Raw genomic sequence first — 115343 nt, 5'->3', positions numbered from 1 at the left:
TCGTGGTAGCCGCTCAAGTGGCCGAGGACGTGGTCGTAGCCGTGATGACGATGATGATGACGATCGCGGTAGCCGTTCAAGTGGTCGAGGCCGAGGTCGCAGCCGTGATGACGATGATGATGATCGCGGTAGCCGCTCAGGTGGACGAGGACGTGGCCGCAGCCGTGATGACGATGATGATGACGATCGCGGTAGCCGTTCAGGCGGCCGAGGCCGTGGTCGTAGCCGTGATGATGACGACGATGACGATGATCGCGGTAGCCGTTCAGGTGGCCGAGGACGTGGCCGCAGCCGTGACGACGACGATGATGACGATCGCGGTAGCCGCTCAGGCGGACGAGGCCGAGGTCGCAGCCGTGATGACGACGATGATGATGACGATCGCGGTAGCCGTTCTAGCGGACGAGGACGTGGCCGCAGTCGTGATGACGATGATGATGACGATCGCGGTAGCCGTTCTAGCGGACGAGGACGTGGCCGTAGTCGTGATGACGATGATGATGACGATCGCGGTAGCCGTTCTGATGGCCGAGGACGTGGTCGTAGCCGTGACGACGATGATGATGACGATCGTGGTAGCCGCTCAGGTGGTCGAGGCCGAGGTCGCAGCCGTGATGACGATGATGATGACGATCGCGGTAGCCGTTCTAGCGGACGAGGACGTGGCCGCAGCCGTGATGACGATGATGATGACGATCGCGGTAGCCGTTCAGGTGGTCGAGGCCGTGGCCGCAGTCGTGATGACGATGATGATGACGATCGTGGTAGCCGCTCAGGTGGTCGAGGCCGAGGACGCAGTCGTGATGACGACGATTATGATGGTCGTGGTCAAAACTCTCGTAATCAAAAACGTGATGCCTCTGGACGTTTTACGTCTTAAGCAAAATGTTTTAAAAACGAAGGAGGCAAAAGCCTCCTTCGTTTTTTAATTTATTTACTTTACTGTGGGAGCAGTTGTAGTCCTTTTACAATATCAATGTATTCAGAACCGTTTAACCAAAAAGATTTTTTTAAAAATAACGTCGTCATAATACTTTCTGCTGCTTCACTCTCTGGATTTTCACAGAATAATCCGTAGCTTTCACCCAAAACCGCATCATTTTCAATCAGGCGAATATAATAGGCATGTTGCTCATTTGCATAACCTAAAACTGCATCACGTTGATTTTTCATTTCGCATGTCTCCATACCAAAAAACTGAATTTAACCAGAATGTTAAATGCTCAGAATCTCATTTGATAAAAATCATAAAACCGTCAGTCATAAAGACTATTTCGAAACAGGTTTTGATTTTCTTCAAATTACCATTTTAGTTTAAACATCCCTGTTAAAAGCAAAATGGATTAAAATCTGATCATGGGATTTATTGTTATGCAAAAAAAATATTTCGTCAACTTGAAAATGTAACTTTTTCAAGTTACATTGTCTGTGTAGGATTTGAACGGTGAAATGGAGGCAATATGCCAAAGAAAAAAGAGTTCGAGCATGGCGGTGTAAGAGAAAATGCTGGACGAAAAGCACAGTTCAATGAACCCACAAAAGTGATTCGTGTTCCCGAGTCTCAAGTTAACTTTATCAAAAATTGGTTACTAAATAATGTCAAAACCAATAACTTGACCGATTTTAACTCAAAACTTAATGTTCAACAGGTCCATCCAAACAACGATAAAATTTACCATATTCCTTTGGCAACTGAACGTGTTGCTGCTGGTTTTCCTTCGCCAGCGCAAGATGATATTGAGCAAGCACTCGATTTAAATGAATATTTAATTAGAAATGAAAATGCTACTTTCATTGTTAAAGCCAACTCCTTATCCATGTTAGACGCTGGAATTGATATTAATGATCCGCTTATTGTGGACCGTAGTATTGCTGCTAAATCTGGCGATATTGTGATTGCACTCATCGACAATGATTTCACTGTTAAGCGCTTAATGATTGATAGTCAATTTCAGCCACCTAAAGTTTGGCTAAAAGCTGAAAATCCTGATTATCAAAATATTTATATTGAAGAGGGACAAGAACTGGTTATTTGGGGAGTCGTGACTTATAACCTCAAACGAATGAGATAAATTTTCTTATATTTTATTATTCAAGTTACTGACCCGAAAAGTGAGTCAGTAACTTTTTGCTGAATGACTTTTAAATTTGTCCAATCAATAAGCACGTTGCGATAACAACCATCAAACCACCTGAAAAACGACCGACTAATTGTGCTGCTTGTGGTCTGGTTTTTAAAATAGCCTCTGAACCATAACCCACCATTAAGTAAATAATTGCGCAGCTAATCATGTGTACAACACCAAAGGCAAGAATTTGTGTCGTCACAGACCATGAAGCAGTAGTGTCAATAAATTGAGGAAGCAGCGCTAAAAAGAGTAAAAAAACTTTCGGGTTTAATCCACTCACATAAACGCCTTTAGTTGCCCAGCTCAACCATGACTGAGCCTTTTCAGAACCAGATTTATTCGGAGTAGGAGGGGTAATGAGTAAATTTATTCCCATCCATAACAAATAAGCAGAACCTCCCACAGTAAGAATCATCAGAGCAGTCGGATTATTTGCTACAAGCAGACCAACACCAGCCGCTACCAATAAAATCGTAATAAAGTGCCCAAATAGCATACCTGCGACAGCGGGTACGACGACTTTGCCATTAATTCCTGCCGAAATGGCATAGGCCCAGTCTGCCCCTGGAGTAATAATAAAAAGAATGGAAACACTCCAAAATGCAATAAAAATGTTAAAAGCCATATGCTTATCTCGGCAAACTATTTCTCAAAGGTTTCACTCTCGGTTTAGCAAAAAAAACTATTAATTCGAGCTTGTTGAAAATAATATGCTCATGTATTTAGAATGTGCTTTTAAATGTTTGCTCATATCACACTCATTTGGGGTAAATTTTTCTAAATGGATCGCACAGACAAAAAGATTCTTGCTGAATTGCAATTAAATGGCCGATTATCTATTACCGAGTTGGCAGAAAAAGTAGGTTTGAGCATTTCACCTTGTCATAGACGAGTGAAGGCTTTAGAAGAGTCGGGAGCCATTAAAGGCTATCGGGCAGAACTCGACCCAAACTTAGTCGGATTTGAATTTTCAGCGATTGTTTTTATTACGCTCAAAGAAGGTGATAAACAGGCAGTCGAGAAGTTTGAAAATGCCGTGATAGACATCCCACAAATTATTCAAGCGCAGCGCTTATTTGGTGAGCCAGACTATTTGCTGCATGTGGTAGCAAAAGACTTACCAGCTTTTCAGCGTTTGTACGATGAAAAATTATCGGCTATTCCGAGTGTGCAACGGCTCATCTCAACCATTGTGATGAAAGACGTAGTACCTGAACGTTTGTTTCCCATTGGCTAAGAATCATCAGACGTAAAAAAAGAAGCGTTAAAGCTTCTTTTTTATTTTTATGAATTAGACATCTAGTGTTTTACATAAAGAGCAGATCGTACCGTTATGTTTGTGAGAGTACATAATATCTGGGCGCTCATAACCTTGCTCACATACGCGGCAGTGGTAAACCGTTGCTACAGGTGTACCTTCAGCGTCAAAACGTGGTTCTTTAATGCCGTCATCGTGTGACTTGATGTAGTATTTTCCTTTGGTTAATAAACCCATGATTGGTGTTAATACAAAGGCAAGTATAAGCGCGATGAGTGGTGAGTAAGGAGCTAAGAAGCTACCAAATAATCCAAAGAATGCTGCAATTGATAGGCCTGCTGATACAAGGAAGGCAACCATGCCGACAGGGTTTACGTTGTAGAGCATGTCACGGCGATATTCTGGTTCTTTTGGTGAAAGTTTTAAAACATATTTGTTGATTGAAATGTCTGTTGCAACAACCACAACCCAAGCAATCGCAAAGTTTGAATAGAATCCTAAGATTTTACCCAGTACCGCAAACATGTTGCCTTCCATTAAAGCAAGCGCAATTGCCAAGTTCACGATCACAAAGACAATACGGCCCGGATAATGTTTACTCATACGAGTGTAGGCACTTGTCCATGCAAGGGAACCAGAGTAAGCATTGGTCACATTAATTTTAATTTGAGAAATAACCACCAAAATCACTGCAAGTGTTAAAGCTGCCCAACCCGGAAGCATGTCATGAAATGCTGCATTAAACTGTTGAACAGGTTCAGTGCTGTTTACGCCCGGTATTTTAGTAAGTAAATAGAACCCTAAAAATGCCCCAATAATTTGTTTAATTGCGCCTAAAATCACCCAACCTGGACCTGCTGAAATAACGGCTGCCCACCATTCTTTGCTATTTTCTTTTGTTTTAGCAGGCATGAAACGCAAGTAATCAATTTGCTCACCAATTTGCATGATTAACGATAAACAAATACCAGCACCCAACATGATCGCAGCCATGTCTACGGTTGCAAAACCTTCTTTACCTGTAAAAGTAGCAAATTGGCTGACTAAAGTTGGTTCTTGGTAAATCAGATAGGCCACAGGACCAATCATCAGGATTAACCAAAGTGGAGTGGTCCAGACTTGTAATTTACTCAAGGCTTTCATACCGTAAATCACCAACGGAATGACCATAATGGTTGAGATGAGGTAACCAGCCCAAAGCGGAATGCCTAAACCAAGTAATAACCCTTGCGCCATGATTGAACCTTCAAGGGCAAAGAAAATAAATGTGAAACTGGCGAAAATGATGCTGGTCAGGACTGAGCCGATGTAACCGAAACCTGCGCCACGGGTAATCAAGTCAAGGTCGATGTTATAACGTGCTGCGTAGTAGGCAAGAGGAATACCAGTTAAGAAGATAATAATCGCTGCAAATAAAATGGAGAAAACAGCATTAGTTGTTCCGTAAGACATACCAATACTGGCACCAATAGAAAAGTCAGCAAGATAGGCAATACCACCAAGTGCAGTAATAGCGACAACTTTGGGACTCCAGCGCCGAAAGCTGTGTGGAGCATAACGTAAAGTATAATCTTCTAAGGTTTCATTCACTGCTTTTTGTGAATCTGCACCTTGCACAGTGTCCAGATTTGGATGTTCAGATACACTCATAACATCAATCTCCCAATCATTTTCGGTCAATCAACACAAATATTGATCATTGTTTTTTGATGGATTTGAGTGTGTGATTTTTGGGAAAAATTGAAAATACGTTATTTTGCGTATATGTGCGTATAACAAAAAATCGCCATGATAAATGACTTTTGGCATAAGGATTGCTGGGTTTAATACAGCCCTATCCAAAACATGAGTGTTATGCCAGATTCTTCACGCCCCCAACAAGCGCCACAACGTGTGATCAAAACACGCCGTGAATATAATATTTGGGTGGCCGATGAAAGTATCGAAGATTATGCGCTCCGCTATGCACCGACCTCGGTACGGAAATGGTCACCTTGGACCGTTACCAATACCGCAATTTCAACCGTTAGCTTTTTGGCTATGGAAGCCATTGGGGCAACCATGCTTTGGCAGTATGGTTTTAGCAATGCAGTATGGGCAGCAATAGTCGTATGTACCATCATATTTTTAACCAGTTGGCCGATTAGTTATTACGCTGCAAAATATAATGTAGATGTCGATTTGCTTACTCGTGGTGCAGGTTTTGGCTACATTGGCTCCACCATTACATCTCTAATTTATGCCAGTTTTACCTTTATTCTGCTTGCCTTTGAAGCCGCAATTATGGCAATGGCACTTGAGCTAGCTTTAGGCATTCCACAAGTTATTGGTTACTTAATTTCTGCCTTAGTGATTTTGCCTTTAGTGGTCAAAGGAATTGGTTTTATTAATAAAGTTCAGGCAATCACACAACCAATCTGGCTCTTATTACTGTTATTACCGTGGTTTTTTGTAATCTGGAAACAGCCACAAATTTTAAGTAGTAGTCTGCATTTTGTTGGTGCGGTTTCAAACTCAACCGATTTTAATCTGTATTACTTTGGTGCGGCGTGCACTCTTATTTTTTCATTTGTGATCCAAATTGGTGAGCAAGCCGACTATTTACGTTTTTTACCCCAACAAGAAAAGAATAGAACTGCATGGCGTTTTGCCGTTTTTTTAGGTGGTCCATCTTGGATTATTTTCGGATTTCTAAAAGTATTGATGGGCATGCTGCTGATGGTGTTGGCTTTTCAGCTGTTTATTCCTGTCTCTGAACTAGACAATCCGACTTATTTGTATTGGGTTGCCTATCAACAGTTTATTCCAAACCCTCAGCTAGCTTTAATATTGACTCTAGCACTGGTTTGCTTGGCACAAATTAAAATTAATATGACTAATGCCTACGCTGGCTCATTGGCATGGTCAAACTTTTTTGCGCGCTTAACTCATAGCCATCCTGGGCGAATTGTCTGGCTTCTTTTTAACGTTTTTATTGCTATTGTTTTAATGGAAATGGGAATTAGCCATGCAGTTGAACGTATTTTGGGGCTATATAGCAATATCGCTTTGGCATGGATTGGCGCCGTTGTTGCCGATTTAATTATCTGTAAGCCTTTACGTCTAAGCCCAAAAGGAATTGAATTTCGTCGTGCTTATTTATATGACATTAACCCCGTAGGTGTGGGTGCTTTACTGATTGCCTCAGTGCTATCGATGCTTAGCTATTTGGGCTTTTTTGGACTCATGGCAAAAGGATTGGCGAGTTTCATTGCTCTAGGAAGTGCGGTGTTATGTGTTCCTATTATTGCTTACTTAACCAAAGGCAAATATTACATCGCACGCCAGCCTGAAAAAATTCAGGCAACTTCGGTTGCTAACTGTGTCGTGTGTGAAAGGGACTATGAACTTGCAGATATGGCGGGCTGTCCAGCCTATAGCGGTACGATTTGCTCTCTATGCTGTTCACTTGAAGCACGCTGTCACGATTTATGTAAACCCGATGCACGTTGGTCAGTACAACTTAAAAAAGCCATTTGGTACTATTTACCTGAACGTTGGGCTAGCCGTTTAAATAGCAGGGTCAGTTTATATTTATTACTGACTTTAGGGCTGTCGATCGTTTTGGCAGTGAGTTTAAGTCTGGTTTATATTCAAGAAAAAACCTATTTAGAAACAATCAATGCGGCAGCCGTTCCTCAGTTATTTACGCTGTTTGTCAAAATTTACACCATTTTATTTTTATTGATGAGTGTTGCTGCATGGTGGTTAGTGTTAAACGATGAAAGCCGCCGTAATGCTGAAATCGAAACGCATCAGCAAACAGCATTATTGATTGATGAAATTGCTGCCCATGAAGTCACTTCAAAAGACCTGCAAGATGCCAGAATTTCAGCAGAGCGAGCAAATGATGCAAAAAGCCGTTATGTCATTGGCATTAGTCACGAACTAAGAACACCTCTAAATAGTATTTTGGGCTATAGCCAATTACTTCAGAAACAAGAGCAGCTTTCAGAACAAGGCAAAATGGCGCTTGGGGTGATTAGCCGTAGTGGGCAGCATCTGACTTCACTGATTGACGGTTTATTAGATTTAGCACGAATTGAAACAGGCAAAATTTCTTTAAATGTGGTGGATGTTCATTTCCCAAATTTTATAGAACAGATTATTCAAATGTTTCAGCCGCAGTTTGAACAGAAGAATTTACAGTTTATTTATGAAATTGGAGATAACCTGCCGCACTATGTCCGTACCGACAAAAAGCGCTTAGAGCAAGTACTCATCAATTTACTGGGTAATGCTTTAAAGTTTACGACGAGCGGCACAATTACTTTGAAAGTCGAGTACCGTTTTCAAACGGCTTATTTTGAAATTAGAGATACGGGCTGCGGTATTGCGGAGGCAGATTTAGAACGAATCTTTAACCCGTTTGAACGGGGCAGCAATGTAGTTCAAGGCGGATTTACCGGAACAGGACTCGGACTACCGATTGTAAAATTATTGGTCGATTTACTTGGTGGCCAGCTATCTGTGAGTAGCCAGCTCAATCAGGGTTCACAGTTTAAGATTAAGTTTTATTTACCTTCAAAAGAAGTAGTTCATCCAATTTCTAATGTTTACTCCAACCAGATCACAGGCTACCAAGGCGAACGAAAACGAATTTTGGTTGTCGATAATGAAGTAGTTGACCGCGGCTTAGTCGCCAATTTTCTAAAGCCTTTAGGATTTATCATTGAAGAAGCCGAGTCGGGCATTGACTGTTTAAGACGTGTTCCTATGTTTCAACCTAACCTGATTTTGATGGATTTAAATATGCCTTTGATGGGCGGGTGGGAAACAGCACGATTATTGCGTCAGAATAATATTACTAATGTGCCGATCTTAATTATTTCAGCGAATGCAGGCGAGCGTGAAGTCAATCCACAAGATGCAGTCTTAAGTGAAGACTTTATGCTAAAACCAATCGATCTCAATTTGTTGCTGAGTAAAATTGGAGACAAATTAGGTTTGCTATGGATTGATTCTAAATCAGATGCACACCTTGAAAATAATGAAGTTCAAGCACTGGATGTAAAGGTGTTTAGGCAAAAGCAAGCTACTGTTCATACATCAATTAAACAAACTGAAAATAATGATCTACTCGATTTACCGCAAAGCTTGCAGCAATTAAATGATTTAATTGGGCAGGGTTATATCCGTGGAATTCAACAGACTTTAACGCAATGCCGTCAAAATTTTCCGGAGCATGATGAGTTATGGGAACAGCTTGAACAGGCTATTCAAAAGTTTGATTTAAAACACGCCCAACGATTAATTCAGGATAAGTAATGAGTACGCAACATGTTTCTTTTCAGCAAGCTTCGCCAAAAGAGCAGGCTGTTATTCTGATTGTGGATGATGTGCCGGAAAATTTAGGCTTGTTACATGAAAGTCTAGATCAGGCGGGTTATCGCGTGCTTGTCACAACCGATGGGTTGAGTGCAATTGAAATAGCACACCGGTGCTTACCAGATATGATTTTGCTTGATGGCAATATGCCACATATGGACGGTTTTGAAAGTTGCATACAGCTTAAAGCAAGTCCAATTACGCAGTTTATTCCCGTCATTTTTATGACAGGCTTGTCTGAAACAGAGCATATTGTGCGTGGTTTTCAGGTCGGTGGGGTGGACTATGTAACCAAACCTTTGAATATTGAAGAAGTATTAGCGAGGGTAAAAACACATTTGGCCCATGCCAAACTGTTGCAGCAACAAAAACAGGTGATTGATGCAACGGAAACAGCCATTCTTGCGCTAGATGTTCACGGTAAAATTGTTTGGAAAACTCAAAAAGCCAGTGATTTACTGAGTCAATATTTACCTGAATTAGAAGGTTTTGAAGCAGGCTTAAAAGCTTGGTTTTCAGATTTGGAACAGGAAAAAGATCCTAAAAAATTAACCAGCTGTTCTTATTCGACACCATCTCAGCAATTACAACTGTTATTACTCACGCCGTGGGAAACTGAACCAAGTGTGGCAAAAAATTATCTGATACAAATCAAGACCTCTACGCCAGCTTTGGAAATGGCTGATATTTTGAAATATTGCCCACAGTTGACTCAACGTGAGGCTGAAGTCATGCACTGGTTATTGTTGGGGAAAACCAATAAAGATATTGCAGAAATTTTGGAGCTGAGTCCACGGACGGTAAACAAACATTTAGAGCATGTTTTTGAAAAACTGTGCGTTGAAAACCGAACTGCTGCGGTGGCACACATTAATAGTCTGGTGCAAGAGTTTCATTAAGTTAATTGAAGATTGTATTTAAAAAGCATACAGACTCACGGCTAAAAACAGGCTATTTTTTTTACACTTAGATTTGTTCTTATAGTGAAAGATATACTAAGTCATTTTTTAATAAATATGAGTCGTAAGAAGAGGAATTCATTGTGAATATTCAACAAAAAGATGATACAAAACACGGCAGCTTTAGCTTACTTGATGGTGAAACCGTTGCAGGCGAAATGACTTATACATGGGCAGGCGATGGCATGCTAATTATTGATGCCACAGATGTGAATGAAAATTATCGTGGACAAGGAGTAGGTCGCCAATTACTTGACGCTTTGGTGGCTTTTGTTCGTGAAAAAGAAGTAAAAGTGATTCCGCTTTGCCCATATGCTAAATCGGTTTTTGATAAAGACCAAAGTATTGGCGATGTACTTAGAAAGTAAGCAATAGATTGAAGATTATTAAATAAAGAATCGGGCCTTGGTGTCCGATTTTTTTATTGGTTTTATTATTCATCTTTGTTTTAGTGAATATGTTTTGAGCGGTTGTATTCAACTAATTTGAAGGCTTTCGATTGCCAGATCGAATTTATCAAACTTATAGAAAAGCTTATCTAATAAAAATAGTTTTAGACCAATTGGGAAAAAAATAAACTCGTTACACAAATATTTAATGGCTGATGAAAGCTAAATATTTATAACGTTTTAATATTATTTTTTGGAATTTTCCTTGAACTGGCAGTATATCCATAATGTGTTGCCGCAATTTTTCTCTGCAACTTTGACCACGCTGAAAATTTCAATTATCAGCATTATTCTGGCAATTATTGTAGGGCTAATTTGCAGCATTTTAATCACATATCGCGTGCGGGTGCTAAATAGAATTGCCCAGTTCTATATTGAGTTATCTCGAAATACCCCTTTATTAATTCAACTGTTCTTTTTGTATTACGGTTTGCCAAAGCTTGGCATCAAAATCGATGGTTTTGCTTGTGGTGTGATCGGACTGACCTTTTTAGGTGGAAGCTATATGGCTGAAGCTTTCCGAGCAGGTTTGCAGTCTGTTGCAAAAGGGCAGATTGACTCAGCAAAAAGTATTGGTCTACAACCGATTCAAATTTTTAGATATGTCATTTTCCCTCAAGCACTTGCTATTTCAATTCCGGCGATAGGGGCAAATTGCCTATTTCTCATTAAAGAAAGTTCTGTTGTAAGTGCAATTGCTGTCGTTGAACTGCTTTTTGTGACCAAAGACTTAATTGGGATGGACTATAAAACGACGGAAGCTTTGTTCTTATTAATCATGGCTTATCTGATTATTTTATTGCCCGTGTCTATTTTAACCAGTTATCTGGAACATAGAAGTCGGAAGGTGAGCCATGGAACTTGATTATTTATTTCAAGCGAGTCATCTCGAACGTTTAATGTGGGGACTCTGGGCAACAGCAAAAATTGCGTTTATTTCTGTATTTTTCTCTGCGATTTTAGGCACGATTTTAGGCGTCATTATGACCTCTAAAAATATAGCGGTTAAAGCGCTGTGCCGCCTGTATTTAGAAGCGATTCGAATCATTCCAATTTTAGTTTTGCTTTTTGTTTTTTATTTCGGCTTTGCCACATGGTTTAACTGGCAGTTTTCTGCGATGTGGGTTTGCGTTGTTGTATTTGTTTTGTGGGGTACTGCTGAAATGGGCGATTTGGTCCGTGCGGCAATTACTTCAATTGATCAGCATCAACGCGATTCGGCCTATGCGTTGGGACTCACTCATGCTCAAGCCTTGGTCTATGTCATTTTTCCGCAAAGTCTAAAACGAGTAACACCAGGCGCAATTAATTTATTTACCCGAATGGTGAAAACCAGCTCTTTGGCAGTCCTGATTGGTGTGGTCGAGGTCATTAAAGTTGGCCAACAAATTATTGAAAATTCGCTGTTGACCGTGCCGAGCGCCTCGCTTTGGATTTATGGCTTTATTTTTATTTTGTATTTTCTGATTTGCTATCCCTTATCTCGTTTAGCAGCACATTTAGAAAAGATCTGGGAGTAATTATGTCTTTGTTATCGATACAACAATTACAGAAATCATTTGCACAAAGTCATATTTTACAGGGCATTGATCTGGATGTAGAACAAGGAGAGGTGGTTGTTATTTTAGGGCCATCGGGCTGTGGTAAAAGTACCTTACTGCGCTGCATTAATGGCTTAGAACCGATTCAAAGTGGTGAAATCCGTTTAACTGGCTCAGGTGTGCTCGGTAAAGATGTGGACTGGACTAATGCTCGTCAAAAAATTGGCATGGTTTTTCAGAACTATGAGCTATTTGGGCATATGAACGTCATTGACAACATTTTGCTTGGACCACTTAAAGTACAAAAACGTCACCGTGATGAAGCTGAACAAGTAGCAGATGAGTTGTTAAAGCGAGTGGGACTGTTTGAGCGAAAACTTGATTATCCACGACAGCTTTCAGGTGGACAAAAACAACGTATCGCTATTGTGCGTTCATTGGTCATGCAACCTAAAGTCATTTTACTTGATGAAATTACCGCTGCGCTGGACCCAGAAATGGTCAGAGAAGTGCTTGATGTCGTACTCAAATTGGCGAATGAAGGAATGACCATGTTGATTGTGACACATGAGATGTCCTTTGCCCGTAAGGTTGCCGACCGCATTATTTTTATGGATAAGGGCAAGATTATTGAACAGGCATCGCCAGAAGAATTTTTTGAACAGCCAAAAACAGAAAGAGCGAAAGCCTTCTTAAATATTTTGTCGTACTAGATTTTTATTATTTGAATCATGAGGAAGTGAATGTTTAAACGTAATTCAATAAAAATATTAAGCAGTCTTGCTGTTGCTGGGGTGTTGTTAACTGCATGTAGTAAAACGCCATCAACTGAGCAAGCAAGTAATACTCAAGAAGACCAGTCTTTAGAGCAAGTCAAAAAAAATGGGGTGTTGCGAGTTGCTGTTTTTGCTGATGATCCGCCGTTTGGTTATGTAGATAGTGCTGGCAATAATCAGGGCTTTGATGTTGCTTTAGCAAAACGAGTCACTAAAGATCTGCTCGGTGATGAAAAGAAGGTTGAGTTTATTGTGACTGAAGCTTCAAATCGGGTGGAGTTCTTAAAATCAAATCGTGCTGATGTCGTGTTCGCGACATTTACGGTAACCCCTGAACGTAAAGAGGTTGTGGATTTTGCTGAGCCTTATTTAAAAGGAGCTTTTGGGATAGTCTCACCTAAAGCCAAACCGATTACAGATATTGCTCAATTAGAAGGTAAGACCTTAATTGTAAATAAAGGCACAAGTTCAGATACCTACTTTACCAAGCATTATCCGAAAGTGAATTTACTCAAGTTTGAAAGAAACTCGGATGCCTTCAAAGCCTTAACCGACGGTCGTGGTGACGCGATTTCACAAGATAGTACCTATGCTTTAGCATGGGCCGCGAAGAACCCAAGTTATGTGGCAGGTATTCAATCTATTGGTGATCAAGAGTTTATTGCACCAGCAGTTAAAAAGGGTAATACCCAATTATTGAATTGGCTCAATACTGAAATCAAGCAGCTCAGAACAAGTGGTGAAATTAATAAAATTTATGATGAAACCTTGAAGCCAATTTACGGTGACTCGGTCAATCCAAATGTGTTTTTAGATGTAGGCCAATAATTTTCAATATCGCTAGAGAAGTGTCTAGTAGTAGGCGCTGCGATTTTAAATAAGACTTTTACAAGAACGATAGGGTGAAATAATGACAACATTAACATTTCAAAACGTGAAGCATATTTTGGCTGCATCTTTACTGAGTTTAGGTTTAGTTGCATGTGACAAAGGAACTCAGTCTACTGAAAAAACGGCAGATACCACACAAACTACGTCAAGTATTGAACAGATCAAAAAGAATGGCGTGGTAAGAATTGGCGTATTTAGTGATAAACCGCCGTTTGGATATTTAGATGCTCAAGGTAAAAATCAGGGCTTTGATGTAGAAATTGCTAAGCATGTCGCTAAAGATCTGCTGGGTGATGAAAACAAAGTTGAGTTTGTTTTAACTGAAGCGGCTAACCGTGTCGAATACTTAAAAGCCAATAAAGTGGATATTATTTTTGCCAACTTTACTGTTACACCAGAACGTAAAGAAGTTGTCGATTTTGCTAAGCCTTACCTAAAAGTGGCACTAGGTGTGGTTTCTCCTAAAAGTCATCCAATTACCGATGTTGCTCAACTTAAAGATAAAACTTTATTGGTGAATAAGGGTACAACGGCTGATTCATTCTTCACCAAGACTCATCCTGAAATTAAACTACAAAAGTATGAGCAAAACACTGAAACTTTTGATGCTTTAAAAGATGGTCGTGGTGCTGCGCTTGCACATGATAACTTGCTGGTTTTAGCTTGGGCTAAAGAAAATCCAAATTACACCGTTGGCATTACCAATTTAGGTGAGCAGGACTTAATTGCACCAGCAGTGAAAAAAGGTGATAAAGAGTTGCTGGACTGGTTGAATCAAGATTTAGAGAAACTGGCGAAAGAAGGCGTGATTCATCAGGCTTATGAAAAAACGTTAAAACCAGTCTATGGCGATACGATTAATCCAAAAGATTTATTGGTTGAGTAATCATGCTAATAACCTCTAAAGATTAGAACTCTAGATAGTATTTACTCGAGCTAAGATTCATCTACAGCCTGCCCATAATTTATAAAGATAATGTTTTTGCAATATTTTTTTATAGATGTAAACAGTGGTCAGGTTCTGTAGATGAGAAAGTTTTTTGGTTACTTTTTTCAAAAAAAGTAACCGAATTAGCTGAGTACTTTAGAGGTTAAAAGGTAGGATTCCATCGTGCTAACACCTTGACTTTATATTACTTTAATTTAAATAAAGACGGCTCTGCTGCTAATTTATCAGCCAAATATTGAATCAATACACTTAATTTAGGCGGGACATGCCGTGTCGGTGGGTAGAGTAACCACAGCCCGCCACTGTAATAGGTTTTAAAATACCAATCTGGTAAAACCTGAACTAAGCTACCTTGTTGTAGAGCATGGCGTGCAACGAAGTACGGCAAGCTTGCAATACCTAAATGCTGTAATGCAGCACTCAAACGCACACCCGTATGGTTTGCCGCATAACGTCCACGCACAGCTACACTGATCGATTTATTTCCTTGCTGAAATTTCCATTTTGAGTCACTGGCTTGTTCGCCCAAGTAAATACATTCATGCTGCTTTAAATCATGAGGATGGGTTGGTATGCCATGTTTTTCCAAATATTCAGGCGTAGCACAAACCAAGTGATCGATATCAATCAGCTTTCGACCCATAAGGCCACCCGGTGGTTGCTCTGTAATTCGAAGCGCTAAATCTACTCCATCATCAATCAGGTCTACATAACGATCTTCTAAAAGCATTTGAATATCAATTTTCGGGTAGCGTTCTAAAAACTCTGGTAAATGTGGATGAATCATAAAATGTCCAACGGCTTTTGGAACACTCAGACGAATGATTCCTTGCGGTTCAACATGAAATTGGCCCGAACTTTCCATCACTGCCTGTGCCGTATTGACCATATCTAAACAACGTTGATAGACCTGTTGACCACTTTCACTCAAACGAAGCTTTCGTGTGGTTCGATAAAGTAAGCGGGTTCCTAAAGCACGTTCTAAGCGAGCAATCGCACGGCTTATCGCAGAGGGTGTAGTACCGAGTTGTCGAGCCGTTTCAGAAAAACTCCCTGACTCGACTACTTTAACGAAAGTCGCCATTTCATTTAACAGAACTAAACTTTGATTTGTGCTCATGAGGCAAAAGTTATTTAGATTTAGAGTGGATTATCGCGTTTAAGAAATCGCAATACAATCTTTTTCATCTTAACGTGTATGTAGAAAAGTATGACGCAAGCATTGTATTTAACAGGTGCTCTTGCCGCTGAGGTTGATGTTCTAGCGTGTAATCCTTGTGAAGATGGGCGTTTTGCCGTGCGTTTATCGGCAACCCCATTTCATCCTCAAGGTGGCGGTCAACCGAGTGATACGGGCAAAATCGCAGAAGTTGATGTAGTGCATGTAGCGATTGAACAAGGGGAAATCATTCATTACTGCACACAACCTGTTGAGTTGGGAGTGGCTTTTGCACAAGTGGATGAAGCAGTACGTCGTTATCATAGCCGCTTACATTCAGCAGGACATTTGCTTGGACATGTAATGCATCTATTTGGCTGGCAAGCTGTAAAAGCACAACACTGGCCACATGATGCGCGAGTTCAGTTCATTGCTTTGGACACAGCTCAACAGTTAGATGCTCAAATGCTTGAACAGCACTGTTTACAATATATTCAGGCTAATTTACCAGCCAATCTTCAGCAACATGCAGATGGTTTTCGTGAAATCGGTTTTGGTGAGTTTTCTGCATTTCCCTGTGGCGGGACTCATGTTGCAGCATTAGGAGATATTGGTTTTATAGAAATTCAGTCCTATCAGATTAAGAAAGGAAAGCTGAGTGTCAGCTATAGCGTTGCCAAGGAGGCTGAATAAATGTGGCAGTTGTATGGGCATGAGTTTTTAACGCTGGCACTCATTCACTTTATGGCAGTCATTTTACCGGGACCAGATTTTGTGGTTACGGTAAGACAAAGTGTACGTTATGGCTACTTAATAGGGTGTATGACCGCGATTGGTATTGGTGTTGGCATTTCGGTTCATGTCTTTTATACCCTTGTTGGTATTGGCTTTTTGATTCAGCAAAGTGAATGGCTCATGTCACTGATCAGAACAGCGGGGGCAGCTTACTTAGTGTATTTAGGATGGCAGTGTTTACGTAGTCAGGCGAATACCAATATTGAGATTAATGGCCAAGCAGACAGTGATATGCCGAGTTTATTTAAAGCTTTTACGATGGGTTTTCTTACAAATGCGTTAAACCCGAAAGCCACCATCTTTTTTCTGGCAATTTTTACGACAATTGTAAGTACGACCACGCCGATGAAAGTTCAGGTCTTTTATGGGGTTTGGATGTGTATGGTCAATGCCATCTGGTTCATGTTGGTGAGTGTACTGTTTGCACAGCCTATTGTACGTAAACGGTTTTTGGAGTTTGGAGTGTATTTTGAGAGGGTGATGGGAGTTTTATTAATTGGGATTGCATTGAAGTTGATTTGGGGATTGTTTGTTTAATTGCCCTGAGTATTTAATAGAGTTAAAGAAGTACGATTTTAGATTGCTTATAGTGTTCAAGGCGGAGTCTTATCGTTTATACACCAATAGAAAGTAGCTAATTCTGTTACTTTTTTTGGAAAAAGTAACCAAAAAACTTTCTCATCTACAGAACCTGTTAACTGTTTTCATCTATCAGGAAATGTTGCAAAAACATTATTTTTAAAAATTATGGGCAGGCTGTAGATGACTCTTAGCTCGAGCCGAAGGCTAATCTAGAAATCGAATTTCAAATAATAAGACTCCGCTGTGATAGCTACTTTGACTTGTTCCTATACATGAAGTTGAGCTCAAGTAGTTTCAATAAATAATCCATAAAAAAGACCGCCCGTAAGCAGTCTTTTCTCAAAAAATATATTTAACTCGTACGTCTATTACGCGTCAGTTGATATAACACCGAAACCAATAAATCAATTTCTTCAGTCGTATTATAAAAAGCCAAAGAAGGGCGGACAGTTTGTTCTACACCAAAACGACGTAAAATTGGCTGTGCACAATGGTGACCTGAACGTACAGCAATACCATGTTGATTTAAAGCTTTACCGACCTGTTCAGTCGAATAGCCTTGTAAGGTAAAGGACATCACACTGGCTTTGTGATGCGCAGTTCCAATCAAACGTAAACCAGACACACTGCTCAGTGCATTTTGACCATATTCGAGTAAATCATGTTCATAGCGAGCAATGTTATGAATACCTAGACTTTCTACATATTCAAGTGCAGCACCTAAACCGACTGCATCGGCAATGTTTCCAGTTCCAGCTTCAAACTTGTTTGGTGCAGGTTGGTAAACCACTTGTTCGAAGGTAACATCCTGAATCATGTTACCGCCACCTTCCCAAACAGGCATGCTTTCTAGCAACTCTGGTTTTGCATATACCGCGCCAATACCCGTCGGCCCAAACACTTTATGTCCTGAAAACACAAAAAAGTCTGCATCAAGAGCTTGTACATCGGTAGGGATGTGCGAAACAGATTGAGCACCATCAACTAAAACACGTACGCCTTTGGCATGCGCAATTTTAATAACTTCAGCAACAGGTGTGACTGTTCCTAAAGCATTCGAAACTTGAGTAATCGACAGCAGTTTAGTGCGTTCATTAATCAGTTTTGGTAATTCTTCTAAAATAATCTGGCCTGTGTCATCCACAGGAATGACTCTTAATTTTGCTCCAGTTTTTTTAGTGAGTTGATACCAAGGCACAATATTGGCATGGTGTTCTAAGTGAGAAACAATAATTTCATCACCTTCACCAATATTTTGCTCACCCCATGTTTTTGCAATCAGGTTAATGCCTTCGGTTGTTCCTCGAACAAAGATAATTTCTTTGGAAGAGGGAGCGCCAATGAATCGGGCAACTACATTTCTTGCATGCTCATAAGCATCGGTTGCACGAGCCGCTAACTCATGTGCAGCACGGTGAATATTTGAGTTTTCATGCTGATAAAAATAAGCAATCCGATCAATCACGCGCTGCGGTTTTTGTGTGGTCGCAGCATTATCCAACCAGACTAGAGGTCGACCATTGACGCGTTCCTGTAAAATTGGGAAATCGCGACGAATGGCATGTACATCGAGTGGTTGAGCACTGCTTGCTACAAAAGTGGGTTGTGATGGTTGATAGTGACTATAACTTTGTCCACTTTGAGGCAAGTCTAAAAAATAAAATGCAGAGCTTGCCGAACTTTGGGTAGGTGTGTTCGTTGCAAAACGATCTTCCGTCAGCAATGATTTCAGCTGGTCACCATGTGGTAACTGAAAAGACTGCGCAACTGAATAATTATCTTCAACACCTTTAACAGATGGCTCTGCTGCATTTGGAGCAGAAAAATCATTTAAAAAATAATAAGGTGATTCACCAGCACCCGTTGGTAAGCTGGGTTCAATGCGTGGCACATTGGGTTCACTATGAGCAGCTTGTGGCAAATGTGGTTCAAATGGTGGGCGTGGCAAATTAGCTCCACCAACCACAGGCGCAGACGCTACAATTCGGCGTTCAGGGTAGTCTGGCAAATTTGGAATATGCTCAGGATATTCCGGATTGAGACTTTTCTGAAAGGCGATATTGGGCGCACGACCACTGAGTGCAGAAAATGGTTCACCCGGTTGCGGTGGGTGAGGTGGCGCTCCGACAGGTAAGTCCAAGTTAAGGCCCGATGGAGAAGTTGCACTGCTTGAGCTTGGTAATGCTGAAAAAAACTCATTAGCAAGTCGAGCAATGGTGGACTCATCAGGGAAGTTGGCTGGTGGGTTAACACCAGTCACTTCAGGCCCCGTTGGACTACCTTGCAGATTACTTGTAGTTAACTGGGTAGTCATGATATTTGTCCACCTCCACATCATCTAATACTGCCAACGCATCATCAGTGAGTACTGCAAGTGAGCAATATAACGAGATTAGATACGACGCAATCGCGTTACGGTTGATTCCCATAAAGCGTACTGAAAGCCCCGGTGACTGTTCACCTGCAAGACCCGGTTGGAATAAACCAACAATCCCTTGACGCTTTTCACCAACACGAAGCAGTAAGATTTTAGTTTTGCCATCTTCTACAGGAATTTTATTTGATGGAATGAGTGGAATTCCACGCCATGTAATGAATTGAGAACCAAATAAGCTAACCGTTGGCGGTGGTACACCACGACGTGTACATTCACGGCCAAATGCTGCAATCGCATCAGGGTGTGCTAGGAAAAATCCCGGTTCTTTCCAGACTTTACGTAACAAATCATCAAGATCATCTGGAGTAGGTGGGCCATTTAAAGTCGAAATACGTTGGTCATCTGTCACACTTGCCAGTAAACCGTATTCAGGGTTATTGATGAGCTCGCTTTCTTGACGTTCTTTAATGGTTTCAATGGTTAAACGGAGCTGTTCTTTAATTTGGTCGTGTGGGCTGCTGTAAAGGTCAGCAACACGTGTATGTACATCTAAAACAGTAGATACACCATTTAAAAAGTATTCGTGTGGCTCTGGGTCATAATCAACAAAAGTTTGAGGTAAAGTTGCTTCATCACGTTGTGTGCAAGCGACTTGAATATCATCGGTATTATTTACACGGTTTAAGCGGTAGATACCTGCTTCAACAGGAAGCCATTGAAGTAAGTGAGTCAGCCATCTGGGAGTAATTGTAGAAAGTTGGGGAGCAGTTTTGGTTGCATTGGCCAGTTGACGGGCCGCATGGTCCCCAAGAGCAAGTTGGGCTTTGTCTGTATTTTTCGCCATGAATCATTTTTCCTTATTACATTGGCTTTTTGAAAATAAAAATTCTAGGATGTATATAAACTAGAATTAGTTCTGGTTTTAAAATTAAAATAGCGTTGTAAATTTTTTAAATAGAGAGCTTATTAATGAATTATCTATTTTCTAAATAAAAATATATTTAAACTAGAAATAAGCATTTAATTAATGTGCAAGCTCTTTGTTTATTTATCTCCTTATCTATTTATTTCACATCTATAGTTTTTAACCGGAAATATGATTTTTTTGATAAGACTCATTAGGAGACTGTAAAATCTGACTACCTGCGGCAACACTATGCGTAAGCCAGACATTTCCCCCAATAATGGACCCTCGACCAATCGTAATACGACCTAAAATAGTGGCACCTGCATAGATCACCACGTCATCTTCAACAATTGGATGGCGTGTATAGTCTTTTTTCAAACCACCATCATCATTCGTTTCAAAGCGTTTTGCCCCAAGGGTCACTGCTTGATAAATACGAACACGCTCTCCAATAACGCTAGTTTCACCAATCACCACACCCGTACCATGATCGATAAAAAATCCTTTACCGATTTGTGCACCCGGATGAATATCAATGCCTGTTGCAGAGTGCGCCAACTCGGAAATAATGCGAGACAACAAAGGCACTTGAGCATAGAGCTGATGCGCAATTCGATGATGAATAATCGCAAATATGCCCGGATAGCAAAGTAATACTTCATCCACACTATGCGCCGCCGGATCGCCTTCGTAGGCCGCACGCACATCGCCATCTAAAAGACGTCGTATAGACGGCAGTGTGTTGGCAAAATCCTGCACAATATTTTGAGCGAGTTGCTCTGGCTGTTGGACTGTGTTCGAATGACTCAAATGACGTTTTGCTTCATAATTTAAAGCCAGTTGTACTTGAGCATGTAAGGCTGTGAGTACCCGATTTAAAGTATAGGCAATATAAGAATCTTCAGTTTCTTGACGTAAGTCGGCAGGGCCTAAACGCATTGGAAATATAATTCCGCACAGGTCATCTAAAATAGCTTTTAAAGCTTCTTTAGATGGAAGTTCACGGCCCCCAAATTCTTTGGTTCTGTGCTGTTGCTGACGCCAGTCATGCCTTGCTTGTTGTAAACCTTGTACAACAGCATTAATGTTCCATTGAGTCACAAGCTTTCCTTGATTCACTGAAAATTGATTAAAGTATTAGTCTTGTTGCCAAGGAAGTTGATGAATGCGCCAGCCGTTTTTTTGATTACGCTGTTGTTGATCATCTAAGTCGCCTTCAAAGCCTTCAAGAACGTTATAAATGTGTTCAAAACCAGCATTAAATGCGGCCTCGGCAGCTTGTGCTGAGCGGTTGCCACTACGGCATAACAAAAGAATGGTTTTGTCTTTGCCAACTTTTGATTCGAGTTCTTTTAAAAAGCGTGGATTACGGTTAAACGATGTGCCTGTTGCCCAAGCGACATGAACACTTTCAGGGACATAACCCACAAATTTACGTTCTTCATTGGTACGCACATCAACTAAAACAGCTTCGCCTTGTTGTACGAGCTGCCATGCATCAGTAGGTGATAAACTGCCACTAAAATTAAGTTCATGGTCCTGTGCGTATCGCTGTGCTTTAGAAAGAATATCTTCTTTTGACAAGGATGGATTTGAACCAGTTGAGATAAAGCTTTGAGGAGCTTCTGTATTTAATTTAGCATTCATTGAATATATCCTTATCTTCGATTCAGATTGTTATTGTTCAATTTACGCGGTTTTAAATATAAGCAAAAATAAGGAATATCTATTTATATATATTATTTTTATAAATAAGAATGGGGGATATTTTTATAAAAAAGTATTAATTAAGCTTATATAGTTCTTTAATTAAAATTGATGGAATAATCATTTTAATAGTTAATAAAAACCGTGTGAATTAAAATAATCCACACGGTTTTAAAAATTAAGCAAATCCACCATTTACACGAATGACTTGTGAATTTACCCAACGTCCATCTGGGCCAGCTAACATGGCAACTACACTGGCAATTTCTTCAGGTGTTCCGATTCTTTCCAATGGAGCGAGTTTTGCAATAGCTGCCACTTGCTCATCAGTTTTTCCATTATAAAAAAGGTCAGTTCCTGTCGGGCCCGGTGCAACAGCATTTACAGTAATATTTCGGCCGCGTAACTCATTTGCTAATACATGTACTAAGCCTTCTACACCCGCTTTCGAGGCAATATAGGGACCATATGAAGGAAAAGATTTAGCAATTACACTGGTTGAAAGGACAATAATCCGGCCACCATCCGGAACGGTTTCGGCTGCATGCGCCAAAATTAAAAACGCACCACGTAAATTGGTATGAATTACTTTATCGAAATCTGGCAGACCTTCAGGTGTAATGTTTGCCATAGGCAGAATGCCTGCGCTATGAACTACGATATCTAATTGTCCGTTCATGGCTTTTGCTTCTTGAAATAAACGGCCTACCTCATGTTCATTTGCAACATCTGCTTGAATAGCAGAGGCTTGACCACCTTGCTCAATAATATGATCTACAGTTGCTTGGGCATGAATTTTATTGCCAGCATAGTTAACAATCACATAAAAGCCATCTTGAGCTAAACGTTCTGCAATAGCACGGCCAATACCACGTGATGCACCAGTAACAAGAGCTGTCTTTTTTGAAATATTCATTTTTAGATTGCCTGTTTGATTAAGTATGGCTTATTTTAATAATGTAGAAATATGGGATAAATCTTTATAATTGGATAAGATAATTCCATATTTATTAATAATAGATAGTGTTAAAAGCGAGCACCATGGATAAATTTGATACCTTGCAACTTTTTACCCGCATCGTAGAGTTGGGTAGTTTTAGTCAGGCAGCCGATCAGCTCAATATCCCACGCGCTACAGCAAGTAATGCCATTAAAGAGTTAGAGAATAATTTACAGTGCCGTTTGCTAGAGCGGACGACTCGGCATGTAAGACCATCACTAGATGGACAAGCATTTTATGAACGTTGTACACAAATATTATCGGAACTCGATGATGCAGAATCATCTTTACGGAATGTAATTGCTCAGCCCCGTGGTTTGCTACGTGTCGATTTATCAGGCGCACATGCGACTAAAATTGTTTTACCCAATATCGACCAATTTCATCAGCTGTACCCTGACATTGAACTTGTAATTAGTACGGGTGATCGTTTGGTTGATCTGATTCGGGAAGGGATAGACTGTGTGGTGAGAGCAGGACGTTTGGATGATTCCACTTTAATTGCTAGACATTTGGTCGATATGCCACAAGTCATTTGTGCAAGTCCTGACTATCTAAATAAACATGGAACGCCAGAGCAACCAGAGGATTTGTTATCACATTATTGTGTCAATTTCTTCTCGACATCAGGCGGGCGGAATTATCCATTTGAATTGATGGTGAATGGCAAAAAACAAGATTATTTTTTGAAAAGCTGGATCGCGGTAAATGATGCTGAAAACTATGTATTATCTGCTTTACGTGGGGCAGGTTTAATTCAGGTCCCGCGCTATCATGTAGCGAATGAGTTAAAAGACGGGCAACTGGTTGAGGTTTTATCTGAATGGCAAATCCCGAAGATGTCAGTTTCTGCTTTATATCCGCAGCATCGGCAGCTCTCGCCACGCGTACGAGTTTTTGTCGCTTGGCTGAGTGAGTTATATACAGGCTATTTTTCAAAATAACGATAGCCTATAAAGTATAGGTAGAATACTTATCTAGAACATATAAAATTTTGGTGAATATGTGATTGAACTACCCAATGCAAATGATTGGATTGTCAGAAATTCTGACCCTAATAGTCTAGAGCGAATTGAAGCATTTTTTACCGATCATGCTTACGAGTCACATCGCCATGATACTTTTGCAATTGGGCGGACTTTAACTGGTGTTCAAAGTTTTCATTATCGGGGAGAGATGAAACATAGCCAGCCGGGAATGACGATGGTTTTACATCCTGATGAAAAACATGATGGAGAGTCAGGTAGTCGAGACGGTTTTAGATATCGGATGGTGTACGTAGAACCTGCAACCCTACAGGAAATTATGAAGGGTAAACCTTTACCATTTTTTGAAAATGGCTTAAGTCAGGACCCCCGTTTATTTAAGGCAACTGATGTTTTATTACAAGGGATGGATCAACATATCGACTCTTTAGAAAAACAAGATGCTTTATATGATTTGGCAACCACACTTTACGAAATTTCTGGTAATAATCAGCGAACCTCACATACTTATGACTATGTCGCAGCGGAGCGTGCTAGAGAATTTATACATGCCTCTTTATATGAAAATATCTCTTTAGATGATATTGAAAAAAATGTGGGACGAGACCGCTGGAGTCTTTCACGCGATTTTCGACTGTTGTTTGGTACAAGTCCACATCGATATATGACCATGCGTAGATTAGAGGTTGTAAAGTCATGCCTGATGTATGGAGAGTCATTGACTCAAGCTTCATTGATTGCCGGATTTTTTGATCAAAGCCACATGTCACGTCATTTTCTAAAAGCATTTGGATTGACTCCAGCCAGATGGCGGATGATCAATAAGTTATCTTCTTAAACAAGTTATTTAAAAGTCAGCCTGTTTAGACTGACATAGACTTTGTCTTAAATTAGATTCATGCCTTTCAAAAAATCATAAAGCATAAATATGCCAGAAATGATCAGCATCATTGCCATGGTTTTATTTAAGCGATTAAACCAAATTTTATTTTTAATTTTTTTGCCTAACACTGCACCAGCCCACGAATAAAGACAGGGTGCGCCTGCTGCACCAATCGAAATGAGCAACGATACTAAGAAGATTTGAATGCCAGTAATGTGCGCTGTTGGGTACATAATTGTTGTAACAGGCAAAATAACCAAAATTCCTTTGGGGTTTAAAGCTTGTATCCCAAAACCATTCCAGAACGAAAGCGCCTGAACTTCGGCGGTCTCATAATTGATCTCGATATCTGCCTTTAACATCTGAAATGCAAGATAAAACGTATAACACGCGCCAAGCAAAGCAATATAGTGCAGGGCTTTTTGTGGAATGGTTGCGGCGCCGATATATCCAAAAATCATGAATAGCATCAGCATCGCGCAGCCGACACCCATAAAAAAATAAATTGTTCTTTTGAATTGTCCGGTTAGCCCAGCGTTTAGTCCCATAAAATTTACTGGACCGGGGCTATACATCACACTCAAGGTATAAAAAAAGATTTCCATAATGTATCTACTGAAACAAAAACAACCCAGCATAGTGACTCGTAATTTTATGGTCTTGTACGTTTGTGATGGCTCCTGCACAAACGTACAAGACGAGAAAAATCTGGATTAGGCATGATGACTAACTTGAGATAAATGATTCAGGATAGAGATTTATGTTTGACACAAAAATTGCGCTGATTATCCGTAATGATCTTGCGACGTGGCAGAGATTAAATGTGGTGGCTTTTTTAGCAACGGGGATTGCCTCTGCTGTACCTGAAATGTTGGGGAAACCTTATATCGATGCGAATGGCTATGAGTATGGCAACATGTTAGGGCAGCCGATGTTAGTTTTTGAGGGAGATTTATCAGGGCTACAAAAAGCGCATCTCAAAGCAATTGAGCAAGATTTAACGATTATTCCCTATGTACATGCCATGTTTTCTACAGGAAATGATGAGGATAATCGGGCGGTTTTTTGGGCTGACGATGCGAATCAATTAAATTTGGTCGGAGTGGCGTTAAGAGGACCTAAAAAAGCAGTTGATAAAGCAATAAAGGGACTTTCTTTGCATCAATAAGATTTTTATTGGAAGAAGCATAAAACCCACTTTTTGAGCAAAAGTGGGTTTTGTTTAAAAAATAACGATTAAATTTTATCTTGCGTTTTAGTCTCGAAATCACTGGCGTCATGACGTTCATGTAACTGTGTTTCTAAATCACCAAAAGTACGGTTAACCATACGACCACGTTGAACCGCAGGGCGCGCTAAAATTGCATCTGCCCAACGCTGAACATTTTTATATTGGTCGACACCTAAAAACTCCGCGCCGTTATACACCCAGTTTTTAACAAAACCACCATACCAAGGGAATGCAGCAATATCAGCAATCGAATATTCAGAACCTGCTAAATATTCATTCTTTGCTAGATGCTTATCTAACACATCAAGCAATCGTTTTGTTTCCAAGGCAAAGCGGTTAACCGCATATTCAATTTTAACGGGTGCATAAGCATAAAAATGCCCAAAACCGCCACCTAAGTAAGGCGCGCTGCCCATTTGCCAAAATAACCAATTGAGACATTCAGTACGTGCAGCAATATCGGTTGGAATGAAAGCTTTAAATTTTTCAGCTAAATAAAGCAAGATTGAGCCAGACTCGAAAACTCTTAATGGTGGGTTTTGGCTATGATCAACCAGTGCTGGAATTTTAGAGTTTGGATTAACTTCTACAAAGCCACTGCTAAATTGCTGGCCTTCACCAATTTTAATCAGCCATGCATCGTATTCAGCATCTTGGTGTCCCAATGCTAAAAGCTCTTCTAGCAAAATAGTGACTTTTTGACCATTAGGTGTTGCTAAAGAATAGAGCTGGAGCGGATGTTTCCCTACAGGAAGTGTATGCTCGTAACGCGCACCTGAGGTAGGTTGGTTTAAATCGGTTTTCTCTCCAGTCCATTGCCAAACTTGTGGAGGAATATAGTTTGAATCACTCATTTTTTATCTCATGTTTGGTGGAAATATAAGGATTTATTTATGTCGCAAGGCAAGCCATTTTTGTACGGTCGGTCGTTGCCATTGCTGTAATGCATATTTCTTTAAGCGTTCTGGTACAGCATCACCATTTTGAATAAGGCGTTGCAACATCAGGGCAAGTTCAGCATCCACAATGCTCCATGAACCAAAAAGATATTCGGCATTAGATCCAAGAAGTTTTTCTGCAACAAAGAAAAGTTTCTCAGCAGCTTTTTTGCCTTCTTCTGAAAGTGGAGTGGACTTCGGCTGAATAAAAATAACATCGGTTGGACGCTCAGTTCTTAGTGCCACTAGGTCTGATCGGAGCCATGCCTGAATTTGTCGTGCTCTTGCACGTGCTTGAATATCTTTTGGATAAATAGATGTGTTTGGATAAAGCTCTTCAATATATTCCAAAATGGCTGAAGATTCTGATAAGGCAAAATCATTATGCTCAAGTACAGGCACTTTGGCTGTTAATGACTTTTCTACGTACGTTTTTTCAAACTGGCCATGCTGCCCTAAGTTAATGGTTGCTATTTCAAATGGAATTTGTTTTTCATGTAGCCCTACAAAAACCGTGAAGGCATAGGGACTTAGAAATTGTGAATCTGTGTACAGCTTAAAATGTTCATTATTCATTGTTATTGTCCATGTCATAAAACAATCGGATCTAGTCTAAGTGAGCTGATCCAAGATTGGGTAGCTTTTTTGTGGAAAAGCTTTATCGGTTTTTGAATTAAGCCATTTCAGTGTTCAATGTTAGGGCTTAATGTGCTGAAAATGCTGACGAACAATGTTCAGCCACGCCTGTACTGCTGGTGAGACAGGAAGATTCTTTTTCCAAGCCATCACTAAGTGCCACTGAATATTTGGTTTTTCGAGTGGCACTGCTGCAAATAAAGTCGGGTCAAGCATGTCAGTATAATACTTCGGGAGAAGCGCAATTCCCATACGTTGTAACACCATATCTGCCAAGAGGTGCCATTGGCTGGTACGGCAAGCAATGGTCGGGTAGAAACCATGCTGCTTACAGGCATCGAGAATAATACTATTTAGAGAGAAGTTTTCTGGAAACATTAAAAACGACTGATGTTGTAGTTCTTCTAGATTTATTTTTTTACGGGTTGCCCAAGTGGCATCACGACGTAAAAGAACCATTAAAGGGTAGTTACATAGCTCAATACTATTAAAAATTTGCTCATCAAAAGGCTGCAATAAAACGCCAACGTCTAGCTCATTGTTAAGCAAAGCTTGTTCAATACCACGTGAACCCACTTCCATAAAAGCCAATTCAATATCTGGCAATTGCTGATGATAATCAAATAGGGCAGTCGTTAGAAGCTGCGAGCCTAAAGGCGGAACGCCAAGTTTTAAAGTTCCTGTTTTTAATTGTTGGTAGTTTTCAATTTCAAGAAAGATGTTCTGTTCTGCCTGAAGAAGCTCGATAGCATGTTGATAAATGCGCTCTCCAATTTCAGTTAATTCAATTTGTCTTTTACGGCCGTGATCGGGTTTAACCAAAAGCTGTACCTGAAGCTGCTCTTCAAGCTGCTGTAATATTTTACTAATTGTAGGTTGAGTCAGATACAACTCTTCAGCAGTACGGGTAAAACTTTTAGTTTTGACCAATGTAACGAAGCACTGTAATGATTTTAGTGAAAGCATAATAAAGAATAAATTATTCCATTTTGGAATAATATTAACATGAATAATTCATATTTAGCAGTTTTAACCAAGATAGCATAATGGTGTAGTTAACCATCTAATTTCGTAAAATGAGTACTAAATCTGCTTCTGGAACACCCACACAATCTTCATTTTTAGTTTTAGTTAAACAAATTTTGATTTTGGCCGGATTTTGGTGGGTCGGATATCTCTTACATCAAAAACTCGGTGTGCCTGTATCAGCAGGCATTTTGGGTATGTTTTTATTGCTTTTATGCTTGTTCTTTAAAATTATCAAAATGGATCAGGTGGCAATAGGAGCAACCGTTGTTTTAGGTGAGCTGTTACTGTTTTTTGTGCCCGTTGTAGTTGCCGTAGTTCAGTATAAAACTTTGTTTATGACCGAAGGCTGGCAAATTGTTCTGAGCATTGCGGTAGGGACTATTTCGGTCATGCTCAGTACCTGCTTGACGATTCACTATTACAATCGTTTAAAAGCTTACTTACAGGCTCGAAAACGTCTTCAACATAAGCATATCTAAGAGCAAAACGACATGAATATTTGGTCAATTCTTTGTCTGATCTGGACTTTGGTCGCCTATGTTGTGGCAAAGAGAATCTATCAGAAAAATCCGAAACTTTGGTTATCGCCCGCGATTAGCGTGCCTGTACTCACCATCATTTTGATGACGATTTTTGGAATTTCATATCAAACTTATGCTGAAGATACGCAGTGGATTGTTAATTTATTAGGACCTGCAACGGTTGCATTTGCTGTACCGATTTATCGCTATCGGGAAACGATTCGTAAAAACCTAGGGGTCCTTTCGATCGCGATTATTGTGGGAATGAGTGTGGGTGTGATGTCTGCCTATGAAATGGCACAGTGGTTCCATTTTAGCCCTGAAGTGACCAATAGTTTGATGGCACGCTCTATTTCGACACCATTTGCCATGATTTTAGCGGAAGATATTCACGGTTCGGCAGCGTTGGTTTCACTATTTACCGTTATTACTGGTTTGGTTGGTATGATTTGTGGCGATGCGATTTTAGCGATTACTAAAATCCGTTCCAATGTGGCAAATGGGGCAGCCTTTGGGAACGCAGCCCATGGTTTTGGTACAGTTAGAGCACAGCAGCGCAATAGCGAAGAAGGTGTGATTGCTAGTTTAACCATGGTCATTGCAGGTATTTTAATGGTGCTGATTGGGCCATTTGCTATTCATCTATGGTTGCTGTTGTAGGCTTTGTCTAAGTTGGTTTGTCATATTGTTGAATAATTCTTGATAATTTTTTTATGGCTTGTCTCATCAGTTCGGGTTCAAAGTCACCCAAGCCAACAATTAAACCCGGACGTTGTTGCTCTTTTGAAAATGTCGGTGAAATTGCTTTAATCGCAATGCCTGCATCGACTGCCGAGCTTGCAACGTCAATGTCATTAATATGATGAGCAAGCCATAAAACCATATGCATGCCTTGATCGCCTGGCTGTAACCAAGCCAGTTCTTGAGGTATATATTTTTCAATCAAGCCAATAATGTATTCTCGAACTTCTGCATAGACATTCCGAGTCCGTCGAATATGCCGCTCTAAATAGCCTTCTTGAATAAAAGCAGCCAAAACATGCTGGTCGGCAGCAGGTGGATGTCGATCAATTAACACTCTGAGTCCACAAAAAGGAGCCACCAGTTCTTTAGGCAACACAGCATAGCCAAGTCTAAGTGATGGAAATAAGACTTTGCTGAAAGTGCCGAGATAAATGACTTGGTCGGGTGCCATGCCTTGTAAGGATGGGAAGGGCTGCCCGTTGTAACGGAGTTCACTGTCATAGTCATCTTCAATGATCCATGCATTTTGCTGTTTTGCCCAAGCTAATAATGCTGTGCGTCTTGCTAGGCTCATTGGCATGCCAAGTGGATATTGGTGAGACGGTGTCACAAAAACAGCACGTGCATGTTTAGAAAGCTTAATTCCGGTTTCAACTTGAATACCTTCTTCATCGACAGGAACTCGCACCATCCGAATGTTTTGTACAGCATGCTCAAAAATGGCTGTTGTACCCCGATAAGCTGGATCTTCAATCCAAACTTCATCTTTTGCTTCAAATAAAATCTGGCTACAAATATAAAGTGATTGCTGAATACCGGGAGTAATCACAATTTGGTCAGGTTCACAGTGGACAGAACGTGATCGGCGTACGTAGTCGGCTATAGCAATTCTTAGTGATAACACACCTTGAGGTTCGCCATATCCAGAAGGGGCACCTGCACCTCGTGATCTAAATTTATTACCGAATTTGCGCCAAATATCGCTCGGTTGGGTACGTCCAACGGGAACAGATACAGCAAATGGAACATGAGGAAGTGGTTTAAATTCTTTGAGTACCTCAGCATAAGAAAGTGCTGATTTGGTCAAAGGGATTGAGCTAGATGTGGTTTCTTTTTGAGAATGTTGTGGCGTAGTTTTTTTAGTTAAAGCATGAGACACATAGGTGCCAGTTCGTGCTTGAGAATCAAAAACACCTTCAGCTAAAAGCTGATCATAAGCTTCAATAATGGTTCCGCGAGCGACCCCAAGTGTTTGAGCCAGTTCACGTGAAGAAGGCAACGGATCGCCGGGCTGTAAATCACCACTTTGTACAGCTTCGCGCAAAGCTTGGGTCAGTTGAGCACTTATCTTTCCTTGGCTTTTATCAATTTTTGCAATAGAAGGAAGTTCAACAACTTTTGCCATTCTTGCCATAATTCTGGTCTACTTAAAAAATACAAAGTGGTTCTTTTTAATAAACCACAGAAACCAGAAAATTGACAACACAAAATATAAATAACCCTGATATTTACAGTGAGGTTTCTAGCCATGTATATCCCCGATGATTATGCAGAAAACCGTTTGGATGTGTTGCATTCTCTTATTACCGAATATCCATTTGGTGTGCTTTTTACTCATGGAAGTAATGGCTTAGATGCAAACCATCTTCCATTTGAATTACAGGCAAATGAAGGGGATTTTGGTGTAATACGTGCGCATGTGTCTAGAGTTAATCCTGTCTGGCAGGACATTAAAAATGGAGATGAGGTGTTGGTCGTGTTTCAAGCAGGCGATGCTTATATTTCACCAAACTGGTATCCATCCAAACATGAAGAGCACAGACAAGTACCGACATGGAACTATAGGGTTGTGCATGCTTATGGCAAAGTGACCATTCGAGATGATGAACGTTACGTCCGTGGTGTTGTGGCTCGTTTAACCCGTACCCACGAAGCATCTCAACCTGAACCATGGAAAATGTCCGATGCGCCAAAGGATTATCTTGAACCGATGTTAAAAGCCATTGTAGGTATTGAGATTGAAATTACCAAGCTACGAGGCAAATCAAAACTTGGGCAAAACAAAGAACGTCGAGACATTTTAGGCGCGGCAGATGGCCTATCGAAATCTGGTCATCAAACCATAGCGGACGCTATGTATAGTGTGGCTGAGTTAAATAAATAATTTTGAAAATATAAAACTTTAATATCAACTGAGGAGACAAAAATGTCTTGGACTACACCTGTTGAGCTGGTTGGCGAACACGTTATTTTAAAGCCGCTAGATTTAACTCAAGCTGAATCACTCGCAGAAGCAGTTTACGATGGGGAACTCTATAATCTTTGGTATACCCGTGTGCCAAGACCTGAACAAATGGCTGCTGAAATTGAAAGACGTCTTGGTTTGCAAAGTTCTGGTTCTATGTTGCCTTTTTATATTGAAGACCGAAAAACAGGTCGGGCGTTGGGTATGACAACTTTAATGCATATTGAAGCAGCTCATCGCCGTGTAGAAATTGGTTCGACGTGGTACCGAAAGTCTGCCCAGCGTTCGCCTGTAAATACTGAGTGTAAAAAGCTATTGTTGGCTCATGCATTTGAGTCATTAGATTGTATTGCGGTTGAGTTGCGTACATCTTCTTTAAATGTTCAAAGCCAAGCCGCGATTGTACGTTTAGGTGCAAAGCTCGATGGGGTACTCAGAAGCCATCAAATTGTGAAAGATGATATTTTACGGGACACTCACGTTTACAGTATTTTAAAACATGAGTGGCCTGCGGTTCGTCAAAATCTGGAATGGATGTTGAATAAACCGCGATAAAAAAGATTTAAACAAGCTGCTTTTCTCTTTTTTGGCTTAACCAGAAAAGAGAAATTGCGGCAATTGCTAACCATGGTATTAAAGCGATATTCATTGTTTCCCACCCAAATAAATCGAGTAAAGCACCTGCGCTAAAAGAACAGATCAAGCCGACAATAAAAACAGTCATGTCGTTAATGGCTTGAGCCTTGGCTTTTTCAGCCGCTGTATAGGTACCTGTAAGTAAAGAAGTGCTGCCAATAAATAAAAAGTTCCATCCCACACCTAATAAAATGAGTGAGATTGCAAACGATGCGAACTGGATACCCGAGAGAGAGAAAGCAATGTAACTAGCAAATAATATAAGACCAGCAGACATGATTTTAAGCACACCAAATCGAGCGATTAAATGTCCAGTAAAGAATGAAGGTAAGAACATACCAAGCACGTGTAGCTGAATGACGGTTGTAATCGTTCCGAGTTCATGGTGTGAATGTCGCATAGCAATGGGTGTGGCCGTCATGCCTAAAATCATAATGCCATAACCAGTTACTGCACCAAACAGAGCAACTAGATAGGTGGGTTGAAAGACAATCTGTTGCCATGGGCGACCCGCACTAAAGTCAGACTTTTGCTCAACTGTATCGGCAATATGTAGGCTAGATAAAATGCCCATTGCCACAAGTGAGATGATGCTAATAATTAAGAATGAACCGATATATTCTAAATGTTGGAATAATGGGCCACCAAAACGGGCCAAAGTTGGGCCGATCAATGCGGCAACAATTCCACCTGCCATAACCCAAGAAATGGCACGTGATCGGAATGCATCATCTGCTACTTCACTGGCAGCAAAACGATAAAATTGGGCAAAGGATTGGTAGGCTCCGACACATAATGTGCCAAATGCTAAGAGAATAAGTGAACTATAAAAGATACCCATTGCGGCAATAATGCCGCCAAGTACACCTAAAAAAGCACCAAACAGAAAACCGTTACGCCTTCCCACATGTGCCATAAGCATTGATGCAGGGAACATCATTAAAGCTGTGCCCAAAAACATAGAGGCGATTGGCAAGGTTGCAAGTGTTGGAGTGTTGGCAATATTCGCTCCAGCCAAACCGCCAATGGTCATAACCATGACTGATATGGTTTGGAAAAGCGACTGGGAGCTCGCCAAAATTAATACTTGGCGGTGCATGGTGTTGTGAAGCATAAAGGGCCTTTAATTATATTCGCGAATTGCTGAGGTCAGATGTCCGCTTTTTACATAGAGAGAAGCGCCTGATAGGCCAGCTTGAAAATGTGTATGTGTTTTAGGTGGTAAACGTATCCATGTTTCAGCTTCATAAACTATTTCTTTATCGAGCAATTGTCCTTGAGTAATCAAAATCTCAATTCCATCATCGGCATCTCCGACAAAAAGCTGCTTGGGCTCCAGTTTTTCTAAATAAGTGTGTTCATAACTTGTATCGATTAACGTACAAATTAAACGGGAACCGATTTTTTGCCATCGTGCTGGATCATTGGTATTGATTCGTAAGACTTGAGTTTCTGATGTAGGCATTTGCATGAGTTTGACAAAAATCAATGCACCTTCTTCACTTGAGGGTTGATGTACGGAGTGATGTGGACTACGCAAATACCATCCAGCGGGATAGTGCTGATCTAGATTTTCAGTAAATACACCTGAAAGTACGAGGATTTCTTCACAATAAGGATGCTGATGTTCAGGAAAAATGGTGTGCGGTGCATATTTCACCAAACTGGTCGCGCGTGCGGACTCATCGCCAATTCGATCAAGCATGACACGATCAACTTCTCCACGGGGAGATTTCACCCAGCGATAGTCCTCAGGTTTAACAATCGCAGCCTGTGAAAAATCGGCATTAATATACATTACAAAATATCCTTGAATTTTAGATCTTATTGAAAGCAATTTTTTCAGAAAGTTAAAATTCAAATTTAAAAAGGGTACTAGTAGATACTTGTTTAGTTAATTTGAATAATTAAATTTCTTTAAAATATCATCCACTTTCTTTTTTAAAATAGGATTATCTTTTAATTTCATTTTATTAAACGATGACATAATGTCATCTCTACTAGGAAAAGTATTTTCAGTTGTAATTTGTGGACTTATAATTTTAACAATAGTAGCTATTTGAGAAAATTCTTTACTTCTGCCGCCATTGTTCATGAATTTAACAAAGTTTCCTTGCATTTCTCTTGAAACTTTTTTGTAATCAATCCAACGAATATCACTTTCTAAAAAACTATTTCTTATATCTTCATCAATTAAGACGTAAGCTATACTGAATTCAATATCTGTGAAATTAATGGATTTGACCATATTGGGTGGTGTTAATTTATCTTTTTCGGAAGAAACTAGATAAATTGATTTAAGTAAAGAGTGAGATGGCTCAAATTTTTGTAAAATTTCACTTTCAGAAATAAAAGGTTTTTGGTTTCCGGTCAGATATTTTGTATTAGTGAGTAATTCAAAATATTTTGTATTATTCATTGTTATACAAGCATCATAAATACCATCTATAAATTTGTATTTATTAAAATTTTTAGTATTAAGTGTAGTTAGTCTTATATGCTCTTCAGTTATAGAATAGATCCCAATCCCAAGTGGAAATGTATATTGGAAAGATAATTTATATGGTATTTCCCTTACTAATTGCTTAGAGTATTGTTGAGCTTCATCAATAGATTTTCTTTGATTTTTAAGACTTTCCCAATTTTGATTAGAGAGATATGCATATTCCTTAAATTGATTACATTCACCCTTTATAACTTGCTCCATTTCTTTTATTTTCATATTTCTTAATTGTGATGCAAATGTTGTTGCTAAAGATGCCTCTGTTAAGTTTGGATTAGGATAAATATCAATAGCAGCATGGCTAGCGATACTCATGCTAAGTGTTAAAACAAGTAATAAATAACCTTTCAAAATATTTCCCCCTTTTAAATTTTGATAATTATAGTTTTATCAAGATTAGTTAGTATCTGGAAAAGCTTGATGCTTTTAAAAAGATCTAGCTAGAGTTACGCTTGCTAAAATGTACAAAGAACTATTCAATTTTAGCATTAAAACCTACGCAGCAACTTCATTAGCCGTGGTATGCAAATCAACAGTTCATCTGCGGTTTTACAGGCTGCAATGGAAGGAAATGGTGTCGCATCAGCACGTAGTGTCATGGCGCAAAAAGATATACAGACCGGACGTTTAGTGCGTTTATTTCCTCAAATTCATTTCTCATCACCTCTTTCTTATTATTTAGTGTACCGACCAGAGTATGCAAATTTACCTAAAGTCAAAATCTGTCTTGATTGATTTTTTGTATAAATTCTTCGGACATAAAAATAAATCATTAACCTGAGGTTAATGACCGCTGATGTAGGTTGATTGATCAAAATTCCATAAAGCGTTTTTATAGATACAGAACAAAACTGCGATCTATATAGGTAAGCACATGGAAGGATCAGTTCAGAATAAAGAACGGTTATGGACAAAGCGGCGTCATGCCAAACAATTAAAACTAGAGATGGCAAACCAATATACCGACGGTGTGGTGATTCCAACTCAAGACATTATTAAAGTTTTAGAAACTTTAATTACACCAGGTGACAGAGTTGTACTCGAAGGGAATAACCAAAAGCAGGCAGATTTTTTATCGCGCTCTTTGGCGCAAACCAATCCAGATGTTTTGCATGATTTACATATGATCATGCCAAGTGTTGGGCGTTCGGAACATCTTGATCTGTTTGAAAAAGGCATTGCGCGTAAGCTCGATTTTTCTTTTGCTGGCCCACAAAGTTTACGCATTAGCCAGTTAATTGAAGATGGACTGCTAGAGATTGGTGCAATTCATACCTATATCGAGCTATATTCACGTTTGGTAGTCGACCTCATTCCAAATGTGGTGCTCTCAGCGGGTTTTATGGCAGACCGCCAAGGCAATATCTATACAGGGCCAAGTACCGAAGATTCTCCAGCCCTTATTGAACCTGCGGCTTTTAGTGACGGTATTGTGATTGTTCAGGTCAATGAACTGGTCGATGACGTCTCAGAGTTACCACGTGTCGATATTCCTGCTTCTTGGGTGGATTATGTGGTGGTCGCAGATCAGCCATTTTATATCGAACCATTATTTACCCGTGACCCAAAACATATTAAGCCTGTGCATATACTCATGGCGATGATGGCAATTCGCGGAATTTATGAAAAGCATAATGTGCAATCGTTAAACCATGGGATTGGTTTTAACACTGCGGCAATTGAACTGATTTTACCGACCTATGGCGAGTCTCTAGGTTTAAAAGGAAAAATTTGCCGAAACTGGACACTAAATCCGCATCCAACCTTAATTCCAGCGATTGAAACAGGTTGGGTTGAAAGCGTGCATTGTTTTGGTACCGAACTTGGTATGGAAAAATATGTTGCTGCTCGGCCTGATGTTTTCTTTACAGGTCGTGATGGTGCTTTACGTTCCAACCGTATGATGTGTCAGCTTGCCGGTCAGTACGCCGTTGATCTATTTATCGGTGCAACTTTGCAAGTTGATGGCATGGGCCATTCTTCGACTGTTACCAAAGGTCGTTTAGCTGGTTTCGGTGGTGCACCAAACATGGGGCATGATCCGCGTGGCCGTCGTCACGATACGCCAGCATGGCTAGATATGCGTTTGCAAGGCGCCAATGAAACTGAAACCTATTTGGCACGTGGTAAAAAACTCGTTGTGCAAATGGTGGAAACTTTCCAAGAGGGCGGTAAGCCGACTTTTGTAGAGCGTCTTGATGCGATTGATGTTGCTAAAACGGCTGGTTTACCTTTAGCCCCGATCATGATTTATGGTGATGATGTGACCCATTTACTCACCGAAGAAGGCATTGCTTATCTATATAAAGCAAGCAGCCAAGAAGAACGTCAAGCCATGATTGCTGCGGTGGCAGGCGTGACCAGTATTGGTTTAACTCAAGACCCTAAAACAACAGCACGTTTAAGAAGCGAAGGCTTGGTGGTATTCCCTGAAGATTTAGGTATTCGCCGCACCGATGCAACACGTGAGCTTTTAGCCGCGAAAAATATTGCCGACTTGGTGACATGGTCAGATGGTTTATATCAACCCCCTGCAAAATTCAGGAGTTGGTAATGATGGCTCAAATTCAATATCAAACACTTAGCACTAGTCAGCTTTTGGCAAGTTTAGCGGTTGAAGCGTTAATTGATGAAGTTAATCTGACACCGAAACCAGCCTTGGTTGATCGCCGTGGCAGTGGTGCACATGATGACCTGACTTTGGAGTTAATGGAGCGCTCTGCGAAAAGTTTAGGACCTATGTTTGAGGCAATGGCCCAAGCTGCAAAGCATCACAGAAAAGTCTGTTTGGCCTTGCGTGAAGACATTGGTGAAATTGGCCGCCAAGGTGAAAAGACCATGATGTTGGCAACAGATGGTGTTAACACACACCGCGGTGCAATTTGGGCCTTAGGTTTAATGGTTACGGCAGCAGCATTGGCACGCACCAATCAACAATATTTATCGGCTGTTGAACTATGCCAGTTAGCAGGTCAGATTACTCAGCTTGAAGATCGTTTTATTCCAAAGCAGGCCTTGAGTCATGGTCAGCAAGTACAAAAGAAATTAGGCATCTTAGGTGCCAAAGAACAGGCTCAACAAGGTTTTCCAACTATTGTGAATTTTGGTTTAAAGCAGCTTTACCAAAGTCGTAGTAAACCAATGAAAGAAGAGTTCGCTCGTTTAGATGCCTTACTTGCGATGATGACTGACCTGACCGATACCTGCGTGCTTTATCGATCTGGAACAAATGGCTTAAAGCGTATGCAACAAGGTGCTCAGCAAGTACTGGATTTGGGCGGCAGCTCAAGCTTGGAAGGTCGACGTGCTTTACATCTTTTAGAGATTGATCTGCTTCGGATGAAGGCTTCTGCTGGTGGTGCCGCAGATTTGTTGGCAGCAACCTTGTTTATAGATCATGCTGAGCAGTCATCTGTGAAAAATAAAAAGGGATTTTGATTATGGAAACACTTCATTTTGAATTTGTGGCCACAGAGCCACCTGTAAAAAAAGCACTAGTAGGATGTGTTGGCTCGGGTGATTTAGAAATTTTGATGGAACCTGGTGAAACAGGAAAAGCTTCTATTCACGTGGTGACTTCGGTAGATGGCAGTGCAGCACGTTGGCACAATCTTTTTGAACGGATTTTTACTGCGCAAATACCGCCAGCGGTCAATATTGATATTCATGACTTTGGTGCAACTCCCGGTGTCGTTCGCTTACGTCTAGAACAAGCATTGGAGGAGATTGCTCATGACTGATATTCAGAGTTTGTTAAATAAACAAGATTTTATTGAACTCAGCGCAAGAGAGCGTGCCAAAGCGCTATTAGATGAAGGGACTTTTCGAGAGTTGCTCGACCCATTTGCACGTGTTATGTCGCCTTGGTTGGCTCAGCAAAATATTGTGCCGCAAGCAGATGATGGTGTAGTGATTGCAAAAGGATCTATTCAAGAACGCCCAGTGGTTCTAATTTCTATTGAAGGTTTATTTCAAGGCGGAAGTTTAGGTGAGGTGGGCGGTGCCAAAATTGCGGGTGCCTTAGAACTTGCAGTTGAAGACAATCTAAAAGGTATTCCAACAGCGGCAATTTTACTGTTGGAAACGGGCGGCGTTCGCTTACAAGAAGCAAATCTGGGGTTGGCTGCAATTGCCGAGATTCAGGCTGCAATTGTTAACTTACGTCAGTATCAACCCGTGATTGCAGTGGTCGCAGGCAGTGTAGGGTGCTTTGGCGGTATGTCAATTGCAGGTGGTCTATGTAGCTATATTGTAATGACACAAGAAGGACGTTTAGGCTTAAATGGCCCGCAAGTGATTGAACAAGAAGCTGGTGTTCAAGAATATAACGCCAAAGATCGTCCATTTATATGGAGTATTACTGGTGGTAATCAGCGTTTCGCTAGTGGTTTGGCAGATGCTTTTGTTGACGATGATCGTCAGAAAATTCGTCAGCAAGTCATCGATTATTTAACTCAAGGCGTGCCTCAGCAGCATCGTAGTTCAAACTACTCATTTTATTTGGCGAAGCTACAACAAGTCGATACTGCTGAGCAGATTACCCCAGCACAGGTTCAAGCTTTGTATCAAGGAGAGCAAGCATGAATATCGCCGTCGATACGTTAAAAGCATCTACTCGTGGTGCACATTGGTTTAAAGCACTAACGCAGGGCTTTAAGACAGTTGAAGGTTTTCCAGCTTCGGTTTGGGTGGCTGATGGTCAGATTGATCAGCAAGCGGTACGTGTGATTGCAGTTGTCCAAGACAGCAATAATCTGTTCCCGCGGGCAAAACAAGGTGAAGTTGGACTGCTAGAAGGCTGGAGCTTGGCAAAAGCGGTTGATGACGTGATTCAAGCCGATCTTCATTCAGAAACTAAACGCGGCATTTTATGTTTGGTTGATGTGCCAAGTCAGGCCTATGGACGTCGTGAAGAATTATTGGGTATTCACCAAGCTTTAGCGGGTGCAGTAGACAGCTATGCCAGAGCCAGATTGGCAGGTCATCCTATTGTCAGTTTATTGGTTGGTAAGTCGATGTCGGGTGCTTTCTTAGCGCATGGTTACCAAGCCAATCGTATTATTGCCTTAAAAGATTCAGGTGTTATGGTGCATGCAATGGGTAAAGAATCTGCTGCACGTGTGACCCAACGGTCGGTTGATGAATTAGAACAATTGGCCTCAAGCATTCCTCCAATGGCTTATGACATCGAAAGTTATGCAACGCTTGGTTTGTTATCAGAACTTTTATCGGTTGAAAACCCTGAACAACCGACAAACCATGATCTGTTGTTAGCGAAGCAGGTGGTTGCTCAAGCGTTTAAAGAAATTAATGTTGATCAATCGAGAGGATTGGAACAAAGACTTCACGGCCAAAACCGTCAAATGTCTAAAAAGGTCCGTGAATTATTGCGTGAGCAATGGTCATGAAACTTAAGCTCGAAGCCCATGATTTGTTGTGGGGCATGACGGTCGATTACTTGGCTGATGATGCTCCACCTTGGGTGAAAGAGATTTTGCTTCGAGGCGATCCTGTTGTGGTTCGACGGGCAATTACTCCCGTAAATCAGGTGGCTGTGGGTGTAAGAGGGCAATTTCGTCATCAACGCTATGCAGCTCAAATGCCACGATCTGCAATTAGCAAACAGCTTAAGCCAGAAGCGCTGACTCACGTAGATAAGCAACAGTTTGAGCACTTGGCAGAACGTTTACAGAGTATTTCCAGCATTATGAAAAACTTTTCAGGATATTGGGGATATACAGGAAGTTTCGGGTTTGAGCTGGCAACGGGCATTAAAACAGTAACCCAACAAAGTGACATAGATTTATTGATTCGAGCCGAACAACCTTTTGCCAAAAAGCAGGCGATTGAGCTACTCGAAAATTTTCAGCAAGCAGGGCTCAATGTGGATATACAGCTGCAACTACCACAAGGTGGTTTGGCGTTAAAAGAATGGGCTGGGAACAGTGGAAAAGTTCTATTAAAACGTCCTGACGGTGCTGTTTTAGTAGAAAACCCATGGAATTAGGGAATAAATATCATGGCTTCGATTTGGGTATATCCGGGACAAGGTGTGCATCGATGCAATATGTTGCACGACCTACCACAAAGCACTCTGGTCAAAGAATATCTTGAGCGTGCATCGAATGCACTCAAAGAAGATGTCTTGATGTTGGATAGTCCGGCTGCATTGCAATCGACACGTTCAGTACAGCTTTGTTTACTTATTTCAGGTGTGGTGAGTTCAGCACTATTAACCGCTGAAAACTTAACACCTGATTATGTTGCGGGCTTATCAATTGGTGCATGGTCGGCTGCGGTTGTAGCAGGAGTTTTAGCCTATGAAGATGCTATCCGTTTAGTTGCCTATCGAGGTGAACTCATGCAAAAAGCATATCCAACTGGATATGGTATGACGGCCCTGATTGGCACAGACCGTACAGCCGTAGAAGCATGGGTGAAACAGATTTATGAAATCACGCCAGAGGTGTTTGTCGCAAATATTAATACATATAACCAGATCGTTATTTCAGGAAGCTTTGAAGCCATGAACCAAGTTGCTGTTTTGGCAAGGCAACAAGGCGTAGTGGCAAAAAAATTAGATGTATCGGTGCCGTCGCACTGTGAATTATTAAGTCAGCAAGCAAAGCAACTTGCAGCGTCTATGGAGGGACTTACTTTAGAGCAGCCTAAAATTCGTTATTTAAGCGGTACATCGGCACGTACTTTAGGCAAGGCAGAGCAAATTGGTGATGACTTGGCTTTTAATATGAGTCGGACTGTAGATTGGGAAAGTACCATCCAAGCTGCATGGGAGCGAGGTGTCAGGTTACAGGTTGAGGCTTTGCCAGGAACGGTGCTCACTACACTTGCACGTCGAACATTTAAGGAAGGAACCGTGTTGTCACTTCAAGGGACACGCATAGACAGCATTCAGATGGCAATGCAAAAAGAACAGGCCAATTGTTTTTCTGTTTGAATCTGATTTTACAAAAGTATAAATGATCCAAGGATATGAGGGATTGTCATGATTATATATGGAGTTGGTTTACTCGCACTTTGCACCTTGGTCGGTGTGATTGTTGGCGATCTACTGGGTATTTTATTGGGCGTAAAGTCTAATGTTGGTGGCGTGGGTATCGCCATGATTTTACTCATTTGCATACGGTTATGGATGGAAAAACGTGGCGTAATGACAGTTGAAACTGAAAAAGGCGTTTCATTCTGGGGCACCATGTATATTCCTGTTGTTGTTGCCATGGCAGCACAACAAAATGTGGTTACAGCATTATCTAGTGGGCATATGGCACTCTTTGCGGCGGTAGTTTCGGTTGTTGTTTGTACATTTACCATTGCAGGTTTAAGTCGTTATAACAAAGCAAGCCCTTTACCCAAGGAAGAAGACACCACATTAAACAGCATTGGAGGCAAAGTTCATGGTTGATTTATTATTAAAGGACTTAACCCATTTAGGTTTAATTACAGCTTTTGCCTTAATTGCTTTAATTATGTGGTTGTCGACCAAGCTATCTAAATATTTAACCAAGGGACGAGTACATGCTTCAGCCATTGCAATTGTGATTGGTTTAATCTTGGCATGGTTTGGCGGAAAAATGACAGGTGGTGAAAAAGGCATAACTGATCTTGCGCTCTTTACGGGTGTCGGACTCATGGGCGGTGCAATGCTTCGTGACTTTACCATTGTCGCAACGGCATTTGAGGTGCAAGCCACTGAAGCGAAAAAAGCTGGATTTATTGGCGCATTCTCTTTATTTCTCGGAACCATTTTGCCGTTTATTGTTGGTTGTATGTTTGCATGGATTTTTGGCTATCGTGATGCAGTCAGTATTACCACAATTGGCGCAGGTGCAGTGACCTACATTGTGGGGCCAGTGACAGGTGCTGCTATTGGTGCGAGTTCTGAGGTCATGGCACTCTCAATTGCAACAGGTCTGGTGAAAGCAATTTGTGTAATGGTTTCAACACCGCTGACTGCAAAATTTATGGGACTCGACAATCCACGTTCTGCCATGATTTTTGGTGGTTTGGCCGGAACTGTAAGTGGTGTATCAGCAGGTTTGGCAGCTACAGATCGCCGTTTAGTGCCTTACGGTGCTCTCACGGCAACGTTCCATACAGGTCTTGGCTGCTTAATGGGACCAACCGTTTTATTCTTTGCGGTTAAAGCTTTGGTAGGCTGATAAGTATTTAATGTTCAAGCAGAAGGGCTGTTATTAATCAAACAACGGCCCTTATTTTTATCTTTTAAAATTAGAAGCAAACATACGACACTCGGCAATCAGTGCGAGTAAATTAGGATCGCGTTCTTTACTTTTTAAAAAGACTAAACCGATTTCTTGTTGCATATGATATTGCTGTTTTAGCGGAATAAGTTTAACTGAACTTTCATAAACAGCCGAAATACGGCCGGGCAATAGGGCAAAACCTACGCCTGAGCTAACCATACTAATTAAGGTGAAAATATCATTCACTTGCAAAGCAACTTTAGGTGAAAAGCCAGCTTTTTTAAAAATGATGTCGCTGTCATTATGAGTGGCAAAGCCCTTTGTTAAAGTTAAAAAAGTCTCTTCTTTTAATAGACTTAAATCAATATCTTTAAACTCTGTATATTTAGAATCTTTATTAACTGCTAGAAAAATATCGTCTGAAAACATCGGCAAAATTTCAAAGTCGTCGTCTTGAGTCGTTTCATTTAACGCCACAATAATTGCATCAAGCTCGGTTGCTTTGAGCTTTTTTACCAAGTCCTGATTTGAGCTGAGTAAAAGTTGAATATCAAGCTCACTACGTCTGAGTTTAAGACCGCTAATCACATTTGGAATCGTATTTACCGTCAAAGAATAAAGAGAACCTAAATGTAAGACCTTGGCTGCAAAACCAGCTGCTTCTCTGGTTTTATTTACGGTAATAAAAATGTCTTGTACGATTTTTTGCGCTCGTTCTTCAAACACATAGGCACTTTTTAAAGGAATTAAATTACGGCCTTCATTTTTAAATAAAGGACAACGTAAAGCGCTTTCTAAAGAGTGAAGTGCTTTGTGAACACTGACATTACTCAGCTCCATTTCTGTCGCTGTTTTAGACAAATTACCACAGCGCATAAAAGCTAAAAAAATCTGTATTTTTTTAAGGGTGAGTTCTTCATCAATTTCCATATAAATACCTTGAACCTGTTTCCCTTAAAACTATAGATTTGAACGATCAAGTTACCACAAAATAAAGACCATAAAATTGTGCTTAGGTCGAAGGGTTGATTGATGAACCTGCTTTATCTTATTGCTGAATGGTTTTAATGATTTGATCTAATGCATCTTGAATTTTAGAGTTCCATTCAAAAGAGCAGTTGATTCGTAAATAATGCTGCTGCGAGGGTAAAACACTAAATAATTGGCTTGGAGCTACGCCAATATTCTGTTGGATCAACTCTTCATAAACTCGCATACTGTCTAGTGTGCTAGGGAGTTTAACCCAAAGAAAATAACCACTTGGGTAGTAGTACAATTCGCATGAAGCAGGCAGGTTCTGTTTTAAATAATGATAAAACTGTTTTTTATAACGCTCGAGTGAAAGTCGTAGAGTACGCAAGTGCTTTTCATAATGATGATGAGATAAAAACTCAACCAATGCATTTTGAATAAGGGCATTCACTGAAATGGTACTCATGAGCTGCAAGTGCTGAATATGGTCTGAAAATTTGCCCGCATAGACCCAACCGACCCGAAAACCTGCACCTAATGTTTTAGAAAAAGACGAGCAGTGAAGCACTAAATTTTGCTGGTCAAAATACTTCATTGAAAGTGGTTTTTGGCCACCATAAAAAAGCTCTTCATAGACATCATCTTCAATCAAATAAATTTGATGTTCGTGAAGCAACTTGGCAATTTTATATTTAATGTCATCACTGACGGTAAAGCCAATTGGGTTGTGGCTATTTAACATGAGCCAACATACTTTAATCGGATAGTTGTGAATGACCTGTTCAAAAGCATCGAGGTCAAAACCATGTTGAGGGTGTTCAGGAATCGTAATGACTTTTAGGCCTAAACGTTCTGCTGCCTGCCAAGCGCCATAAAATACGTTTTGTTGTAATAAAATATAATCGCCCGGCTGAGCAACTGCTTGCAAAGAAAGATTAAGCGCATCTAATCCGCCAGATGTAATGACAATGTCATCTGGATCGGTCTGTATGCCTTGCATACAGTAGCGCTGAGCAATAAGTTTTCTTAACGCTAAATTACCCGGAGGTAGGCTTGTGGTCTGGTCATAACTGTTTTTTTGACGCGCAAGCTGCCCCATAATCTGAATTAACTTTGGCGCATATAAAAGCTGACTATCGGGAAAGGCCGAGCCAAAAGGTACGACAGATTCATGTTGAATCGATTTAAGATATTTAAAAACTAAAGAATTAATTTCAATTTTAGAATTGAGCGAAACAACCGAATATTGCTCTAAAGGTTTAAGAGTAATTTGCTCAGCAACGAAATAACCTGATTTTTCTTTTGAATAGATAAGGCCTTGCGATTCAAGTTCTTGGTAGGCATTCATGACGGTCATTAAACTAAAACCAGAACGTTGTACCTGGTCTCTTAATGAAGGTAATTTTTCATGCGCATTTAAAGTGCCACTTTCAATAAGTTGGCGAATACTATGGGCAAGTTGTTCAGATTTATACATGTATGGACTGCCCAAAATGACAAAATAAAAGATGCACTTAATCAATAATAAATGCCGTTTGCAGAATCTACAAACGGCATTTGTTGAGAACGATAGATTTACTTTAAATAAGGGGCGGCATAAATCAATATGACTTTAAACAAACCCGCAATAATACCTAAAGCTAAAAAGCCAGCGAGCCATAGCAGAATAAACCATTGGGTTTGATTGAGTTTGACTGATAACTTTTTCATAAAACCCCCATACATTTAGTGATAGCCTTCATCACCTACACGAACTTTGTCTCTAAATACCCAGTAAGACACAATGGTGTAAGCAATAATGATCGGAATCAGAATAAGCGCGCCAACCAAAGCAAACATCTGGCTTGAGTGAGGGGCTGCTGCCTGCCAAATAGTCACTGATGGCGGAATAATATATGGCCACAAACTAATCACAAAACCTGTAAATGCAAGGAAAACGAGGGCCAATGTATATACAAATGGCTTGAGGTCATGTTGCTGCTTTTTACACGCTGATAAAATCAGGCCGACAAACAATAAGACCAAAATAGGCACAGGGCTAAAATAGAATAGATTTGGTAAAGAGAACCAGCGATCTGCAATTTCAGGATGGGTCAACGGCGTATATAAACTTACGCCACCAAAAATAATGAGCAATGCAATAATTAGCTTTGGCATAAGCTCATACATACGTTGCTGCAAGCCTTTTTCAGTTTTTAAGATGAGCCATCCACATCCTAAAGTGGCATACATGGCAACTACGCCAATACCTGTAAAGATCGTAAATGGAGATAACCAGTCAAGTGATCCACCCGCATAAATACCATTTTCGGTTTTAATCCCTTGAATATAAGCCCCTAAAATAATCCCTTGGAGAAAGCTGGTTAAAATTGAACCCCAGATAAAGGCTAAATCCCAAAGATGCTTAGTGCGATGGGCTTTAAAACGGAATTCAAAAGCAACGCCACGGAAAATCAGGGCAATCACCATGAAAATGATCGGTAAATAGAGTGCTGATAAAACTGTTGAATAGACCAGTGGGAAGGCAGCATATAGACCAGCACCACCGAGAACCATCCACGTTTCATTACCATCCCAGACAGGAGCCACGGTATTCATCATCACGTCACGTTCTTGGCTGTTCTTAATGAATGGGAACATAATCCCGATTCCTAAGTCGAAGCCGTCCATGACGACATAAATCATGACACCTAAACCGATAATACCGACCCATATTAAAGAAAGATCAATCATGACGGTTCTCCCCAGAGTTTTGTTTGCTGTCAATATTTTCATCGACTGCACTAAGTGGACGCATTGGTGTTTTAAAGTGTCCTACGCCACCAGTTTCAACATTTGGTGTATCAATGAATGATGGGCCTTTATTAATCAGTTTTAAGGTGTAGTAAATACCGCTACCAAAAACGATGGTATAGACCACCACAAAAATAAACAGGCTCAGTCCGACTTGTTCTGCAGAAACCGTATGTGAAAGTCCATCTTTAGTTCTCATAATGCCGTACACCACCCACGGTTGACGGCCAACCTCAGTGGTTACCCAACCTGCAAGCATTGCAACATAACCAGAAGGTCCCATCACTAAAGCAAATTTATGGAACCAAGAAGTTTCATAGAGTTTTCCGCGTTTACGTAGCCAAAGTGCAATGAAAGACAGGGTGACCATGAGTACACCAAGGCCCACCATCACACGGAAGCTCCAGAAAACAATCGTTGAATTTGGACGATCTTCCGGTGCGAAATCTTTTAAGCCTGTCACTTGGCCATCTAAGCTATGCGTTAAAATTAAGCTACCCAAATATGGAACGCCCACTTCAAAGTGGTTACGTTCTTCTTTCATATCGGGAATTGCAAATAGCAATAACGGCATAGGCTCATTGTGATTGGTTTCCCAGTGACCTTCCATTGCTGCAAGTTTGGCAGGTTGATGTTCACGAGTATTCAAACCGTGGTTATCGCCAATCACTACTTGTAAACATGAAGTCACAAGCACCATCCAGAGACCCATCGAGAATGATTTTTTTACCAATTCATCACGACGGCCTTTCACTAAGTGCCATGCAGAGGTTCCCACTACCAATAATGATGAAACTAAGAAGGCTGCTGCACCCATGTGGGCAAAGCGGTAAGGGAAGGATGGGTTAAAGACAATTGCAAACCAGTCTTTTGGCACAATAATACCATTTTCGATGGCAAAGCCTTGAGGTGTCTGCATCCAGCTATTTGAAGATAAAATCCAGAACATGGAAATACATGTTCCGATGGCCACCATAAGTGTCGCAAAGAAATGGGCTCGAGGACCAACACGTCCCCAGCCAAACAACATAATGCCCAAGAAGCCAGCTTCTAAGAAGAAGGCACTCAAGACTTCATAGGTCAGTAAAGGACCCGTAATACTTCCGGCGACGCGTGAAAATTCACTCCAGTTAGTACCGAACTGGTAACTCATGACCACGCCCGAGACCACACCCATACCAAAGGCAACTGCAAAGATCTTAATCCAGTATTTAAATAGATCTTTATAAATCGGGTTTTGGGTTCTTAACCATTTCCATTCTAACACTGCTAAAAAGCAGGCAAGACCGATGGAAGTGGCCGGAAAAATAATATGGAAGGATACTGTAAAAGCAAATTGTATTCGCGCTAATTCTAGAGCGGTTAGACCGAGGCTCATAAACTTTCCCCCTGTGAACTAGCTGATGATGATTAAATGAGTTAAATACTTATTTTCAGGCAATAAAGTATTCTGACGATTGAACTTACTTCTGTGATAAATGTTCTTAGCAAGTAAAATGCCAACAGGGCGAAGTAATATAATTGCTTGATATTTCAAGAGAATAGACCGATTAATTGTTCTCAATCTGTTAACAAAGTTTATGCTTGATGTTGCATTTGTAAAAATGCATGTTGCATTGAAACATTGATGAAATATCTGACGATGCACCATAGATCGTTTCATGAAACTACCTACCTTAAGAAGCTTTCTTAATCATGCACTCGCTAATTTTGTATATGTAGATACAGAAATTTTTTATAAAACTATAACAGTCTGGAGCAATTGTGAGGTGTGCTATAGTTTTTTTTCAATTATCTGTAGCTATATATCCATTCACCTAAAGTCCAAAATAAATGAACAAGATTTACGAATGGCCAAAATCATTGTTCTAAACAACATCAATGCGACTTTGGTTTTTATATAAGCGCAGGATAAATTACTTCTTTTTTATTCCCTTGTTGTTTTGTGTGAGGTCTGGTTGTTGCGTAGGTTATTAAAGACCTGATTTAAGTGTAGCTCTTCTAAAATAGCTTGGATGTTAAAAAATGTTTACTACTTCTCAACTCAATGTCCTGCATAAAATTATTAAAAATCAGCCTATTCCAGCGTCTATAATGGCTCAATTAGAGCAGACCTATGTTAACTTCGAAGCAACTTTATTAAGAGCGAAGGTTCTCAAAGACTTTTCTAAATCTCAAACTGTATATTTAATTCAATCTCATATTCACCTAAAGCAAAGCAGTGTTGCTTACCTATTTTCACCTTTTATATTTGCCAATTTAAATAAAGCAGCCATTTACACAACACCTGCGACAGCACCTGTGCTTTCTATTCTTAATAAATATTATCAAGCTGAAAAAAAGGTACTTTTCAAGATCGATGAAGTTTTAGAAAGCTTAAAAGTATATATAGATTTAGAACTTGGAGAGCTTAATGAAGTTGAGTTTATTTATTTAAGTTTAATTAAAGCACTGTGTCGAAGTGATATCTCTACCGTTTTCTTAATCACCGATTTAGATATTGATTTAGAACATTTGAAAGAGCTTGAGCAGTTCTTAAAAGTCAAAATTTATTGGATTAACCCCCAAAAAAGTGATGATTTAAAAGATATAAATGAATTGGAAATGCGTAAATTATTATTTAAAAATAAAGATGACACTTATGTAAAATTATGCACGAAATTTGCTCAAATGAATGCAGAGCTTGTCGGGTTATGTGACACCTTCACGACGCCTCAAATGACGCATTTAATTGATGATATGTTCTATTCAGAGCATATTTTCGAAAAATTATCTGTCTATTCAGAATATATGCAAACCTTATTGCAAAGTCAGCATAGTCTTAACAAGAAAGCGCTAGCTTAGTGCTGTAAGCTTTTGCTTTGCGTTATATAAAGAATGAATACAGTTATAAAAAAATAATCGTTTTCATGTGAAATAAATATTTTATGGTAAAAGCAAAGCAATATTGGTTTTACATAAATGACAAATTTAAATTTTGAGCATCATCTCGGTTCACTAACGCATGCTGCACTTAGTCAGGCTTCAATTATTTCTCGCGTGTGGGGTGAAGGGCCTTCAGAACGTTATGATGAATTGGCAAAAAATTTCAGACCAACTTTTGCCCGTATTAAAGAAGGGGCTTTAATCCGTGAGCAACAGCACATTTTGCCTTATGAACAACTTCAGTGGCTCAAAGATATTGGTTTTACGCGTTTACGACTTCCCAAAGCTCATGGGGGCTTTGATGCAACTATTCCTGAATTATTTGCATTGCTCATTGAACTTGCAGAAGCTGACTCAAACTTACCGCAAGCTTTGCGTGTGCATTTTGGTTTCACTGAAGATGTCTTGGTAAGTAAAGATAAAGCATTTCAACAGCGTTGGCTTAGCCGAATTGCCAATGGTGAAACGGTGGGTAGTGCATGGTCTGAAGGCGGGAAAGAGTCAATTGATCAGTTCGAAACTCATTTGTATCGAGATAGTGACGGAAAAATTCGCGTTAAAGGTCAAAAATATTACACCACAGGCAGTCTATATGCAGACTGGGTTGACGTTGGTGTAACAGATTTAAAAGGTGAATCTGGCTCGGTCGTTGTCCGCCGTGAAGATGAAGGCGTTGAAATTGTAGATGACTGGAATGGCTTTGGTCAGCAACTCACCGCAAGTGGTACGGCATATTTCCATGACGTATTGGTCGATGAAACTGAAATCTTACCTGATGATGACCGCTTTAAATATTCAGCTGCTTATTATCAATTGGTCCAACTGGCAATCATTACTGGTTTAGGGCGTGCTGCAACCTATGATGTTTCTCAAGCTGTCGCAAAACGTACCCGAAACTACACGCATGCAAATGCCCAATTTGTAAAACAGGATCCGCAAATTTTACAAGTGGTGGGGCAAATCCGTGGAGCTGCTTACAGTGCAGGGGCTATTGTTGAAAAAGTGGCACAAAGCATACAACGTGCTTATTTGGCAGCATTTCAAAATAATGAGCAGCTTGAAGAAGAGCAAAATGCACTTGCCGAGCTTGAAAGTGCGCAGTCTCAAACAGTCATTACCGATTTAATTTTAAATGCTTCTACAATTTTATTTGACGCTTTAGGTGCTTCTGCAACCGACAAAGATTTAGGCCTAGATCGATACTGGCGTAATGTACGAACTTTATCTTCACACAACCCGAGAGTATTTAAGAATCGAATTGTAGGGGATTTTAGTGTGAACGGTACATTACCACCTTATCAATGGCGAATTGGTGAAGTTGCTAAACAATAATTTTTGATCTTAGATATTAAGCTGTTATTTTGGCAGCTTAATATTATTTTTAATTTTTTAAATAAATTATAAAAAACTATTAGAATAAAATCATATTTTGTTTGGGGTTTATATTATAAAGAAGATGTGAAAATTGCTTTAGTATGAAAATAATTAAAATGCTGGTTGATATTTTATGACTAAGAAAATTAGTTTTAATGCTTTTGAAATGAATTGTATTGCTCACCAATCTCCTGGATTATGGCGACATCCACAAGATCGATCTGTTGAATATAAAGATTTAGAATATTGGACAGATTTAGCACAAATTTTGGAACGTGGTTTTTTTGACGGTATTTTTATTGCAGATGTGCTTGGTATTTATGACGTTTATCATCAAAGTGCTGAACATGCTTTAACAGGTGCGGTACAAGTTCCAGTCAATGATCCGCTACAGATTGTGCCTGCTATGGCGGCAGTCACAAAGCACTTAGGCTTTGGTGTAACGACTTCTATTTCCTTTGAGCATCCTTATCCTTTTGCTAGACGTATTAGCACGCTAGACCATTTAACCAAAGGGCGAGTTGGATGGAATATTGTGACTTCTTATTTGGAAAGTGGTTCAAAAAACTTGGGCCTAAAAACTCAGGTCAATCATGACAATCGTTATGATATTGCTGATGAATATTTAGAAGTCCTTTATAAACTTTGGGAAGGTTCTTGGGAAGAAGGTTCGGTCCTGCGTGACCGTGAAAGTGGTGTCTTTGCTGACCATAAAAAAGTGCATCCAATTCAACACGAGGGTAAATACTTTACTGTACCGGGCATCCATATTTGTGAGCCATCACCGCAGCGAACACCAGTACTTTACCAAGCGGGAGCATCCTCACGCGGACAGAAGTTTGCCAGTCAAAATGCCGAATGTGTATTTATTGCAGCACCGTCTAAAATTGCCACTAAAAAAGTTGTGCAAGGCATTCGCCAAAAATTGGCTCAAGAAGGCCGCGACCCGTACTCTGTCAAAATTTATGCACTTTTGTCGATTGTAACTGATGAAACCGATGCAAAAGCTCAGGCTAAGTTTAAAGAATATCAAAGTTATGGAAGCTATGATGGGGCGTTAACATTGCTGTCTGGCTGGTCTGGTGTCGATTTTTCACAATATCAACCAACGGACAACGTTGAATACATTCAAACCAACGCGATTCAATCTTTATTAGATTCTTATGTAAATGCAGATCCAGAGCGTGTTTGGACCATTGAAGAAATTGCAAATTGGAACAGCTTAGGTGGTAATGGACCTGTGTTAGTGGGTTCGGCAGAAACCGTTTCAGATGCTCTACAGCAATGGGTTGAAGATACCGATATTGATGGCTTTAACCTTGCCTATATTTTGGCTCATCAAACCTTTGCGGATGTGGTTGAGTTTATTGTGCCAGAGTTGCAAAAAAGAGGGGTATATCAAACCTCATATGCACAAGGAACATTAAGAGAGAAATTATTTGGCGCTGGTCCATATTTGCCTGAAAATCACCGTGGTGCAAAATATCGTAATCTAAAAGAATTAAAACTTGCTGAGGCGAGTTAGTATTTTGGAAAGCCTTTAAATAAATAGCTGGTTAAATACCAGCTTTTATTTTGTCTTTTTTATATCGGTTTTACTGCTGAGTTAATAATGAAAAGATAAATCTATAATTTAGATTAAAACATCAGATTAATTTGTTTTTATATGATGTGAATAATCATTATTTTGTTTCTGTTATTAAAATTCAGGAATTATTAAGTGAGCACACAAGAACTCGATCATAACCATCGTTATGAAATTAAATCTCCCGATGATGTTTCACAATTAATTTCCAAATTTGCAGGGAAGGGTAAATCTAATAAAGTTATTTGGTTGGCACTGATTGGGGTGTTTATTGATGCCTATGATTTAACAACGCTTTCCTTTGGTATTGAGCAAGTTATCTCAGAGTTTTCTTTAAGCCCTGTGATGACTGGTGTGGTGGCTTCAGCAATTGTCTGCGGAACCATTGTTGGTAACCTGATTGGTGGTTGGCTGACAGATAAAATCGGCCGTTATCGGGTCTTCATGGCGGACATGGTGCTCTTTGTCATTGCGGCAATTGTCGCAGGCTTTGCACCGAATGTATGGGTTTTAATTTTAGCCAGATTTATTATGGGGATTAGTGTGGGTATTGATCTGCCTGTGGCAATGTCTTACTTATCTGAGTTTTCCAAATTTAACGGTAGTAGCAACAAGGCGGCTCGTTTAGCTGCATGGTGCCCAATGTGGTATGCCGCTTCTTCGGTGTGTTTTGGTCTAGTTCTGGCGCTTTACTTTCTTTTACCGCCTGAGCATAGCAACTGGTTATGGCGAGCATCTTTAATTTTTGGAGCAGTGCCAGCGTTACTCATTATTTTTATTCGCGGTAAATATTTAACTGAATCACCAATCTGGCTTGCAAACCAAGGCGATTTAAAAGGTGCAGCTAAAGTTCTACAAGAATCCTATGCAATTAATGCCGTTGCAACAGTCGAAAAAGTAGAGAGAACTGCTGAAAAGAAAAAGCGTGAGGGTTTTGCAGTTTTATTTAATAAAACCTATTTGCCAAGAACTATTGTGGCAATTGTGATTCACATTTCGGTAGCATTTCAGTACACGACCATTGCCTTCTTTTTACCTTCTATTTTAACGCGTTTCTTTCATACCGATGTCTTGACGACCATTACTACAACACTCGGACTCAATTTGCTATTTGCATTTACGGGTGGGCTGTTAGGGGTATTTGTTGCCAGCAGATTTAAATCTCGTCATGTGTTGCTTACAGGCTTTTTACTCCAGTTTATAGCCCTCATTGCCTTAGCATTCATTGGTGAACCCGGGAATAGCTTTTTACTCTACACCGCAATTGGCATGCTCGGTTTGTGGCTTTTTGCTGAAGGCTTTGGGCCTGGGGCACAAATGATGGTTTATCCAACCATGGCTTATCCTGCTTCGATTCGTGGCGTTGGTGTCGGCTTTAACCGTGCAGTAACGGGTGTTGCTCAAGCAATCGCTTTGTTTGTTTTACCGATCTGGATGGCGGGATATAAAACCGATGTTTACCTGATTATTTCTATCTTTGCGTTTATTCCTTTAATTGTGATTGGACTACTGATTAAGTTTGAGCCTACCGCCCAAGATGTCGATGTTATCGATGAAGATAAAACAGAACTTCCTCTCAATAATTCACCAGTAATCGACTAGAGTAAAAATAGATATCTAGATAAATAAAGGCCAACATCTGTTGGCCTTTATTTTAAGAGTTAGAAGTAATAAGCAAAAATTACAAACGCTTTTTTATTCCATTTATCATTGCTTCCGCCAGCCGCAAGGCCTTCACTATCTCCTAGATATGGATCGTGTTTACCCACCAGCAACTCGGCTTGTACGGTCAATTTTTGATAGTTAAAGGCAATGCCGGGAATAAAACGAGTTGAATCTTTAAACCCATCTTGCTCTTTTCGATAAGAACTATAGTTTAGGTAAGGACGAACAGAGGTAATTGGGCCAAACTGCTGAGGAAATAAATAGCTCAGTTCTGCTGAGTAAATCTGACCTTTGGTTGCAGAGTTAAATGAATAATCGAAACCGCCCAAAGTCAGGTGATCTTTATATTGGGTGTCGGCATTATCAATGTCTTGGTAACCAGCCAAAAGCTGTAAATTCCATTGGTTATAATTGGTATTGCTAAAAACTGAATAGACTTGGCGATCGCCATCTTGCGCTGAACGTTTATTTTCAATGGTGGAGTACCATGCAGAGGCGCCCAGTTGGGTAGAAAAATTTTCTTGGCCTAAGACATTTTTAAACGTATGAGCACCGCGAACAACAATGGAGTTCTTTTCTTTAGTATTGGTGCCTTGTGGTACTGAGTCATCCGCATTGACAGGGTTGATACTAAATCGACTCGAGTCTTTGCTTTTACCTCTATAGGTGCCACCATCGGTAGGATAAAAGGCGAGTTGTGCTTCATTGATTCCATCATTGAAATCATATTTCACCCCAAGGTTATGTACATCTTCCCAACCTGCACTATTGGCAATGCCTAAATAATAAGTATTTCCCCAAAAGCGACCCAAGCCAAAAGGAACGGGGTTTAAGCCAGCAATAATTTTACTGTTGTCATTAATTTTATAACCCATCCATGCATCTGTAAGCCAATTGGCATCGCCTAAACGCCCATAATATTCATAAACCCGATAATCTAAACGACCAATCCATTTCGGAGAGTTGTAGTCCAGCCATAATACGGCGTCATTAAAGGAAAATTTACTGGTAGTGGGATCAGAGTCAAAATCATAAATATATTTAGCCCGAACAGTACCACTTACTTTAAGTTCACCTTCTTCAGCATTGCCAAAGATAAGCGCTGCATGACTTGAAAGGCTAAATGTAATTAAAGACGTTGTAATTAATGTTTTTTTCAAAATTTGAGAATGTTTAAACAAAAGAATTTTTCTCCTCTTAAAAATAAAAATTAAATTTGCGTCATGTATAAACCAGAAAAAGATTTGCCCAAATCTCAATATTTGCAGAGGTTTTAAGATAAAAAGATAATAAAATCTGAACTTTATATAAAAGAAAGAAAATTAATTAGATGCAAAACTCTGGATGCAATAAGCAAAAAATAAAAATGACGAAATGAGTAGGATAAAATAATTAGAGTAGGTGTGTCAGGTTTTTCTTATCATGTGTTTTTTGAATATCCTTTTTAATTATTGATATATAAGTATTTTAATTTTATGGCTAATCTGTAAGTTTGGTTGATATTTGCTTTTTACCAAAAGATAAAAACTTATATGAAAAAGTTATTTATCAAAAATAGATAAGCAACTCATATTTTTTTATTTTTCATTATAAAGCCAGCTGCATACCATGAGCTTATATTATTGAAAGATCATGAAATTATGAGCACAAAGACCAAACCGTTGATTATCACGGCAATTGTGGTTGTAGCAATTGTTGCATTTATCGTATGGCAAAATAAAAAAGACAATAATACAAGTGCTTCAGTTAGCGACAGCAAACCTGTCATCATTGCCTACCAAACAGGGGTGGACCCAAGCAAAGTTGCGCAGGCCAATGGAGAATATGAAAAACATAGCCAACGTAACATTCAATGGAAAAAATTTGATGCAGGTTCAGATGTTGTCAATGCACTTGCTTCAGGCGATGTCGTACTTGGCAATATTGGCTCAAGTCCACTTGCTGCTGCGGCAAGCCGTGATTTACCGATCGAAGTCTTCTTAATTACATCAAAACTTGGTGGATCTGAAGCATTAGTGGTAAGTAATAAATCAGGCATTAAAACTCCTCAAGATTTAATTGGCAAAACCATTGCTGTACCGTTTGTTTCAACCACGCATTACAGTCTTTTGTCTGCGCTTAAACATTGGAATATTCCAGAAGACAAAGTAAAAATTATTAACTTGCGTCCACCTGAAATTTCAGCTGCTTGGGAGCGTGGTGATATCGATGCTGCCTATGTATGGGAACCAGCTTTAAGTAAAGCTAAAGCATCTGGCACGGTTTTAACCGACTCAAAACAAGTCGGCGAATGGGGCGCTCCAACCTACGACTTATGGGTTGTGCGTAAAGACTTTGCAGAGAAAAATCCTGATTTCCTAAAATCTTTTGTTAAAACCACACTGGAGCAGCTTGAAAAATATAATCAAGATCCAGCCGCTTACGTTAAAGATGCCGATAACGTGCAAAAAATTGCGCAGCTCACTGGTTCTGATCCAAAAGATATCCCACTTTTATTAAGTGGAAACATCTACCTTGACCATGCTCAGCAAAAACAAACTTTAGATGGTGAATTTGCGCAAAATATTTTTGATACAGCGAAGTTCTTAAAAGGTCAGGGCAAAGTCGATCAACTGAAAGCCGATTATAAAGGCAATGTGAATTCTTCATTTTTGCAGCCTTAAGGAGTTGTCATGAGTGTACTAGAAGCCAAACATATTCATCTGACTTTTCCTAAACAGCAAAAGCCAGTTTTACAAGACATTAACCTAACGATTGAAGAAGGTTCTTTAACCGTCATTTTGGGCGAGTCAGGTTGTGGCAAAACAACTTTGCTTAATATCTTGGCAGGGTTTCAAAAGCCGAGTTCAGGTGATGTGCTTGTAAATCATGAAGTGGTAAATGGACCAGATGTAACCCGCGCTGTCGTGTTTCAGGATCATGCATTACTTCCTTGGTTGAATGTTGCAGATAATGTTGGCTTCGCTTTGCAGTTAAAAGGTTTAAAGCGCGCGGATATCGAAGCACAAGTGAACGCAATTTTGAAAATTGTAGGTTTAAGCCACGTTGAAAAAGCCAATATTTGGGAACTTTCTGGTGGTATGAAACAACGTGTTGGTATTGCCAGAGCTTTGATTAGTCACGCGCCGTTTATTTTATTAGATGAACCTTTTGCTGCATTAGATGCTTTTACGCGTGAAAACATGCAGCAGTTAGTGCTCGATTTATGGATTCAACAAAATAAAAGCTTCTTTTTAATTACTCATGACATTGAAGAAGCATTATTGCTCAGCAATCAGTTAGTACTGATGACAGCACATCCGGGCAAAATTGTAGAAACTCTACATCTCGATTTTGCTAATCGATATCGTCAGGGCGAGTCTATTCGCTCAATTAAATCTGACCCTCAATTTATTCAGCTAAGAGAACAGCTGTTTGAAAGTTTAAGGGCACAAAAACAAAGCGGTAAGGAGGCGTTAACCACATGAGTACTAAAGATAACGTCTATGAATATGACAAAGCAGGGTTAAAACTTAAGCCAGATGTGCAAACAGAAAATGCTTCATTTCTATCGTCATTTTTTGAGAAGCATCGCACTTTGGCGGTCAGCATAATTAGTGTGGGAAGTGTGGTTGCATTCTGGTTTCTCATTACTGCTTTGCATGTCGTACCTGAACTGTTTTTACCTAGCCCACAGGCAGTATGGCAAAAATTTATAACGGTCAGCCAAGAAGGCTTTATGAAGGCAACTTTGTGGCAACACTTAGCAGCCAGTATCTCTCGTGTGTTTTTAGCCTTGATTGCTGCCGTGGTGATTGGTGTACCACTGGGCTTATGGATGGGCCTGAACAAATGGGTTCGCGCTGTTCTAGATCCTTTGGTTGAATTATTACGTCCAATTCCGCCGTTAGCTTATTTACCCTTACTCGTCATTTGGTTCGGTATTGGCGAAACCACAAAAGTACTTTTGATTTTCTTCTCGATTTTGGCGCCGGTCATCATTAGTAGTGCACATGGTGTGTTAAGCCATCAGCTTAATCGTGAACGTGCGGCATTGTCGCTAGGAGCAAGTCAGGCACAAGTATTTTGGCATGTCATTTTACCGACGGCGTTACCTCATATTATTACCGGTATTCGTATTGGTCTCGGGGTAGGCTGGTCAACATTAGTTGCAGCAGAGTTGGTTGCAGCGGACCGTGGTATTGGTTTTATGGTGCAATCGGCAGCACAGTTCTTAATTACCGATACGGTGATTCTGGGCATTATTGTAATTGCGATTGTCGCAGTTAGTTTTGAGCTGTTTTTACGTTGGTTACAAAAACAGTTTTCTCCTTGGTATGGTCAGCAGTTGTAGTAAAGAAGATGAATACAGTAGTAGCAAACTTAAATATTGAAGTGATCAAGCCTACCATTGGCGCAATTATTCACGATATTGATTTGAATGCGTTAAATGAACAGACAACGCAACAAATCCAGCAGGCTTTGCTTGATCATCAGGTTATTTTTTTTCGAAAGCAACAATTAGCACCGCAAGCACAAGCAGACTTGGCACGTAGTTTTGGCAGTTTACATGTGCACCCGATTTATCCGTCAATTGAAGATGTACCTGAATTGATGGTGCTCGATAGTTGGAAACAAGATTTGCGTGACAATGAACTTTGGCACACAGATGTGACTTTTAGTAAAAATCCACCTTTAGGTTGTGTGTTGCAAGCCATTAAAATTCCACCTGTAGGCGGTGACACGTTGTGGTCGAGTAATACAGCGGCTTTTAAAGGGCTTCCGCTTGAGTTACAGCAAAAACTACGTGGCTTAACGGCAACCCATGATATTCGTAAGTCTTTTCCGCTTGAACGTTTTGCTCATAACGAAGAAGAACGTGAAAAGCTTTTACAAACATTTAAGCGTAACCCACCAGTGGTTCACCCAGTGGTGCGTACCCATCCGGTTACAGGTGAGCCTTTGTTGTTTGTAAGTGAGGGCTTTACCACTCGCATTAATGAGTTATCTGAACAAGAAAGTGAGCAATTACTTGATTTCTTGTTTGAACATGCGACCCAAGAGCAATTTCATTTGCGTTGGAAGTGGCAAGATGGTGATATCGCGATTTGGGATAACCGTTGTACGCAACATAAAGCATTATTTGATTATGGCGATGCTCATCGCATCATGCACCGTGCAACCATTAACGGTGATGTGCCATTTTATAAAAATGAACAACAGCCAGAGTTAGCTGAAGTTTAAGTCGAGCATAGTTTATTTAAAAAAGAAGATTAAAACGACTCAAACCAACTAAAAGTACTGGGCCAATTCTTATCGAAAAGGCCCAGATCACTTATTTTACGGGCACAATTTGATGCGTTAAAAAATCAATAAACAGTTTTACCTTCTTCGACAAAATTTTACGGTTTGGCCATGTCACATATAAGTGAAGTGGCTGACTGGTGTAGTCCTCCAAACATTTCTGTAATTTACCTTCTTTGTAGTAAGGCTCTGCAATAAACTCTGGAAGAAAGACGATACCGTGATCTTTCAAGCACATATCTAATAATAATTCACCATTATTACAGGTCATGACTGGGAAGCAATTGAAAGAGACTTCTTTCTGATCTTTTTGAAAAATCAATTTTTTATGTCGACTATCTTGATAGTAAATCAGAAATCTATGTTCTTTAAGTTCTTCTAATGAGTCTGGTAATCCATGCTGATTAAAATACTCAGGTGTCGCATATAGATAGCGCTGATAGGTATTTAATATTTTACTATTTGCTAAGTTTGGAGGAGAGCCATCTACGCGAATGGTTAAATCAAATTTATTATTATTCATGTCTAGTAGTTGATCAGTCATGAATAAATCAATTTTGATGCTGGGATATTTTTCAATAAAGTCTGAAATTATATTTTGAAGAAAAATATTGCTAAAAGACATGGGTGTATTGAGCTTGAGTTCACCTTCTGGGTACTGCTGATTATAGCTAATTTCGTAGGCAGCCCATTCAAACTCACTTAAAATGACTTTACTATGCTGATAAAACTTTTCTCCACAAGAGGTGAGGTTCATCTGTCTTGTGGTTCTGGTTAACAGAGTGGTTTTCAGGTCATTTTCGAGGTAGCAAACACGTTTGGCCACTAAGTCACGAGAAATATCGAGTGCTCTGGCTGCGCTACTAAAATTCCCATGTTCTACGACACTTACAAAAGTGGAAATACAGTCTAATCGATCCATGGATAAGCAAAAGTTAAAAAAATATATATCAATGATTAAACTATAAAAATTAAAAAGCAATCATTGATTTTATTGTATTCGTACAGCATACAGATTCGAGCTGATTTACTGTCTATTTTTTTACATTTTTATCTGTTTTGATAATAAACATTAGATTATTTACTTAAACACAAAACTTATCAGTAATAACGGAGTTATTCATGAATAAATCACTTTTAGAACAATTATCACCAACCAATTGTCAGGTTATTTTTATTGATCATCAGCCACAAATGGCTTTTGGGGTACAGTCAATAGATCGCCAAGTATTAAAAAATAATACTGTAGGGTTAGCAAAAGCAGCTAAAACATTCAATATTCCTGTCACGATTACGACAGTTGAGACAGAAAGCTTCTCTGGACATACCTATCCGGAACTTTTAGATGTATTTCCAGATGCTCCATTACTAGAACGTACTTCAATGAATTCATGGGATGACCAAAAAGTACGTGATTCGCTTGCAAAAAATAATCGTAAAAAAGTGATTGTTTCAGGTTTGTGGACTGAAGTGTGCAATAACACTTTTGCTTTCGGTGCTATGCTGGAAGGCGATTATGAAATTTATATGGTTGCAGATGCTTCTGGTGGTACATCGAAAGAAGCACACGATTATTCTATGCAGCGCATGATTCAAGCGGGTGTTATTCCAGTAACTTGGCAGCAAGTCTTACTCGAATGGCAACGTGATTGGGCACATCGTGATACGTACGATCAAGTGATGGCAATTGTACGTGAACACTCTGGTGCTTACGGTATGGGCGTTGATTATGCCTATACGATGGTACATAAGGCGCCTGAACGTACCGCATCAAAACACGAAGTACTTGCACCAGTTCCTGCAAAATAAAACAGTACTGATTTAGGTAAAGGCATGTCTAGTATTCAATATTTAAGTTGATTTATTCGATTTTTGACTATATTTGATAAGTGGAAAAGCCATCTGCAACTGTTCGAGGCGGGACAAAATCTGAAAAGATTGTAATTGAACGAGTTTTGCAGATCTTGCGCTGCCTTAAGGGCAGCTCAGATTTTGGTTACTTTTCCCGAAAGAAAAGTAACAGAATTAACTACCCTTATTGGATGTAAAACGGTCAGACTCCGTCGTGTAAAATCAAAAAGAATAATGAAATATATATGTTGCTATACCTTTATTTTTTAGAACGATAATTCACAAGAATGGAGTTCAGAATGACCGAAATAAACCTCATACTCATAAACGGTAAAATCACAACACTAGATCCTCAGAATCCCGAAGTCCAAGCAATTGCGATTGCAGATGGTAAAGTCGTACGTACGGGTACAAATGATGAGGTTATGAAGCTCGCAACACCTACAAGCAAAGTCGTAGACTTAAATGGTCGTCGCGTTATACCGGGTCTAAATGACAGTCATCTGCATATTATTCGTGGTGGCTTAAATTACAATATGGAACTGCGCTGGGAAGGTGTACCATCCGTTGCAGACGCACTACGCTTACTTAAAGAGCAAGCAGATAATACGCCAGCTCCACAATGGGTCCGTGTAGTAGGTGGTTGGACTGAGTTCCAGTTTGCTGAAAAGCGTTTACCGACTTTAGAAGAAATTAATAAAGCTGCGCCAGATACTCCAGTCTTTGTTTTACGTTTATATGCCAGTGCCTTGTTGAATCGAGCTGCGCTTGATGTATTAGGCTTTAACAAAGATACACCGGATCCACCGGGTGGTAAGATTGTAAGAGATGAAAAGGGTGAACCAACTGGTCTATTGCTCGCAACGCCATCCGCTATGATTTTATATTCGACCTTAGGTAAAGCGCCGAAATTGCCAGTTGAAGATCAAGTCAATTCAACTCGTCATTTCATGCGTGAGTTGAACCGATTAGGCATTACTTCAGCAATTGATGCAGGCGGTGGCGGTCAAAACTACCCTGAAGATTATGATGTGATTAAGCAATTACACGATCAAAATCAAATGACAGTGCGAATTGCTTATAATCTATTTGCTCAGAAGGCAGGCCAAGAGCTTGATGACTATCGCCGTTGGACAGAAATGACATTTCCGGGTGATGGTGATGAGTTATTTAGAATGAATGGAGCAGGTGAGAACCTGACTTGGTCAGCGGGTGACTTCGAAGATTTCTATGAACCACGTCCAGATTTACCAGAAAAAATGGAAGGTGAACTCGAAGCCATCGTAGAACACTTGGCTGAAAAGAAATGGCCATTCCGTATTCATGCAACTTACGATGAAAGCATTAATCGTTTGCTCAATGTATTTGAGCGCGTCAATTCAAAACAGCCATTCGCAACTCGATTTATTATTGATCACGCCGAAACCGTATCTGAGCGTAATATTGAACGTATTGGTGCGTTGGGTGGTGGTATCGCCATTCAGCACCGTATGGCATATCAAGGTGAGATTTTCGTAAAACGTTATGGTGCCGAAGCCGCTCAGGCAACGCCACCAGTTAAGAAAATGTTAGAACTTGGTGTTCCTGTCGGTGCGGGGACAGATGCGACTCGAGTTGCATCCTATAACCCTTGGGTATGTTTATACTGGCTAAGTACGGGTAAAACAGTCGGTGGTTTGCCACTCTATGATGAAAAAAATCTATTAGACCGTCAGACTGCACTCAAACTCTGGACTAAAGGTTCGGCTTGGTTCTCAGGTGAAAAAGATGTCAAAGGTTCACTCACAACCGGGGAACTTGCTGACTTGGTCGTGTTGTCTGATGACTACTTCAAAATTGAAGCAGAAGATATCCAGTGGATTGAGTCTGTACTCACTGTTTTAGGTGGAAAAGTGGTATATGCAGGGGCTGAGTTTAAGCAAGACGATCCGCCGTTGCCGCCAGCATCTCCAACATGGTCGCCGGTAAAACGCTTTGGTGGTCAGTGGCGTTTATCTGAAAATCGTAATGCGCCTTCGAATCAATCATTACAGTCACAAAGTGCATTGTGTGAATGTGCTAGCAGTTGTGGCATGCATGGGCATAGCCACTCTTGGATGCTTGACGTTCCTGTAAATGATAAGGATAAAAAATCATTCTGGGGTGCACTTGGGTGTTCTTGTTTTGCATTTTAAATAAAACAGTATGGGAACCTGCCTCATTAAATGGCTTGCTTCCCTAAGGTATGTACGATGAAAATGTACTTGTTATCTTTGGCTGTAGGGTTGCTCGTTGGTGTCTTATATTACGTTTTAAATGTTAAGTCACCAGCTCCACCTCTTGTTGCATTAGTCGGTTTATTAGGCATGGTAATTGGAGAGCAACTGCTTCCTTTTATCAAATCCTATTTTTAATCCGTTTCATTCAAAAAAAGCTAAATGGTTCAATGCCATTTAGCTTTTTATATTAATAAATATCTTCAATTACTTTATACGACGGCCTTGTTCATCAATGATTACTTCGCCATCTTCTTTTGCAAAATAGCCTAAGTTTTTTGCATCTAAAATGTCGAGCACGACTTCAGAAGGGCGGCAAAGTCGTGTGCCTTTTAGTGTAACCACAAATGGGCGATTAATTAAAATTGGATACTCCACCATAAAATCAATTAACTGCTCATCGGTCCAGTTGTCTTGTTCTATCTCTAAATCTTTATATGGATCAACATTTTTACGAATGGCTTCACGTACAGTTAAGTTTGAATCCTTAATGAGTTGAATCAATTCATCTTTACTCGGTGGTGTTTTTAAATATTCAATAATACTGGGTTCAATCCCAGCATGACGAATAAGCGCTAATGTATTGCGTGAGGTTCCGCAAGCAGGGTTATGATAAATCTTCACTAGCTCAGTCATGGTAAATTCAGGGTCGAATTAAGATATTGCATTTATATATGGATATCCGTATATTTGCAATAACGAATATATTATGTTGTAGATATGATCAACCACGTCGATTTCTTTAAATGTCTATCTGACCAAACTCGGTTAAATATTCTTAAATTAGTTCTAAATAAACAAAATATTTGTGTTTGTGAGCTAACAGAGCAGCTTGAGTTGAGCCAACCCAAAATTTCTCGACACTTGGCCTTATTAAGAACTCATGGCGTATTACTGGATGAAAGAAAAGGTCAGTGGGTCTATTACAGTTTAAATCCTGATTTACCTGTATGGGCTTTAGATATTTTAAAGGTGATAGAAAATGACGAGAGTGAGACAGGAGTAAAACAACAAGATCAGCCTTTCATCACGACAACGTGCTGCGATTAATCTTCCTATATTTCTATCTTAAAAATTCGGATTTCTAGCATAGGTGTATCAATCATTTGTGTATTGAACAAAATTAATCAATTCTTTCTTCGAGTAGAACATGACCAGACAAGGGCTTTCATTTTTAGATCGAAACCTGACGCTATGGATTTTCATTGCAATGGCTTTAGGTTTAGCCATTGGAGTTTTCTTTCCTCAGGCATCTGTGTCTTTGAATGAATTAAGTGTAGATAACGTTAATATCCCGATCGCAATCGGCTTAATTTTGATGATGTATCCACCTTTGGCAAAGGTAGATTACGCAGCTTTACCGGAAGTATTTAAAGATAAAAAAACGTTGGCTTTGTCTTTAGTACAAAACTGGTTAATTGCACCAATTTTGATGTTTGTTTTAGCGATTATTTTTCTGCATAACTATCCAGAATATATGACAGGCCTTATTTTGATTGGCTTGGCACGTTGTATTGCAATGGTATTGGTCTGGAATGGTTTGGCCTGTGGGGATAACCAATATGTTGCTGCTTTAGTTGCTTTTAACAGTATTTTCCAAATTTTATTCTTTAGTACTTATGCATGGCTTTTCTTAACTTTCTTGCCGCCATATTTTGGTGTGGCGGGGCAAGTCATTGATGTGAATTTTTGGACCATTACCCATGCTGTATTGGTGTATTTAGGTATTCCATTTTTAATGGGTTTCCTCACGCGACTCATTTTAGTGAAAGCAAAAGGATTAGATTGGTATCAAACTAAATTCTTGCCAAAAATCAGTCCGATTAGTTTGATTGCATTGCTTTTTACCATTGTGGCGATGTTCAGCTTAAAAGGTGGCGATGTGGTGAGCCTACCTCTAGATGTACTGCGAATTGCGATTCCACTGACGATTTACTTTGTGGTGATGTTCTTCATTAGCTTCTTTATGAGTAAACGTATGGGGAATAACTACTCACGTACCACTGCCATTTCCTTTACCGCTGCGGGTAACAACTTTGAGCTCGCGTTAGCCGTTGCTATTGCAACATTTGGTTTAGCGTCACCTGTAGCATTTACCACAGTGATAGGACCATTGGTTGAAGTTCCGGTTTTAATTTCACTCGTTTCAGTTTCTCTTTGGCTCAAGAAAAAGTATTTCTCACATGAACAGTCTTAACAATGATTTATCCAATGTGGCATTAAATCTTTTAGATAAGCCTACCTTTGAACAAGTGCAAGCACAGCAACTTGAACATCCACCACGCATTCTATTGCTATATGGTTCTAATCGTGAACGTTCTTATAGCCGTTTTGCTGTGTTGACGGCTGGACGAATTCTTGAATATTTAGGTGCGGAGGTCAAACTTTTTCATCCTAAAGGTTTACCTTTGCCTGAGGATGCAGGAACAGATCATCCTAAAGTCCAAGAATTACATACACTATTAGCTTGGGCAGAAGGCATGGTGTGGTGCTCGCCTGAACGTCATGGTGCGATGAGTTCAATTTTAAAAGCTCAAATTGACTGGATTCCTTTAGCAGTTGGAGCAATCCGTGCAACTCAGGGTAAAACCCTAGCAGTCATGCAAGTCAGTGGTGGTTCGCAATCTTTTAATGCAGTCAATCAAATGCGTATTTTAGGTCGTTGGATGCGTATGATTACCATCCCAAATCAGTCATCTGTCGCAAAAGCATTTTTGGAGTTTGAGGAAGATGGCAGCATGAAACCCTCTTCTTACTATGATCGAATTGTTGATGTGATGGAGGAACTGTATAAGTTCACATTATTAACGCGTGGGCAAAAAGAATATTTGACAGATCGCTATTCTGAGCGCAAAGAATCGGCAGAAGAGCTGTCAAAACGAGTAAATCAAAAATAAACAGTTTCATGAAAAAGTGCTTCATTTGGAGCACTTTTTATTGCTTAGTTTTTACACTCAGGTGATTGTGGGCAAAAGTTTTTGCATAAGTTCAATAAAGTTTGAAACTTTAGCCGAGTTTTCATTTTCTCGTGTAATCAAGTAAATAGGCGCATTCAGTTTTATTGAATCATCAAATTCCCGATATACAATTCCATGTTCCCAAAAGTTATGCATTGAGGCTGGCACAATCGTTATACCAATTCCAGCAGCGACTAAATTTAATGTAGCGGTAGGTCGAGGTGCTTCCTGAACAATGCGCGGACTAAAGCCTGCTTGGTAGCAACTATATAAAATATTGTCATATAAGCCTTGTCCTGAAGAACGACGATATAAAACAAAATTCTCATCAGATAAGTCAACTAAACTAATTTTCTCTCTTTTTGTAAGTGGATGGCCTATGGGCAATGCCACTACCATTGACTCATCTAATATATGCAGATGTTTCAAACCAATATCACGACTAATCGGCGCTCTTAAAAAAGCAATATCAAGCTTTTCCGAAATTAACCAATCTAATTGCTTTTGGCTGCCTGCTTCTTCAAGTTTAGTCTGTACAGCTGGGTACATTTCTCGATATGAGCGCAATACGAGTGAAATAAGCGGATGTAAGCCCGCAGAACTTGTAAAACCAATATTGAGTTGACCAGTTTTACCTTGGCTAACATCTTGGACGAGTTGGGGAATATGTCTGGCATGCTCTAATAAAAGCTGTGCTTCTTTAAATAAGGCTAAACCAGCCTCAGTTGGTTCAATTCCTCGAGGCTGGCGAATAAATAATTGTGTACCAAGTTCTTCTTCTAGTTTTTTGAGTAAACGCGTTAGAGGCGGCTGTTGTATAAACAATCGATTTGCTGCATGCGTAATATTTCTTTCTTCAACCACTACTACAAAGGCATGAAGCTTATGTAAATCTAGCATAGAAATACCTTTAGGGTATGCTTAGTGAAAATAAAAGCATTTGTAGATATATCACAAAAGTATCATTCTATCTTGGTCAGATAAAGTGAAAAGTAACGAAAATGAACCATGTTGAGATTGCCGTGCGGAAGGAGAGTGTACCCACCTGCACAGAGTTATTTTTAGGTTTTTTAACATTAGGTTTAATTGGATTTGGTGGTGTTTTACCTTTAGCAAGAAAAGTCATTGTAGAGCAGAGACAATGGTTAAGTCCTGAAAAATTCACTGAGTTACTTGGTCTGTGTCAATTCTTACCAGGGGGCAATATCATTAATCTCTCGGTTGCGATTGGCATGGAATTTCGGGGTGTTCGTGGTGCAGTGAGCTCGCTCATTGGTCTGATCCTTGCACCTACTGTTATTGTTGTACTTTTACATTATGTTTATGAGCAGTTCCAAAATAATTTAATGGTTAAGCATCTTTTTGAAGGGTTAGGAGCAGCAGCAGCAGGGCTTCTGGTAGCAACTGGCTTAAAAATGTTGAAACCATTATTACGTAACCCGATAGCGATGTGTGTTGTCGTGGCTGCAATTATCAGTATTGCTTTTCTAAAAATTTCTTTGCTTTTGACCATGCTAATTTTGTTGGCAATTTATTCATCTATTATTTGGAGACGTGTGTAATGGGAGCAGTTCTACTTGCTTTAGCGATCATTTTTACTCAGTTGTCTCTTATTGCATTTGGTGGCGGCAATACAATTTTGCCTGAAATGCAGCGTCAAGTAGTCGACATCCATCACTGGATGACGGCACAAGAATTTAGTGCATTATTTGCCATGGCTCAAGCAGCTCCCGGTCCAAACATGATGATTGTACCGTTGGTAGGATGGCATGTAGCTGGGTTGTCAGGTCTACTGGTAACGTCTACAGCTAAATTTTTACCTTCATCAATTATTACTGTGTTTGTAATGAGAGGGTGGTCAAAATTTAAAGATAAGAAATGGCGCCGTGTTTTACAGCTTGCTTTACAACCTGTCACTGTGGGAACTGTGCTTGCCAGTGCGTGGATTATTTCTGAGGCAGCGGCAATAAATACTTTACTTGTCATTATGGTAGTCATTGCAACTTTATTATCTTTAATTAAAAAGGTTCATCCCTTGCATGTCTTGATTGCTGGGGCGGTATTTGGTGTGGTCTTACTCTAGTTTAACCAGTTTGCCGACCTGCGCTGGATGAGTTCAAGTTGGCTTTTTTCATTGAAGTAAATAAAATTTAAATCTAAAAAACCGATTGAATATATAAAAACATACTGTTTCACCTATTTTGTGTTTTAACGTACTATGCATCTATTGAAAGAATTTGGATGCATTGGAGTAAAAACAGATGTTAGATCAAAACATTAAAACTCAATTAAAAGCTTACCTAGAACGTTTAGAAAGTCCAATCGAATTAGTTGCTGCTTTGGATCAATCAGATAAAGCTGCTCAAATTAAAGAGCTGGTTACCGAAATTGCTGAACTTTCTGACAAGGTGACTGCTCGTTTTGATGGTAACAATACACGTCGTCCAAGCTTTGGTGTGGCTAAAGCAGGTGAACAACCTCGTGTGTTTTTTGCCGGCTTACCGATGGGCCATGAGTTTACATCTTTGATCTTGGCACTGTTACAGGTGTCTGGTTATGCCCCTAAAGTGTCAAATGAAGTGCTCAACCAGATTAAAGGTTTAAACCTCAAAGCCAACTTCGATGTGTTTGTATCGTTAAGCTGTCATAACTGTCCGGATGTGGTACAGGCGCTTAACCTGATTGCCATTTATAACCCGAACACAACAGCAACCATGATTGATGGTTCATTCTTCCAAGACGAAGTTGAACAACGCAAAATCATGGCTGTACCGATGGTGTTCCAGAACAATGAGCACATTGGCCAAGGTCGTATGACGCTTGAAGAGATTGTGGCGAAACTCGACACCAACTCAGCTGAAAAAGATGCAGCAGCACTCAATGCCAAAGATGCTTTTGATGTATTGGTGATTGGTGGTGGACCTGCGGGTGCAACAGCAGCAATCTATGCAGCACGTAAGGGCATTAACACGGGTATCGTAGCTGAACGCTTCGGTGGTCAGGTCATGGATACCATGGACATTGAAAACTTCACTTCAGTGCAAAAGACTCAAGGTCCTAAGTTTGCTGCCGAGATGGAAGCACACGTTCGTGAATACGATGTTGATATCATGAACCTGCAACGTGTTAGTAAAATCACAGGTGCAAACCAAACGATAAATGGTCTGGTTGAAGTTGAACTTGAAAACGGTGCAAAACTTGAATCGAAAACAGTGATCCTTTCAACAGGTGCACGTTGGAGAGAAATGAATGTACCGGGTGAACAAGAATACCGTACCCGTGGTGTTGCATACTGCCCACATTGTGATGGTCCATTATTTAAAGGCAAACGTGTAGCGGTGATTGGTGGTGGTAACTCAGGTGTTGAAGCTGCAATTGACCTTGCAGGAATTGTTGAGCATGTGACTTTAGTTGAGTTCGATACAAAACTACGTGCTGACCAAGTTTTGCAAAACAAACTGCATAGCTTGCCAAATACAACCGTGATTATGAATGCCTTAAGCACAGAAGTATTAGGTGATGGCTCACAAGTGACAGGTCTTAAATATAAAGACCGTACCACTGATGAAGAACATGTGGTCGAGCTTGCAGGGATCTTTGTACAGATTGGTTTACTGCCAAACACTGACTTCTTAAAAGACAGTGAAGTTGAGTTAACCAACCGTGGTGAGATCATTGTGAATGACCGCAATGAAACCAATGTCAAAGGTGTGTTTGCTGCAGGTGACTGTACGACTGTGCCTTACAAGCAAATTATTATTGCCACAGGTGAAGGTGCCAAAGCATCACTCTCTGCGTTTGATTACATCATCCGTTCTGGGCAGTAAGATTTAGATCCAGAAACAAAAGAGCCAAAGGTTATCCTTTGGCTCTTTTTATTTTTATGGTTTATATAAACCATGTTCGACTAAATGTTCTCGTAAAATACGACGCAGTTCTAAAACGGCTTGCGGCGTTAACTGAATTGAATGTCCACCTGGAAGAACCTTCTCAGATTTGGCACCTTCTAAGTGAGCACTTTTATACGGAACAATACCATCTGTAATTACGTTTGGATCATCGCTCTTGGTGATATTTCCCATAATTGAATGAAAAACCAAGCCTTTATAAGGATTAATATTTTCCGTAAGTTCCATAAATTTAGATTGATGACTCAAATCACTTGGACCATTTTGAATAAGGCCGCTATCAATATTACTCAAGAAATCTTTGACATCTAAATTTTCAGTGGTGAGGGAAGTCGCTACAGCCGATAAAAAAGCACCTGGCAGGCGAATAATTTTACGTGCTGCCAAGGTGAACCAACGATCTGCATAATCTGTACCTCGATGAGGAGAAGCTAAGAAAATCGCACGATCAAAATTATTGATTGAATGCATTTGCAATCGTTCAGTAACCATTGGATGTTTCTTAAAGCGGTTTTGCTGACGAATCGTCATCAACTCTAAAGCCGGCTTGGTAATATCACCATCACTGACCAGTAAACGGCTAATAATACCTCCCATACTATGGCCCACAAGAACAGCATCATGTGCCGCAGGGTCACTAGGGTTCAAAGAACCGAAAGCTTGCTTAAGAAGGGCATAAGTTTGGAAACGGCTTTCAAGAATTGGCATGTTAGTTGAATAAAAAACTTGCCAAACTTGATAGTTATCTCTTAAAACCGTGTCACCCATAACATCATTGGTCAAAGCAATCCATGCCTCAGGACTACTTGCTAGCCCATGAACTAACACAATAATCTTCTTATTGGGGTTGTATGGCTCAAGCATATAAAGATGCGGCATGGTTAAGTGTTGATCACGATCAATCAGACTTAAATAAGCTGCTACACCTAAATTATTTTCGGCTAACCATAGACCATAAGGTGCTGAAAAGTTGGCAGCTAGAGGATATTGCTTACCAGCGACATTAATATTATCGGTGCGATAAGGGTCGTAAACGCGAATCACGAATTCAGAATTATTAATAATTTCTTCAACAGTGGTCGCGTGTTTTGGTTCAGCGACAATAGTTGCAGCCAAATAACGTGCATGATGGATATTGGGGTTAACGCCATTTTTATAATTGTATTTAAGTGGGTCTAGAATATATTCATTGATATCTTCTTTTCCTGAACTAGGAAAAACCGCTACAAATTCAGAGCCAAAACCATCGCGGCGGTTAATGGTTCTTAACCCCGAGAAATTTAAATTATAACTAGAAATTAACTTTTCTAATTTTTGTCCCGCAAGTTGCTGGTGAAATTCAAAATCAATCGAATAGACACTTTTACCAATATGTATTTGAGGTTCTACGACATCTTTTTTGGGATAGCGTAAATCATAGACACTCACCATTTTTGCTATGGCTTGATTGTAAAAGTCTCGAATCTGAACTTGTCTATTGTCAAAAATACGGTCGGTAGGCTTACGTTTTGTTGAAAATAGATAGGCGTAACTATAACGAATACTTTTATCGAGTAAATTTAATTGTTGATCTAAGCAATCATCATATTTATTTTGAATATTGGTTTGTTCTGCTTCGGACTTATGTTTAGTAAACCTACTAATTTTACAATCCGAAGAATCTGATAAAGCCATTGCTTTTGCCAGATACATTTCACTTGCAGCTGATAAAAACTGTTCATCTAAAATCTGAGGAAGTTTTTTGAGTTGATTTACACAGTTATCAGGTGTGTCAGTGCAGACTTTAGCTTCCTGACCAGACATTGATAAAACATTCAGACTTGCTTCGCTGAGTTTATCTTGTGTAAGAATACTATTGCGTTCATTTGCAATAGTTACATTCAAAGCTTGCTGTTTAACATTAACGACCTGACAACCACTCAGAATTGAACCGAGTAGCATGACCGTCAATAATATTTTGCTTCTTTTTATTGAAAACATTATGGTCAAAATATAGTGGCTCAATGGTAGGTAGATCATACAAATTTTAAAATATTTTTCAAATGATCAAATAAAAAAAAGGGCTGTCAAAACAGCCCTTTTTATCTAATTAAGTTTATTTTTTAGGTGTTGCACTTGGGGTAGTTGAAGCCATTGCAGGGTTAGTTAAAACTTGCCATACATTCCAACGACCTTGTTTTTCAATTTCTTGAATTAAACGATCAGCAATTTCCGATTCATCCGGATATTTCACTTTATAGTTTTTAAGCGTCTGGATCGCATTCTTCTTTTGTTCCATTGCAATATAGTTATTTGCAGAAGCTAGATATGCTTCTTGAACATTACCTTTAATGGCTTTATCTAAGTAAGGAATAGCTTCACGTTGACCACCACCTTCAGATAAACCGAAACCAAACCAGAAGTTTGCTTCTGCGTCATCTGGGCTAATTTTTAAAAGACGTTGAGCATATTCTAAAGATCTAGTGGTATGAACGGTACCTAAATCAAGATTACGTGCAAGAACACTTGCTTTAAAAGCACGAAGCAAAATATCAAATGATGCATTTGGGTTTGCAGCAAGCGTATCGAGTTGCTGTGTTACTTCTTTAAGTTTGCTTTCAAAGCCTTTACGTTCTTGGCGATCTGTAAAGCGAGGTGGGTAGTGACGAGCTTTGCCTTCTACTAACTGTAAGAAGTCATCAATGCTCGTAACATCAATTTCATTCTCACCAGCTAGAACTGCGTATTTCATTGAACGCTGTGAATTATTTACAGTCGGAACAATTAATTTATTGACGTCGAGAGTAAGCTGTTTAGTTGGGTCATCTTGACGATTAACCACCATTTTGGTTACTGGCTGTGCCGCAGCGTCTTTTAACGCAACTTCAAATGCTGGCGGTTGATCATAGTTAAAAGGATTTAGTGCATAAAAAGGAGGAGTAAGCTCTGGTTCCTTGAAAACAAATGGCTCAATTTTTTGTTGTTTTACGGGGGCCATTGTACAAGCTGTTAAACTTGAGGTCGCAAGGATGATATACGCCAAGGGCTTAAAATTCATAGGATCTTCCGTTCATTTTAGTAAAGTCAGATTTGGTACAGCTAAGTCTAGGAAAAGCTAAACCGACATGCAAGGGTTAGCGTGTTACATTATGAATCAAGAATATTACGTTTTTGATGCCTTGTTTTGTGCACCACATTCGCGACGCACTTCTTCAAGAATTTTTAGCTCTTCATCACTAAAAGGTTGTTCATCTTGGCTTTCTTTTTTGAAACTAGGATCTAGGTCTGATAAACGCTGACATAAATTATTCATGCGTGTTTCATTATGCTGAATGCGATCAAGTAAAACGCGCATACCCTCTAAAATAGGGTCTGACTGATCAGCAGTTGTCGCATATGGGGCAAAACCAATACTTTGTGCATAATCGCGGCGACGTTCTTCATCTTTATTTTTGTCGGCATCTTTATAGATATAGCGAGCAGGGTTCCCTACAGCAGTCACACCAGCAGGAACAGCTTTGGTCACTACAGCATTTGAACCGACTTTGGCACCTTTACCTACGGTAAATGGACCCAAAATTTTCGCACCGGCACCAACAACAACACCGTCTTCTAACGTTGGATGGCGTTTACCAGTCTTCCATGTGGTACCACCTAAGGTAACCCCATGATAAAGCGTAACATCATCACCAATTTCAGCAGTCTCACCAATCACAACACCCATGCCATGATCAATAAAAAAACGCTTACCAATTTTAGCGCCAGGATGAATTTCAATTCCTGTTGCAAAACGGCTAAATGAAGAGAGTAGACGAGCTGCACCTTTACAATCTTTTTGCCATAATTCATGCGCAACACGATGCATCATAATTGCATGAATACCTGGGTAAGTCGTAAGAACTTCAAGTGTATTGCGGGCAGCAGGATCTCGCGCAAATACAGCCTTTATATCTTCTTTAAGCTGCTTAAGCATTGGGTTGATCCTCCTTGTCAGATAATGCTTTTTTCCATTTACCACTTGTTAAAGCTTGCACGCGACTAAAAATACCGCGAAGTAAATGATATTCCATACGATCTAATTGTATACGACCAAATAAACGACGCAAGCGTAAAGGTAATAAACGTGGATTTTCTGGATCTAAAAATTCAATTTCAGTCAGCATTTTTTCAAGATGAGGATAAAACTCTTCCATTTGTTGCTGAGTCACCAAAGGTTCATCCCATTGCATGCTTTGGCCTTGCACTAATGGCATTTCATCTACATTCTGATCGACTTTCTCTTGCTCAAGAGCAGACATTCGAAGTTCGTAACATACAACCTGAATTGCTTGCGCAACATTTAATACGCCATAGTCTGGATTAACAGGAATCGTTAAATGGTAGTTTGCCAGTGCTAATTCTTCGTTAGTTAAACCACGGTCTTCACGGCCAAAAACAATAGCAATTTGTTGTCCTTGAGCAGTTGCCTTAATAGCTTCTTTAGCCGCAGGTCGAACATCAAGCAAAGGCCAAGGAATGGTGCGACTACGAGCACTTGTTCCAAATACTAAATGACAATCTTTAATCGCATCTTCTAAGGTTTCTACAATCTCAAGATGTTCAAATAAATCTTGAGCACCCGCAGCAAGCGCTTGTATATCTGGATGAGGATATGTTTTTGGTGCTACGAGAACTAATTTAATTAGTCCCATTGTTTTCATGGCACGTAAAGCACTACCAATATTGGCAGGCAACGTCGTATTTACCATGACAATACGCACTTGTGCTAATTGTTTTGACACGGTGGTGTGGTCAAACGAACTCATAAGATTTCCAGAAATTACGAATATTGAGAAACTTCGCTTTGGTATAAATCCAATGCATCGTCCATAGACATACCCGCAGGCGGAGAGGCAACAGCATGTGGACGAACAGGGTCTGCTGCTTTAGCTGCTTTCGACTTTACTTGATATTCAATATAGATATTATCTTTACCAAAATAATCTCTGAGTTTAGCAAGTAATTCGTCTAGAGGAGCGACTTTCCATTGCGAACCAAACTGAAGTTCGGCTTGAGCATAGGGTTGATCAATCTGTAACTGTAGAGTGATATGTTGATGCATATCTACATTGCAAAATGGCAAGATCATGTTTTGTAGATCTTTTGCCAAGGTTGGCTGCATGAACTCTTCTGTTAATTTGATTTGAATACTGTTAGCACGTTTTTGTCTTATTTCATTTAATGTGAAAGCTTTGGTTAAACGCCCCATTGGACGGTCAAAGCCTTCTCGTTCATAGATTTCGCCTTCGAAAACCACAACACGCTCCACTTGGACGATATCTTTAAAACGTTGGAAGCGTTCATGGTTACAGCTGACTTCAATACGTGCTGTGCCATCATCTAGTACAATAACCACACGGTTCGGGAAGTTTGCGACATCAATGACCAATCCCGCATAAACCGTTGTAACACCACGACGTGTAGCGGTAATTTCATTTAGTTTTACGGGAATAAAAGATTTGAGTTCTTGTCGGTAAACATCAATTGGATGTCCCGTTAAATATAAACCAAGTGTATCTTTTTCGCCTTTGAGACGAACCTCATCACTCCAAGGTTTTACTGGTTTAGCTGGCTTACGCTGAACTTCTTCAACCTCACCAAATAAATCCATAATACCGCTTTCACGATTACTTCGAGCTTGATCGGCAGCTTGAACAGCTTCTGGCAATTGTGCCATTAAGCTTGCTCGTTCAATTCCCAGGCAGTCGAGTGCACCCGCGCGAATTAAAGCTTCAAGAGTACGTTTATTGATTTTTTTCAAATCAATACGATGGCAAAAATCGAATAGATCTGTATAAGCACCCAATTGTCGACGAGAGTCAATGACTGACTGCATTGCTTGTTCGCCAACGCCTTTAATGGCACCTAAACCGTAAACAATCGTTTTATCATTACTTGCATGGAAATGATAAGTCGACATGTTGACTGATGGTGGTAAGACTTCAAGATTATTATTTCGACAGTCATCAATCAAGAATACAACACTGTCGGTGTTTTGCATTTCCGATGTCATTACCGCTGCCATAAACTCGGCAGGGTAATGAGCTTTTAACCACGCAGTGTGGTAGGCAACTAGGGCATAAGCAGCGGCGTGAGATTTATTAAAACCATAGCCTGCAAACTTTTCCATATAGTCAAAGATATGGTTGGCTGTGCTTTCATCAATCCCTTTTTCAGCAGCACCTTCTAAGAAAATTTGGCGCTGCTTAACCATTTCTTCGGGTTTCTTTTTACCCATTGCACGGCGTAATAAATCTGCACCGCCTAGTGTATAACCTGCACAGATCTGTGCAGCTTGCATTACCTGTTCTTGATAAACCATAATCCCGTAAGTTGGTTCTAATACACCTTCTAAAAGAGGATGGAGATATTCAAAATCTCCGCCATGCATACGGTGAATAAAGTCAGGAATTAGGTCCATTGGACCCGGACGATACAAGGATACGAACGCAATAATTTCTTCAAATTTGCTTGGACGTGCTTCTTTAAGCATCCGTTTCATGCCGACGGATTCAAACTGGAATACCGCTGTCGTATTTGCATCGGCAAAGACAGAGTAGGCTTTAGCGTCGTCTAGGGGAACATGCAAGATATTGAGTTGATCATTACTGTCGCGGTTTTTATTAATATTTTGAATCGCGTCTTCAATAACGGTTAAGTTACGTAAGCCCAAGAAGTCGAACTTGACCAGACCCGCTGCTTCTACATCGTCTTTATCATATTGAGCAACACGGTTTGTTCCATCTGCATCACAAAGTACAGCCGAGAAATCGGTAATTTTACCGGGTGCAATGACTACACCTCCGGCATGTTTACCTGTATTTCGGGTTACACCTTCTAATTTTAATGCCATTTCCCAGATTTCGCTTGCATCGTCGTTATCTGGGTTAGATGGATTGGTCACAATATCTTTAAGCTGAGGTTCCATATCAATAGCGGTAGCTAAATCCACACCGAGCGGTTTAGTAGGCACCATTTTTGAAATACGGTCAGCTAAACCATAAGATTTACCCAATACACGCGCAACGTCACGGATTGCACCTTTTGCTGCCATGGTTCCGAAAGTTGCAATTTGTGAAACGGCTTCGCGACCATAAGTACGTGATACGTAATCAATAACGCGGTCACGTCCGGCAATACAGAAATCGACGTCAAAATCAGGCATCGATACACGTTCTGGGTTCAAGAAACGTTCGAAGAGTAGATCGTAACGAAGAGGGTCAAGGTCAGTAATTTCTAAGCTATAGGCGACTAATGAACCTGCACCTGAACCACGTCCTGGACCAACAGGAACACCATTACTTTTTGCCCATCGAATGAAGTCCATGACAATGAGGAAGTATCCAGGGAAACCCATTTTCAGGATAATACCAACTTCATAATCAATTCGTTCATCGTAAGGCTTACGAATCTCTGGCCAATCTTCACCACGTTTTTCAACAGGGTAAAGATAATTTAAGCGCTCTTCCAAACCTACTTTAGATAAATGTTCAAAATAAGTGTCGATGGTAAAACCATCTGGAATTGGATAGTCAGGTAAAAAGTAAGTACCGAGTTGCAGTTTAACGTTGCAACGTTTAGCAATATGATAGGTGTTCTCGATAGCACTAGGAATATCGGAAAACAATTCGATCATTTCATCTGAGGTTTTAAAGTGCTGCTCAGGACTATATATGCGTGGACGGCGATTATCTGCTAGTACATAACCATCAGCGATACAAACACGTGCTTCGTGTGCTTCGAAATCTTCTTTTTCTACAAAGTGCACATCATTATGTGCAACGACACCAACATTATATTGTGCAGCAAGTTTAGTTGCTTCTTGAATAAAGTCTTCTTCACCGGGACGGTCGGTACGTGTTAAAGCAAGATAAACACGGTTACCAAACTTTTCGAGCCATGCTTCTAAAAGGGGAGCCGCTTTTTGCGGGTTAGATGAGCAAAGCATCTGACCAACATCACTATGCTGGCCAAGTAAAACGATAATATCTTGATGTTGTTCAAGTACCCATTCTTTTTGCACGCATGGAATACTGAGCTGTTGTCCTTCAATAAAACCGCGTGAAACGATTTCGGTAAGACTTTTCCAGCCAACATCACTCATTGCAAGCAATGTTGCACGGTGTTGAGCATCATCAAGGCGAATCGTGCTACCTAAAAGAGGCTTAATACCTTTTTTTAAACAAGAGTTATAAAACTTTACCGCCGCATGGAGGTTAGAGAGGTCAGTTAATGCCAACGCAGGCATTTGGTCTTTAACCGCAGCATTGACCAAGTCAGGTATGCGAACTATCGACTCTGTAATCGAAAATTCTGTATAAATACCTAGATGAACAAACTGCATAAACCAATCCTTAATGCGACCGAAACATAGTTTAACACGCAAAGTTAAAAGGAAATGGTTAATATTTTGGCAAACTGTTAAGGATTTTATTATTTAAGAAGAATGAGTTGAACATCTATTGTACAGATTTAATATAAAAGACATTATTTTTATAAAATATGACCAGCTCAAACACCAAGGTTTGAGCTGGTTGAAAAACTTAGTACTGCCAGAACATGCGTTGAATTTCTTTAGCATCATTAGTCTTGGTAAGAGCTAACGCTGCAAGAAGACGCGATTTTTGAGGGTTTAAGTCATGAGCAGCTACCCAACCATATTTATCATCAGGTTGTTCAGCATTACGTAATACGAAACCTTGTGGTACACGTGATGAACGGATAATTTGAATGCCGTTTTTGTCATGAAGGTTTTGTAAAGTTGGAACGATATAGTTCGCAACAGAACCGTTACCTGTACCAGCATGGATAATCGCTTTTGCGCCAGCTTTTGCATATGCTTCATAAGCATCAGGAAGCATAGAGTCTGAACCGTAAACGATTTGTACTAGAGGAAGTGCATCACCTTTAATATTTTCAATATTAAATTCTGAAGCATTTGCAAAACGTTTAACAGACTGTCTGAACCAGTATGGTTTGCCTTCTACTAATGTACCTAAAGCGCCCCATTGGCTAACAAAAGCATTTGTATGAATGTTAATGCCTTTAGTTACATCGCGTGCAGCAAAAATAGAGTCGTTCATGAGAACCATAACGCCTTTATTTTTTGCATCATCAGAAGCTGCTAAAGCCACTGCACTATAAAGGTTAAGTGGTCCATCTGCTGAAAGTGCAGTTGAAGGACGCATTGAACCAACTACCACAATAGGTTTGTCAGTGTGAACAACAAGATTTAAGAAAAATGCTGTTTCTTCTAAAGTATCTGTACCGTGAGTAATTACGACACCGTTAACAGATGGTTTCTTAACAAGATCATTTACTTGACGAGCAATTTGTAATAATTCCTTGTCAGTAATACTTTCAGAAGCGACCTGTAATGCTTGAATACCACTTACATTTGCCAAATCTTTGATTTGTGGCACTGCATTGATTAAAGCATCAACTGGAACTTTTGCTGCTGTATAAGTTGCACTATTTGCTGAGCTTGCGCCAGCACCAGCGATTGTACCGCCAGTAGCAACGACAACAACATTGTTTTTTGCGTAAAGTGGGAGAGAGCAGGCCAATAAGCCCATCGCTAAACCTAAAGATTTAACAGTTTTAGTCAACATCGAAAATATCCTTATGAAGTGACGAAGTAGAAGTTTGCCGAATACGCCTGCTTTTCCTAAGCAAAATACATACCATGTAAAGCATATTCGTAACTTGCTGAATAAGAAGCATCCCTGAATAGCATTTTGTTGTACCAACAATTACTTAGTCATTGCTTTAATTCAGCGTTAATAAATATCATGAATAAAATAAAAAATCTATTAAGTTTTTCTAATTTATCTCGATTTGTTTACTTTTTAATATAAAGAAAGCAAATGATTTTTATATCATTATAAAATCAAAAAATAATGGGTGAAATAGGAAGTTTATTTACCATTTGTTATTTATATCATATTGATTTTATATATCATTATTTTAGAATAATATAATGTTGATTTTTCGGTAGATAAACTAAATAATAATTTCAATAGTTTAATATAATTAACTTGCAATAAAATCAATTAAAATTTAATCACTTGATATTTATTTCTGAAAATATAAATGCTGTTTGAGTGTTTTTTATTCTATTTTTAAGGTTTGATTTGAGGAAATTTAATAGGAGTTAAAATGCATTATTGGGTCTATTATTTAATATGAAAATATAGATAAATTTTTATTGTTTAATTTTAGAATAAAAAAAAGAGCAATTTTATAAGGTCATATAAAATTGCTCTTAAGCTGGGAGAGCGGGAGAAAAGAGAAACTTAAGCGGTCGTTTGTTCTTGAGTTGATTTAATTAAGACAGGTTCTGGTACCTCTTCAATGTCAGCTACTTTTTCACCTTCAAGCTTGGCAACAACAGCAGTAGCAATACTGTTACCTACTACGTTTGTTGCAGTACGGCCCATATCAAGAAACTGATCGATACCAAGTAATAAGAGAATGCCTGCTTCAGGTAAGTGAAACATGGTGAGTGTTGCTGAAATAACCACAATAGAAGCTCGTGATACACCCGCAATACCTTTACTTGTAACCATCAGGGTTAATAGAATTAAGATTTGTTGAGTGAAGCTAAGGTCGATATTGTAGGCTTGAGCAATAAACAGTACTGCAAATGTGGTGTACATCATTGAGCCATCTAGGTTAAATGAATAACCCAGCGGTAATACAAAGCTCGTCACTTTTTTGGGTACACCAAATTTATTGAGTGCATCCATTACTTTAGGGTAGGCAGATTCACTTGAAGCTGTAGCAAAAGCAAGAGTTACAGGTTCACGAATTAATTTGCCAAGGCGGAAAATGTCTTTTTTAAGTACGATTGCACCAACAGAGAACAAAACGATCCAAAGTAATAGAAGACCGAAATAGAACTCAGCGATTAAAATACCGTAGTCAACAATTAAGCCTAAACCTTGTACTGTAATTGCTGAAGCAATTGCAGCAAATACCGCAAAAGGTGCAAACATCATGACGTAATCGGTAATACGGAACATGATCTTGCTAAGTTCTTCAGTCAAACGAACAATAACTGAATCTTTTTCGTTGCCTTGGTTTATAAAAGCGAGTGCAGAACCGAAGAAAATAGCAAAAACAAGGACTTGTAAAATATCATTATTTGCCATTGCTTCGGCAATGCTGCGTGGAAAAACGTGACTTAAGAATGATTGCAGAGTAAAACCAGTGGTCGCTGGGAGAGAAGCGCCACTAAGTTGTTGAGCTGTCGGTAGTGCTAAATGTAAAGCTGCACCAGGTTGGAAAAAATTTGCTAAACCCATACCGATGGCAAGTGATACAAACGAAGCAGTAATAAACCAAGTCATTGACTTGAGAGTGATACTGCCGATCGATGTTGATTTCCCCATTGATACAATGCCTGAAACAATTGTGGCAAATACCAATGGAGCAATAATCATTTTGATGAGACGTAAAAAGATGTCTGTAGCGATGCTGAAATAAGAAGCGATCTGTTTGAGTTGTTCACCTTCATTGAAAAAGTGATGACAAATCCAACCTGTTAGGACGCCAAGTAAAATAGCAATAACAATATACTTGAGCAATTTCTTTTGCTTCATATGAACCTCTATCCATTTGATTCAATCATTCTTTGATGGGATTTGAATGATTGAAAGCTTTCCTTGTTAGTTCAGTCCGGTCGTTCTACTGATTTTATCTTCCTAGATATCTGTATCTGTTTTAACCGAATCGAATAGGTGATGTTGTTATGGAAAAGGATTGTTGCTCGATTTTGAAGCAGTGTGAAATGCAAAAATATATTGATCCATGCATTTTTTGCATAATAAGAATTTAGGTAAATGCGAAATTAAACATGAATTTAAACGTATGGTAAAAATATATAAATAAATTTTTAAACTGAATTTAAAGATTAAAAGAATGAAATTTTCAATAAAAATATTTAACTTCAAGGTGTTGTTTTTGAATCCGCAAGAAGTGGAGAGCGTTTGTAATTGTTCTTTTTAAAAGTAATAAAATAGAATTAATAAAAAAGGCATCTAATTTAAGATGCCTTTTTTATTATGCATTTTTTAACGGCGATTTGCTAAGAAACGAGCTAAACGACTCATCGCTTCACGTAATTCATTTTCTGCTGGTAAGAAAACCACGCGGAAATGGTCTGGAGTTGGCCAGTTAAAACCTGTTCCTTGTACTAAAAGTACTTTTTCGGCACGAAGTAAATCTAACATTAACTTTTCATCGTCTTCGACTGGGTAAATGTTAGGATCAAGTCGTGGGAAACAATACATTGCACCTTCTGGTTTAACGCAACTTACCCCAGGAATCTCATTTAGCATTTCCCAAGCAATATTACGCTGTTCGTACAAACGTCCACCCGGACGAATCAAGTCATTAATTGATTGATAACCACCTAAAGCAGTTTGAATCGCATATTGAGCCTGAACGTTTGCACATAGACGCATTGATGCCAACATATCTAAACCTTCGATATAGTCAGCAGCGCGGCTTTTATCTCCGGTAATTGCCATCCAGCCTGAACGGAAACCTGCAATACGATAAGCTTTTGATAGACCATTAAAAGATACGCAAAGCTGATCACCCGCTAATGAAGCTACTGAAACATGTTCAATACCGTCATAAATAATTTTGTCGTAAATTTCATCAGCAAATAAAATTAGATCATATTTTTTTGCAAGCACTACAATCTGTTCAAGAATATGACGTGGATAAACTGAACCAGTAGGGTTGTTCGGGTTAATGATGACAATACCGCGAGTATTCGGTGTAATCTTGCTTTCAATATCAGCAATATCTGGATACCAGCTATTTTCTTCATCACATTTATAGTGAATTGCTGTACCACCTGAAAGATTAACAGCTGCTGTCCAAAGCGGGTAGTCCGGCATTGGAATCAACATTTCGTCGCCATCGTCAAGCAAGCCTTGCATCGCCATAACAATGAGTTCAGACACGCCATTACCAATATACACGTCATTCACGTGCATATTTAGGATGCCTTTTTGTTGGTAATACTGGCAGATAGCTTTACGTGCTGGAAAGATACCTTTTGAGTCAACATAACCAATCGCATTTGGTAGATTTAAAGCAACATCATTAATAATTTCTTGTGGGGCTTCAAAACCAAATGGAGCAGGGTTGCCGATATTTAGCTTGATGATTTTATGTCCTTGCTCTTCCATTTCATTGGCGGCTCGTAATACTGGTCCGCGAATGTCATAGCAAACATGCTCAAGCTTCGATGATTTCTTTATTTCTCGAGAAGTTGGCATGGATTGGAGAGTAGCAGTATTTTTAGACATAGCTGGATTCACTTTTGCATATCGGTATAAATAACTTTTAAATGTTTTAACTGTTACCAAATTTAGATCGTGTTGATCTTTTAGTAATTCAACAATTTTTTCATGGGTAAAGCCCGATTGCTGATACTGTTTGATAACTGGTAATAGTTGCTGGAAAAGCACACTTTTTTTCTGAGACATGTTTTGTCCTATACAACCGTGCCAAACAAGAATAGCACCATCTTTGCTTCCTTGGAAGAAAATAAAACATAAATCTGCTTACTTTTGATTTTGCATTTTGCTTACTTTTTGCTTTCTATTACTTAGATGATTAAATTCCAACAAATTTTACGTTCAGAGACTAGTGTTTTTGTGATGAATGGCGTAAATATAAAAACTCAATCATCAGAAATGTTTACATCAGAATAAAGGTGCATGTCATGGGAAAAGTCAATAAAACAGACCGGGAATGGCAAAGAGAGTTATCACCAGAAGAGTATCGGATCACACGACAAAAGGGCACTGAAGCTGCATTTACGGGGCAATACTGGAATACTAAGCAACATGGTACCTATGTCTGCCGTTGCTGCGGCGCAGAATTGTTCTCATCAGATACTAAATATGACAGTGGTTGTGGTTGGCCTAGCTTCTTTAAACCGATTGAGCCAACTGCAATTGAAGAACATGACGATTTATCGCATGGTATGGTCAGAACAGAAATTATTTGTCATGATTGCGAAGCCCATTTAGGGCATGTTTTTGAAGATGGACCACAGCCGACTGGTTTGCGCTATTGTGTAAACTCGGCATCATTACAACTTAAATCACAAGAAAAAAATGATGAGGAAACCTATCCATGAGTAATATTTATCAGTTTGAAGCTGAACTGTTAGAGGGTGAAGTTAAGCAATTAGCTGATTACAAAGGTAAAGTTTTACTAATTGTAAATACTGCAAGTAAATGTGGTTTTACACCACAATTTGCGGGCCTTGAAAAACTTTATGAGAAATATAAAGATCAAGGCTTGGAAGTTTTGGGGTTTCCCTGCAACCAGTTTGGGGGGCAAGATCCGGGTAACAATAAAGAGATCGGTACGTTCTGCCAGCGCAACTATGGGGTGAAATTCCCAATGTTTGCAAAAGTTGATGTAAAAGGTCCAGAAGCCCATGTGATTTTTAGATATTTGACACGTGAAGCTAAAGGGATTTTAGGCAGTAGCAGTATTAAGTGGAACTTCACTAAGTTTTTGGTAGGGAGGGATGGCGCTGTGCTAAATCGCTATGCTCCTACAACTAAACCAGAAGCATTAGAAGCTGATATTGAAAAAGCATTAGCAAGTTAATGAATTCAATGAACGCTATTCCTCAGGCTTTTGAGTTTTGGCAAGATGGGCGAATGCCTTATGTTGAAACCAGAAGATCTTGTTTTAGTCGAACATGTTATAAATCTCATAGTCATCCAACATTTTCAATTGGAGCTATAGACGAAGGGAATAGCGTTTTTCAAAGCTCATTTGGTACAGCACAAAAGATTTCTGCAGGCACATTAGTCATTGTGCCTGCCCACATTGAACATTCTTGTAACCCATTACCTGATCAGGCTTGGAGTTACCAGATGCTGCATCTGGATATATCTTGGCTGAATCAATGGTATGCCGAGTTTCAAAAAGAGGGTTTTGATTTAAATTTGCCCCAGCATAGACCTCTCATTATTAAAGATGAGTCTTTATATCGGGCTTTTTCTGGTATGAATCAAACTTTATTTGACTATCAAAAATTGATTCTTGAAAAAGAACAGTCGCTTATCCATTGCCTTACACAGTTATTATTACCTCATTTTATATTAGAAAAAATACAGAAAACTCAATATTTGTATGAAGACTTCTTGGACTTAATTTATATTATTAAATCATCAGAACAATTTATTTCTTTAGAAGAGCTTGCGCAGCGGGTGGGTCTTAGTCGATATGCAATTATTCGTCTATTTAAAGCCAATGTTGGTATAACACCCCATGCATTTCAAATTAATTTAAAGATTAATCAGGCCAGAGCCCAGCTAAAACAAGGGATTCCTCTTGTAGAGTTGGCTGTAAATTTAGGCTTTAGTGATCAGAGCCATTTTCATAAAGCTTTCAAAGCTCACACAGGAATCACTCCTCGTCAGTTCCAACTTGCTGCCGCGCAATAATTTACAAGAAATTATTTTTCTCTATTTTTAAGCTATTCCATATTGTTTTACAGATGAAAACGTTATGGAAGTTTTTTTAGTTATCGCCTTTACTCACTTTTTAGCTTTGTTATCTCCGGGACCTGATTTTTTTCTTATTCTCACCAGCCTTTTGCAAAAGGGTTCGCGTTACACCTACGGTGTCATTGTAGGAATTACGTTTGGCAATGCCTTAATTTTGATGGCGTGTATGTTTGGATTTATGTTGCTTGGAAATTTGAGTACGACCATTCTTTTAGTACTTAAGTGGCTTGGAGCGGGGTATTTGGTTTACTTGAGTTATCTTTGTTTTAAGGCTGCTCGGTCTGGCACCCTAACTTTTGCTACTGAAAAAAATGAGTTGACTGATCAAGAGCATCAACATCAGGATAAAGTTAAGAGCTTAATGTTGGGAATACAATCTAGTCTTCTTAATCCCAAAAATATTATGTTTTATAGTAGCTTGATGCTGCTTATTCAGCATCAATTTAGTTTAGTTCAAAAAATGCTAATGAGTACATGGATGACTGGAGTTGTGCTTGGTTGGAACTTATTGTTAGTTCGTCTATTACTTCAAAATCGGGTTCTAGAACTGATTAAACGTTCAGCGATAGGCTTATATTATTGCTCTAGTCTGGCTTTTATATTTTTTGCAATCTTACTCATTGTTTATAGTTAATGTTGGTTGTATAGCCTTCATGCTAAATAATCGTGAAGGCTATACAACTTATGTATGCTTAAAGAATTGCTTTTAAACGCTTAACCACTTCTTCGCATTGCGCTAAATCGGCGACTAAAGCCATACGTACATGATTTTCACCTGGGTTACCTTGATCTGTGTCGCGAGATAAATAACGACCTGGTAAAACTTTAATATGGGCTTTTTCCATCAACATCTTGGCAAAAGTTTCATCATTATCGACTTTTAACCAATAATAAAAACCCGCATCTGGTTTTTGCAGAGGTAATAAGTGACCTAGTTCGGTTTGGAATAAATCAAATTTTGCACGATATTGCTTACGGTTTTCTTCAACATGGCTTTCATCATTCCATGCCGCAATTGATGCAAGTTGATGTTGAACAGGCATTGCTGCGCCATGATAGGTACGGTACTGCAAATATGGTTTTAATAATTCTGCATCACCCGCTACAAAACCTGAGCGTAAACCCGGCAAGTTTGAGCGTTTAGAAAGTGAATGAAATACGACACAGTTTTTATAGTCATCACGACCAAGTTCTGCGCAAACTTCTAATAAACCAGTAGGTGCTTGATCGAACCAAAGTTCTGAATAACATTCGTCAGAAGCAATAACAAAATTATATTGATCAGATAAGGCAATTAACTTTTTGAATTGTTCTTTAGAAAGCACAGTGCCAGTTGGGTTGCCCGGCGTACATACAAAAAGAAGGGCAGTTTTTTCCCATACTTCTGCGGGTACAGCATCAAAATCACCTAAATAGCCATTTTCTTCGGTGCAATTGATGAAATAAGGTTTTGCGCCCGCAAGTAGAGCTGCGCCTTCGTAAATTTGATAAAACGGATTCGGCATTACCACATACGGTGCATCTTCACGGTTAATGAGCGCCTGAACAAATGAGAAAATCCCTTCACGCGTACCAGATACTGGCAAAATGTGGTTTTCAGCACTAATGCTATTAAGTTTAAAACGCTTAGTGAGCCAGTCTGCAATACTTTGGCGAAGCTCGGGTAAGCCTTTGCTGTTTGGATAAGTTGATAGATGATTGAAGTTGTCAATAATTGCCTGTTTAACAAACTCTGGTGCTGGGTGCTTCGGTTCGCCAATTGATAGAGGAATCAAGGGAAGATGAGCAGGAGTGATATCCTTAAAAAGCTGGTTTAACTTTTCAAATGGATATGGGTGCAATAACGACAAGCTAGAGTTCATTAAACAGTTACCAAGTAGTTGAGTTTCAGTGCTGACAAATTTGATTAGATGCTTCATCTAATGCAGCTTTAAGCTTTTCCGAGAAGAGTTTAACCTCTTCGTTATTTAACGGTTTTCCATCTTTTTTCGTGACAAAGAAAATATCTTCTGCACGTTCACCTAAAGTTGCAATTCTAGCTGAATGGATGTCTAAACCTTGCATCATAAATAAGCCACCTACACGCGCAAGTAGGCCGGGGTGATCGAGTGTTGAAATTTCAACCATGTTTTGCTGTAACGCTTCATTCAATGTAACGTCGACTGTATTTTCAATATCAAAATGACGTAGTTGACGTGGAATACGGCGTTGCATGAGACCTGGATATTGATCTGATTGACTAAGCGCCTTCACTAATGCAGTTTTAACTGTTTCTTCGCGTTCGGGGTCTGTTAGTAATGTACCAAAGCGATCAAGCACAACATAGGTATCTAAGCTAAATGCGGTACTTGCTGTGATAATTTTTGCATCCTGAACATCTAAGTTCATACGGTCCAAAACTGCCACAGTCGTTGCAAAAAGGTTGGGTTGGTCTCGTGTATAGATGAAGATTTGCACAGCATCTTGGGCAGCTTTACGATGAGCACGTAACAGTACTAATGGCTCTGGATTATCGCCGTGTTTCAAAATTGCTTGAGTGTGCCATGCAATTTCATCTGCCGATTCTTTAATGAAGTATTCATCACCGAGTTCTTGCCATACTTTTTCGACATCTGCCAATGAGAAGTTATTTACTAGTAATTCACTTGCGGCAAATTTGGTATCTTCAATTAGCATTTGATAGTCAACAGGACGGCTTAAACCTGTACGAATGACATCACGGGCATGCGTATAAAGTTGACGCATGAGAGATGCGCGCCATGTGTTCCAAAGTTTTGGATTTGTCGCATTAATATCTGCAACTGTTAAGGTATATAAATAATCAAGATGCTCCATATCGCCAAGTTTTTCGGCAAAATCTTTCACGACATCCGGATCGGAAATATCCTTTTTCTGAGCAGTTAGTGACATGAGCAAATGATTGTGAATGAGCCATGCAATTAATTTACATTCACGCTCTGTAAAGCCGTGCGCACGTCCAAACTCGATTGCATCTTCTGCACCAAGTTCACTATGATCTCCACCGCGGCCTTTGGCAATGTCATGAAATAATGCAGCAATAAATACAATATCTTGACGTGCAAGACGTTGGAAAACAGAGCTTACAACTGGAAACTCTTTAGCAAACTCAGGTTCTTTAAAACGGTTTAAATTGCGCAGTAATAATAATGTATGTGCATCGACTGTATAGATATGGAATAGGTCATATTGCATAAGGCCCATAATTTGACCAAAAGCAGGAATATAGTTTCCTAAAACACCATAGCGCTTCATCGCTACCAAAGTATCGTATAGACGATAAGGTGAGCGAATAATGGACATGAATAGTGCTTGATGCTCAGGGTTATCTCGAAAATTTTGGTTAATACGTTTTGCAGCAAGAATAAGTAAGCGTAAAGTACGAGCGCGGATACCTTCAATATCTGGTCGATTAGCTAAAATATAGAATAGTTCTAAAATAGCACTTGGATGTTCTGCGAATATTTTGTGGTGCTGTACGGCAAGTTTATTATCGACAATCTTAAAGTGATCATTAACGACTTCAATTTTACGTTCGTAATTTGGTAAACGCGGAGTAATGACCGATTCGCTAAAATAGGCCAACAACATTTCATTGAGGGTAGAAACCTGTTGTGCTGTACGGTAGTAGCGTTTCATGAACTGCTCGACACCGTAATTTACAGGCTGACCTTCTTGACGAACATAGCCAAATTGAGCAGCGATTTCTCTTTGATGATCGAACAAAAGACGGTTTTCATCACGTTTCGCTAAACGATGTAAATGGTGGCGAATTTCCCAAAGAAAACTTTCAGCTTCTTCTAAAACTGTTAATTCAAACTCTGAAATAAAACCTAAATGTACTAAGTCATAAATGCGGTTTACGCGGAAATGGCGCTTGGCAATCCAGCCAATCTGGTTAATGTCACGAATGCCACCCGGTGCATTTTTAATATCTGGTTCTAAATTGCTTTCAGTATTGTTGTGTTGGTGGTAACGCTTAGCTTGTTCAGCCATTTTTGCATCAAAAAATGTTTTGTCTGTCCACGTTTGTGAAACAATACGACGCGGCCATTTTGCAAGTTGACTATTGCCCGTAATTAAACGAGCTTCAATGAGTGTAGTTGCAACAGTTAAATCGGTAGCAGCTTGTTCAACACAGCTTTGAATGGTGCGAACGCTAATGCCAGGCTTGAAATTGCCAACATCCCATAAAGAGGAAATGAATGTAGAAATGCGTTTTTCATTTTCTTCGTTAATTTCATGTTCGGATAAAATCATGATATCAACGTCGGAATAGGGCAACATTTCACGGCGCCCATAACCACCCACAGCAAAAAGACCTAGTCCTGTCTGGTCAAGTTCGGCATGTTTCCACAAAAAGATCAGTGCTTCATCAACGAGGTCTGAGCGCGCTTTAATGACTTCCCGAATAGATTGCCCATTTTCATATGAATCCTGCAATTGCTTTTCTACATCCGTTCGCCATTGATTAATGGCTTTAATATCATGATGGCTTGTAACGTAGTTCAGCAATGGCGATGTATTGATCATGAAAATGGGTCTACCAAAAAGTAAATATTAAGAGTTGGTTTTTACGCTTACTTGATCAGCGGTTTCTTTCGCTAAAGTACGAGCAAGATCAGTATTTTCTGCACGAGCAGTTGCAACACCCATACGACGACGTTTGAAACCTTCTGGTTTCCCAAACAAACGTAAATCGGTATTTGGATTAGCTAATGCCGTATTTAAGCCGCTGTAGCTTAAATTGTTTGCATCAACCCCAGCATAAATAACTGCACTTGCAGCAACACTATGGCGCGCCGTATTCACTGGCAATCCTAAAATAGCACGAGCATGCAATTCAAATTCGCTTTGAAATTGTGACGCTAAAGTCACGAGTCCTGTATCATGTGGGCGAGGCGAGACTTCACTAAACCAGACCTTGTCGCCTTTAATAAACAGTTCTACACCAAAAATACCACAGCCACCAAGTGCTATTGTCACTTTATTCGCAATACGTTTTGCTTCTTCAAGTGCAGGAACGGTCATAGGTTGGGGTTGCCAGCTTTCTACATAATCACCTGCATCTTGGCGGTGACCAATTGGGTCACAGTAGTGAGTTTCGATTTCACCCGTTTCAGGATTTTTAGCACGAACTGTAAGTAAGGTAATTTCAAAATCAAAGTCAATTTGAGATTCAATAATGACCGTACCTTGGTTAACACGACCACCTTGCATCGCATATTCCCAAGCAGCATCGACTTCATCGAAACTTTTTACACGAGATTGGCCTTTACCTGAAGATGACATTACGGGTTTTACAAAGTTTGGATAACCAATATCGTCACAAGCAGCGCGGAAGCTTTCAATAGAGTCAGCAAAGCGGTAAGCAGAGGTAGGTAAACCAAGCTCTTCAGCCGCTAGACGACGAATACCTTCACGGTTCATTGTCAGGTTTACAGCTTTAGCTGAAGGAATAACAGTTGCAGTTTGGCTCGCTTCAATTTCAAGCAAAACTTCTGTAGCGATGGCTTCAATTTCTGGAACAATTAAATTCGGTTTAATTTTCTCGATGAGCTGTTTTAACTCAGTTGGATTCGCCATATTTAACACATAAGAAAAATGTGCAACTTGCATGGCTGGCGCATGATCATAACGGTCGGCTGCATGTACTTCTACACCAAGGCGTTGTAAAGAAATTACAACTTCTTTGCCAAGCTCTCCTGAACCTAACAATAAAACTTTAAATGCAGAAGATTGAAGTGGGGTACCGAGTGTCACGCTCATGCGAATCATCCTGACAAAATTATTTTTTTAAGCATAGCAGAACTTATGATGGAGTTAAGCTTTATGACACATAAAAAGATTAATTTTGTCGGACAATTAAGATGTCACTTTTTTAGATATTAACTTGATAGTTTAAAAGCAACTCATCTGCATTTTTACCGCGTATACCCCAATTCTCTTTAGGGGTTTCAAAAATCGTAATTTCAATATCCTGGGGAGCTATTTTGCATTGTTCTTCAATATTACGAAATAAAGTTTGAATGAGTCTTTTCTTGGCTTCAGTACTTCTGCCAGCAAACATTGAAAGCTCAATGATGATGTAGTGTTGGCTACGGTCAGAAGGATAAATAAAGTTTCCCGATTTAAGGCTAATAAAACGTTGAAATCTTTTCTCAACCGGATATTTCAATTCTTCAATGAGGGCTTGATGTATGGCATGAGAAAGTAATTCTCGATATTGCATAATCGTTTGTTCATTTGCGTAAATTTTAATTTGTGACATTTTTATCTCTAATAGGTAGATGAAGTTATCTTTTTAATCAATTCAAAAAATTAGATTTTTCATACCAGAAGTTTCAATCTTAAACGCTTCTGGCTAGGTTTTAGTTTATATAAGGAAGATGAGTTTATCTATTTATAAAGGTAAATAAGTATAGATCAGGCCATAAACAATTGCGGCAGTTAAAGTTGCTGGAACAATTTTCTTAAATTTAAAATAAAGGCCTGCTAAAACCAGAAAACCGATAAGCATGGCGAAACTCTTGTCTGGATTTTTAAGAAGTGGTGGAAGAGTGGCAACGACAAGCATGGCGCTAATTGCGGATATACCAATACAGCCCAAAGCAATTTTTAACCAGACTGAACCGCGTCTTTGCTGTGTACCTTGCAGCTTTTGTATAACAAAGAATGGCCCAAAACGTGAGGCGAAATTAGCAATACCCACAATTATGCCGACCAGAATAATCTCTAGGTTCATTTTAAACTTCGACCTCTTCTTGTTGTCTTAAAACATAATGTTTAAACAGGCCTGCTAAAATGCCTGAAAGAATGCCAATAAAAATGGCAGCAGATAAGTTAATCCAATAGCAGGCTAAAGCTGAAACGACTAAAGATACAGCGACTACAAGGCTATGTTTTCGCTCAAAAGCCGCTAACAAGAAACTCAAAAATAAAGCTGGAAGTAAAAAGTCTAATGCTGCTTGTAAAAATTTTGGAAGATGAGTGACCTGATCTGCAAATAATCCGCCTAACAATGAGCCAGTTGCCCAAGCCATCCAACTAAATAGACTTAAGCCTAACATCCAAGATTCAGACCATTGCTGACGATGTTGCGACAGTTGAATCATTCCACTTGCAAAAACTTCATCGGTTAAGCCCCATGCCCAAACCGCCGTTTTTTTAAGATTTAATTTGTTTGGAATCAGGTTGTATAGCGCTGGTCCATAAAGCACATGACGAATATCAAGTGCAATGACTGTTAATGCAGTTAACCATATAGATGAACCACTGGCTAAAAGTGCAACAACTAAGAACTGACTGGCTCCAGCATACATTGAGCAAGATAGAAAAAATGCTTCCCATGGTGTAAAACCAAACTGAGATGCAGAAACACCGAAGGCAAAAGAAACGGGCAAATAGGTGAGTACGATAGCTTGACTATCTTTGGCGCCTTGCCAAAAAGTTGCCGTTTGGGCAGGCATCAATTGTTGTTTAGACACAATACACCTTGGCAATAAACCAAATGATAAAAATACTTGAAAGATTGAGTATTGTAGCCGAATTTAATAGCATAGTGCCGAAATGTTTAATCGGCAGTTTGATATGTTCAACGCAAAGATTCGTTTAGTTTATATCGCCATATTGAGTGCAGGTATTTTTACATTGCAGGGCTGTGATAATGGTAATCAAGGTGCAGAAAAAAAAGTAGAAATTAAGCCAGCACCGAAACTAACCAATGATGCAACTGTTTATGCTCAAAAAGCATGGACATTAATTAATACGGTTGAGCATTTGGTTTATGAAAAGCAACTGAGCCAAATCGATGACAAAGTTCGTAAACCTTTACGTCAATTGAGTACGGATTGGCGTATTAATGTAAAAATGACGGACTCAGTGACAGAAGGAAAATATGCGCTTTGCCGTAAAGCTTTAACGAGTCTAGATGTTTGGGCTCGCGAAACGGTAGAAAATGCAAATTCTGTTGCTCAAAAACAGGCTGATTATGAACGTAATAAACAGCAGTGTAAGGACGCGATTGCTAATCCAAATTTAGGAAATACTTCTCCGAAATAGAGCGACTGCATATAAAAAAAGCGAGATTTTGAATCTCGCTTTTTTGCTTTTAAAAGATAATGAGTAAATCTTAATTAAGGTTTTGTCGCAGTGTTCGTAGTTTTTACAGCATCTTGTTTCATTTGATGAGTAGCTTTATTTGCTTCTTGTTTAGCGTTAGTTGCGCTAGTCATTGCAGCATGTTTCTTCTCATTCATATCTTTCATAGCTTCTTTTTTTGTTTTTTGAGCAGTAGTTTTACCGCTTACAACCACACATTTACCGCCTTTATGATGTGGTCCAGTTCCTCCTTGGAGTTGAGTTCCCTTTGGACATGCAAATGCCGAAACACTTAACATAGCCAATACGCCTGCTGTAAGAATTGTTGATAATTTTTTCATGTTAATCAGCGCCTTTTTGAGTATTATTGCTCAGTCTGAGTGTAAAATGAAAATTTCTGTTTTGGAATACTTATTTTGTGAAATAGAGTTTGAACAATGTTTTATTTTGCAGTGTTATCTGATTTTTTAATTTAATTTTAAGTTTTTATTATATAGCACCTTTAAGTGTTCGATTTTGCAATTAAATTTAATTTTTCGATATCTAAAATTTCAATTTTTCTAAATGCAATTTTAATAATATGTTGTTTTTCTAACAAGTTCAATTCATGGTTAATGGTCTGTCTTGAGGTAGTTAACATATTCGCTAATTGCTCTTGAGAAATATGAATGTGATGATCTTGAATAATAAGATGATTGCCATAACCCTCCAAAATGAATAAAAGACGCTGAGCAAGCCTTTGAGAAATACTGCGTGTTTGGATAGCAATCTGTTCTAAGAAAACGTACCTGAGTTTTTGGCTGGTTAAACGAGCAAAGTAGTACCAATAATATGGATTGTCTTTGAGTAGCTCATTTAATGGTTTTGCAGGAATATGCAGAACGGTACTTTTTTTCAAAGCAATCGCATCGTGTGAGCGCGGTTCATGATCAATCAGGGATATTTCACCAAACCACATAATTGGCTCAGCAATTGCAGAAAGTGCTTCATTACCATTTACATCGACATAGCCCAAACTAATTGAGCCTTCAAGCACAGTATAAATGCCATCAAATATATCTTGGGCACGGAAAACATAGCTGTTTTTTTCAAAGGTTCTTTGCTTACCATGCTCTAAAATAAAGTTTTGGAATGCTTCTGGAAGCACACTAAACCATGTGTTTTCTTTTAATCGGTTAATATAAATAATGTCCAATATTTGGGCCATCCATGAAAAAAATCATTACTTTGTCAAATAGCTGACAACTTTAAGTTTTCCTTATTTGTACAGTATGACTATATGTAGATGAATAGGGAACAACTCATGTCAAATCTGGAGCAACAGCTTAGCAAATATGCGGCTTATCACTTAAATCATAAAAATATTTTGACGCATTTTATTGGTATTCCGCTCATCGTTTTTTCAATTCTATGTTTAACTGCGAGAGCAGGAATCGATATTGGCAGTTTTAAATTGACTTTAGCTATTCTGTTGATTGCAGCTAGTACGATCTATTATTTTATTTTGGATAAAGTATTTGGTTTACTCATGCTGATTCTTTTAGTCTCTGTCTATCCACTGGCGAGCCAAATTGCCCAATTATCTTGGGGAAAATGGTTAGCAGCAAGTATTGGCTTCTTTGTGGTGGGGTGGGTCTTTCAGTTTGTTGGGCATTATTTCGAAAAGAAAAAACCAGCTTTTGTTGATGATGTAATAGGACTTGCGATAGGGCCGTTATTTGTATTGGCAGAATTTATATTTATGCTGGGTTTTAGAAAACCATTGCATGAGCGAATTTTGAAAGAAGCACGTAGTAAACGAGAGATGATGGATTTGAATCATTCCTTATAAATATAAAAAAGCCCCAATATGATGGGGCTTTTTTTAAGCTTTAACTTAAACGTTAAAACGGAAGTGCATTACATCGCCATCTTGAACGATGTAAGTTTTACCTTCTAAACGCCATTTACCAGCTTCTTTAGCGCCGTTTTCACCGTTGTATTGTACGAAGTCATCATATGCAACAACTTCAGCACGGATAAAGCCTTTTTCGAAGTCAGTGTGAATAACACCAGCTGCTTGAGGAGCGGTAGCACCAACTTTTACAGTCCATGCACGTACTTCTTGTACACCAGCAGTGAAATAAGTTTGTAAACCTAAAAGTGCATAACCTGCACGAATAACCACATTTAAGCCTGGTTCTTCCATGCCCATTGCTTCTAGGAACTCAGCACGATCTTCATCTTCTAATAATGAAATTTCAGCTTCGATCTGGTTGCAAAGAGGGACAACAATTGCGTTTTCTTCCGCCGCTAGTTTTTTTACTGCATCTAAATGCGGGTTATTTTCAAAACCATCTTCAGCAACGTTTGCAATATACATGGTTGGTTTTAAAGTCATTAAACCAAAACCACGAACTAATTTACGTTCGTCATCAGACAAATCAGCCGCACGAGCTGGTTTACCTTCGTCAAGTAAAGGTTGGATTTTTTCTAAAACTGCTTTAGTTGCTACAGCTTCTTTATCTCCGCCTTTAGCAACTTTAGTTAAACGTAAAATTGCTTTAGCTACAGTTTCAAGATCGGCAAGTGCAAGTTCAGTATTAATAGTTGCGATGTCGTCTAATGGATCAATTTTACCATTTACGTGAATCACGTTTTCATCTTCGAAACAACGTACAACATGTGCAATAGCATCAGTTTCACGGATGTTAGCAAGGAATTGGTTACCCAAGCCTTCACCTTTTGATGCACCAGCAACAAGACCTGCAATGTCCACAAATTCCATTGTAGTTGGCAAAATACGCTGTGGTTTAACAATCGCAGCAAGTTTGTCTAAACGTGGATCTGGTACAGGAACAATACCTGTGTTTGGTTCAATGGTACAGAAAGGGAAGTTTTCCGCTGCAATTGCTGCTTTCGTTAATGCATTGAAAAGGGTAGATTTCCCTACGTTTGGCAGACCAACAATACCGCAATTAAAACCCATGAAAACCACTCACAAATGTGTAAATTAAAAATTGTCGCTGATTTTACATGAAAGCCATGACAAAGTCATGGCTAGAGCAGGGTTCTGTTGAGTTTAAACTTTACGTTTATCAAGTTGCTGGGCTAATGCATCACCTGTGGCTTGTACTAACATGACTAAAACAATGAGCACAAAAATTACAGCCAACATAATTTGCATATCAAAACGTTGATAACCATAACGATAAGCAATGTCTCCTAGGCCACCTGCACCAATAGCACCAGCAATCGCAGAGGAGTTAATCATAGTCACAATAGTCACGGTAAAGCCTGCCACAATACCCGGCAAAGCCTCTGGTAAAAGCACATGCCAAATAATTTGTTTACGGTTACAACCCATGGCTTGTGCAGCTTCAATTAAGCCTTGATCGACTTCGCGTAAGCTGACTTCTGCAATACGCGCAAAGAAGGGAATTGCCGCAATCGTCAATGGAACAACGGCTGCCCAAACGCCATAACTCGTACCCACAATCCAGCGAGTAAGCGGAATAAGTGCAACCATTAAAATCAGAAAGGGCACAGAACGAGTAATATTAATGACCCAACCCAAAGCCTGATTAATCTTTTGCGATGGGTGAATGCCGTGCTCAGAAGTGCTGACTAAAACAACAGCAATAGGTAAGCCAATTAAAAAAGCAATAAATGCAGATGCACCTACCATGAGTAAGGTATCTACAGTTCCACTAATTAATAGATCAATGAGCTGGTCGTGCATAGCCAAGTACCTCAAATTGTGCAATTGCTGTTAATGCGTCTTGTCGGATGAATGAAATATCAATTTCTACATTAGGAATACCGACTAAAAGTGAGCCAATAATATGTCCTTGAATCGTATCGACCTGACTTTGATATAAATTGACGGGTGCTTTAAATCTAGCCAGTAGTTCTTGAATATCAGGAACCTGATGAGCTTCAGCCTCATATTTAAGTTTTACAATAATATGAGTTGAATTTTCATCGGGTAGAGGGCTAATTGTGAAAGGTAAACTGATCTGTTCAAGATTTAACAATTCTTGAGTAATTTGTTGCTCTGGTCGTGAAAATACAGACCAGACTTGCCCAGCCTCTACAATTTCACCTTGGTCAATCACAACGACTTGATCACAAATTTCTCGAATGACCTGCATTTCGTGAGTGATGAGTACAATCGTTAGACCAAGTTCCTGATTAATCTTTTTAAGTAAAGCCAAAATAGTAGCGGTACTTTCTGGATCAAGTGCAGAGGTTGCTTCATCACACAGTAAAATTTCAGGGTGGTGAACAAGTGCACGTGCAATACCGACACGTTGCTTTTGTCCGCCTGAAAGTTGTGATGGATAATGACCAGACTTATCTGCAAGACCTACGAGTGCCAGAACTTCATTTACACGTTGATCGATATCTGCTTTGTTGTAATTGGAAACTTTTAAGGGCAATGCCACATTTTCCCAGACTGTTTTTGCAGACATCAAATTGAAATGTTGAAAAATCATTCCAATTCGTTGGCGAGTTTGAATAAGCTCGGCATGACTCAATTCAGCAATGTTTTGTTGATGAATATGAATACTGCCTGTATTTACTTGCTCTAAGCCATTTAAAGTGCGGAGTAGGGAAGATTTTCCCGCACCACTTTTACCAATAATGCCTAAAATCTTACCTTGCGGAATATCAAGGTTAATCTCTTTTAAAGCATGCAGTTTTTGACCCTGCGATTGGTAAAACTTATTTAAACCACGAATTTTGATATGAGGTAGAGAAAAATCAACTTGTGATCCAAAACTCACCATTGTCATTCTCCTTATTTCCAGCCTTGAAACCACATACCTTGGCCAAAGTCTTTATCCAGAATATCTTGTGCTTGTTTTGAGTTCTGGAATGCTTTAACAAAGGTTGCAAGTTTTTGGTTTTTATCTTGGTAATCGCGACGGGTTACAAACAAAATTGCATATTTTTTATCAATTGGATCTAAAAATAATGCGCTATGCGGGTCGGTTACCTTTGCCATTTTTAAGTAGTGGGGGAAGCCGAAAATTAAATCGACATCGTTATATGCATGTGCTGTCTGCGGGCCTTCAACTTCAACAAAGCTCAGCTGTTTAGGATTAGCAATAATGTCTTGAGTGGTTGAAAGTTCATTATTAATGTCTTTCAGCTGAATTAAGCCAGCGCGATGTAGCAAAATTAAGGCACGAGCTAAATTGACGGAATCGTTTGGAATAGCAACACGTGCATTTGAAGGTAAGTCTTTAAGTGATTTATATTTTTTTGAATATAAACCGACGTGACTTCCTGAACCCACGGCAAATGCATGTAAGTCATAGCCCGTTTCTTTAACAGCATTACGTAGAAATACGCTTTGCTGGAAGAAGTTTGCATCAATATCGCCGTTTTGTACGGCAACATTTGGTGCTCGCCAGTCAGAAAATTCAACGAGTTTGACATGAACGCCTTGCTTTTCTACTTCATTGGCAACGCTTTGTAATAACTCAGCATAAGGTGGGCTAATGCCAATCGTTAAAACATCATCGGCTTTTTTATTTTTAATATAACGGTAACCGATGAGTCCCAGAACTACGATTAAAATCGTAATTCCGAGTAACCAAGGCTTATGCTGTTTGAACTGAATCGCCATAATCTTTCCGTTATTACTTCCAGCCAGGGAACCAAAGTTTTGGACCAATCTCAGCATCTAACACAGCTTTAACTTTTGGCGAATTTTGATAAATCTCAACAAATTTCTTTAATTTGTCGCCCTTGTCCTGATAGTCGTCACGTACTACAAACAAAATTGCATAACGTTTATTGGTATTGTCATCAAGTAAAAGAGCACTATCAGGGTCAGCTGTTTTTGCTAAGCGCAAGTAATGTGGGTAGCCAAAAGCCAAGTCAACATCATCAATTGCACGAGCAGTTTGTGGTCCTTCAACTTCGATGAATTGCAAATTTTTAGGGTTTGAAACAACATCTTTAAGTGCAGATAAATGGTTGTTTGAGTCTTTAAGCGTAATTAATTTAGCTTGTTGTAAAAGTAGTAGGGCACGACCTTGATTCACTGGATCATTTGGAATGACTACACGTGCGTTTTGTGGCAATTCATCAAGGCTTTTATATTTCTTTGAATAAAGTCCCACATGTGATGCTGCACCTACAGCAAATGCTTTTAATTTAAACCCAGTTTCTTTAATTGCATTGTCTAAGAACGGTTGATGCTGGAAAAAGTTCGCATCAATATCCCCATGATTTAAAGTAATGTTTGGTGTATTCCAGTCAGAAAATTCAACCAGTTTCACATTTAAACCCTGTAGCTTTGCTTCATCGGCAGCAGCTTGTAACGTTTTTGCAAATGGTGGACTAATGCCAATTACAAGTTCATTTGAGCCACTTTGACGGTGTTTATTCCAAAAGAATAAAGCAACAAAAAGGACTACAACGACTAAGCCTACGCCCAGCCATTTTTTAGAGGCTGTTTGAGCCATGTCTATCTCCAAATTTAGGCAGTTATTTCTTCAATTTTTGTTAAGTTTTTGCTGTTGTTATAGGGACTACATCGGAACGCTTGAACAGGGTGTTGTTTTGGTAATTGATCACCCCGATTAAAGATTTTGTTCCGCAGTGAACCCGTTTTATATGCAGTTTTATAGCGACCACGTTGTTGCAGCTCAGGAATGACCAAGCGAATAAAGTCGTGGTGAGACTCGGGTGCAACAGTACGGGTCAAATTAAAGCCATCAATATCTGTCTCATCTAAAAGATGAATTAAGTATTCAGCAACTTCTTCGCCACTACCCACGATGAGCGGATAACGACCACCTAAAACATGCTGAGCTTTTAAGTCATTTTTCGTGATTTGTTGCTCTTTAAATTTTTCGGTAATCGAAACAATACTGTTACTTTTCTGGTAAGGAATCGCTTCATCGTCGGCAAATTTACTTAAGTCGATGCCAGTTGAACTCGCATAATGCGCGAGGCCAGCTTCAGGACTTGCATACTGACGATATTCATTAAGTTTTTGTACAGCGAGATCATGTGTTTCAGCAACAACAACAGTTATGCCAACAAAGACTTTAATGTCATTCGCTGCACGGCCTTGCTGTTCGGCAAGAGCACGAATTTTTTTCACTTGTTCGCGTATTTTTTCGGGTTTGTCTCCGCCAATAAATACACATTCAGCATGACGAGTCGCAAACTGCATGCCTTTTGGTGAAGCACCTGCTTGAAACAGTGTCGGGGTGCGTTGCACAGAAGGAGACACCTGAAACACACCTTCACTTTGGTAATATTTGCCGTGATGGTGGATAGTGTGAACTTTAGATGGGTCTGTAAAAACACGTTGGACTTTGTCTTTTTTGACTGCGTCGTTTTCCCATGAACCTTCCCAATATTTATAGCAAAGTTCTAAAAACTCTTCGGCTTGTTCATAACGTGCATCGTGATCTTTTAAACCTTTTTGACCAATCAGGCGTTCAGCACTATCTAGATAACCCGTAACGATATTCCAGCCAATACGACCTTGAGTTAAATGATCAAGACTCGCAAAGCGACGAGCAAACTGATACGGATGCTCATAGCTTAAGTTAACAGTGACTCCAAAACTCAAGTTTTGCGTGACTGCTGCCATAGCTGAAATGAGTGTGGAAGGGTCGTGGCTCGGAAGTTGAATGGACTCTTTTAAAGTCAGATCAATACCATTTTGATAGACGTCATACACACCTGTAATATCGGCAATAAACAAACCATCAAATAGGCCACTTTCTAAGGTTTTGGCTTGTTCTGTCCAATAACTCAGTTCATTAAAACGGTGTGACTCATCACGTGGATGTGTCCATAAACCATGATTGATATGCCCAACACAGTTCATATCAAAAGCATTGAGTAAAATTTCTTTCGCTTTGAAGTCTGTCATTACAATGTCCCCCGACGAGGTGGTAGAACACCGTTAAGAACATAGTTCCCAATAAAGTAATATTTCCATCGTGCCGCATCATGCAACGTATGTACGCGCGCATTGCGCCAGAAACGGTCTAGGCCATCTTGTGACTGGCTACCACGGCTACCTGCAAGTTCAATCAGCTTAGACGATGCTTTTAATGCTGTATCGCTACTATGAGCACGTACTTTGGCAACATCAATTGAAGCTTTAGCAAGATTTTCAGGTGTGGTTTCAATTTTTGCGGCATCAATTGATTGAGCCGCTTGTTTTAATAGGACTTCACTTGCCCGAACATCTACAGCAATGCGTCCTAACTCATAAATGGTTAGAGGATCTTGGTTTGCCGTTGCAACTTGCGAATCAATCCATGGGCGAGCTTGATGTACTCTTTGCAAGCTTTCTTCAAAGGCTGCTCGTGCAATGCCTACCTCAATCGATGCATGCATAATTTGGGCAAAAGGGCCCACTAAGGTTGGTTGTAAAAATGCACTATCAAAAGGAATAACATCATCTGCATCGACAAAAACCTGATCAAATTTAACTGTGCCGCTGCCTGTGGTTTTTTGTCCAAAACCAGACCAGTCATCAACAAGTTTTAATCCTTGTGAACCACTTTTTACAAATGCTAGATATTCTCGACCTGCATCGTCTAAAACTAATGTTGGAATACGGTGCGCAAATAAACTTCCTGTGCAGTAAAACTTTTCACCCTGAATCAGATATCCATTTTCGTGAGGACGGATATTGGTTTGTTTATGGGTTGAAGTCTTGGTTTTAAACTCAGCAAGTGCATTACCAAAGCGAGTACCATTTAGCACTTCACTATATAAACGTTGTTTTTGAGCTTCTGTGCCTGTATTGCGCAATACTTCTAGAGCATAAAAATGGTTTTGTGGAATTTGTCCGATTGAACCATCTGCACCACTTAAAAGCGCAATTACCTTAGCAACGGTATGGCTTGAAACTTCGGCACCGCCATATTGCTTTGGCACTGTAATTGCCCAAAGACCTGATTGGCTTAAAGCATCAATTTCGGTATACGGTAAAATTCGTTTAGAGTCTCGTTCTACTGCGGTTTTCTTAAATTGCTCAGCAAATTCTTTGGCAATTTCTAAAGCTTCAGCATCATTTTGAATAATGTGTGCTTGGCCAGATGCTGATGTTTGTTTTGTTTGAACCGATTGATATGAAGTCATGACAATTTCTCCTTAAATCCAGGCATGGCGGGCAGGGAAATGACCATTAAGGTAATAATTGCCAATGGCATGTAATTTCCAGCGAACAGGGTCGTGTAATGTATGTACACGGGCATTTCGCCAATGTTGATCTAAATTGTGTTGGCTTAAACTTGAACGGCTACCACCCAGCTCTAGTAGTTTTTCAGAAATTTGTAGAGCTGCATCATTGGCATAGACTTTTGCTTCTGCCACCAAAATTGAAGCTTTTGCAGTCTGTTCATCAGTTACATTTTGCAGTTGATCAAGTTCATCTAAATATTCAGCAGCTTCATCAAGCAGTAAAATTGCAGCGTCGAGCAAAATATTTAACTTACCTACTTCTTGCAGGGTGTAATGTTCAAAGCTGGCTTTTTCAACATTTGCATCAATAATTGGACGTGCTTTATGAATAGTCGATAAAGTATCGTCAAAAGCGGCTTCTGCAATCCCCACATCAATGGCTACTTGTAATAACTGAGAATAAGCACCGCGATAGGTTGGAGCTTGCGTCAATAAACGTTCATCAAAAATAAGTTCAGGATTAACTTCGACATTATTTAATTTAACTGTACCACTCGCTGTAGTACGCTGACCAAACCCATTCCAGTCATTAATGACTTCAATACCTTGAGCATCTCGATTAACAATCACTAAAACGACGTGACCTTCAGGGTGAATCGATTTAATTGCAAGCCAATGTGCAAAACTTGTTCCTGTCGAATAAAACTTTTCGCCGTTTAAAATATATTTGCCATTTTCAATGGCAAGTGTGGTTTTTAGTGTTTTTGAGTCATGTGTATTACGTTCTGGACCACCGTTAGCAAGACGCTTACCTGCTAATATTTCTGAAAAGATAAATTGTTTTTGTTGTTCTGTGCCCATAATTTCGATCAGGTTTAAAAGGCTAATCTGATTTTGTGGAATCTGACCAACATTCGCATCACCTTTACTTAAAATACGGAAAACGTGCGCTAAAGTTTTATTGGAAACAAAAGCTCCGCCATATTTTTTCGCAATTCGAATTCCGCCTAAGCCTTTTTGGCTAAAGCTTTCAATTTGCTCATGCGGTAATAAGCGTTGTTGATCACGTGTATTACGACCCTCTAAAGCATAATCAGCCACTTGATAAGCAGCATTAATGGCTTGTTGATCATTTTGAATGATTTGGACGTATGCCGTCGTTTTAGATAGAGAATTAGACATAATGACACCTTGTATTGCTGTCATTACCTTACAAAAGAAATATTTTTCCACTAAACGAGGACTTATGCTCAGCTTATGAAATAAAGTGCAAAGCATTTTTTTTGATGTTTAAAGGATAAATAAAGATATATAAAGTTAATATTAATCAATTGGTTATATTTTTAATGCAAAAAAATAATAACAAAACCCGTTTTAATATGAAAAAGAGCAATAAGTACGGTAAAAAAAGATATAAAAAGATAGACCTAACTGTCAGCAAAAAATGAGCACAATATCCATTGTTTTAAGTAAAAATAGCTTTTAAAGTATCTACTTACCATCGACCATTTTTGTACAAATAGTCAAATAAAAATAAACGTGGAGATTTTATGCGGGTTTTGTATCAGTTTCCTTTGTCCCATTATTGTGAAAAAGCTCGCTGGTTGTTAGACCATAAAGAACTTGATTATGTGGCTCATAACTTGATTCCTGGGTTTCATCGTGCTTTCGCACAGCTTAAAACAGGGCAAAATTTACTGCCGATTTTGAAAGATGGCCATCAATGGATCGCTGAATCAACCAAAATTGCACTTTATCTGGACGATACCTATCCAGAACATGTGCTTTTACGTCGTGACGAGCAACTTAGGCAACAAACACTTAAAATCGATAGTTTGGCTGATGATCTTGGGATACATGTGCGCCGTTGGGCATTAGCACATAATTTAGCCCAAGGGGATCATGCTTTAGAAATTATGATGGGCGAACAAGGCTATTTGCGTCAGTTTGAAAAAATATCGAAACCTTTTCTCAAAACACTCGTAAAGAAGAACTATAAACTTGAAGAGGAGTTAGTGGGCCAGTCCAAAGAGAAAATGGACGAACTCATAAATGAATTAAACCACTATTTAATAGAAAATCAAGCGCGCTATATGGTGGGAGACCGATTAAGTCTTGCTGATATTTCTGTCTGTTCGATGCTTGCGCCACTATTAGAGGTGAAAGGCACACCTTGGGAGCGTGAAGAAGCAGAAGATGTTTCTGAGGAGTGGGGCAACTATCAAAAATATTTGCTTGATTTACCTCTAGGCCAATATGTTTTAAGAATATATCAAACTGAAAGAAACGCGCGCGTAGACTGGCGAGGAATTTAAACTTTATAAAATGCCCTGATTTTCTCAGGGCATTTTTGTAATATTTCTAAGTTCACTGATTTATCTAAATATTACTATCAATTTTCTAAATGATTTTGATTAAAGCATTTGTAAATATTATTTTGATGTTTAAGTTATTTTTACAATATAAATTTAATGTTTAGCTAAATCTTTAATAATTTTAATTTTTATAAATTTCTACGAAAATACAATTTTTCTAAAAACAGTTTTTAGCTGAAGTTAAGCCACTTTATTGTGCATGCGTTTACATTGTAATCAATAATTGCCACATTTAAGTGTAAATAGATGAGCTTAATAATAGACAGAAGATTAAAACTTAGATTAAAGTAGAAACATGTTAGCAGTTTTAAAGGTATTAACTCTGCAAAACAGATTGAATAAAATAAGTGAAGCAAATGGATGTGTCCTACTTAGAAAAGTTGGCTCGATAATTGCAATTTAATAATAAATCACTCTATTGCTCTATATGAATGATTCTATAGATAAGTAGAGAGAATGATCCTCAAGGAGTTTTTATGAAACGTTCTGCAACCTCTCTCATTATTTCAACATTTATGCTTTGTACGGTTGGTGCTACTTCTCAAATTCAGGCAGCAGATACATTAGCCAAAATTAAAAGTACCGGAAAAATCGTCATTGGCCACCGAGAATCTTCTGACCCAATTTCATATGTTGTTGGAGGTAAACCAGTAGGTTATGCAGTTGATATCTGTAACCAGTTTGCAAATGACATTAAAAAAGAATTGAAAATGCCTGGTTTAAAAGTTGAATACAAGGCAGTGACTTCATCAACGCGTATTCCTGAACTTTTAGCAGGCAATATCGATATGGAATGCGGTACGACCACAAACTCTAAACAACGTCAGGAACAAGTTGGTTTCTCAACAAACTACTATGCGACAGAAGTGCGTATGGCAGTTAAAGCGAACTCTGGCATTAAGAGTTTGGCAGATTTAAACGGCAAGGCTGTTGTAACAACTCAAGGTACAACATCTGATAAATACATCAAGATGAATGAGAAAGGCCAAGCCCTTAAAATCCAAAATATCTATGGTAAAGATCACTCTGACTCTTTTGCAATGATGGCATCAGGCCGCGCTGCTGCATTTGTCATGGATGATAATATTTTAGCTGGCTTAGTTGCCAAGTCTTCTACACCTAAAGCTTTTGCAATTGTTGGTCCAGTTCTTTCATCAGAGCCTTATGGCATTATGCTTGCTAAAGGTGATACAAAATTTAAAGCAATTGCTGATCGTACTGTAAATAATCTATGGAAAACTGGTCAAATGGACGCTTTATATAAGAAGTGGTTCTTATCGCCAATCCCGCCAAAAAATACAAATTTGAACATGCCACAAAGTTCATCTTATAAGAAATTAAAAGCTCATCCAACAGATGTAGGGATCTAACGAGATCTTTTTGTCCTAACTTTACTTAAGCAAGTGAAACTCACTTGCTTAAGCGGTCTATTTTCCTAAAGATATTCATTTAAGGGGCAAACATGTCAGTCGGCTCGCTAAACTGGACTATATTCTGTGCGGAGTCTAATGAATATGGTGTCGATAAAGCCGCATGGGCAGAATCAGTTTGTAGAGTAATTGGTAGCTCAAGCTACAATGCTCATGCTGAAGCGCCCACATGGTTACAAATGTTAGGTTCTGGCGTCTTTACTATGGTTTGGACAGCTGTTGTAGCCTTTCTTATCGCATTTTTATTAGGTTCTCTCCTAGGGGTAATTCGTACATTACCTAACAAACCTCTCGCATTTATTGGCAATTGTTACGTTGAAATCTTCCGTAATATTCCACTTATTGTGCAACTATTCTTTTGGGCATTTGTTTTTCCGGAATTCTTACCGGACAGCTTAAGTGCAGGTAGTGGGGATGTGGTTGCAGGTGGGTGGTGGAAAAATATTTTAAATCATCAACCTGCGGTTATTGGTGTTTTTGCATTAGGCCTCTACACTGCTGCGCGTGTATCTGAGCACATACGTGCCGGAATCAATACCGTTTCAACAGGACAAAAATTTGCTGCTTCTGCAGTAGGTTTTACCACTGCGCAAAGCTATCGTTATGTCATTTTACCAGTTGCATATCGTACCGTATGGCCAACGATTACTTCTGAAGCAATGAACGTTTTCAAAAACTCAGCTGTTTTATATGCTTTGAGCGTTTTGAACTTCTTCGCTTATACAAAAACCATGCGCGAAGAAACTTCTCAGGACATCATTATTCTTATTCTCTCTACACCCGTTTATTTAATTATTACGTATAGCATTAAATTTATCATGGCATGGATTGAGAAACGAATGGCTGTACCTGGCTTAGGTTCAGGAGGGAAGTAATTATGGATTTTTCTTTATTACACAATCCTGACGTGATCGCGGCACTCAAAGAAGGTTTTGTTTTTACTCTTTCTGTGACTGTATTGGCGATGCTGGGCGGTATCCTGATCGGAACCCCATTGGCAATGATGCGCTTATCGAGTAATGCCATCGCAAGTAATTTCGCAAAATTTTATGTCGATCTGTTTCGTGGTATTCCATTGATTCAGGTCATCTTTATTTTCTACTTTTTGTTGCCAAAAATATTCGAGTTTCAATCCGACACATATTGGGGACCGTTGTTTTCGAGTGTGGTGACTTTTGCTATTTTTGAGGCTGCATTTTTCTCGGAAATTGTACGTTCCGGAATTCAGTCTATTTCAAGAGGTCAGGTTAATGCAGGTTATGCGCTAGGTTTTACCTATGGTCAATCAATGCGCTACGTGGTTTTACCTCAAGCCTTTCGTAACATGCTCCCAGTATTGTTAACTCAAACCATTATTTTATTTCAGGATATCTCATTAGTTTATGTGATTAGTGCACCAGACTTTTTAGGTCGTGCAGATACATTGGCTAATACATATGGCCCTGAAACGAAAGCAACATTCTATTTAATCGTCGCTGTAGTTTACTTCTGTAGTTCGTTTGTGCTATCGCAATTAGTCAAACGCTTACAGCAAAAAATTGCCATCATTCGCTAATTGGAGATTTTAAATGCCAATGATAGACATCCAACATATCTCTAAATGGTATGGTGATTTTCAGGTTTTAACAGATTGCACGACGAGTATTGAAAAAGGTGATGTCGTTGTTGTTTGCGGACCGTCTGGTTCAGGAAAATCAACACTCATTAAAACAGTAAATGCGTTAGAACCATTTCAACAAGGCGATATTATTGTTGATGGAGTTTCTCTGAAAGACCCAAAAACGGATCTTGCTAAATTCCGTTCACGAGTGGGAATGGTGTTCCAGCATTTTGAACTTTTCCCGCACATGACTGTTTTGGAAAATCTAACCATTGCTCAAGTTAAAGTGTTAAAGCGTTCAGTTGCCGATGCGCGTGAAAAAGGTCTGAAATATTTAGAGCGTGTAGGTTTGCTTGCGCATAAAGATAAGTTTCCGGGCCAATTGTCTGGTGGTCAACAGCAACGTGTAGCGATTGCTCGTGGCTTGTCCATGGACCCAATCTGTATGTTGTTTGATGAACCAACTTCTGCACTTGATCCAGAAATGGTCGGGGAAGTACTTGAAGTAATGGTTCAGCTTGCACATGAAGGTATGACCATGATGTGTGTTACACATGAAATGGGTTTTGCTAAAAGAGTATCTAACCGTCTAATTTTTATGGATGAAGGTAAGATTTTAGAAGACTGCCCAACGCATGAATTCTTTGATAATTTAGATGCTCGCCACGAGCGCGCGAAGCTCTTCTTAGAAAAAATTCAAGCTATGCATTAATAAAAAAGAGCCTTTTAAAAGGCTCTTTTTTTTACGTCTAATTTTTAGAAACTATATTTTGCTAATAAATTGACGCGAGAGTAATCACCTTTATCGCCTGCGAAAGTTTCTCGTTGGCCGTAAGTATATTCTGCACCTAAATCGATATTTTTAACCGGATTCCAGATTAAATTGACCAAGGCATTATAAATTTCTTTGTTATAGCTGGTGCTGGTTAAATTGCTATTTGCATAGACGCTATCATCTTTATATTGAATACCACCTATTGCAAAAGTAGAGCGGAGGATAGGGCTCCATTTCCGTTGATAGCCAATAACAGCACTATCAAATTCCCCTAAATTAATATCCTGAGTTGTGGTGTCATAGGCATAAGCTGAGTTGCTATAAAGTAAATAGCGGCCATCTCCTTTAACATGATAGTAATTAGCAACTAAGCTATCTTGAGGAGTTAAATCATATTTACCACCAATGCCCACACCCCAACCAAATTTTTCTTCAGAAGTACTATCTTTTGGAGCTACGCGGTTTTCATGGGCAAGACCATGTAACTGTAATAGGCCTTTATTATCTGTAGTTTTGAAATCATATCGGGCTGTTAAAGCAGGAAAGCGGCTTCCACCGGCAGCATTACCAGCTTTTTCAACATCACCACCCTCTAAGGCAACTAATATTTTCTGTTGTGCATTAATTGGCTGAGTGTACCTAACCTGTACTGTACGCGTAGTACCTGTACCAATAGCCCCATTAAAATCTACTGTTTCTGGTGATGTATCTGTGTTTACAAAAGGTGAAGTAGTTTGACCAGCTAACCATTTTCCTAAAGACATATAAGCATGACGAACACGGAAGGTCCCATTGCCATTATCGCCATTTCCACCCATAAAATCGGCTTCAATTTTACCGTTTAAATCTCCGTATTGGGTAGGCCGAGTAATGTCTAGACCAATTCTTGAGGTTGCAGCAGATACATTTAGTGAGTCTTGTTTTGGATCATCTTTATTTAATGGATAGTTAGCGCCATTTGAAATGCTACCATTTGAACCTTTAAAGTCATAGGTTGCATCTGCGCGGACACTACCATAAAGCTTAACTTGGGTTTGCCCATCTGCCATTGCCATCCAACCTGGTTTTGATACAGGAGAGGTCGACGCAGCAGGTGTTACAGGAGGCACAGCTGGAGCACTGACCAATAAAGCGGTTTTTTGTTGATCAGATAGTTTCTGAACAAGTTGTTTTAACTCCTTTACTTCATCACGTAAGGCGTTAACTTCAGCATCTGTAGCGGCATGCACAGGCATCGTCACGCTAATTACGCCTAAAGAACTCATTGCTAGCACTAGTGTTTTGATCTTATTCACAGGAACTCCCCGACATGGATAAAAATTTTCCTGCAAATACATAACAATAATAATGCCAACTTTAAGAATTTATAAAAATAGTAAAATTTTTATGATTATCATTATCTTATGTTTAAATAATGATGTTGCTAAGATCTTATATTGAAAAAATTAAATAAGAGCATGAAGGTTACTCTCTAAAATGCGCCATATGTTCAACTCTTTGCACGGTTAAAATGCACGTCTGCAATAAAATGTGTAAAAGAATTAAATGTTTTAGCTATTTTTAAACCTTTGTATTTTTAATGCAGGTGAGTTGTATAGGGTATACTATCCTCACTGTAAAATTCTGGTTGGAGATAACAATGGAGTTAGATCGTTTTGATAAACAAATTCTAGAAATTTTGTCTCATGAAGACTTAAATTTGAATGAACTTTCAGAACGGATCAATCTGTCAGTCAGTTCTGTGCATCGCCGGATTAAGCACCTGATTGAAGCCAACGTTATGGGACAGCTCAAAAGGGAAATTAATTTTAGTAAACTTGGATTTACTCTACACATCTTATTGCAAGTTTCATTGAGTAAGCATGACACTGAAACATTTGATAAGTTTCTTTCTGAAATAGAAGCAATTCCAGAAGTAACCAATGCATTTCTAGTGACAGGACAAAGTGCCGATTTTATTTTGGAACTTGTAGCACGCAACATGGATGACTACAGTGAAATTTTATTAAGACGTATTGGAAAAATTGACAATGTTGTTGCATTGCATTCCAGCTTTGTTATTAAAAAATATAATGTTTTTAACTGCTATAACTTACTCAATAAACTATAAAAAAACGCACCATTTGGTGCGTTTTTTCAATTCAAATTTTTGATTTAGGCATCAAGTTGAGCCAAAACTTCATCTGTGAACTCAACGTTGGTATAAACGTTTTGTACATCATCAAGATCTTCAAACATATCAATCATTTTTAGAATTTGTTTTGCTTGGTCGACATCAGTAATTTCAGCTTTGGTTGATGGACTCATAACTACTTCTGCATTGTCAGATTTTAAACCAGCAGCAGTAAGAGCATCTTGAACTTCACCAAAAGTTTCTGGTGACGTAATTACTAAAATTTCATCTTCAGAAATTTCAATATCTTCAGCGCCAGCTTCTAAAGCAACTTCCATGATTTTGTCTTCTAAAGAAACATCTTCAAAAGTAATCTCACCACGTTTAGTAAATAGATAAGCGACAGAACCGGCAGTTCCTAGGTTACCATTTGTTTTACTAAAACAGTGACGTACATCTGGTACTGTACGGTTCAAGTTATCTGTCATTGTTTCAACAAGAACAGCAACACCGCCAACACCATAACCTTCGTAAGTTACTTCTTTTAAATCATCATTATCTTCACCACCGGCACCACGTTGGATTGCACGGTTGATGGTGTCACGTGTCATATTAACTGAAAGAGCTTTTTCAACTACTGCACGCAGACGAGGGTTACTAGCAGCATCTCCACCACCAAGTCTGGCAGCAGTCACAATTTCACGAATATATTTAGTAAAAACTTTACCGCGACTTGCATCTTGTTTCGCTTTACGATGCTTAATATTGGCCCATTTAGAATGACCCGCCATGGACGTGAACTCCAAAAAAAGAAAATGCAAAAGTGCTGGAATATTAGCATAGGCTTGGTTTTGTTGAAAACTGTTGCCCTGCGTTTTGTTAGCCAATTGAATCAGAATAATAAGCTTAAGGCCTAATGAATGAGATTAGGCCGAATCAAATCCAATTTGATTTAGTTAATTTTGACGTCTATGTCAAATTGCGCATATAACTCTTTAATCGTTTCCAAATCTTTTTGTAAGTCTGTTGGATAAATTTTGCCTAGAATCCCGCCTTGTTTACTTCGTGCGTTAGCGTACATGAGTACAATAGGTACATTCGCTGCTTTCGCAATATGCCAAAAACCTGTACGGATAGGTTTACGTTCAGCACCATCTTTCGCACGAGTAGCTTCAGGAGCAATCACCAAGTTAAAAGTTTCATGAGTTTGAAATTGTTCAACCATTTGAGAAACAATATCTTTACTCGCTTTGCGGTCAACTGGAATGCCACCAAGTTTTTCTAAAACTGGTTTAAGAGGACCCTTAAAAATTTCTTTTTTTATTAAAGTATGAATTTTAATGTCTAAAATTTGGAAGAGAGCAATAGAGAGCACTGCATCTAGATTTGAGGTATGTTCAAAGCCAATAATAACTTGTTTTTTCTCAAGAATTTCTGGATCTACATTATAGGTCCAACCAGCAGCTTTAAAGATAGAGTTAGCTAGAAATTTTTTCATAGATCAGGGCAAGGTGATAAATTTTCAGGATTCTAATATGAGATTGTAAAAAAGCCTAGAAAAATTATGAAAGCTAACGTAGAGCACCAAAAATGAAGATTATCTAAGCTATAGAAGATTTAAAAAGTTCTTTTTTATTTTTCTTTTAAACTTAGATAATTTTAAAATTAAGAGACCGATTGAGGTATCTCTTCATTAATTAAAAATTCAATATATTGCCAAATTTTTTCAGCGTTAATGAGCTTTTTATCTGTTGTTCCATCAATAATCATTCCATCAATAATAGAAATAATGATGTGAGTAAGTGGAGTAGGGTTTTCTATGCCTAATTGAGTAAGCTGTTCTTGTAATAAGTGAGTCAACCACTTCGTATATTCGTAAAAGGGTTCCCGAATTGAAGTATATTGTTTAGATACTTCAATAAATGCTTTTTTAAATAAGCATCCATTAAATGTTTCACTATTGATCCATTCAATATACCAATTAAAAATAATGTGGATTTTCTCCAATGGGCTGGCATCTTGACGTAAATTTAACTGTTCGTTAATTGAATTTTGAATATTTAAATTTCGATGTTGCAAACATTCCATAATTAAATTTTCTTTTGAAGGAAAATATTTATAAAAGGTCATCTTTGCAACATTAGATTCAGCAATAATACGGTCAACACCAGTTGCATTATAGCCAATCTGATTAAATAAATTTAAAGCAGTATTTATAATATCTTCTTTTTTTGACATTACTATTCCATATAGTTAGAACTAATTATAACTTAATCTAAAAAATTAAAATTTTAATATCAATGATCATAATAAAAAAAGGCACTAGATTCAAGTTTATATTGCGATAATGATTATCATTAACTGAAGTTTTTTTAATTTTCTATTTGATTTCGTATGATTTTAATTCTAATATTGATTGAAAAGGAAACATATTTAAATATTAATTTAAGTCATTGTTTTATAAAAAAATATGTAAAAATGATCAGGCTTCAATAAGTTTAATGAGAGTGGATATGCCTAAGAAATTTGAGAATTTTAATAATCCTAGAAAGAAAGCACTCGCAGGGATGAAGCAAAGCATTCCAGCTGAACTATGGGAGAAAAATTCAGACTTTTTAACTCAATTAAGAGCGAAAATTGCTAAACATGCTGTCTCACGTCATCCAGCAATTGATATTTTAAATAGCGGACAAATTAACAAGGAAAATTTAAAAAAAATTCACTTAGAATATCGTCATGCAATTGTGCAAACTTTTACAGATGCACTGCTCATGGCTCAATTTCAGACTAAACAATTAGAGCCAAGATTGTATGCTGGCGCGAAAATATTTCCGCGCTTTCTTTTGAGCCTAAATATTTTTGATGAGTTTGGATTTCGACCAGGTTTAGACAAAGATGGTTACTATCAGGGAAATCCCGAATATGCTCACTATCCTTTATTTGAAGACGTATTAAATGATTTCGGTATTACAGAAGAAGATCGTCTGACTTATCACCCGAGTGAAATTGCAGATCAAGTGAGAGTGTTTTTAGAAAACTCTTATGATAACTATAAAGCTGTTTCAGCTTTATTAGCAGTCGCAGAAGAAGAGGTCATTCTTTATAGCCCACCTTTACGTAAAGCGACTAAAGCCGTAGGTGTGGAGGTTGAGGGTGGTGGCTATTATCATGTGCACGGCATTTCTGAGGATGAAAGTGCCGAAGCCTCAGATGATG

General features: G+C 39.2%; 114 protein-coding genes and 1 pseudogene (2 of these 115 running past the window's edge). 60 read left to right on the top strand and 55 right to left on the bottom strand.

The genetic code is table 11. The annotated features are described in order from the left end of the window. Window positions 1-880, top strand: partial view of a KGG domain-containing protein gene (locus WA249_RS03130; protein ID WP_336166443.1) — the 3' portion only. 494 nt of this gene lie to the left of the window's left edge; only the last 880 of its 1374 coding nucleotides appear in the window; its start codon lies off the left edge, out of view; the stop codon is at window positions 878-880. Between the two features lie 59 nt (window positions 881-939). On the opposite strand, the gene WA249_RS03125 is transcribed toward WA249_RS03130, so the two are convergent. After that, on the bottom strand, window positions 940-1173 hold the full coding sequence (locus WA249_RS03125; RefSeq protein WP_009388226.1) for a hypothetical protein: 234 nt from the start codon (window positions 1171-1173) through the stop codon (window positions 940-942). Between the two features lie 287 nt (window positions 1174-1460). Between WA249_RS03125 and WA249_RS03120 the strand changes: the two genes are divergently transcribed. Further along, on the top strand, window positions 1461-2072 hold the full coding sequence (locus WA249_RS03120; RefSeq protein ID WP_336166442.1) for a LexA family protein: 612 nt from the start codon (window positions 1461-1463) through the stop codon (window positions 2070-2072). 70 nt (window positions 2073-2142) lie between these two features. Here the strand turns inward: WA249_RS03120 and WA249_RS03115 are convergent, their stop codons facing one another. Next, a complete protein-coding gene (locus WA249_RS03115) occupies window positions 2143-2754 on the bottom strand; it encodes a LysE family translocator (protein ID WP_336166441.1) in 612 nt (203 codons plus the stop codon). A gap of 156 nt (window positions 2755-2910) precedes the next feature. On the opposite strand from WA249_RS03115, the gene WA249_RS03110 reads away from it, so the two are divergent. Then, the gene (locus WA249_RS03110) at window positions 2911-3366 is read left to right on the top strand and encodes an Lrp/AsnC family transcriptional regulator (protein WP_000376211.1); all 456 of its coding nucleotides are present in this window, start codon (window positions 2911-2913) and stop codon (window positions 3364-3366) included. A gap of 54 nt (window positions 3367-3420) precedes the next feature. Here the strand turns inward: WA249_RS03110 and WA249_RS03105 are convergent, their stop codons facing one another. Beyond that, on the bottom strand, window positions 3421-5037 hold the full coding sequence (locus tag WA249_RS03105) for a purine-cytosine permease family protein (protein ID WP_336166440.1): 1617 nt from the start codon (window positions 5035-5037) through the stop codon (window positions 3421-3423). Between the two features lie 195 nt (window positions 5038-5232). Here WA249_RS03105 and WA249_RS03100 point away from each other — a divergent pair, with 195 nt between their 5' ends. The 3 genes from WA249_RS03100 to WA249_RS03090 all read left to right on the top strand — a co-directional run bounded on the left by WA249_RS03100 (window position 5233) and on the right by WA249_RS03090 (window position 10081). Further along, window positions 5233-8694 carry a hybrid sensor histidine kinase/response regulator gene (locus WA249_RS03100; RefSeq protein ID WP_336166439.1) on the top strand — a complete coding sequence of 1154 codons (3462 nt, stop codon included), beginning with the start codon at window positions 5233-5235 and terminating at the stop codon, window positions 8692-8694. Further along, entirely contained in the window at window positions 8694-9653 is a 960-nt protein-coding gene (locus WA249_RS03095) for a response regulator transcription factor (RefSeq protein WP_336166438.1), read from the top strand. The genes WA249_RS03100 and WA249_RS03095 overlap by 1 nt, the downstream gene beginning before the upstream one ends. A gap of 143 nt (window positions 9654-9796) precedes the next feature. After that, window positions 9797-10081 (top strand): GNAT family N-acetyltransferase, encoded by a 285-nt coding sequence (locus tag WA249_RS03090; protein WP_336166437.1) that lies wholly within the window; start codon window positions 9797-9799, stop codon window positions 10079-10081. Window positions 10082-10189: 108 nt separating this feature from the next. Here the strand turns inward: WA249_RS03090 and WA249_RS03085 are convergent, their stop codons facing one another. Beyond that, window positions 10190-10303, bottom strand: coding sequence for a hypothetical protein (locus tag WA249_RS03085; RefSeq protein ID WP_080645566.1), 114 nt, complete (start codon window positions 10301-10303; stop codon window positions 10190-10192). Between the two features lie 64 nt (window positions 10304-10367). Here WA249_RS03085 and WA249_RS03080 point away from each other — a divergent pair, with 64 nt between their 5' ends. The 5 genes from WA249_RS03080 to WA249_RS03060 all read left to right on the top strand — a co-directional run bounded on the left by WA249_RS03080 (window position 10368) and on the right by WA249_RS03060 (window position 14256). After that, window positions 10368-11027, top strand: coding sequence for an amino acid ABC transporter permease (locus WA249_RS03080; protein ID WP_336166436.1), 660 nt, complete (start codon window positions 10368-10370; stop codon window positions 11025-11027). Further along, window positions 11017-11682, top strand: coding sequence for an amino acid ABC transporter permease (locus tag WA249_RS03075; protein ID WP_336166435.1), 666 nt, complete (start codon window positions 11017-11019; stop codon window positions 11680-11682). Before WA249_RS03080 ends, WA249_RS03075 begins: the two co-directional genes overlap by 11 nt. Window positions 11683-11684: 2 nt before the next feature. Continuing rightward, on the top strand, window positions 11685-12416 hold the full coding sequence (locus WA249_RS03070; RefSeq protein ID WP_336166434.1) for an amino acid ABC transporter ATP-binding protein: 732 nt from the start codon (window positions 11685-11687) through the stop codon (window positions 12414-12416). A 30-nt stretch (window positions 12417-12446) separates the two neighbouring features. After that, entirely contained in the window at window positions 12447-13307 is an 861-nt protein-coding gene (locus WA249_RS03065) for a transporter substrate-binding domain-containing protein (protein ID WP_336166433.1), read from the top strand. 82 nt (window positions 13308-13389) lie between these two features. Further along, complete coding sequence (locus tag WA249_RS03060) at window positions 13390-14256, top strand: cysteine ABC transporter substrate-binding protein (protein ID WP_000209982.1); 867 nt, start codon at window positions 13390-13392, stop codon at window positions 14254-14256. 247 nt (window positions 14257-14503) lie between these two features. On the opposite strand, the gene WA249_RS03050 is transcribed toward WA249_RS03060, so the two are convergent. Then, entirely contained in the window at window positions 14504-15439 is a 936-nt protein-coding gene (locus WA249_RS03050; protein ID WP_336166432.1) for a LysR family transcriptional regulator, read from the bottom strand. 90 nt (window positions 15440-15529) lie between these two features. On the opposite strand from WA249_RS03050, the gene WA249_RS03045 reads away from it, so the two are divergent. After that, window positions 15530-16171, top strand: coding sequence for an alanyl-tRNA editing protein (locus WA249_RS03045; protein ID WP_336166431.1), 642 nt, complete (start codon window positions 15530-15532; stop codon window positions 16169-16171). After that, window positions 16172-16810, top strand: a complete 639-nt coding sequence (locus tag WA249_RS03040) for a LysE family translocator (RefSeq protein WP_336166430.1) — start codon at window positions 16172-16174, stop codon at window positions 16808-16810. A gap of 397 nt (window positions 16811-17207) precedes the next feature. Here the strand turns inward: WA249_RS03040 and WA249_RS03030 are convergent, their stop codons facing one another. The 5 genes from WA249_RS03030 to WA249_RS03010 all read right to left on the bottom strand — a co-directional run bounded on the left by WA249_RS03030 (window position 17208) and on the right by WA249_RS03010 (window position 22762). Continuing rightward, the gene (locus WA249_RS03030) at window positions 17208-19169 is read right to left on the bottom strand and encodes a family 2A encapsulin nanocompartment cargo protein cysteine desulfurase (protein WP_336166429.1); all 1962 of its coding nucleotides are present in this window, start codon (window positions 19167-19169) and stop codon (window positions 17208-17210) included. Then, entirely contained in the window at window positions 19144-20076 is a 933-nt protein-coding gene (locus WA249_RS03025; RefSeq protein WP_336166428.1) for a family 2A encapsulin nanocompartment shell protein, read from the bottom strand. Before WA249_RS03025 ends, WA249_RS03030 begins: the two co-directional genes overlap by 26 nt. A 240-nt stretch (window positions 20077-20316) precedes the next feature. Further along, window positions 20317-21258, bottom strand: a complete 942-nt coding sequence (gene epsC, locus WA249_RS03020; RefSeq protein WP_336166427.1) for a serine O-acetyltransferase EpsC — start codon at window positions 21256-21258, stop codon at window positions 20317-20319. A gap of 18 nt (window positions 21259-21276) precedes the next feature. After that, a complete protein-coding gene (locus WA249_RS03015) occupies window positions 21277-21786 on the bottom strand; it encodes a rhodanese-like domain-containing protein (protein WP_336166426.1) in 510 nt (169 codons plus the stop codon). Window positions 21787-22024: 238 nt separating this feature from the next. After that, window positions 22025-22762 carry an SDR family oxidoreductase gene (locus tag WA249_RS03010; protein WP_336166425.1) on the bottom strand — a complete coding sequence of 246 codons (738 nt, stop codon included), beginning with the start codon at window positions 22760-22762 and terminating at the stop codon, window positions 22025-22027. A 125-nt stretch (window positions 22763-22887) separates the two neighbouring features. Between WA249_RS03010 and WA249_RS03005 the strand changes: the two genes are divergently transcribed. After that, entirely contained in the window at window positions 22888-23790 is a 903-nt protein-coding gene (locus tag WA249_RS03005) for a LysR family transcriptional regulator (protein ID WP_336166424.1), read from the top strand. Window positions 23791-23851: 61 nt separating this feature from the next. Continuing rightward, complete coding sequence (locus tag WA249_RS03000) at window positions 23852-24670, top strand: AraC family transcriptional regulator (protein WP_336166423.1); 819 nt, start codon at window positions 23852-23854, stop codon at window positions 24668-24670. A gap of 47 nt (window positions 24671-24717) precedes the next feature. Here the strand turns inward: WA249_RS03000 and WA249_RS02995 are convergent, their stop codons facing one another. Beyond that, a complete protein-coding gene (locus WA249_RS02995; RefSeq protein ID WP_336166422.1) occupies window positions 24718-25320 on the bottom strand; it encodes a LysE family translocator in 603 nt (200 codons plus the stop codon). A gap of 155 nt (window positions 25321-25475) precedes the next feature. Here WA249_RS02995 and WA249_RS02990 point away from each other — a divergent pair, with 155 nt between their 5' ends. Further along, a complete protein-coding gene (locus WA249_RS02990) occupies window positions 25476-25883 on the top strand; it encodes a DUF2000 domain-containing protein (RefSeq protein ID WP_336166421.1) in 408 nt (135 codons plus the stop codon). Window positions 25884-25951: 68 nt separating this feature from the next. On the opposite strand, the gene yghU is transcribed toward WA249_RS02990, so the two are convergent. The 3 genes from yghU to WA249_RS02975 all read right to left on the bottom strand — a co-directional run bounded on the left by yghU (window position 25952) and on the right by WA249_RS02975 (window position 28486). Further along, window positions 25952-26800 carry a glutathione-dependent disulfide-bond oxidoreductase gene (gene yghU / locus WA249_RS02985; RefSeq protein WP_336166420.1) on the bottom strand — a complete coding sequence of 283 codons (849 nt, stop codon included), beginning with the start codon at window positions 26798-26800 and terminating at the stop codon, window positions 25952-25954. Window positions 26801-26833: 33 nt separating this feature from the next. Further along, window positions 26834-27460, bottom strand: a complete 627-nt coding sequence (gene yfcF / locus WA249_RS02980; RefSeq protein WP_336166419.1) for a glutathione transferase — start codon at window positions 27458-27460, stop codon at window positions 26834-26836. A 120-nt stretch (window positions 27461-27580) separates the two neighbouring features. Further along, window positions 27581-28486 carry a LysR family transcriptional regulator gene (locus WA249_RS02975; protein WP_104074669.1) on the bottom strand — a complete coding sequence of 302 codons (906 nt, stop codon included), beginning with the start codon at window positions 28484-28486 and terminating at the stop codon, window positions 27581-27583. 110 nt (window positions 28487-28596) lie between these two features. On the opposite strand from WA249_RS02975, the gene WA249_RS02970 reads away from it, so the two are divergent. Both WA249_RS02970 and WA249_RS02965 read left to right on the top strand, forming a co-directional pair. Beyond that, complete coding sequence (locus tag WA249_RS02970) at window positions 28597-29028, top strand: CidA/LrgA family protein (protein WP_336166418.1); 432 nt, start codon at window positions 28597-28599, stop codon at window positions 29026-29028. Window positions 29029-29040: 12 nt separating this feature from the next. Further along, a complete protein-coding gene (locus WA249_RS02965; RefSeq protein ID WP_004792992.1) occupies window positions 29041-29730 on the top strand; it encodes an LrgB family protein in 690 nt (229 codons plus the stop codon). 7 nt (window positions 29731-29737) lie between these two features. Here the strand turns inward: WA249_RS02965 and pdxR are convergent, their stop codons facing one another. Continuing rightward, complete coding sequence (gene pdxR / locus WA249_RS02960) at window positions 29738-31228, bottom strand: MocR-like pyridoxine biosynthesis transcription factor PdxR (RefSeq protein WP_336166417.1); 1491 nt, start codon at window positions 31226-31228, stop codon at window positions 29738-29740. A gap of 114 nt (window positions 31229-31342) precedes the next feature. Here pdxR and WA249_RS02955 point away from each other — a divergent pair, with 114 nt between their 5' ends. Beyond that, window positions 31343-31978, top strand: coding sequence for an FMN-binding negative transcriptional regulator (locus tag WA249_RS02955; RefSeq protein ID WP_336166416.1), 636 nt, complete (start codon window positions 31343-31345; stop codon window positions 31976-31978). 42 nt (window positions 31979-32020) lie between these two features. Next, on the top strand, window positions 32021-32614 hold the full coding sequence (locus WA249_RS02950; RefSeq protein ID WP_336166415.1) for a GNAT family N-acetyltransferase: 594 nt from the start codon (window positions 32021-32023) through the stop codon (window positions 32612-32614). A 7-nt stretch (window positions 32615-32621) separates the two neighbouring features. Here the strand turns inward: WA249_RS02950 and WA249_RS02945 are convergent, their stop codons facing one another. From WA249_RS02945 to WA249_RS02935, 3 genes are all read right to left on the bottom strand, one after another. Further along, window positions 32622-33809, bottom strand: coding sequence for an MFS transporter (locus WA249_RS02945; RefSeq protein WP_336166414.1), 1188 nt, complete (start codon window positions 33807-33809; stop codon window positions 32622-32624). Between the two features lie 9 nt (window positions 33810-33818). After that, window positions 33819-34493, bottom strand: coding sequence for a cupin domain-containing protein (locus tag WA249_RS02940; protein WP_336166413.1), 675 nt, complete (start codon window positions 34491-34493; stop codon window positions 33819-33821). 96 nt (window positions 34494-34589) lie between these two features. After that, the gene (locus tag WA249_RS02935) at window positions 34590-35549 is read right to left on the bottom strand and encodes a hypothetical protein (RefSeq protein ID WP_336166412.1); all 960 of its coding nucleotides are present in this window, start codon (window positions 35547-35549) and stop codon (window positions 34590-34592) included. Window positions 35550-35708: 159 nt separating this feature from the next. Between WA249_RS02935 and WA249_RS02930 the strand changes: the two are divergent. From WA249_RS02930 to madM, 10 genes and pseudogenes are all read left to right on the top strand, one after another. After that, window positions 35709-35933: pseudogene (locus WA249_RS02930) on the top strand (LysR substrate-binding domain-containing protein); the annotation flags it as partial. 139 nt (window positions 35934-36072) lie between these two features. Further along, on the top strand, window positions 36073-37752 hold the full coding sequence (gene mdcA, locus WA249_RS02925) for a malonate decarboxylase subunit alpha (RefSeq protein WP_151987845.1): 1680 nt from the start codon (window positions 36073-36075) through the stop codon (window positions 37750-37752). Beyond that, entirely contained in the window at window positions 37752-38636 is an 885-nt protein-coding gene (locus WA249_RS02920) for a triphosphoribosyl-dephospho-CoA synthase (RefSeq protein WP_336166411.1), read from the top strand. Before mdcA ends, WA249_RS02920 begins: the two co-directional genes overlap by 1 nt. Before the next feature lie 2 nt (window positions 38637-38638). Further along, window positions 38639-38938 (top strand): malonate decarboxylase subunit delta, encoded by a 300-nt coding sequence (locus WA249_RS02915; RefSeq protein ID WP_000448955.1) that lies wholly within the window; start codon window positions 38639-38641, stop codon window positions 38936-38938. Then, window positions 38931-39782, top strand: coding sequence for a biotin-independent malonate decarboxylase subunit beta (locus WA249_RS02910; protein ID WP_336166410.1), 852 nt, complete (start codon window positions 38931-38933; stop codon window positions 39780-39782). Before WA249_RS02915 ends, WA249_RS02910 begins: the two co-directional genes overlap by 8 nt. Next, window positions 39779-40606 carry a biotin-independent malonate decarboxylase subunit gamma gene (mdcE, locus tag WA249_RS02905; protein WP_336166409.1) on the top strand — a complete coding sequence of 276 codons (828 nt, stop codon included), beginning with the start codon at window positions 39779-39781 and terminating at the stop codon, window positions 40604-40606. Before WA249_RS02910 ends, mdcE begins: the two co-directional genes overlap by 4 nt. Next, entirely contained in the window at window positions 40597-41205 is a 609-nt protein-coding gene (locus WA249_RS02900) for a malonate decarboxylase holo-ACP synthase (RefSeq protein ID WP_336166408.1), read from the top strand. The genes mdcE and WA249_RS02900 overlap by 10 nt, the downstream gene beginning before the upstream one ends. A gap of 12 nt (window positions 41206-41217) precedes the next feature. Further along, window positions 41218-42156, top strand: coding sequence for a malonate decarboxylase subunit epsilon (gene mdcH, locus WA249_RS02895; RefSeq protein ID WP_336166407.1), 939 nt, complete (start codon window positions 41218-41220; stop codon window positions 42154-42156). A gap of 48 nt (window positions 42157-42204) precedes the next feature. Next, on the top strand, window positions 42205-42621 hold the full coding sequence (gene madL / locus WA249_RS02890; protein WP_016138482.1) for a malonate transporter subunit MadL: 417 nt from the start codon (window positions 42205-42207) through the stop codon (window positions 42619-42621). Further along, a complete protein-coding gene (gene madM, locus WA249_RS02885) occupies window positions 42614-43378 on the top strand; it encodes a malonate transporter subunit MadM (RefSeq protein WP_336166406.1) in 765 nt (254 codons plus the stop codon). Before madL ends, madM begins: the two co-directional genes overlap by 8 nt. A 57-nt stretch (window positions 43379-43435) precedes the next feature. Here the strand turns inward: madM and WA249_RS02880 are convergent, their stop codons facing one another. The 5 genes from WA249_RS02880 to WA249_RS02860 form a co-directional block, all read right to left on the bottom strand. After that, on the bottom strand, window positions 43436-44353 hold the full coding sequence (locus WA249_RS02880) for a LysR family transcriptional regulator (RefSeq protein WP_336166405.1): 918 nt from the start codon (window positions 44351-44353) through the stop codon (window positions 43436-43438). A gap of 118 nt (window positions 44354-44471) precedes the next feature. Continuing rightward, on the bottom strand, window positions 44472-45872 hold the full coding sequence (locus WA249_RS02875) for an aminotransferase-like domain-containing protein (protein ID WP_336166404.1): 1401 nt from the start codon (window positions 45870-45872) through the stop codon (window positions 44472-44474). A gap of 98 nt (window positions 45873-45970) precedes the next feature. After that, complete coding sequence (locus tag WA249_RS02870) at window positions 45971-46105, bottom strand: DUF2474 domain-containing protein (protein ID WP_336166403.1); 135 nt, start codon at window positions 46103-46105, stop codon at window positions 45971-45973. Between the two features lie 15 nt (window positions 46106-46120). Continuing rightward, a complete protein-coding gene (gene cydB, locus WA249_RS02865) occupies window positions 46121-47128 on the bottom strand; it encodes a cytochrome d ubiquinol oxidase subunit II (protein ID WP_309455528.1) in 1008 nt (335 codons plus the stop codon). Further along, window positions 47121-48566, bottom strand: a complete 1446-nt coding sequence (locus WA249_RS02860; RefSeq protein ID WP_336166402.1) for a cytochrome ubiquinol oxidase subunit I — start codon at window positions 48564-48566, stop codon at window positions 47121-47123. The genes cydB and WA249_RS02860 overlap by 8 nt, the downstream gene beginning before the upstream one ends. A 647-nt stretch (window positions 48567-49213) precedes the next feature. Between WA249_RS02860 and WA249_RS02855 the strand changes: the two genes are divergently transcribed. From WA249_RS02855 to WA249_RS02840, 4 genes are all read left to right on the top strand, one after another. Then, complete coding sequence (locus WA249_RS02855; protein ID WP_336166401.1) at window positions 49214-50032, top strand: hypothetical protein; 819 nt, start codon at window positions 49214-49216, stop codon at window positions 50030-50032. A gap of 117 nt (window positions 50033-50149) precedes the next feature. Next, window positions 50150-51445 (top strand): acyl-CoA dehydrogenase family protein, encoded by a 1296-nt coding sequence (locus WA249_RS02850; RefSeq protein ID WP_336166400.1) that lies wholly within the window; start codon window positions 50150-50152, stop codon window positions 51443-51445. Window positions 51446-51620: 175 nt separating this feature from the next. Continuing rightward, the gene (locus tag WA249_RS02845; protein WP_336166399.1) at window positions 51621-53012 is read left to right on the top strand and encodes an LLM class flavin-dependent oxidoreductase; all 1392 of its coding nucleotides are present in this window, start codon (window positions 51621-51623) and stop codon (window positions 53010-53012) included. Between the two features lie 195 nt (window positions 53013-53207). After that, window positions 53208-54674 carry an MFS transporter gene (locus tag WA249_RS02840; RefSeq protein WP_005304407.1) on the top strand — a complete coding sequence of 489 codons (1467 nt, stop codon included), beginning with the start codon at window positions 53208-53210 and terminating at the stop codon, window positions 54672-54674. Between the two features lie 59 nt (window positions 54675-54733). Here the strand turns inward: WA249_RS02840 and WA249_RS02835 are convergent, their stop codons facing one another. Then, window positions 54734-55918: a hypothetical protein gene (locus WA249_RS02835; RefSeq protein WP_336166398.1), complete on the bottom strand. Its 1185-nt coding sequence runs from the start codon at window positions 55916-55918 to the stop codon at window positions 54734-54736. Window positions 55919-56359: 441 nt separating this feature from the next. On the opposite strand from WA249_RS02835, the gene tauA reads away from it, so the two are divergent. Genes tauA through tauD form a run of 4 tightly spaced genes read left to right on the top strand, consistent with a single transcriptional unit; the run spans window position 56360 to window position 59960 of the window. Further along, entirely contained in the window at window positions 56360-57400 is a 1041-nt protein-coding gene (gene tauA / locus WA249_RS02830) for a taurine ABC transporter substrate-binding protein (protein ID WP_336166397.1), read from the top strand. Between the two features lie 9 nt (window positions 57401-57409). Further along, window positions 57410-58204: a taurine ABC transporter ATP-binding protein gene (locus WA249_RS02825; RefSeq protein ID WP_086497183.1), complete on the top strand. Its 795-nt coding sequence runs from the start codon at window positions 57410-57412 to the stop codon at window positions 58202-58204. After that, window positions 58201-59070 carry a taurine ABC transporter permease TauC gene (gene tauC / locus WA249_RS02820; RefSeq protein ID WP_336166396.1) on the top strand — a complete coding sequence of 290 codons (870 nt, stop codon included), beginning with the start codon at window positions 58201-58203 and terminating at the stop codon, window positions 59068-59070. Before WA249_RS02825 ends, tauC begins: the two co-directional genes overlap by 4 nt. 8 nt (window positions 59071-59078) lie before the next feature. Then, on the top strand, window positions 59079-59960 hold the full coding sequence (gene tauD, locus WA249_RS02815) for a taurine dioxygenase (protein WP_336166395.1): 882 nt from the start codon (window positions 59079-59081) through the stop codon (window positions 59958-59960). A 91-nt stretch (window positions 59961-60051) separates the two neighbouring features. Here the strand turns inward: tauD and WA249_RS02810 are convergent, their stop codons facing one another. Continuing rightward, window positions 60052-60942, bottom strand: a complete 891-nt coding sequence (locus tag WA249_RS02810) for a LysR family transcriptional regulator (RefSeq protein WP_336166394.1) — start codon at window positions 60940-60942, stop codon at window positions 60052-60054. A 200-nt stretch (window positions 60943-61142) separates the two neighbouring features. Between WA249_RS02810 and WA249_RS02805 the strand changes: the two genes are divergently transcribed. The 3 genes from WA249_RS02805 to WA249_RS02795 all read left to right on the top strand — a co-directional run bounded on the left by WA249_RS02805 (window position 61143) and on the right by WA249_RS02795 (window position 64264). Then, on the top strand, window positions 61143-61829 hold the full coding sequence (locus WA249_RS02805) for a hydrolase (protein WP_336166393.1): 687 nt from the start codon (window positions 61143-61145) through the stop codon (window positions 61827-61829). A gap of 341 nt (window positions 61830-62170) precedes the next feature. Then, window positions 62171-64045: an amidohydrolase gene (locus tag WA249_RS02800; RefSeq protein ID WP_336166392.1), complete on the top strand. Its 1875-nt coding sequence runs from the start codon at window positions 62171-62173 to the stop codon at window positions 64043-64045. A gap of 57 nt (window positions 64046-64102) precedes the next feature. Beyond that, entirely contained in the window at window positions 64103-64264 is a 162-nt protein-coding gene (locus tag WA249_RS02795) for a DUF1427 family protein (RefSeq protein ID WP_000784879.1), read from the top strand. 69 nt (window positions 64265-64333) lie between these two features. Here the strand turns inward: WA249_RS02795 and arsC are convergent, their stop codons facing one another. Continuing rightward, the gene (arsC, locus tag WA249_RS02790; protein ID WP_336166391.1) at window positions 64334-64762 is read right to left on the bottom strand and encodes an arsenate reductase (glutaredoxin); all 429 of its coding nucleotides are present in this window, start codon (window positions 64760-64762) and stop codon (window positions 64334-64336) included. An 84-nt stretch (window positions 64763-64846) separates the two neighbouring features. On the opposite strand from arsC, the gene WA249_RS02785 reads away from it, so the two are divergent. From WA249_RS02785 to arsH, 3 genes are all read left to right on the top strand, one after another. Next, window positions 64847-65176, top strand: a complete 330-nt coding sequence (locus tag WA249_RS02785; RefSeq protein ID WP_336166390.1) for an ArsR/SmtB family transcription factor — start codon at window positions 64847-64849, stop codon at window positions 65174-65176. A 100-nt stretch (window positions 65177-65276) separates the two neighbouring features. Beyond that, window positions 65277-66323, top strand: coding sequence for an ACR3 family arsenite efflux transporter (gene arsB, locus WA249_RS02780; protein ID WP_336166389.1), 1047 nt, complete (start codon window positions 65277-65279; stop codon window positions 66321-66323). Further along, the gene (gene arsH / locus WA249_RS02775; RefSeq protein WP_336166388.1) at window positions 66310-67023 is read left to right on the top strand and encodes an arsenical resistance protein ArsH; all 714 of its coding nucleotides are present in this window, start codon (window positions 66310-66312) and stop codon (window positions 67021-67023) included. Before arsB ends, arsH begins: the two co-directional genes overlap by 14 nt. Window positions 67024-67080: 57 nt before the next feature. Here the strand turns inward: arsH and WA249_RS02770 are convergent, their stop codons facing one another. Next, entirely contained in the window at window positions 67081-67983 is a 903-nt protein-coding gene (locus tag WA249_RS02770) for a LysR family transcriptional regulator (protein WP_336166387.1), read from the bottom strand. A 101-nt stretch (window positions 67984-68084) separates the two neighbouring features. Here WA249_RS02770 and WA249_RS02765 point away from each other — a divergent pair, with 101 nt between their 5' ends. The 3 genes from WA249_RS02765 to ahpF all read left to right on the top strand — a co-directional run bounded on the left by WA249_RS02765 (window position 68085) and on the right by ahpF (window position 70910). Then, the gene (locus WA249_RS02765; protein ID WP_336166386.1) at window positions 68085-68645 is read left to right on the top strand and encodes a chromate transporter; all 561 of its coding nucleotides are present in this window, start codon (window positions 68085-68087) and stop codon (window positions 68643-68645) included. Further along, the gene (locus tag WA249_RS02760; protein ID WP_151767237.1) at window positions 68645-69166 is read left to right on the top strand and encodes a chromate transporter; all 522 of its coding nucleotides are present in this window, start codon (window positions 68645-68647) and stop codon (window positions 69164-69166) included. Before WA249_RS02765 ends, WA249_RS02760 begins: the two co-directional genes overlap by 1 nt. Window positions 69167-69344: 178 nt before the next feature. Continuing rightward, window positions 69345-70910 (top strand): alkyl hydroperoxide reductase subunit F, encoded by a 1566-nt coding sequence (ahpF, locus tag WA249_RS02755; RefSeq protein WP_336166385.1) that lies wholly within the window; start codon window positions 69345-69347, stop codon window positions 70908-70910. Window positions 70911-70964: 54 nt separating this feature from the next. On the opposite strand, the gene WA249_RS02750 is transcribed toward ahpF, so the two are convergent. The 8 genes from WA249_RS02750 to WA249_RS02715 all read right to left on the bottom strand — a co-directional run bounded on the left by WA249_RS02750 (window position 70965) and on the right by WA249_RS02715 (window position 84514). Next, window positions 70965-72971 (bottom strand): alpha/beta fold hydrolase, encoded by a 2007-nt coding sequence (locus WA249_RS02750; protein ID WP_336166384.1) that lies wholly within the window; start codon window positions 72969-72971, stop codon window positions 70965-70967. A 115-nt stretch (window positions 72972-73086) separates the two neighbouring features. Further along, window positions 73087-74028, bottom strand: coding sequence for an ABUW_2363 family tetratricopeptide repeat lipoprotein (locus tag WA249_RS02745; protein WP_336166383.1), 942 nt, complete (start codon window positions 74026-74028; stop codon window positions 73087-73089). Window positions 74029-74133: 105 nt separating this feature from the next. Next, window positions 74134-74943 (bottom strand): serine O-acetyltransferase, encoded by an 810-nt coding sequence (gene cysE / locus WA249_RS02740; RefSeq protein ID WP_336166382.1) that lies wholly within the window; start codon window positions 74941-74943, stop codon window positions 74134-74136. Continuing rightward, the gene (locus WA249_RS02735; RefSeq protein ID WP_336166381.1) at window positions 74936-75775 is read right to left on the bottom strand and encodes an RNA methyltransferase; all 840 of its coding nucleotides are present in this window, start codon (window positions 75773-75775) and stop codon (window positions 74936-74938) included. Before WA249_RS02735 ends, cysE begins: the two co-directional genes overlap by 8 nt. A 14-nt stretch (window positions 75776-75789) precedes the next feature. Continuing rightward, window positions 75790-79353, bottom strand: a complete 3564-nt coding sequence (gene dnaE / locus WA249_RS02730; RefSeq protein WP_336166380.1) for a DNA polymerase III subunit alpha — start codon at window positions 79351-79353, stop codon at window positions 75790-75792. A gap of 199 nt (window positions 79354-79552) precedes the next feature. Further along, window positions 79553-80620, bottom strand: coding sequence for an asparaginase (locus WA249_RS02725; RefSeq protein ID WP_336166379.1), 1068 nt, complete (start codon window positions 80618-80620; stop codon window positions 79553-79555). Between the two features lie 684 nt (window positions 80621-81304). After that, window positions 81305-82612 carry a dicarboxylate/amino acid:cation symporter gene (locus WA249_RS02720; protein WP_336166378.1) on the bottom strand — a complete coding sequence of 436 codons (1308 nt, stop codon included), beginning with the start codon at window positions 82610-82612 and terminating at the stop codon, window positions 81305-81307. A gap of 471 nt (window positions 82613-83083) precedes the next feature. Then, on the bottom strand, window positions 83084-84514 hold the full coding sequence (locus WA249_RS02715; RefSeq protein WP_336166377.1) for a pyridoxal phosphate-dependent aminotransferase: 1431 nt from the start codon (window positions 84512-84514) through the stop codon (window positions 83084-83086). 239 nt (window positions 84515-84753) lie between these two features. Between WA249_RS02715 and msrB the strand changes: the two genes are divergently transcribed. From msrB to WA249_RS02695, 4 genes are all read left to right on the top strand, one after another. Next, window positions 84754-85173, top strand: a complete 420-nt coding sequence (gene msrB, locus WA249_RS02710; RefSeq protein WP_016138453.1) for a peptide-methionine (R)-S-oxide reductase MsrB — start codon at window positions 84754-84756, stop codon at window positions 85171-85173. Beyond that, on the top strand, window positions 85170-85655 hold the full coding sequence (locus tag WA249_RS02705; protein ID WP_336166376.1) for a glutathione peroxidase: 486 nt from the start codon (window positions 85170-85172) through the stop codon (window positions 85653-85655). Before msrB ends, WA249_RS02705 begins: the two co-directional genes overlap by 4 nt. Continuing rightward, window positions 85655-86500 carry an AraC family transcriptional regulator gene (locus WA249_RS02700; protein ID WP_336166375.1) on the top strand — a complete coding sequence of 282 codons (846 nt, stop codon included), beginning with the start codon at window positions 85655-85657 and terminating at the stop codon, window positions 86498-86500. The genes WA249_RS02705 and WA249_RS02700 overlap by 1 nt, the downstream gene beginning before the upstream one ends. Window positions 86501-86564: 64 nt before the next feature. Beyond that, window positions 86565-87197 carry a LysE family translocator gene (locus tag WA249_RS02695; protein ID WP_336166374.1) on the top strand — a complete coding sequence of 211 codons (633 nt, stop codon included), beginning with the start codon at window positions 86565-86567 and terminating at the stop codon, window positions 87195-87197. 58 nt (window positions 87198-87255) lie between these two features. Here WA249_RS02695 and dapC read toward each other — a convergent pair whose 3' ends face one another. The 6 genes from dapC to WA249_RS02665 form a co-directional block, all read right to left on the bottom strand. Beyond that, complete coding sequence (dapC, locus tag WA249_RS02690; protein ID WP_336166456.1) at window positions 87256-88425, bottom strand: succinyldiaminopimelate transaminase; 1170 nt, start codon at window positions 88423-88425, stop codon at window positions 87256-87258. A 25-nt stretch (window positions 88426-88450) separates the two neighbouring features. Beyond that, a complete protein-coding gene (gene glnD, locus WA249_RS02685) occupies window positions 88451-91114 on the bottom strand; it encodes a [protein-PII] uridylyltransferase (protein ID WP_336166373.1) in 2664 nt (887 codons plus the stop codon). Between the two features lie 27 nt (window positions 91115-91141). Continuing rightward, complete coding sequence (gene purT, locus WA249_RS02680) at window positions 91142-92359, bottom strand: formate-dependent phosphoribosylglycinamide formyltransferase (protein WP_336166372.1); 1218 nt, start codon at window positions 92357-92359, stop codon at window positions 91142-91144. A 103-nt stretch (window positions 92360-92462) separates the two neighbouring features. Continuing rightward, window positions 92463-92852: a tautomerase family protein gene (locus WA249_RS02675; protein ID WP_336166371.1), complete on the bottom strand. Its 390-nt coding sequence runs from the start codon at window positions 92850-92852 to the stop codon at window positions 92463-92465. A gap of 132 nt (window positions 92853-92984) precedes the next feature. Next, on the bottom strand, window positions 92985-93326 hold the full coding sequence (gene ygaH / locus WA249_RS02670) for an L-valine transporter subunit YgaH (protein WP_336166370.1): 342 nt from the start codon (window positions 93324-93326) through the stop codon (window positions 92985-92987). Between the two features lies 1 nt (window position 93327). After that, window positions 93328-94050 (bottom strand): AzlC family ABC transporter permease, encoded by a 723-nt coding sequence (locus WA249_RS02665; protein WP_336166455.1) that lies wholly within the window; start codon window positions 94048-94050, stop codon window positions 93328-93330. A gap of 121 nt (window positions 94051-94171) precedes the next feature. On the opposite strand from WA249_RS02665, the gene WA249_RS02660 reads away from it, so the two are divergent. Further along, entirely contained in the window at window positions 94172-94642 is a 471-nt protein-coding gene (locus WA249_RS02660) for a hypothetical protein (protein WP_336166369.1), read from the top strand. Window positions 94643-94716: 74 nt separating this feature from the next. Here the strand turns inward: WA249_RS02660 and WA249_RS02655 are convergent, their stop codons facing one another. Further along, entirely contained in the window at window positions 94717-95022 is a 306-nt protein-coding gene (locus WA249_RS02655; RefSeq protein WP_336166368.1) for a hypothetical protein, read from the bottom strand. Between the two features lie 161 nt (window positions 95023-95183). Further along, on the bottom strand, window positions 95184-95888 hold the full coding sequence (locus WA249_RS02650; RefSeq protein WP_336166367.1) for a Crp/Fnr family transcriptional regulator: 705 nt from the start codon (window positions 95886-95888) through the stop codon (window positions 95184-95186). Window positions 95889-95984: 96 nt separating this feature from the next. On the opposite strand from WA249_RS02650, the gene WA249_RS02645 reads away from it, so the two are divergent. After that, window positions 95985-96512 (top strand): Mpo1 family 2-hydroxy fatty acid dioxygenase, encoded by a 528-nt coding sequence (locus WA249_RS02645; protein ID WP_336166366.1) that lies wholly within the window; start codon window positions 95985-95987, stop codon window positions 96510-96512. Between the two features lie 45 nt (window positions 96513-96557). On the opposite strand, the gene ychF is transcribed toward WA249_RS02645, so the two are convergent. The 8 genes from ychF to WA249_RS02605 all read right to left on the bottom strand — a co-directional run bounded on the left by ychF (window position 96558) and on the right by WA249_RS02605 (window position 105040). Continuing rightward, window positions 96558-97649 carry a redox-regulated ATPase YchF gene (gene ychF, locus WA249_RS02640; RefSeq protein WP_017390507.1) on the bottom strand — a complete coding sequence of 364 codons (1092 nt, stop codon included), beginning with the start codon at window positions 97647-97649 and terminating at the stop codon, window positions 96558-96560. Between the two features lie 93 nt (window positions 97650-97742). Next, window positions 97743-98402, bottom strand: a complete 660-nt coding sequence (locus WA249_RS02635; RefSeq protein ID WP_005304519.1) for a methionine ABC transporter permease — start codon at window positions 98400-98402, stop codon at window positions 97743-97745. Continuing rightward, on the bottom strand, window positions 98383-99459 hold the full coding sequence (locus WA249_RS02630; RefSeq protein ID WP_336166363.1) for a methionine ABC transporter ATP-binding protein: 1077 nt from the start codon (window positions 99457-99459) through the stop codon (window positions 98383-98385). Before WA249_RS02630 ends, WA249_RS02635 begins: the two co-directional genes overlap by 20 nt. Window positions 99460-99464: 5 nt before the next feature. Continuing rightward, window positions 99465-100298: a MetQ/NlpA family ABC transporter substrate-binding protein gene (locus tag WA249_RS02625; RefSeq protein ID WP_336166361.1), complete on the bottom strand. Its 834-nt coding sequence runs from the start codon at window positions 100296-100298 to the stop codon at window positions 99465-99467. Window positions 100299-100311: 13 nt separating this feature from the next. After that, window positions 100312-101142 carry a MetQ/NlpA family ABC transporter substrate-binding protein gene (locus tag WA249_RS02620; RefSeq protein ID WP_336166359.1) on the bottom strand — a complete coding sequence of 277 codons (831 nt, stop codon included), beginning with the start codon at window positions 101140-101142 and terminating at the stop codon, window positions 100312-100314. A gap of 14 nt (window positions 101143-101156) precedes the next feature. Then, window positions 101157-102569: an LLM class flavin-dependent oxidoreductase gene (locus WA249_RS02615; RefSeq protein ID WP_336166357.1), complete on the bottom strand. Its 1413-nt coding sequence runs from the start codon at window positions 102567-102569 to the stop codon at window positions 101157-101159. Next, entirely contained in the window at window positions 102569-103792 is a 1224-nt protein-coding gene (locus WA249_RS02610; RefSeq protein WP_336166355.1) for an SfnB family sulfur acquisition oxidoreductase, read from the bottom strand. The genes WA249_RS02615 and WA249_RS02610 overlap by 1 nt, the downstream gene beginning before the upstream one ends. Window positions 103793-103804: 12 nt before the next feature. Then, entirely contained in the window at window positions 103805-105040 is a 1236-nt protein-coding gene (locus WA249_RS02605; protein WP_336166353.1) for an SfnB family sulfur acquisition oxidoreductase, read from the bottom strand. Window positions 105041-105384: 344 nt separating this feature from the next. Between WA249_RS02605 and WA249_RS02600 the strand changes: the two genes are divergently transcribed. The 5 genes from WA249_RS02600 to WA249_RS02580 all read left to right on the top strand — a co-directional run bounded on the left by WA249_RS02600 (window position 105385) and on the right by WA249_RS02580 (window position 109951). Then, on the top strand, window positions 105385-106149 hold the full coding sequence (locus WA249_RS02600; protein ID WP_336166351.1) for a glutathione S-transferase family protein: 765 nt from the start codon (window positions 105385-105387) through the stop codon (window positions 106147-106149). A gap of 536 nt (window positions 106150-106685) precedes the next feature. Further along, window positions 106686-107579, top strand: a complete 894-nt coding sequence (locus WA249_RS02595; protein WP_336166349.1) for an amino acid ABC transporter substrate-binding protein — start codon at window positions 106686-106688, stop codon at window positions 107577-107579. Between the two features lie 92 nt (window positions 107580-107671). Further along, window positions 107672-108514, top strand: coding sequence for an amino acid ABC transporter permease (locus WA249_RS02590; protein WP_336166347.1), 843 nt, complete (start codon window positions 107672-107674; stop codon window positions 108512-108514). 2 nt (window positions 108515-108516) lie between these two features. Continuing rightward, a complete protein-coding gene (locus WA249_RS02585; RefSeq protein ID WP_336166345.1) occupies window positions 108517-109194 on the top strand; it encodes an amino acid ABC transporter permease in 678 nt (225 codons plus the stop codon). Window positions 109195-109207: 13 nt separating this feature from the next. After that, window positions 109208-109951, top strand: coding sequence for an amino acid ABC transporter ATP-binding protein (locus WA249_RS02580; protein ID WP_004792844.1), 744 nt, complete (start codon window positions 109208-109210; stop codon window positions 109949-109951). 44 nt (window positions 109952-109995) lie between these two features. Here the strand turns inward: WA249_RS02580 and WA249_RS02575 are convergent, their stop codons facing one another. Further along, window positions 109996-111309, bottom strand: a complete 1314-nt coding sequence (locus WA249_RS02575; RefSeq protein WP_336166342.1) for a DcaP family trimeric outer membrane transporter — start codon at window positions 111307-111309, stop codon at window positions 109996-109998. Window positions 111310-111653: 344 nt separating this feature from the next. Here WA249_RS02575 and WA249_RS02570 point away from each other — a divergent pair, with 344 nt between their 5' ends. Beyond that, on the top strand, window positions 111654-112124 hold the full coding sequence (locus WA249_RS02570) for an Lrp/AsnC family transcriptional regulator (protein WP_004642558.1): 471 nt from the start codon (window positions 111654-111656) through the stop codon (window positions 112122-112124). A 44-nt stretch (window positions 112125-112168) separates the two neighbouring features. On the opposite strand, the gene WA249_RS02565 is transcribed toward WA249_RS02570, so the two are convergent. From WA249_RS02565 to WA249_RS02555, 3 genes are all read right to left on the bottom strand, one after another. Beyond that, a complete protein-coding gene (locus tag WA249_RS02565; protein ID WP_003651352.1) occupies window positions 112169-112918 on the bottom strand; it encodes a YebC/PmpR family DNA-binding transcriptional regulator in 750 nt (249 codons plus the stop codon). A 161-nt stretch (window positions 112919-113079) separates the two neighbouring features. Further along, window positions 113080-113625, bottom strand: a complete 546-nt coding sequence (locus tag WA249_RS02560; protein ID WP_336166340.1) for a 1-acyl-sn-glycerol-3-phosphate acyltransferase — start codon at window positions 113623-113625, stop codon at window positions 113080-113082. A gap of 167 nt (window positions 113626-113792) precedes the next feature. Then, the gene (locus WA249_RS02555; protein ID WP_336166338.1) at window positions 113793-114365 is read right to left on the bottom strand and encodes a TetR/AcrR family transcriptional regulator; all 573 of its coding nucleotides are present in this window, start codon (window positions 114363-114365) and stop codon (window positions 113793-113795) included. Between the two features lie 275 nt (window positions 114366-114640). Here WA249_RS02555 and WA249_RS02550 point away from each other — a divergent pair, with 275 nt between their 5' ends. Continuing rightward, a protein-coding gene (locus WA249_RS02550) for a hypothetical protein (protein WP_336166337.1) crosses the window boundary here: on the top strand, window positions 114641-115343 show its 5' portion. The gene runs 161 nt beyond the window's last position; the window shows 703 of its 864 coding nt (coding positions 1-703); the start codon lies at window positions 114641-114643; its stop codon lies off the right edge, out of view.

Origin of the sequence: Acinetobacter sp. 161(2023), from assembly GCF_037027805.1 — a bacterium.
GTDB lineage: Bacteria > Pseudomonadota > Gammaproteobacteria > Pseudomonadales > Moraxellaceae > Acinetobacter.
This window is presented reverse-complemented; position numbering and strand designations above follow the sequence as displayed.

Coding starts and splice junctions, on each gene's coding strand:
- WA249_RS03125 (WP_009388226.1), bottom strand. CDS start 1,173: ATGAAAAATCAACGTGATGCAGTTTTAGGTTATGCAAATGAGCAACAT.
- WA249_RS03120 (WP_336166442.1), top strand. CDS start 1,461: ATGCCAAAGAAAAAAGAGTTCGAGCATGGCGGTGTAAGAGAAAATGCT.
- WA249_RS03115 (WP_336166441.1), bottom strand. CDS start 2,754: ATGGCTTTTAACATTTTTATTGCATTTTGGAGTGTTTCCATTCTTTTT.
- WA249_RS03110 (WP_000376211.1), top strand. CDS start 2,911: ATGGATCGCACAGACAAAAAGATTCTTGCTGAATTGCAATTAAATGGC.
- WA249_RS03105 (WP_336166440.1), bottom strand. CDS start 5,037: ATGAGTGTATCTGAACATCCAAATCTGGACACTGTGCAAGGTGCAGAT.
- WA249_RS03100 (WP_336166439.1), top strand. CDS start 5,233: ATGAGTGTTATGCCAGATTCTTCACGCCCCCAACAAGCGCCACAACGT.
- WA249_RS03095 (WP_336166438.1), top strand. CDS start 8,694: ATGAGTACGCAACATGTTTCTTTTCAGCAAGCTTCGCCAAAAGAGCAG.
- WA249_RS03075 (WP_336166435.1), top strand. CDS start 11,017: ATGGAACTTGATTATTTATTTCAAGCGAGTCATCTCGAACGTTTAATG.
- WA249_RS03070 (WP_336166434.1), top strand. CDS start 11,685: ATGTCTTTGTTATCGATACAACAATTACAGAAATCATTTGCACAAAGT.
- WA249_RS03065 (WP_336166433.1), top strand. CDS start 12,447: ATGTTTAAACGTAATTCAATAAAAATATTAAGCAGTCTTGCTGTTGCT.
- WA249_RS03060 (WP_000209982.1), top strand. CDS start 13,390: ATGACAACATTAACATTTCAAAACGTGAAGCATATTTTGGCTGCATCT.
- WA249_RS03050 (WP_336166432.1), bottom strand. CDS start 15,439: ATGAGCACAAATCAAAGTTTAGTTCTGTTAAATGAAATGGCGACTTTC.
- WA249_RS03045 (WP_336166431.1), top strand. CDS start 15,530: ATGACGCAAGCATTGTATTTAACAGGTGCTCTTGCCGCTGAGGTTGAT.
- WA249_RS03040 (WP_336166430.1), top strand. CDS start 16,172: ATGTGGCAGTTGTATGGGCATGAGTTTTTAACGCTGGCACTCATTCAC.
- WA249_RS03030 (WP_336166429.1), bottom strand. CDS start 19,169: ATGACTACCCAGTTAACTACAAGTAATCTGCAAGGTAGTCCAACGGGG.
- WA249_RS03025 (WP_336166428.1), bottom strand. CDS start 20,076: ATGGCGAAAAATACAGACAAAGCCCAACTTGCTCTTGGGGACCATGCG.
- WA249_RS03015 (WP_336166426.1), bottom strand. CDS start 21,786: ATGAATGCTAAATTAAATACAGAAGCTCCTCAAAGCTTTATCTCAACT.
- WA249_RS03010 (WP_336166425.1), bottom strand. CDS start 22,762: ATGAATATTTCAAAAAAGACAGCTCTTGTTACTGGTGCATCACGTGGT.
- WA249_RS03005 (WP_336166424.1), top strand. CDS start 22,888: ATGGATAAATTTGATACCTTGCAACTTTTTACCCGCATCGTAGAGTTG.
- WA249_RS02995 (WP_336166422.1), bottom strand. CDS start 25,320: ATGGAAATCTTTTTTTATACCTTGAGTGTGATGTATAGCCCCGGTCCA.
- WA249_RS02990 (WP_336166421.1), top strand. CDS start 25,476: ATGTTTGACACAAAAATTGCGCTGATTATCCGTAATGATCTTGCGACG.
- yghU (WP_336166420.1), bottom strand. CDS start 26,800: ATGAGTGATTCAAACTATATTCCTCCACAAGTTTGGCAATGGACTGGA.
- yfcF (WP_336166419.1), bottom strand. CDS start 27,460: ATGAATAATGAACATTTTAAGCTGTACACAGATTCACAATTTCTAAGT.
- WA249_RS02975 (WP_104074669.1), bottom strand. CDS start 28,486: ATGCTTTCACTAAAATCATTACAGTGCTTCGTTACATTGGTCAAAACT.
- WA249_RS02970 (WP_336166418.1), top strand. CDS start 28,597: ATGAGTACTAAATCTGCTTCTGGAACACCCACACAATCTTCATTTTTA.
- WA249_RS02965 (WP_004792992.1), top strand. CDS start 29,041: ATGAATATTTGGTCAATTCTTTGTCTGATCTGGACTTTGGTCGCCTAT.
- pdxR (WP_336166417.1), bottom strand. CDS start 31,228: ATGGCAAGAATGGCAAAAGTTGTTGAACTTCCTTCTATTGCAAAAATT.
- WA249_RS02955 (WP_336166416.1), top strand. CDS start 31,343: ATGTATATCCCCGATGATTATGCAGAAAACCGTTTGGATGTGTTGCAT.
- WA249_RS02950 (WP_336166415.1), top strand. CDS start 32,021: ATGTCTTGGACTACACCTGTTGAGCTGGTTGGCGAACACGTTATTTTA.
- WA249_RS02945 (WP_336166414.1), bottom strand. CDS start 33,809: ATGCTTCACAACACCATGCACCGCCAAGTATTAATTTTGGCGAGCTCC.
- WA249_RS02940 (WP_336166413.1), bottom strand. CDS start 34,493: ATGTATATTAATGCCGATTTTTCACAGGCTGCGATTGTTAAACCTGAG.
- mdcA (WP_151987845.1), top strand. CDS start 36,073: ATGGAAGGATCAGTTCAGAATAAAGAACGGTTATGGACAAAGCGGCGT.
- WA249_RS02920 (WP_336166411.1), top strand. CDS start 37,752: ATGATGGCTCAAATTCAATATCAAACACTTAGCACTAGTCAGCTTTTG.
- WA249_RS02915 (WP_000448955.1), top strand. CDS start 38,639: ATGGAAACACTTCATTTTGAATTTGTGGCCACAGAGCCACCTGTAAAA.
- WA249_RS02910 (WP_336166410.1), top strand. CDS start 38,931: ATGACTGATATTCAGAGTTTGTTAAATAAACAAGATTTTATTGAACTC.
- mdcE (WP_336166409.1), top strand. CDS start 39,779: ATGAATATCGCCGTCGATACGTTAAAAGCATCTACTCGTGGTGCACAT.
- WA249_RS02900 (WP_336166408.1), top strand. CDS start 40,597: ATGGTCATGAAACTTAAGCTCGAAGCCCATGATTTGTTGTGGGGCATG.
- mdcH (WP_336166407.1), top strand. CDS start 41,218: ATGGCTTCGATTTGGGTATATCCGGGACAAGGTGTGCATCGATGCAAT.
- madL (WP_016138482.1), top strand. CDS start 42,205: ATGATTATATATGGAGTTGGTTTACTCGCACTTTGCACCTTGGTCGGT.
- madM (WP_336166406.1), top strand. CDS start 42,614: ATGGTTGATTTATTATTAAAGGACTTAACCCATTTAGGTTTAATTACA.
- WA249_RS02880 (WP_336166405.1), bottom strand. CDS start 44,353: ATGGAAATTGATGAAGAACTCACCCTTAAAAAAATACAGATTTTTTTA.
- WA249_RS02875 (WP_336166404.1), bottom strand. CDS start 45,872: ATGTATAAATCTGAACAACTTGCCCATAGTATTCGCCAACTTATTGAA.
- WA249_RS02870 (WP_336166403.1), bottom strand. CDS start 46,105: ATGAAAAAGTTATCAGTCAAACTCAATCAAACCCAATGGTTTATTCTG.
- cydB (WP_309455528.1), bottom strand. CDS start 47,128: ATGATTGATCTTTCTTTAATATGGGTCGGTATTATCGGTTTAGGTGTC.
- WA249_RS02860 (WP_336166402.1), bottom strand. CDS start 48,566: ATGAGCCTCGGTCTAACCGCTCTAGAATTAGCGCGAATACAATTTGCT.
- WA249_RS02855 (WP_336166401.1), top strand. CDS start 49,214: ATGTTTACTACTTCTCAACTCAATGTCCTGCATAAAATTATTAAAAAT.
- WA249_RS02850 (WP_336166400.1), top strand. CDS start 50,150: ATGACAAATTTAAATTTTGAGCATCATCTCGGTTCACTAACGCATGCT.
- WA249_RS02845 (WP_336166399.1), top strand. CDS start 51,621: ATGACTAAGAAAATTAGTTTTAATGCTTTTGAAATGAATTGTATTGCT.
- WA249_RS02825 (WP_086497183.1), top strand. CDS start 57,410: ATGAGTGTACTAGAAGCCAAACATATTCATCTGACTTTTCCTAAACAG.
- tauC (WP_336166396.1), top strand. CDS start 58,201: ATGAGTACTAAAGATAACGTCTATGAATATGACAAAGCAGGGTTAAAA.
- tauD (WP_336166395.1), top strand. CDS start 59,079: ATGAATACAGTAGTAGCAAACTTAAATATTGAAGTGATCAAGCCTACC.
- WA249_RS02810 (WP_336166394.1), bottom strand. CDS start 60,942: ATGGATCGATTAGACTGTATTTCCACTTTTGTAAGTGTCGTAGAACAT.
- WA249_RS02805 (WP_336166393.1), top strand. CDS start 61,143: ATGAATAAATCACTTTTAGAACAATTATCACCAACCAATTGTCAGGTT.
- WA249_RS02800 (WP_336166392.1), top strand. CDS start 62,171: ATGACCGAAATAAACCTCATACTCATAAACGGTAAAATCACAACACTA.
- WA249_RS02795 (WP_000784879.1), top strand. CDS start 64,103: ATGAAAATGTACTTGTTATCTTTGGCTGTAGGGTTGCTCGTTGGTGTC.
- arsC (WP_336166391.1), bottom strand. CDS start 64,762: ATGACTGAGCTAGTGAAGATTTATCATAACCCTGCTTGCGGAACCTCA.
- WA249_RS02785 (WP_336166390.1), top strand. CDS start 64,847: ATGATCAACCACGTCGATTTCTTTAAATGTCTATCTGACCAAACTCGG.
- arsB (WP_336166389.1), top strand. CDS start 65,277: ATGACCAGACAAGGGCTTTCATTTTTAGATCGAAACCTGACGCTATGG.
- arsH (WP_336166388.1), top strand. CDS start 66,310: ATGAACAGTCTTAACAATGATTTATCCAATGTGGCATTAAATCTTTTA.
- WA249_RS02770 (WP_336166387.1), bottom strand. CDS start 67,983: ATGCTAGATTTACATAAGCTTCATGCCTTTGTAGTAGTGGTTGAAGAA.
- WA249_RS02765 (WP_336166386.1), top strand. CDS start 68,085: ATGAACCATGTTGAGATTGCCGTGCGGAAGGAGAGTGTACCCACCTGC.
- WA249_RS02760 (WP_151767237.1), top strand. CDS start 68,645: ATGGGAGCAGTTCTACTTGCTTTAGCGATCATTTTTACTCAGTTGTCT.
- ahpF (WP_336166385.1), top strand. CDS start 69,345: ATGTTAGATCAAAACATTAAAACTCAATTAAAAGCTTACCTAGAACGT.
- WA249_RS02750 (WP_336166384.1), bottom strand. CDS start 72,971: ATGTTTTCAATAAAAAGAAGCAAAATATTATTGACGGTCATGCTACTC.
- WA249_RS02745 (WP_336166383.1), bottom strand. CDS start 74,028: ATGAATTTTAAGCCCTTGGCGTATATCATCCTTGCGACCTCAAGTTTA.
- cysE (WP_336166382.1), bottom strand. CDS start 74,943: ATGCTTAAGCAGCTTAAAGAAGATATAAAGGCTGTATTTGCGCGAGAT.
- WA249_RS02735 (WP_336166381.1), bottom strand. CDS start 75,775: ATGAGTTCGTTTGACCACACCACCGTGTCAAAACAATTAGCACAAGTG.
- dnaE (WP_336166380.1), bottom strand. CDS start 79,353: ATGCAGTTTGTTCATCTAGGTATTTATACAGAATTTTCGATTACAGAG.
- WA249_RS02725 (WP_336166379.1), bottom strand. CDS start 80,620: ATGTTGACTAAAACTGTTAAATCTTTAGGTTTAGCGATGGGCTTATTG.
- WA249_RS02720 (WP_336166378.1), bottom strand. CDS start 82,612: ATGAAGCAAAAGAAATTGCTCAAGTATATTGTTATTGCTATTTTACTT.
- WA249_RS02715 (WP_336166377.1), bottom strand. CDS start 84,514: ATGTCTCAGAAAAAAAGTGTGCTTTTCCAGCAACTATTACCAGTTATC.
- msrB (WP_016138453.1), top strand. CDS start 84,754: ATGGGAAAAGTCAATAAAACAGACCGGGAATGGCAAAGAGAGTTATCA.
- WA249_RS02705 (WP_336166376.1), top strand. CDS start 85,170: ATGAGTAATATTTATCAGTTTGAAGCTGAACTGTTAGAGGGTGAAGTT.
- WA249_RS02700 (WP_336166375.1), top strand. CDS start 85,655: ATGAATTCAATGAACGCTATTCCTCAGGCTTTTGAGTTTTGGCAAGAT.
- WA249_RS02695 (WP_336166374.1), top strand. CDS start 86,565: ATGGAAGTTTTTTTAGTTATCGCCTTTACTCACTTTTTAGCTTTGTTA.
- dapC (WP_336166456.1), bottom strand. CDS start 88,425: ATGAACTCTAGCTTGTCGTTATTGCACCCATATCCATTTGAAAAGTTA.
- glnD (WP_336166373.1), bottom strand. CDS start 91,114: ATGATCAATACATCGCCATTGCTGAACTACGTTACAAGCCATCATGAT.
- purT (WP_336166372.1), bottom strand. CDS start 92,359: ATGATTCGCATGAGCGTGACACTCGGTACCCCACTTCAATCTTCTGCA.
- WA249_RS02675 (WP_336166371.1), bottom strand. CDS start 92,852: ATGTCACAAATTAAAATTTACGCAAATGAACAAACGATTATGCAATAT.
- ygaH (WP_336166370.1), bottom strand. CDS start 93,326: ATGAACCTAGAGATTATTCTGGTCGGCATAATTGTGGGTATTGCTAAT.
- WA249_RS02665 (WP_336166455.1), bottom strand. CDS start 94,050: ATGCCTGCCCAAACGGCAACTTTTTGGCAAGGCGCCAAAGATAGTCAA.
- WA249_RS02660 (WP_336166369.1), top strand. CDS start 94,172: ATGTTCAACGCAAAGATTCGTTTAGTTTATATCGCCATATTGAGTGCA.
- WA249_RS02655 (WP_336166368.1), bottom strand. CDS start 95,022: ATGAAAAAATTATCAACAATTCTTACAGCAGGCGTATTGGCTATGTTA.
- WA249_RS02650 (WP_336166367.1), bottom strand. CDS start 95,888: ATGGCCCAAATATTGGACATTATTTATATTAACCGATTAAAAGAAAAC.
- WA249_RS02645 (WP_336166366.1), top strand. CDS start 95,985: ATGTCAAATCTGGAGCAACAGCTTAGCAAATATGCGGCTTATCACTTA.
- ychF (WP_017390507.1), bottom strand. CDS start 97,649: ATGGGTTTTAATTGCGGTATTGTTGGTCTGCCAAACGTAGGGAAATCT.
- WA249_RS02635 (WP_005304519.1), bottom strand. CDS start 98,402: ATGCACGACCAGCTCATTGATCTATTAATTAGTGGAACTGTAGATACC.
- WA249_RS02630 (WP_336166363.1), bottom strand. CDS start 99,459: ATGACAATGGTGAGTTTTGGATCACAAGTTGATTTTTCTCTACCTCAT.
- WA249_RS02625 (WP_336166361.1), bottom strand. CDS start 100,298: ATGGCGATTCAGTTCAAACAGCATAAGCCTTGGTTACTCGGAATTACG.
- WA249_RS02620 (WP_336166359.1), bottom strand. CDS start 101,142: ATGGCTCAAACAGCCTCTAAAAAATGGCTGGGCGTAGGCTTAGTCGTT.
- WA249_RS02615 (WP_336166357.1), bottom strand. CDS start 102,569: ATGACAGACTTCAAAGCGAAAGAAATTTTACTCAATGCTTTTGATATG.
- WA249_RS02610 (WP_336166355.1), bottom strand. CDS start 103,792: ATGACTTCATATCAATCGGTTCAAACAAAACAAACATCAGCATCTGGC.
- WA249_RS02605 (WP_336166353.1), bottom strand. CDS start 105,040: ATGACAGCAATACAAGGTGTCATTATGTCTAATTCTCTATCTAAAACG.
- WA249_RS02600 (WP_336166351.1), top strand. CDS start 105,385: ATGCGGGTTTTGTATCAGTTTCCTTTGTCCCATTATTGTGAAAAAGCT.
- WA249_RS02595 (WP_336166349.1), top strand. CDS start 106,686: ATGAAACGTTCTGCAACCTCTCTCATTATTTCAACATTTATGCTTTGT.
- WA249_RS02590 (WP_336166347.1), top strand. CDS start 107,672: ATGTCAGTCGGCTCGCTAAACTGGACTATATTCTGTGCGGAGTCTAAT.
- WA249_RS02585 (WP_336166345.1), top strand. CDS start 108,517: ATGGATTTTTCTTTATTACACAATCCTGACGTGATCGCGGCACTCAAA.
- WA249_RS02580 (WP_004792844.1), top strand. CDS start 109,208: ATGCCAATGATAGACATCCAACATATCTCTAAATGGTATGGTGATTTT.
- WA249_RS02570 (WP_004642558.1), top strand. CDS start 111,654: ATGGAGTTAGATCGTTTTGATAAACAAATTCTAGAAATTTTGTCTCAT.
- WA249_RS02565 (WP_003651352.1), bottom strand. CDS start 112,918: ATGGCGGGTCATTCTAAATGGGCCAATATTAAGCATCGTAAAGCGAAA.
- WA249_RS02560 (WP_336166340.1), bottom strand. CDS start 113,625: ATGAAAAAATTTCTAGCTAACTCTATCTTTAAAGCTGCTGGTTGGACC.
- WA249_RS02555 (WP_336166338.1), bottom strand. CDS start 114,365: ATGTCAAAAAAAGAAGATATTATAAATACTGCTTTAAATTTATTTAAT.